This window comes from Collimonas fungivorans Ter331, assembly GCF_000221045.1.
Taxonomy (GTDB): Bacteria; Pseudomonadota; Gammaproteobacteria; order Burkholderiales; family Burkholderiaceae_D; genus Collimonas; species Collimonas fungivorans_A.
The window spans coordinates 4,870,499-4,981,896 of the sequence record NC_015856.1; the positions used below are offsets into that span (position 1 = coordinate 4,870,499).

General features: G+C 61.9%; 115 protein-coding genes, 1 pseudogene and 1 riboswitch (1 of these 117 cut by a window edge). Of the genes and pseudogenes, 55 read left to right on the forward strand and 61 right to left on the reverse strand.

Annotated elements, in window-relative coordinates:
- The 7 genes from CFU_RS21660 to trmB all read left to right on the forward strand — a co-directional run.
- A protein-coding gene (locus tag CFU_RS21660; protein ID WP_014008137.1) for a GNAT family N-acetyltransferase crosses the window boundary here: on the forward strand, nt 1–49 show its 3' portion. Its footprint begins 461 nt before the window's first position; only the last 49 of its 510 coding nucleotides appear in the window; the start codon falls outside the window, past its left edge; its stop codon occupies nt 47–49.
- 110 nt (nt 50–159) lie between these two features.
- Nucleotides 160–402, forward strand: a complete 243-nt coding sequence (locus tag CFU_RS21665) for an accessory factor UbiK family protein (protein ID WP_041743774.1) — start codon at nt 160–162, stop codon at nt 400–402.
- 10 nt (nt 403–412) lie between these two features.
- Nucleotides 413–1,933, forward strand: a complete 1,521-nt coding sequence (locus CFU_RS21670; protein WP_014008139.1) for a YifB family Mg chelatase-like AAA ATPase — start codon at nt 413–415, stop codon at nt 1,931–1,933.
- Nucleotides 1,934–2,009: 76 nt separating this feature from the next.
- Nucleotides 2,010–2,222, forward strand: coding sequence for a DUF3460 family protein (locus CFU_RS21675; RefSeq protein ID WP_014008140.1), 213 nt, complete (start codon nt 2,010–2,012; stop codon nt 2,220–2,222).
- A gap of 154 nt (nt 2,223–2,376) precedes the next feature.
- Nucleotides 2,377–2,799, forward strand: coding sequence for a carboxypeptidase-like regulatory domain-containing protein (locus CFU_RS21680; protein ID WP_041742659.1), 423 nt, complete (start codon nt 2,377–2,379; stop codon nt 2,797–2,799).
- Between the two features lie 298 nt (nt 2,800–3,097).
- A complete protein-coding gene (locus CFU_RS21685; protein ID WP_014008142.1) occupies nt 3,098–3,355 on the forward strand; it encodes a BTH_I0359 family protein in 258 nt (85 codons plus the stop codon).
- Nucleotides 3,356–3,470: 115 nt separating this feature from the next.
- Nucleotides 3,471–4,154, forward strand: a complete 684-nt coding sequence (trmB, locus tag CFU_RS21690; protein WP_041742660.1) for a tRNA (guanine(46)-N(7))-methyltransferase TrmB — start codon at nt 3,471–3,473, stop codon at nt 4,152–4,154.
- A 38-nt stretch (nt 4,155–4,192) separates the two neighbouring features.
- Here trmB and CFU_RS21695 read toward each other — a convergent pair whose 3' ends face one another.
- Both CFU_RS21695 and rsmI read right to left on the reverse strand, forming a co-directional pair.
- Nucleotides 4,193–6,094 (reverse strand): potassium transporter Kup, encoded by a 1,902-nt coding sequence (locus tag CFU_RS21695; RefSeq protein WP_041742663.1) that lies wholly within the window; start codon nt 6,092–6,094, stop codon nt 4,193–4,195.
- Between the two features lie 264 nt (nt 6,095–6,358).
- On the reverse strand, nt 6,359–7,264 hold the full coding sequence (rsmI, locus tag CFU_RS21700) for a 16S rRNA (cytidine(1402)-2'-O)-methyltransferase (protein WP_014008145.1): 906 nt from the start codon (nt 7,262–7,264) through the stop codon (nt 6,359–6,361).
- A gap of 12 nt (nt 7,265–7,276) precedes the next feature.
- Here rsmI and CFU_RS21705 point away from each other — a divergent pair, with 12 nt between their 5' ends.
- From CFU_RS21705 to CFU_RS21735, 7 genes are all read left to right on the forward strand, one after another.
- Entirely contained in the window at nt 7,277–8,434 is a 1,158-nt protein-coding gene (locus CFU_RS21705; RefSeq protein ID WP_014008146.1) for a penicillin-binding protein activator, read from the forward strand.
- Nucleotides 8,435–8,452: 18 nt separating this feature from the next.
- Nucleotides 8,453–8,821, forward strand: coding sequence for a YraN family protein (locus CFU_RS21710; RefSeq protein ID WP_014008147.1), 369 nt, complete (start codon nt 8,453–8,455; stop codon nt 8,819–8,821).
- Nucleotides 8,822–8,949: 128 nt separating this feature from the next.
- Nucleotides 8,950–9,546 (forward strand): phosphoheptose isomerase, encoded by a 597-nt coding sequence (locus CFU_RS21715; protein WP_041742665.1) that lies wholly within the window; start codon nt 8,950–8,952, stop codon nt 9,544–9,546.
- Nucleotides 9,539–10,228: a BON domain-containing protein gene (locus tag CFU_RS21720; protein ID WP_050808682.1), complete on the forward strand. Its 690-nt coding sequence runs from the start codon at nt 9,539–9,541 to the stop codon at nt 10,226–10,228. The genes CFU_RS21715 and CFU_RS21720 overlap by 8 nt, the downstream gene beginning before the upstream one ends.
- A 108-nt stretch (nt 10,229–10,336) precedes the next feature.
- On the forward strand, nt 10,337–10,927 hold the full coding sequence (locus CFU_RS21725; RefSeq protein ID WP_041743776.1) for a LemA family protein: 591 nt from the start codon (nt 10,337–10,339) through the stop codon (nt 10,925–10,927).
- 33 nt (nt 10,928–10,960) lie between these two features.
- Complete coding sequence (locus CFU_RS21730; protein WP_014008151.1) at nt 10,961–12,925, forward strand: M48 family metallopeptidase; 1,965 nt, start codon at nt 10,961–10,963, stop codon at nt 12,923–12,925.
- An 84-nt stretch (nt 12,926–13,009) separates the two neighbouring features.
- Nucleotides 13,010–13,540, forward strand: coding sequence for a TlpA disulfide reductase family protein (locus tag CFU_RS21735; protein ID WP_041742667.1), 531 nt, complete (start codon nt 13,010–13,012; stop codon nt 13,538–13,540).
- A gap of 48 nt (nt 13,541–13,588) precedes the next feature.
- Here the strand turns inward: CFU_RS21735 and CFU_RS21740 are convergent, their stop codons facing one another.
- Complete coding sequence (locus tag CFU_RS21740; protein ID WP_041742669.1) at nt 13,589–14,101, reverse strand: winged helix DNA-binding protein; 513 nt, start codon at nt 14,099–14,101, stop codon at nt 13,589–13,591.
- 346 nt (nt 14,102–14,447) lie between these two features.
- Here CFU_RS21740 and pxpB point away from each other — a divergent pair, with 346 nt between their 5' ends.
- The 8 genes from pxpB (at nt 14,448) to CFU_RS21780 (ending at nt 20,888) form a co-directional block, all read left to right on the forward strand.
- Complete coding sequence (gene pxpB, locus CFU_RS21745; protein ID WP_014008154.1) at nt 14,448–15,101, forward strand: 5-oxoprolinase subunit PxpB; 654 nt, start codon at nt 14,448–14,450, stop codon at nt 15,099–15,101.
- On the forward strand, nt 15,098–16,072 hold the full coding sequence (locus CFU_RS21750; RefSeq protein WP_014008155.1) for a biotin-dependent carboxyltransferase family protein: 975 nt from the start codon (nt 15,098–15,100) through the stop codon (nt 16,070–16,072). Before pxpB ends, CFU_RS21750 begins: the two co-directional genes overlap by 4 nt.
- 20 nt (nt 16,073–16,092) lie before the next feature.
- Nucleotides 16,093–16,890, forward strand: coding sequence for a 5-oxoprolinase subunit PxpA (gene pxpA / locus CFU_RS21755; RefSeq protein WP_014008156.1), 798 nt, complete (start codon nt 16,093–16,095; stop codon nt 16,888–16,890).
- 80 nt (nt 16,891–16,970) lie between these two features.
- The gene (locus tag CFU_RS21760; protein WP_014008157.1) at nt 16,971–17,690 is read left to right on the forward strand and encodes a DUF969 domain-containing protein; all 720 of its coding nucleotides are present in this window, start codon (nt 16,971–16,973) and stop codon (nt 17,688–17,690) included.
- A complete protein-coding gene (locus CFU_RS21765) occupies nt 17,687–18,673 on the forward strand; it encodes a DUF979 domain-containing protein (protein WP_014008158.1) in 987 nt (328 codons plus the stop codon). The genes CFU_RS21760 and CFU_RS21765 overlap by 4 nt, the downstream gene beginning before the upstream one ends.
- Before the next feature lie 9 nt (nt 18,674–18,682).
- On the forward strand, nt 18,683–19,693 hold the full coding sequence (locus CFU_RS21770; protein WP_014008159.1) for a DUF2891 domain-containing protein: 1,011 nt from the start codon (nt 18,683–18,685) through the stop codon (nt 19,691–19,693).
- Between the two features lie 8 nt (nt 19,694–19,701).
- On the forward strand, nt 19,702–20,355 hold the full coding sequence (pcp, locus tag CFU_RS21775) for a pyroglutamyl-peptidase I (RefSeq protein ID WP_014008160.1): 654 nt from the start codon (nt 19,702–19,704) through the stop codon (nt 20,353–20,355).
- Between the two features lie 116 nt (nt 20,356–20,471).
- Nucleotides 20,472–20,888 carry a F0F1 ATP synthase subunit epsilon gene (locus CFU_RS21780; protein WP_014008161.1) on the forward strand — a complete coding sequence of 139 codons (417 nt, stop codon included), beginning with the start codon at nt 20,472–20,474 and terminating at the stop codon, nt 20,886–20,888.
- A 34-nt stretch (nt 20,889–20,922) separates the two neighbouring features.
- Here the strand turns inward: CFU_RS21780 and CFU_RS21785 are convergent, their stop codons facing one another.
- Together CFU_RS21785 and CFU_RS21790 are read right to left on the reverse strand one after the other, a co-directional pair.
- Complete coding sequence (locus CFU_RS21785) at nt 20,923–21,546, reverse strand: SH3 domain-containing protein (protein WP_085959182.1); 624 nt, start codon at nt 21,544–21,546, stop codon at nt 20,923–20,925.
- A gap of 93 nt (nt 21,547–21,639) precedes the next feature.
- Nucleotides 21,640–22,536, reverse strand: a complete 897-nt coding sequence (locus CFU_RS21790; RefSeq protein WP_014008163.1) for a LysR family transcriptional regulator — start codon at nt 22,534–22,536, stop codon at nt 21,640–21,642.
- 102 nt (nt 22,537–22,638) lie between these two features.
- Between CFU_RS21790 and CFU_RS21795 the strand changes: the two genes are divergently transcribed.
- Nucleotides 22,639–23,637: an aldo/keto reductase gene (locus CFU_RS21795; RefSeq protein WP_041742671.1), complete on the forward strand. Its 999-nt coding sequence runs from the start codon at nt 22,639–22,641 to the stop codon at nt 23,635–23,637.
- A gap of 38 nt (nt 23,638–23,675) precedes the next feature.
- On the opposite strand, the gene lipA is transcribed toward CFU_RS21795, so the two are convergent.
- The 4 genes from lipA to CFU_RS21815 all read right to left on the reverse strand — a co-directional run bounded on the left by lipA (nt 23,676) and on the right by CFU_RS21815 (nt 26,401).
- The gene (lipA, locus tag CFU_RS21800; RefSeq protein ID WP_014008165.1) at nt 23,676–24,683 is read right to left on the reverse strand and encodes a lipoyl synthase; all 1,008 of its coding nucleotides are present in this window, start codon (nt 24,681–24,683) and stop codon (nt 23,676–23,678) included.
- 38 nt (nt 24,684–24,721) lie between these two features.
- Nucleotides 24,722–25,396, reverse strand: a complete 675-nt coding sequence (gene lipB, locus CFU_RS21805) for a lipoyl(octanoyl) transferase LipB (RefSeq protein WP_050808683.1) — start codon at nt 25,394–25,396, stop codon at nt 24,722–24,724.
- Between the two features lie 63 nt (nt 25,397–25,459).
- The gene (locus tag CFU_RS21810) at nt 25,460–26,089 is read right to left on the reverse strand and encodes a glutathione S-transferase family protein (RefSeq protein ID WP_014008167.1); all 630 of its coding nucleotides are present in this window, start codon (nt 26,087–26,089) and stop codon (nt 25,460–25,462) included.
- A gap of 3 nt (nt 26,090–26,092) precedes the next feature.
- Complete coding sequence (locus tag CFU_RS21815) at nt 26,093–26,401, reverse strand: DUF2917 domain-containing protein (RefSeq protein ID WP_041742673.1); 309 nt, start codon at nt 26,399–26,401, stop codon at nt 26,093–26,095.
- Nucleotides 26,402–26,565: 164 nt separating this feature from the next.
- On the opposite strand from CFU_RS21815, the gene gcvA reads away from it, so the two are divergent.
- The gene (gene gcvA / locus CFU_RS21820) at nt 26,566–27,492 is read left to right on the forward strand and encodes a transcriptional regulator GcvA (RefSeq protein WP_014008169.1); all 927 of its coding nucleotides are present in this window, start codon (nt 26,566–26,568) and stop codon (nt 27,490–27,492) included.
- Nucleotides 27,493–27,498: 6 nt separating this feature from the next.
- On the opposite strand, the gene CFU_RS21825 is transcribed toward gcvA, so the two are convergent.
- Both CFU_RS21825 and CFU_RS21830 read right to left on the reverse strand, forming a co-directional pair.
- Nucleotides 27,499–27,786, reverse strand: coding sequence for a DUF493 family protein (locus CFU_RS21825; RefSeq protein ID WP_014008170.1), 288 nt, complete (start codon nt 27,784–27,786; stop codon nt 27,499–27,501).
- 157 nt (nt 27,787–27,943) lie between these two features.
- The gene (locus CFU_RS21830) at nt 27,944–28,792 is read right to left on the reverse strand and encodes a D-amino acid aminotransferase (RefSeq protein WP_041742675.1); all 849 of its coding nucleotides are present in this window, start codon (nt 28,790–28,792) and stop codon (nt 27,944–27,946) included.
- 194 nt (nt 28,793–28,986) lie between these two features.
- Between CFU_RS21830 and CFU_RS21835 the strand changes: the two genes are divergently transcribed.
- A complete protein-coding gene (locus CFU_RS21835) occupies nt 28,987–29,580 on the forward strand; it encodes a DNA-3-methyladenine glycosylase I (protein ID WP_041742677.1) in 594 nt (197 codons plus the stop codon).
- A gap of 13 nt (nt 29,581–29,593) precedes the next feature.
- Here CFU_RS21835 and CFU_RS21840 read toward each other — a convergent pair whose 3' ends face one another.
- From CFU_RS21840 to CFU_RS21850, 3 genes are all read right to left on the reverse strand, one after another.
- Nucleotides 29,594–29,941 carry a low molecular weight protein tyrosine phosphatase family protein gene (locus tag CFU_RS21840; protein ID WP_014008173.1) on the reverse strand — a complete coding sequence of 116 codons (348 nt, stop codon included), beginning with the start codon at nt 29,939–29,941 and terminating at the stop codon, nt 29,594–29,596.
- A 102-nt stretch (nt 29,942–30,043) separates the two neighbouring features.
- Nucleotides 30,044–30,439, reverse strand: coding sequence for a PIN domain-containing protein (locus CFU_RS21845; protein ID WP_014008174.1), 396 nt, complete (start codon nt 30,437–30,439; stop codon nt 30,044–30,046).
- On the reverse strand, nt 30,436–30,678 hold the full coding sequence (locus tag CFU_RS21850) for an AbrB/MazE/SpoVT family DNA-binding domain-containing protein (RefSeq protein ID WP_041742679.1): 243 nt from the start codon (nt 30,676–30,678) through the stop codon (nt 30,436–30,438). Before CFU_RS21850 ends, CFU_RS21845 begins: the two co-directional genes overlap by 4 nt.
- 124 nt (nt 30,679–30,802) lie before the next feature.
- Here CFU_RS21850 and CFU_RS21855 point away from each other — a divergent pair, with 124 nt between their 5' ends.
- The gene (locus tag CFU_RS21855) at nt 30,803–31,519 is read left to right on the forward strand and encodes a pseudouridine synthase (RefSeq protein WP_014008175.1); all 717 of its coding nucleotides are present in this window, start codon (nt 30,803–30,805) and stop codon (nt 31,517–31,519) included.
- 59 nt (nt 31,520–31,578) lie between these two features.
- Here CFU_RS21855 and argB read toward each other — a convergent pair whose 3' ends face one another.
- The gene (gene argB / locus CFU_RS21860) at nt 31,579–32,481 is read right to left on the reverse strand and encodes an acetylglutamate kinase (protein ID WP_014008176.1); all 903 of its coding nucleotides are present in this window, start codon (nt 32,479–32,481) and stop codon (nt 31,579–31,581) included.
- Between the two features lie 250 nt (nt 32,482–32,731).
- Between argB and CFU_RS24700 the strand changes: the two genes are divergently transcribed.
- The gene (locus tag CFU_RS24700) at nt 32,732–32,920 is read left to right on the forward strand and encodes a cysteine-rich CWC family protein (protein ID WP_041742680.1); all 189 of its coding nucleotides are present in this window, start codon (nt 32,732–32,734) and stop codon (nt 32,918–32,920) included.
- 10 nt (nt 32,921–32,930) lie between these two features.
- Here the strand turns inward: CFU_RS24700 and CFU_RS21870 are convergent, their stop codons facing one another.
- The 3 genes from CFU_RS21870 to CFU_RS21880 are packed head-to-tail and all read right to left on the reverse strand — an operon-like array spanning nt 32,931 to nt 35,242.
- A complete protein-coding gene (locus CFU_RS21870; protein WP_014008177.1) occupies nt 32,931–33,620 on the reverse strand; it encodes an SPOR domain-containing protein in 690 nt (229 codons plus the stop codon).
- Nucleotides 33,614–34,387: a type III pantothenate kinase gene (locus CFU_RS21875; RefSeq protein ID WP_014008178.1), complete on the reverse strand. Its 774-nt coding sequence runs from the start codon at nt 34,385–34,387 to the stop codon at nt 33,614–33,616. Before CFU_RS21875 ends, CFU_RS21870 begins: the two co-directional genes overlap by 7 nt.
- A gap of 3 nt (nt 34,388–34,390) precedes the next feature.
- Nucleotides 34,391–35,242: a biotin--[acetyl-CoA-carboxylase] ligase gene (locus CFU_RS21880; RefSeq protein ID WP_041742682.1), complete on the reverse strand. Its 852-nt coding sequence runs from the start codon at nt 35,240–35,242 to the stop codon at nt 34,391–34,393.
- 230 nt (nt 35,243–35,472) lie between these two features.
- On the opposite strand from CFU_RS21880, the gene CFU_RS21885 reads away from it, so the two are divergent.
- The 8 genes and pseudogenes from CFU_RS21885 (at nt 35,473) to CFU_RS21920 (ending at nt 42,649) form a co-directional block, all read left to right on the forward strand.
- A complete protein-coding gene (locus CFU_RS21885; protein WP_014008180.1) occupies nt 35,473–36,597 on the forward strand; it encodes an MlaE family ABC transporter permease in 1,125 nt (374 codons plus the stop codon).
- Complete coding sequence (locus CFU_RS21890) at nt 36,597–37,379, forward strand: ABC transporter ATP-binding protein (RefSeq protein ID WP_014008181.1); 783 nt, start codon at nt 36,597–36,599, stop codon at nt 37,377–37,379. Before CFU_RS21885 ends, CFU_RS21890 begins: the two co-directional genes overlap by 1 nt.
- 27 nt (nt 37,380–37,406) lie before the next feature.
- Nucleotides 37,407–38,354 (forward strand): MlaD family protein, encoded by a 948-nt coding sequence (locus CFU_RS21895; RefSeq protein WP_014008182.1) that lies wholly within the window; start codon nt 37,407–37,409, stop codon nt 38,352–38,354.
- Between the two features lie 64 nt (nt 38,355–38,418).
- On the forward strand, nt 38,419–39,021 hold the full coding sequence (locus CFU_RS21900; protein ID WP_014008183.1) for an ABC-type transport auxiliary lipoprotein family protein: 603 nt from the start codon (nt 38,419–38,421) through the stop codon (nt 39,019–39,021).
- On the forward strand, nt 39,021–40,190 hold the full coding sequence (locus CFU_RS21905) for a VanZ family protein (protein WP_014008184.1): 1,170 nt from the start codon (nt 39,021–39,023) through the stop codon (nt 40,188–40,190). Before CFU_RS21900 ends, CFU_RS21905 begins: the two co-directional genes overlap by 1 nt.
- Before the next feature lie 74 nt (nt 40,191–40,264).
- Nucleotides 40,265–40,585 carry a (2Fe-2S) ferredoxin domain-containing protein gene (locus CFU_RS21910; RefSeq protein ID WP_041742684.1) on the forward strand — a complete coding sequence of 107 codons (321 nt, stop codon included), beginning with the start codon at nt 40,265–40,267 and terminating at the stop codon, nt 40,583–40,585.
- Between the two features lie 42 nt (nt 40,586–40,627).
- A pseudogene (locus tag CFU_RS21915) lies at nt 40,628–41,279 on the forward strand (alpha/beta hydrolase).
- A 224-nt stretch (nt 41,280–41,503) separates the two neighbouring features.
- Nucleotides 41,504–42,649, forward strand: coding sequence for a D-alanyl-D-alanine carboxypeptidase family protein (locus tag CFU_RS21920; protein WP_014008187.1), 1,146 nt, complete (start codon nt 41,504–41,506; stop codon nt 42,647–42,649).
- A 73-nt stretch (nt 42,650–42,722) separates the two neighbouring features.
- Here CFU_RS21920 and CFU_RS21925 read toward each other — a convergent pair whose 3' ends face one another.
- The 5 genes from CFU_RS21925 to CFU_RS21945 all read right to left on the reverse strand — a co-directional run bounded on the left by CFU_RS21925 (nt 42,723) and on the right by CFU_RS21945 (nt 50,202).
- Nucleotides 42,723–43,766, reverse strand: coding sequence for a 5'-methylthioadenosine/S-adenosylhomocysteine nucleosidase (locus CFU_RS21925; RefSeq protein ID WP_238531360.1), 1,044 nt, complete (start codon nt 43,764–43,766; stop codon nt 42,723–42,725).
- Nucleotides 43,767–43,802: 36 nt separating this feature from the next.
- Nucleotides 43,803–44,351: a hypothetical protein gene (locus tag CFU_RS21930; RefSeq protein WP_014008189.1), complete on the reverse strand. Its 549-nt coding sequence runs from the start codon at nt 44,349–44,351 to the stop codon at nt 43,803–43,805.
- A 67-nt stretch (nt 44,352–44,418) separates the two neighbouring features.
- Complete coding sequence (locus CFU_RS21935) at nt 44,419–48,039, reverse strand: ATP-binding protein (protein ID WP_041742685.1); 3,621 nt, start codon at nt 48,037–48,039, stop codon at nt 44,419–44,421.
- The gene (locus CFU_RS21940) at nt 48,036–48,770 is read right to left on the reverse strand and encodes a DUF4194 domain-containing protein (protein ID WP_081466533.1); all 735 of its coding nucleotides are present in this window, start codon (nt 48,768–48,770) and stop codon (nt 48,036–48,038) included. Before CFU_RS21940 ends, CFU_RS21935 begins: the two co-directional genes overlap by 4 nt.
- Nucleotides 48,757–50,202 carry a Wadjet anti-phage system protein JetA family protein gene (locus tag CFU_RS21945; RefSeq protein ID WP_041742687.1) on the reverse strand — a complete coding sequence of 482 codons (1,446 nt, stop codon included), beginning with the start codon at nt 50,200–50,202 and terminating at the stop codon, nt 48,757–48,759. Before CFU_RS21945 ends, CFU_RS21940 begins: the two co-directional genes overlap by 14 nt.
- A 337-nt stretch (nt 50,203–50,539) precedes the next feature.
- On the opposite strand from CFU_RS21945, the gene CFU_RS21950 reads away from it, so the two are divergent.
- Together CFU_RS21950 and CFU_RS21955 are read left to right on the forward strand one after the other, a co-directional pair.
- Nucleotides 50,540–51,556, forward strand: coding sequence for a DUF2804 domain-containing protein (locus CFU_RS21950; protein ID WP_238531361.1), 1,017 nt, complete (start codon nt 50,540–50,542; stop codon nt 51,554–51,556).
- A 323-nt stretch (nt 51,557–51,879) separates the two neighbouring features.
- Nucleotides 51,880–53,163 (forward strand): Hsp70 family protein, encoded by a 1,284-nt coding sequence (locus CFU_RS21955; protein ID WP_014008193.1) that lies wholly within the window; start codon nt 51,880–51,882, stop codon nt 53,161–53,163.
- A 2-nt stretch (nt 53,164–53,165) separates the two neighbouring features.
- Here the strand turns inward: CFU_RS21955 and CFU_RS21960 are convergent, their stop codons facing one another.
- Nucleotides 53,166–54,425, reverse strand: coding sequence for a voltage-gated chloride channel family protein (locus CFU_RS21960; RefSeq protein ID WP_041742688.1), 1,260 nt, complete (start codon nt 54,423–54,425; stop codon nt 53,166–53,168).
- A 75-nt stretch (nt 54,426–54,500) separates the two neighbouring features.
- A riboswitch (Fluoride riboswitch) is annotated at nt 54,501–54,599 on the reverse strand.
- 199 nt (nt 54,600–54,798) lie between these two features.
- Nucleotides 54,799–55,710 (reverse strand): LysR family transcriptional regulator, encoded by a 912-nt coding sequence (locus CFU_RS21965; protein ID WP_014008195.1) that lies wholly within the window; start codon nt 55,708–55,710, stop codon nt 54,799–54,801.
- A 181-nt stretch (nt 55,711–55,891) separates the two neighbouring features.
- Between CFU_RS21965 and CFU_RS21970 the strand changes: the two genes are divergently transcribed.
- The 3 genes from CFU_RS21970 (at nt 55,892) to CFU_RS21980 (ending at nt 57,932) form a co-directional block, all read left to right on the forward strand.
- Complete coding sequence (locus CFU_RS21970) at nt 55,892–56,275, forward strand: DoxX family protein (protein ID WP_014008196.1); 384 nt, start codon at nt 55,892–55,894, stop codon at nt 56,273–56,275.
- Nucleotides 56,276–56,298: 23 nt separating this feature from the next.
- The gene (locus tag CFU_RS21975) at nt 56,299–57,153 is read left to right on the forward strand and encodes a pirin family protein (protein ID WP_041742690.1); all 855 of its coding nucleotides are present in this window, start codon (nt 56,299–56,301) and stop codon (nt 57,151–57,153) included.
- Nucleotides 57,154–57,257: 104 nt separating this feature from the next.
- Nucleotides 57,258–57,932 (forward strand): alanyl-tRNA editing protein, encoded by a 675-nt coding sequence (locus CFU_RS21980; RefSeq protein WP_041742692.1) that lies wholly within the window; start codon nt 57,258–57,260, stop codon nt 57,930–57,932.
- Here the strand turns inward: CFU_RS21980 and CFU_RS21985 are convergent.
- A complete protein-coding gene (locus CFU_RS21985) occupies nt 57,925–58,416 on the reverse strand; it encodes an Lrp/AsnC ligand binding domain-containing protein (protein WP_014008198.1) in 492 nt (163 codons plus the stop codon). The two genes, CFU_RS21980 and CFU_RS21985, sit on opposite strands and share 8 nt — an antisense overlap.
- Before the next feature lie 149 nt (nt 58,417–58,565).
- Here CFU_RS21985 and CFU_RS21990 point away from each other — a divergent pair, with 149 nt between their 5' ends.
- The 7 genes from CFU_RS21990 to ettA all read left to right on the forward strand — a co-directional run bounded on the left by CFU_RS21990 (nt 58,566) and on the right by ettA (nt 67,263).
- On the forward strand, nt 58,566–59,852 hold the full coding sequence (locus tag CFU_RS21990) for a D-amino acid dehydrogenase (protein ID WP_014008199.1): 1,287 nt from the start codon (nt 58,566–58,568) through the stop codon (nt 59,850–59,852).
- A 29-nt stretch (nt 59,853–59,881) separates the two neighbouring features.
- Nucleotides 59,882–60,991 carry an alanine racemase gene (gene alr / locus CFU_RS21995; RefSeq protein WP_014008200.1) on the forward strand — a complete coding sequence of 370 codons (1,110 nt, stop codon included), beginning with the start codon at nt 59,882–59,884 and terminating at the stop codon, nt 60,989–60,991.
- A 144-nt stretch (nt 60,992–61,135) separates the two neighbouring features.
- Complete coding sequence (locus CFU_RS22000) at nt 61,136–62,374, forward strand: ArgE/DapE family deacylase (RefSeq protein WP_041742693.1); 1,239 nt, start codon at nt 61,136–61,138, stop codon at nt 62,372–62,374.
- A gap of 190 nt (nt 62,375–62,564) precedes the next feature.
- Nucleotides 62,565–63,803 carry a Bcr/CflA family multidrug efflux MFS transporter gene (locus CFU_RS22005; protein WP_014008202.1) on the forward strand — a complete coding sequence of 413 codons (1,239 nt, stop codon included), beginning with the start codon at nt 62,565–62,567 and terminating at the stop codon, nt 63,801–63,803.
- Nucleotides 63,800–64,483 carry a diphthine--ammonia ligase gene (locus tag CFU_RS22010; protein ID WP_014008203.1) on the forward strand — a complete coding sequence of 228 codons (684 nt, stop codon included), beginning with the start codon at nt 63,800–63,802 and terminating at the stop codon, nt 64,481–64,483. The genes CFU_RS22005 and CFU_RS22010 overlap by 4 nt, the downstream gene beginning before the upstream one ends.
- A 144-nt stretch (nt 64,484–64,627) precedes the next feature.
- Nucleotides 64,628–65,518: an EamA family transporter RarD gene (rarD, locus tag CFU_RS22015; protein WP_014008204.1), complete on the forward strand. Its 891-nt coding sequence runs from the start codon at nt 64,628–64,630 to the stop codon at nt 65,516–65,518.
- 77 nt (nt 65,519–65,595) lie between these two features.
- Nucleotides 65,596–67,263 (forward strand): energy-dependent translational throttle protein EttA, encoded by a 1,668-nt coding sequence (gene ettA, locus CFU_RS22020; protein WP_041742695.1) that lies wholly within the window; start codon nt 65,596–65,598, stop codon nt 67,261–67,263.
- Nucleotides 67,264–67,326: 63 nt separating this feature from the next.
- On the opposite strand, the gene CFU_RS22025 is transcribed toward ettA, so the two are convergent.
- The 4 genes from CFU_RS22025 to CFU_RS22040 form a co-directional block, all read right to left on the reverse strand.
- A complete protein-coding gene (locus CFU_RS22025) occupies nt 67,327–67,545 on the reverse strand; it encodes a DUF6500 family protein (RefSeq protein WP_041742697.1) in 219 nt (72 codons plus the stop codon).
- Between the two features lie 27 nt (nt 67,546–67,572).
- Entirely contained in the window at nt 67,573–68,151 is a 579-nt protein-coding gene (locus CFU_RS22030; RefSeq protein ID WP_014008207.1) for a DUF4337 domain-containing protein, read from the reverse strand.
- 160 nt (nt 68,152–68,311) lie between these two features.
- A complete protein-coding gene (locus CFU_RS22035; RefSeq protein ID WP_041743783.1) occupies nt 68,312–69,364 on the reverse strand; it encodes a type II asparaginase in 1,053 nt (350 codons plus the stop codon).
- Nucleotides 69,365–69,672: 308 nt separating this feature from the next.
- Complete coding sequence (locus CFU_RS22040) at nt 69,673–70,524, reverse strand: mechanosensitive ion channel family protein (protein ID WP_014008209.1); 852 nt, start codon at nt 70,522–70,524, stop codon at nt 69,673–69,675.
- A gap of 199 nt (nt 70,525–70,723) precedes the next feature.
- Here CFU_RS22040 and hisC point away from each other — a divergent pair, with 199 nt between their 5' ends.
- The 4 genes from hisC (at nt 70,724) to CFU_RS22060 (ending at nt 74,587) form a co-directional block, all read left to right on the forward strand.
- The gene (gene hisC / locus CFU_RS22045) at nt 70,724–71,812 is read left to right on the forward strand and encodes a histidinol-phosphate transaminase (RefSeq protein ID WP_041742700.1); all 1,089 of its coding nucleotides are present in this window, start codon (nt 70,724–70,726) and stop codon (nt 71,810–71,812) included.
- 72 nt (nt 71,813–71,884) lie between these two features.
- On the forward strand, nt 71,885–73,033 hold the full coding sequence (locus CFU_RS22050) for an MFS transporter (protein WP_041742701.1): 1,149 nt from the start codon (nt 71,885–71,887) through the stop codon (nt 73,031–73,033).
- A gap of 70 nt (nt 73,034–73,103) precedes the next feature.
- Nucleotides 73,104–73,844 carry an META and DUF4377 domain-containing protein gene (locus CFU_RS22055; protein ID WP_041742704.1) on the forward strand — a complete coding sequence of 247 codons (741 nt, stop codon included), beginning with the start codon at nt 73,104–73,106 and terminating at the stop codon, nt 73,842–73,844.
- The gene (locus CFU_RS22060; protein WP_041742705.1) at nt 73,844–74,587 is read left to right on the forward strand and encodes an alpha/beta fold hydrolase; all 744 of its coding nucleotides are present in this window, start codon (nt 73,844–73,846) and stop codon (nt 74,585–74,587) included. The genes CFU_RS22055 and CFU_RS22060 overlap by 1 nt, the downstream gene beginning before the upstream one ends.
- A 5-nt stretch (nt 74,588–74,592) precedes the next feature.
- On the opposite strand, the gene CFU_RS22065 is transcribed toward CFU_RS22060, so the two are convergent.
- From CFU_RS22065 to CFU_RS22075, 3 genes are all read right to left on the reverse strand, one after another.
- Nucleotides 74,593–75,552, reverse strand: coding sequence for an NAD(P)H-dependent flavin oxidoreductase (locus CFU_RS22065; protein WP_014008214.1), 960 nt, complete (start codon nt 75,550–75,552; stop codon nt 74,593–74,595).
- A 133-nt stretch (nt 75,553–75,685) separates the two neighbouring features.
- Nucleotides 75,686–76,603 carry an MBL fold metallo-hydrolase gene (locus tag CFU_RS22070; protein WP_014008215.1) on the reverse strand — a complete coding sequence of 306 codons (918 nt, stop codon included), beginning with the start codon at nt 76,601–76,603 and terminating at the stop codon, nt 75,686–75,688.
- A complete protein-coding gene (locus tag CFU_RS22075; protein WP_337999060.1) occupies nt 76,600–76,821 on the reverse strand; it encodes a DUF1289 domain-containing protein in 222 nt (73 codons plus the stop codon). Before CFU_RS22075 ends, CFU_RS22070 begins: the two co-directional genes overlap by 4 nt.
- Before the next feature lie 79 nt (nt 76,822–76,900).
- On the opposite strand from CFU_RS22075, the gene creB reads away from it, so the two are divergent.
- From creB to creD, 3 genes are all read left to right on the forward strand, one after another.
- Nucleotides 76,901–77,617, forward strand: coding sequence for a two-component system response regulator CreB (gene creB, locus CFU_RS22080; RefSeq protein ID WP_050808684.1), 717 nt, complete (start codon nt 76,901–76,903; stop codon nt 77,615–77,617).
- Nucleotides 77,614–79,053 (forward strand): two-component system sensor histidine kinase CreC, encoded by a 1,440-nt coding sequence (gene creC / locus CFU_RS22085; RefSeq protein WP_014008218.1) that lies wholly within the window; start codon nt 77,614–77,616, stop codon nt 79,051–79,053. Before creB ends, creC begins: the two co-directional genes overlap by 4 nt.
- A gap of 129 nt (nt 79,054–79,182) precedes the next feature.
- Nucleotides 79,183–80,514, forward strand: a complete 1,332-nt coding sequence (gene creD / locus CFU_RS22090) for a cell envelope integrity protein CreD (protein ID WP_041742707.1) — start codon at nt 79,183–79,185, stop codon at nt 80,512–80,514.
- A gap of 39 nt (nt 80,515–80,553) precedes the next feature.
- On the opposite strand, the gene CFU_RS22095 is transcribed toward creD, so the two are convergent.
- From CFU_RS22095 to CFU_RS22205, 23 genes are all read right to left on the reverse strand, one after another.
- A complete protein-coding gene (locus tag CFU_RS22095; protein ID WP_014008220.1) occupies nt 80,554–81,036 on the reverse strand; it encodes a YbaK/EbsC family protein in 483 nt (160 codons plus the stop codon).
- A gap of 60 nt (nt 81,037–81,096) precedes the next feature.
- Complete coding sequence (locus tag CFU_RS22100) at nt 81,097–81,888, reverse strand: basic amino acid ABC transporter substrate-binding protein (protein WP_014008221.1); 792 nt, start codon at nt 81,886–81,888, stop codon at nt 81,097–81,099.
- Between the two features lie 38 nt (nt 81,889–81,926).
- Nucleotides 81,927–82,835 (reverse strand): hydroxymethylglutaryl-CoA lyase, encoded by a 909-nt coding sequence (locus tag CFU_RS22105; protein ID WP_041742708.1) that lies wholly within the window; start codon nt 82,833–82,835, stop codon nt 81,927–81,929.
- Nucleotides 82,836–82,846: 11 nt separating this feature from the next.
- Nucleotides 82,847–83,788 (reverse strand): 2-hydroxyacid dehydrogenase, encoded by a 942-nt coding sequence (locus CFU_RS22110; protein WP_014008223.1) that lies wholly within the window; start codon nt 83,786–83,788, stop codon nt 82,847–82,849.
- Nucleotides 83,789–83,923: 135 nt separating this feature from the next.
- Nucleotides 83,924–85,942 carry an acetyl/propionyl/methylcrotonyl-CoA carboxylase subunit alpha gene (locus tag CFU_RS22115; RefSeq protein ID WP_041742710.1) on the reverse strand — a complete coding sequence of 673 codons (2,019 nt, stop codon included), beginning with the start codon at nt 85,940–85,942 and terminating at the stop codon, nt 83,924–83,926.
- A gap of 20 nt (nt 85,943–85,962) precedes the next feature.
- Nucleotides 85,963–87,021, reverse strand: coding sequence for a biotin synthase BioB (gene bioB / locus CFU_RS22120; protein WP_041742712.1), 1,059 nt, complete (start codon nt 87,019–87,021; stop codon nt 85,963–85,965).
- A 32-nt stretch (nt 87,022–87,053) separates the two neighbouring features.
- A complete protein-coding gene (gene bioD, locus CFU_RS22125; protein WP_014008226.1) occupies nt 87,054–87,800 on the reverse strand; it encodes a dethiobiotin synthase in 747 nt (248 codons plus the stop codon).
- Nucleotides 87,793–89,151 (reverse strand): adenosylmethionine--8-amino-7-oxononanoate transaminase, encoded by a 1,359-nt coding sequence (gene bioA, locus CFU_RS22130; RefSeq protein WP_041743785.1) that lies wholly within the window; start codon nt 89,149–89,151, stop codon nt 87,793–87,795. The genes bioD and bioA overlap by 8 nt, the downstream gene beginning before the upstream one ends.
- Before the next feature lie 31 nt (nt 89,152–89,182).
- Nucleotides 89,183–90,391, reverse strand: a complete 1,209-nt coding sequence (bioF, locus tag CFU_RS22135) for an 8-amino-7-oxononanoate synthase (RefSeq protein WP_014008228.1) — start codon at nt 90,389–90,391, stop codon at nt 89,183–89,185.
- Nucleotides 90,384–91,655 carry a cytochrome P450 gene (locus CFU_RS22140; RefSeq protein WP_014008229.1) on the reverse strand — a complete coding sequence of 424 codons (1,272 nt, stop codon included), beginning with the start codon at nt 91,653–91,655 and terminating at the stop codon, nt 90,384–90,386. The genes bioF and CFU_RS22140 overlap by 8 nt, the downstream gene beginning before the upstream one ends.
- 74 nt (nt 91,656–91,729) lie before the next feature.
- Nucleotides 91,730–92,515: an enoyl-CoA hydratase/isomerase family protein gene (locus CFU_RS22145; protein ID WP_014008230.1), complete on the reverse strand. Its 786-nt coding sequence runs from the start codon at nt 92,513–92,515 to the stop codon at nt 91,730–91,732.
- Nucleotides 92,512–93,027 carry a DinB family protein gene (locus tag CFU_RS22150; protein WP_014008231.1) on the reverse strand — a complete coding sequence of 172 codons (516 nt, stop codon included), beginning with the start codon at nt 93,025–93,027 and terminating at the stop codon, nt 92,512–92,514. Before CFU_RS22150 ends, CFU_RS22145 begins: the two co-directional genes overlap by 4 nt.
- A complete protein-coding gene (locus tag CFU_RS22155; protein WP_238531362.1) occupies nt 93,024–93,845 on the reverse strand; it encodes an alpha/beta hydrolase family protein in 822 nt (273 codons plus the stop codon). The genes CFU_RS22150 and CFU_RS22155 overlap by 4 nt, the downstream gene beginning before the upstream one ends.
- A 130-nt stretch (nt 93,846–93,975) precedes the next feature.
- Nucleotides 93,976–94,830, reverse strand: coding sequence for a hypothetical protein (locus CFU_RS22160; RefSeq protein ID WP_148264910.1), 855 nt, complete (start codon nt 94,828–94,830; stop codon nt 93,976–93,978).
- A 31-nt stretch (nt 94,831–94,861) separates the two neighbouring features.
- Entirely contained in the window at nt 94,862–96,484 is a 1,623-nt protein-coding gene (locus tag CFU_RS22165) for a carboxyl transferase domain-containing protein (RefSeq protein WP_014008234.1), read from the reverse strand.
- Between the two features lie 36 nt (nt 96,485–96,520).
- A complete protein-coding gene (locus tag CFU_RS22170) occupies nt 96,521–98,215 on the reverse strand; it encodes an AMP-binding protein (RefSeq protein ID WP_014008235.1) in 1,695 nt (564 codons plus the stop codon).
- A 45-nt stretch (nt 98,216–98,260) separates the two neighbouring features.
- Nucleotides 98,261–98,668, reverse strand: a complete 408-nt coding sequence (locus CFU_RS22175) for a YchJ family protein (RefSeq protein ID WP_041742719.1) — start codon at nt 98,666–98,668, stop codon at nt 98,261–98,263.
- On the reverse strand, nt 98,665–99,270 hold the full coding sequence (locus CFU_RS22180; RefSeq protein WP_041742720.1) for a 2-hydroxychromene-2-carboxylate isomerase: 606 nt from the start codon (nt 99,268–99,270) through the stop codon (nt 98,665–98,667). Before CFU_RS22180 ends, CFU_RS22175 begins: the two co-directional genes overlap by 4 nt.
- 189 nt (nt 99,271–99,459) lie before the next feature.
- Nucleotides 99,460–100,656: an acetyl-CoA C-acetyltransferase gene (locus tag CFU_RS22185; protein ID WP_014008238.1), complete on the reverse strand. Its 1,197-nt coding sequence runs from the start codon at nt 100,654–100,656 to the stop codon at nt 99,460–99,462.
- Nucleotides 100,657–100,792: 136 nt separating this feature from the next.
- Nucleotides 100,793–102,571 carry a bifunctional isocitrate dehydrogenase kinase/phosphatase gene (aceK, locus tag CFU_RS22190; RefSeq protein WP_081466580.1) on the reverse strand — a complete coding sequence of 593 codons (1,779 nt, stop codon included), beginning with the start codon at nt 102,569–102,571 and terminating at the stop codon, nt 100,793–100,795.
- Nucleotides 102,571–103,512: a pyridoxal-phosphate dependent enzyme gene (locus CFU_RS22195; protein ID WP_041742722.1), complete on the reverse strand. Its 942-nt coding sequence runs from the start codon at nt 103,510–103,512 to the stop codon at nt 102,571–102,573. The genes aceK and CFU_RS22195 overlap by 1 nt, the downstream gene beginning before the upstream one ends.
- Nucleotides 103,513–103,591: 79 nt before the next feature.
- Nucleotides 103,592–104,776, reverse strand: coding sequence for an isovaleryl-CoA dehydrogenase (locus CFU_RS22200; RefSeq protein ID WP_014008242.1), 1,185 nt, complete (start codon nt 104,774–104,776; stop codon nt 103,592–103,594).
- 50 nt (nt 104,777–104,826) lie between these two features.
- Nucleotides 104,827–105,231: a MerR family transcriptional regulator gene (locus tag CFU_RS22205; RefSeq protein ID WP_014008243.1), complete on the reverse strand. Its 405-nt coding sequence runs from the start codon at nt 105,229–105,231 to the stop codon at nt 104,827–104,829.
- A 136-nt stretch (nt 105,232–105,367) separates the two neighbouring features.
- Here CFU_RS22205 and CFU_RS22210 point away from each other — a divergent pair, with 136 nt between their 5' ends.
- Nucleotides 105,368–106,435: an MBL fold metallo-hydrolase gene (locus CFU_RS22210; protein ID WP_041742724.1), complete on the forward strand. Its 1,068-nt coding sequence runs from the start codon at nt 105,368–105,370 to the stop codon at nt 106,433–106,435.
- Here the strand turns inward: CFU_RS22210 and CFU_RS22215 are convergent, their stop codons facing one another.
- The 5 genes from CFU_RS22215 to argS form a co-directional block, all read right to left on the reverse strand.
- On the reverse strand, nt 106,436–107,059 hold the full coding sequence (locus CFU_RS22215; RefSeq protein ID WP_014008245.1) for a LysE family translocator: 624 nt from the start codon (nt 107,057–107,059) through the stop codon (nt 106,436–106,438).
- A gap of 9 nt (nt 107,060–107,068) precedes the next feature.
- Entirely contained in the window at nt 107,069–107,854 is a 786-nt protein-coding gene (locus CFU_RS22220; RefSeq protein WP_041742725.1) for an SDR family oxidoreductase, read from the reverse strand.
- A 103-nt stretch (nt 107,855–107,957) separates the two neighbouring features.
- On the reverse strand, nt 107,958–108,671 hold the full coding sequence (locus CFU_RS22225) for a thiol:disulfide interchange protein DsbA/DsbL (RefSeq protein WP_014008247.1): 714 nt from the start codon (nt 108,669–108,671) through the stop codon (nt 107,958–107,960).
- 97 nt (nt 108,672–108,768) lie between these two features.
- Nucleotides 108,769–109,473 (reverse strand): SPOR domain-containing protein, encoded by a 705-nt coding sequence (locus tag CFU_RS22230; protein ID WP_014008248.1) that lies wholly within the window; start codon nt 109,471–109,473, stop codon nt 108,769–108,771.
- A gap of 69 nt (nt 109,474–109,542) precedes the next feature.
- On the reverse strand, nt 109,543–111,300 hold the full coding sequence (argS, locus tag CFU_RS22235; protein WP_014008249.1) for an arginine--tRNA ligase: 1,758 nt from the start codon (nt 111,298–111,300) through the stop codon (nt 109,543–109,545).
- Nucleotides 111,301–111,398 lie beyond the last annotated feature (98 nt).

The window sequence follows — 111,398 nt, forward strand, 5'->3', positions numbered from 1 at the left end:
CATCGCGCAACGTTCCGGTTTCGTACAGTATCGAAAGCAAATCACTTGATGAGAGAAGCAAGGCAGTAATGACTTAAACCGCCCTTCCGGATCAGAATTCCGATGTCGGGTTTGCCTGTATCGGTTATCATTTTTCTTATTTACCTCGAAGGGCCGATCATGAACAAACCCAACTTTTTTGACGACATCCAAGCCAAGATCAACCAGGCCATCGAAAACTCTCCCGCCAAGGATATCGAGAAAAACGTCAAGGCCATGCTGGGCCAGGGTTTCTCCAAGCTGGACCTGGTCACACGTGAAGAATTCGACGTGCAAGCCCAGGTGCTGGCAAGCACCCGCGCCAAACTCGAAGCGCTTGAAGCTCGCGTTACCGAGCTTGAGGCGCAGCTGAAGCAGCCTTGATGCTGCGCCAGTGACGCTGGCGGTGCTAAAAAGCCGGGCGCTGGCAGGCATGCAAGCGCCCGCAGTCACGGTTGAAGTCCACCTGGCCAACGGCTTGCCGTCTTTCACCATCGTCGGCCTGCCCGAAACCGAGGTCAAGGAATCCAAGGACCGGGTCCGCGCGGCGCTGCAAAACGCCCGTTTCGAATTTCCCTCACGCCGCATCACCGTCAACCTGGCGCCCGCCGATTTGCCGAAGGAATCGGGCCGCTTCGATTTGCCGATCGCGCTCGGCATCCTGGCCGCATCCGGGCAGATGCCGTCGGACGAACTCGATCAATACGAATTTGCCGGAGAGCTGTCGCTGTCAGGCGAGTTAAGGCCGATACGCGGTGCATTGGCGATGACTTTCGCCATGACCGCCGGCTGCGGTGAACGCCACGCTTTCATTCTGCCGCGCGGCAATGCCGACGAAGCGGCCCTGGTTGGCGATGCCCGCATTTTTCCGGCGGACAGCCTGTTGCAGGTCTGCGCCCATTTTTCTTCCCGGCAGCCAGAAACCAGGTTGTTGCGCCACACGGCGTTGCCATCGCAGCAGCGGCGGCCTCCTCCCTACCTCGATTTCAGCGACGTCAAAGGACAGATGCAAGCCAAGCGCGCACTGGAAGTCGCCGCGGCGGGCAGTCATAGCGTACTGCTGGTCGGCCCTCCGGGTACCGGAAAATCCATGCTGGCGGCGCGTTTTCCCGGGATTCTGCCGCCCATGAGCGACCGCGAAGCGCTGGAATCGGCGGCGGTGCAGTCGCTCACCAGCGGTTTTTCGGGTACGCGCTGGAAGATCAGGCCATACCGGGCGCCGCACCACACTGCCTCCGGCGTGGCGCTGGTGGGCGGCGGCAGCCCGCCGCGCCCAGGTGAAATTTCCCTGGCCCATCGCGGCGTCCTGTTCCTCGATGAACTGCCGGAGTTCGACCGGCGTGTGCTGGAGGTATTGCGCGAGCCGCTCGAATCCGGCCACATCACGATTTCGCGGGCCGCGCGCCAGGCCGATTTTCCCGCCCAATTCCAGCTGATCGCAGCGATGAATCCCTGCCCTTGTGGCTATCTTGGGCACGCGGTAAAACAATGCCGTTGCACGCCCGACCAGATCCTGCGTTATCAAAACAAAATCTCCGGGCCGCTGATCGACCGCATCGACATGCAGATCCAGGTAGCCGCGGTGCCTCACGACCAGTTGCTGAGGCAGGCCGACGGCGAGTCCTCCGCCGCGATAGCGGCCAGGGTGGCGCAGGTGCATGCCGCGCAGCTGACGCGCCAGGGCAAGCAGAACAATGGCTTGTCGGCCAGCGAAATCGACTGTTACTGCAAGCCCGACGACGCCGGCGAAAAATTGCTGAGCGGCGCGATGGCGCATCTGCACTGGTCGGCGCGTGCCTATCACCGGGTGCTGAAAGTGGCGCGCACCATCGCCGACCTGGCCGCGGCGGACACCATCGGCGCAGCCCATGTGGCAGAGGCAATCCAATACCGGCGGGCGTTGCAAGACGCATAATCTTGCCGCCTGGAAACTCAGCAGGGAAACTCACGGTGCGATCGGCAGTCCAAAAAATATCAGGACTGGAGGTCATATGTTTACCAAACAGAAAGACTATAAAGTCGGCCGCGATGGTTACGTTTCGGAAATCACGCAATTCCTTGACGAGTTTCTTGACGAGCATCCTGAAGTGGTCGATGAGCAAAACCGGGGCTGGCACATATTCTGGGATCGCAAGGTCGACCAGAATGAGCTGAAAAAGGCCAGCGAAGACAGCGTGCCGACCAAACCTTACTACTATAGTTGACAGGTTTGACCATGAACCCGCGGCAGATCCGGGTTTAAGCTCATTTTAATTCAAGGCCGCTAGGATGGACTCCATTGGCGCCCCAACGCCAGGTCACATTTTTCCCCATACAGCTGTCGTCCAAGCCGGGCGATGCATTTTTGGAGGAAGCATCATGAACAAGCGCTCTCTTTTTATCGTATCCGCGATGCTGGCGGCAAATCTTGCCTTTGCCGCGGATGCCGCGCCGAGCCGGTTGCAGCCGGTCACCAGCGGCGTCGTCACTTACTTGTCCGGCGGTATCGGGCAGGACGAATCCAGCGCCATACAGCAGGAAGCCAAAAACTATTCGCTGGAGCTCGAATTTGTCGTCAATGCCTCGCCCCGCGCTGAATTTACTTCTGACGTGCAGGTGAAGATCAGCGACGCCACCAACGGCACCGTCCTCGATACCGTGTCAAAAGGCCCTTTCCTCCTGGCGCAACTACCGGCCGGACGTTACCGCCTTGAAGCAATCAAGGATGGCAAGAGCAAGGCCCAGGAGGTGACGATCAAACCCGGATCGCATCAGCACATCATGTTTGAATGGGCGGAGTAGCGGATCTGCAACATCGCCGGCGAAGGCCGGCAACGGCAGTCCGGGACTGCCGTGCCGTGGGATATGGCGATTTTGGATGGCTGTTAGGGAAAATGCATAGCCTTGATCAACATTTAGTTCGTGACAAACAGGAGCGCCGGCGTAGTATGTAAATGAAATGATTGGTTCTTCGCCTGATAAATATGTCTCATTAGAAACATGTCTCTCGGAAAAGGAGTTAAAAAATATTATTTTCATTTGCTGGCTTGAAAACTGCTTACTCGATCATTACCTTCTGTCTTAATTACCGGGAGCGCATATGAACCTGATTTATAACAGTGACCAATACAGCGTCGTCGAATTTGGTGCCGATGAACAACGCGAAGCCTTGCGCTTCGGCGGCTATGAAATCGTCGATAAATCATTCAAGCGTGAGATTTTCATTGCTGGTGCCTTGGCTGAGTTTTTCCGTAAAGGGGTCGAAGACTTGATTGCGACCGAGCCGAGCATCGAAGATATTGATGCCTTTTTAGGCAATTATGACTCGATGATGAGTCAGCCCGTAACCTTGCAGTAATCTCCTTTCCGATCCACCTCGTTTCAGTCAACCTGCGGTTGCCGACGCCGTCGGCTCCATCGGGAAGACTGGGGCGGCTTCGGTGTCGCCGCAGTTTCGCTTTCGTTTAACCTTCATGTACGCCAATTCCAGCCCGATCCACAGTGCCCAGAGCGGCGTCCATGACCAGCTTGCAGCCACCGTCGCCAAACATGCGGCGCACGTTTTTCAGAAACCGGTCAGCGTGTACAACCAGCGTGCTTTCGACGACAGCATCGCTGCCTGGCGCGCCGCCGGCAGCTTGCCCCTGATCCTCGATGCCGGCTGCGGCGTCGGCCTCTCGACCATGCATCTGGCGGCGCAGTATCCCGATCATTTCGTGATCGGGATCGACCAGTCGGCCGACCGGGTTGGCCGCAATACCCTGTGGCCAGGCGGCGCGACGCCGTTGCCGCATAACTTCGTGCGGATCCGGGCCGACCTGGTGGATTACTGGCGCCTGCTGCTGGCCGCGCGGATTTTCCCGGCACGGCACTATCTGCTGTACCCCAATCCGTGGCCGAAAATCGGCCAGCTGAGCCGCCGCTGGCATGGCCATCCGGTGTTTCCGGATATCGTCGCGCTGGGGGGAATCCTGGAATGCCGCAGCAACTGGCGGATCTATGTAGAGGAGTGCGCCAGCGCCCTGGGGCAGCTGAGCGGCAAAGAGGTTGGCTGCGAAGCGTATCTGCCGCAACAGCCGATCACACCGTTCGAGAGCAAGTACCTGGCTTCCGGCCATCAGTTGTGGCGCTGCCAGGCAGACCTCGGTACGCATTGAATCCCGCCAGCCAAACGGCTAGCGGGGATTCGCACAAATCAGATTTCGACTTTGGTGCCCAGTTCGACTACGCGGTTCACCGGGATATGGAAAAAGTCCGACGGCTTGGCCGCATTCTGGTACATCCAGGCGAAAAGTTTTTCACGCCATAACTGCATGCCCGGAATCTTGCTCGGAATCACGGTATCGCGCGCCAGGAAGAAGGATGTATCCATCACGTCGAATTCCAGGCCGAACTGATTGCTGGCCAGGGCCATCACAATGTGCACATCGGGGGTTTCCTTGAAGCCGAAGGCGGTGCGCAGGATGTACACGTCGCTGCCCAGCTCCTTCAAGGTCAGGCGCTTGTCGTCGTCGACGAAAGGCACGTCCCAGATGCTGATCTTGAGGAAGAACACCCGCTTGTGCAGGATGCGGTTGTGCTTCAGGTTATGCAGCAGCGCCACCGGCACCGTGCCCACATTGCCGGTCATGAATACCGCCGTACCCTCCACCCGGTGCGGCGGATGGGCCAGCAGGCCCTCGACGAACGGTTCCAGCGGAATGCCTTCATCCTTGCTGCGCTCGCGCAGCAGCATGCGGCCGGAGTACCAGGTCATCAGCAGGAAGAAGGCAAAGCCGCCGAGCAGCAGCGGGAACCAGCCGCCGTCGACGATCTTCAGCAGGTTGGCGGCGAAGAAGGCGAAGTCGACGATGAAAAAGGCGCTGATGACCAGCGCCACCAAAAACGGATTCCACTTCCAGACGGTGCGCATGACGACTGCCGCCAGCACTGTCGTGATCAGCATGGTGGTGGTCACCGCGACGCCGTAGGCGGCGGCCAGGTTGTCGGATTTCTTGAACGCCAGCACCACTGCCACCACCAGTATCAGCAGCATCCAGTTAATCACCGGCACATAGATCTGGCCGCGTTCGTCTTCCGAAGTGTGGAGGATGCGCATGCGCGGCACAAAACCCAGCAAGATGGCCTGGCTGGTGAGCGAGAACGCGCCGGAAATCACTGCCTGCGATGCGATCACGGTGGCGGCGGTGGCCAGGATCACCATCGGCAACAGCAAAGCATCCGGCACCATCAGGTAAAACGGATTCTGGACCGCGCTGGGATTGGTCAGCAGGTTCGCGCCCTGGCCGAAATAATTCAGCATCAGGCAAGGCATGACGGTAAACAGCCAGGCAAAGCGGATAGGCCGGATGCCGAAGTGCCCCATGTCGGCGTACAGCGCTTCGGCGCCGGTCAGCACCAGCACCACCGAACCCAGCACGATGAACGCTTGCAGCGCGTGCTGCTGCATGAAGACAAAAGCGTAATAAGGATTGATCGCGGCCAGGATTTCAGGCGCCTTGATCACGTTGTAGATGCCCAACAGGCCGAGCGACAAGAACCAGACGAACATCACCGGCCCGAACAGTTTGCCGACCACCGTGGTGCCGTGCTTCTGGATCAGGAACAGGGCGATCAGGATCACCAGCGCCAATGGCACCACATAGCGGCTTAGTCCCGGCGTGGCGATTTCCAGCCCTTCCACCGCCGACAGCACCGAGATGGCCGGCGTGATCACGACGTCGCCGTAGAACATGCAAGCCCCGAACACCCCCAGCATCATCAGCAGCTTGGCGCGGCCCGAGCCGTTTTTTGCGGTGCGCAGCGACAGCGCCATCAAGGCCAGCACGCCGCCTTCGCCGTTATTGTCGGCGCGCATCACGAACAGTACGTATTTCAGCGAGACCACGATGGTGATGGCCCAGAACAGCATCGAGATGATGCCCAGCACGCTATCGGGCGTGAACGGGATGCCATGCTCCGCGCTGAAACATTCTTTCAGCGCATACAACGGGCTGGTGCCGATATCGCCAAACACAATGCCCAGTGCAGCCAGCGTGATGATATGGAAACGGGACGACTTGAATCCGGCGCTGTTGCTGGTTTGCGTATTACTCATGTTCTCTCTCTTATTGGTAAGGGCAAGCCCGCGCAGGTATAACAAGACACGGCCCGCTTACTTCAATTTGATATTTGCTTGAAACTTTTTGCGGCAATGCACAAGGAGCCGGATTTTACTCTCAACCCCGGGGCCGGAACCAGTTTGCAATGTCGCCGGCGTTGCTAAAATACATCCCCACGCCCATCGATTTGTGCTTATTCATGGTCAAGCTTAACGAATCGGGACAGTATCGGTTGATGATAAAAGACTATCACAGCAGCCTTACTCGGCAGCTTTCAATGCCAGCGCCCGTTCATACAGGGCGTTTTTCTTTTGTCCCGTAATTTGCGCCGCCAGCGATGAAGCTTGCTTGACCGACAATTCCGACAGCAAAATCCGTAAAATCCGCTCTCCCTCCGCGCTATCGTCGATTACGACCGGCGCGGCTTCGATCAGCAGCACGAATTCCCCCTTCTGCCGGTTGCCGTCGGCCGCCAGCCACGCCGGCGCTTCGCCCAGGGGGCACCGGTGCACGCTCTCGAACAGCTTGGTCAGTTCGCGCGCCAGCACCACCTGGCGCGCCGGACCGAAGGCCTGCAGCAAGGCGTCGACGGTTTCCACGATCCGGTGCGGCGCCTCGTACAGCACCAGGGTCGCGCTGGCGCCGGCCAGGCCGGCCAGCACGATCTCGCGCTGCCTGGCCTTGCTCGGCAGGAAGCCGACGAACTGGAACTGGTCGTTGACCAGGCCGCTGACCGACAGCGCGGTGACCGCTGCCGACGGCCCCGGCAGCGGCAAGGCGCGCAAGCCGGCGCGCAGCACGGCGTCGACGATGCGGGCGCCGGGATCGGATACCGCCGGCGTGCCGGCGTCGGACACCAGCGCAATGCGTTCGCCGGCTTGCAGGCGCGCCACGATCTTTTCCGCAACCTCCCGTTCGTTATGCTCGTGCGCCGCCAGCAAGGTCTTGGATAAACCATAGCGTTCCAGCAAATGGGCAGTATTCCTGGTGTCCTCGCACGCCACGGCGTCGACCATGGACAATACATGCAAGGCGCGCAGGCTGATATCGCAGACATTTCCGATCGGTGTGGCCAGCACATATAATGTCGACGCGGGATACGCTTGCTGCGCCACCTCATCCAAAATCGCTGGGTTGACGAGGCTGCTGGCAGATTGATGAGTCATGGGGAGTTATGAATGTTATATAAATGGGCCAAGCTGGCACTGACGCTAATGGCGGGTATCCTGTTGAACGGATTGTGCCCGCCTGCGCTGGCAAACACAACCTTCGCCGAATCCGCCAGCCCGGACGGCGGCGCCGACACCATTCCGCTGGCCAGCATCGCCTTGCTGCTGCCGCTGCGCTCCGGCCCATTGGGCGCGGCCGCCGACGCCGTGCGCGGCGGCTTCCTGAACGCCTACGAGCGTGACAAGAACGGCTTGGCGGTGACCGTGATCGAAGCGGCCGATACGCCCGGCGACATGCTGGCCGCCTATCTCGCCGCCAGTAAAAAATACGATATCCTGGTCGGCCCGCTGTCGCGCACCGGCCTCACCGCCATCATCCAGAACGGCCAGGTCGACAAGCCGACGCTTGCCTTGACCCAGCCGGATTTTTCCAACGGCAAGGAAATGACCCTGCCGCCGCAGCTGCTGCCTGTCGGCTTGTCGATCGAGGCCGAAGCGCGCCAGGTCGCAAGCTGGGTCGGCGCCGACTATGCGCCGGGCAAGGTATTCGTGCTGAGCACCGGCGCCGCCTGGCAGAAACGGGTCGCCAACGCCTTCGTGCAACAGATCCAGGGCAGCGGACTGCACGCCGACGTGATGACCTTGAACCTCGAAGACGGCGTGTTCAACGCCGGCGCGCTGGCGCAATTGCAGCAACGGATCGAAAGCGAAAAACCGCGCCTGCTGTTTGCCGCCCTCAACGCCGACCAAGCACGGCAGATCCGCAGCGCCGTCGGGCTGGAAACGCCGATCTTCGGCATCTCCCAGCTCAATCCGCTGACCCTCAACGACAATAATCCGGAACACCAGATCCCCGAACTGAACGGCGTACGCCTGCTGGATATTCCATGGCAGGTGGAAGCCGACCATCCGGCCGTAATGGTGTACCCGCACCAGCCGGTAGCCGCCGACCAGCGCCGCAACGCCGACCTGGAGCGCCTGTACGCACTGGGCATCGACGCCTTCCGCATCGCCCATGAAATCGCCGCGCGCAATACCGTATTCCAGATCGACGGCGTGACCGGCCAGCTGAACATCAGTTTTGGCGTAGGCACGCCCAGCTTTGAACGGATAGAACCGGCCGCGGCCTACCAGAACGGCATCGTCACGCCGCTCGGCGCGCCCTGACACGGCTGCGGCGCTCGGATGAAACTGCTGGGAACACGCTCGCCGCGCCAGGTCGGCGGCCAGCTGGCGGAGGATCGGGCGCTGGCCTATCTGCAGCAACGCGGATTGCAGCTGGTCGACAGGAATTTCCGCTGCAAGGGCGGCGAAATCGACCTGATCCTGCATGAGCCGGCTGCCGGGCTGCTGGTTTTTGTCGAAGTCAGGCAGCGCAGCAACCGCCGCTACGGCGGCGCTGCAGCCAGCGTCACGCGCAGCAAACAGGCCAAGCTCATCATTGCCGCCCAGGTTTTCCTGCAGCGTTACGCCCAGCCGCCGGCCTGCCGCTTCGATGTTGTCGCCATCGAAGGCGACGCCATCGAATGGATCAGGCAAGCATTCGAAACTTAGCTCCCGGACGAAGCAACGACCGCTATAATCAGGCCACGACAATCAAGGCAAGCATATTAAGCAGGAAACCATCCTGCCGATACCGACTGGGACACGGACCCCAGCATTTCACACAGAATACCGACATCATGATAAATCAACGCATCCTGGCGCACTTCAATGAAAGCGCCGAACTGAAAGCCCGCGCCGCCGAAGTCCTGGCGGGCCCGATTGCCAGCGCAGTTGAACTTATGTTCTCCGCGCTGTCCAATGGCAACAAGATTCTTGCTTGCGGCAACGGCGGTTCTGCCGCCGACTGCCAGCATTTTGCGGCGGAGCTGGTAGGACGCTTTGAACGGGAGCGGCTGCCGCTGCCGGCGCTGGCGCTGACTACCGATACCTCGATCATCACGGCGGTCGGCAACGATTACAGCTATAACGAAATCTTTTCCAAGCAGGTGCAGGCGTTTGGACAAGCAGGCGATGTGCTGCTGGCGTTCTCGACCTCGGGCAATTCCGCCAACGTGCTGGCTGCCATCGATGTCGCGCTGGAACGCGACATGCGCGTCATCGCCCTGACCGGCAAAGGCGGCGGCGCCATCGGCAAGAAACTGACTGAAGCGGATGTGCATATCTGTGTGCCGCACGACCGCACCGCGCGCATCCAGGAAGTCCATCTGTTAACGATTCACTGCTTATGCGACGGCATCGATGTCGCTTTATTTGGAGGAGATGCGAATGATTGATCGGCCAAACCCGCGGCAAAATCCGCGGCAAAACCTGGGTTGGAGCAACTGGCAGCGTCCGTTGGCCGCCGTAGCGTTGTGCGGCACAGTGGTGATGGCTCTGCAAGGTTGCGTGGCGCTGGCGCTGGGCGGCGCGGTCGCCGGCGGCTTCGCCGCGACGGATCGCCGCACCCTGGGCGCGCAGACCGAGGACAAGGCCATCATGGTCAAGGCCGAAACGCGGATTCCCGGCGTGGTCGGCCAGGACGGCCACGTCAACGCCACCAGCTACAACCGCAAGGTGCTGCTGACCGGCGAAGTGCGCGACGACGCCGCCAAGGCGGCGGCCGAGCGCGAAGCGCAATCGATTGAAAACGTGCATGCGGTAGCCAATGAACTGGCGATCGGCGCACCGTCGACTTTCTCGGCGCGTTCCAACGATACCTTCATCACCAGCAAGGTCATCGCTTCCCTGGTGGATGCCAAAGACGTGTTCGGCAACTCGATCAAGGTGGTGACAGAGCGCGGCAATGTCTACCTGATGGGCCGGGTGACCGAACGTGAAGGCAAGCGTGCCGCCGAAATCGCCGCCGGCGTCAGCGGCGTGCAAAAAGTTGTCAAGGTATTCGACTACATCACCGAAGAAGAATTGACGCAGATGTCGTCGGCGCCAAGGGACAGCGGCAAGGAAAACGCCAAGTAATCCGGCTTGCCCTGGAGGCCGGGACAGAAACCGGCTTGCTTTTCCGCTTCTTGTCATATAACGTTGCCGCTGGACAAATTGTCCGGCGGCTTTTTTTTGGGGAAAACCATGATCGGCTTCATCATTCTTGTAGTAATCGTGCTCGTCATCGTGTTTTGGGCAGTCGGTATCTATAACCGCCTGGTGAGCTTCCGCAACCGCTTCAAGAACGCATTCGCCCAGATCGACGTGCAGCTCAAGCGCCGTTACGATTTGATCCCGAACCTGGTGGAAACCGCCAAGGGCTACATGAAACACGAGCGCGAAACGCTGGAAGCGGTGATCGCGGCGCGCAACCAGGCGGTCAGCGCCAACGCCAAGGTCGGCGGCAACGCCACCGACGCCGCTGCCGTGCAGCAGATGGCGGCCAGCGAAGGCGCGCTCAGCGCCAGCCTGGGCAAGCTGTTTGCCTTGTCGGAAGCCTACCCGGACCTGAAAGCCAACCAGAACATGATGCAGCTGACGGAAGAGCTGACCGGCACCGAAAACAAGATCGGCTTTTCGCGCCAGGCGTACAACGACAGTGTGATGGAATACAACACCGCAATCGAACAATTCCCCGGCTCGATCTTCGCCAACATGTTTGCCTTCAAGCCGGCGGAACTGCTGCAGGCCACCGAAGCCCCGGAAGAACGCAAAGCGGTCAAGGTGACGTTCTAAGCCCGGCGCCCGAGCGTAGCAGAAACAGCGCGCATGACTTTCTTCGAACAGCAGCACCAGGCGCGCCAGGAAACCAGGAAACTGGTGCTCCTGTTCGCGCTGGCGGTAATCGCCATCGTGGTCGCCGTCAACCTGGCGATGGCGCTGCTATGGATTTTCAAGTTCGGCAGCCATCACGGCGCGCTGCGTCAGTATCCAAAAGGCTTCTTCGAGGTCAATACCCTTGTCACGCTGCTGCTGATAGGCGGCGGCACGCTGATCCAGACGTTCAACCTGCGCGACGGCGGCGATGCCGTGGCGCTGATGGCCGGCGGCCGCATCGTGTCGCCCGCCAGCGGCGACCTGCAGGAGCGGCGGCTATTGAATGTGGTGGAAGAAATGGCGCTGGCTTCCGGCATCGCCTGCCCCAAGGTCTACCTGCTTGAGCACGAAGACGCGATCAACGCCTTCGCCGCCGGCTACAACCAGAATGAAGCGGTGGTCGCGGTCACGCGCGGCACCTTGAACCGGCTCACGCGTGATGAATTGCAAGGCGTGGTCGGCCACGAGTTCAGCCATATCCTGAACGGCGACATGCGCCTGAACATCCACCTGATCGGCGTCCTGTTCGGCATCCAGATGATCGCCGGCTTCGGCCAGCAGCTGATGAATGTCGGCCGCTACTGGGGCGGACGCGACGACAAGGGCCCGCCGTGGCAGCTGGTGCTGTTCCTGGCCGGCCTGGTGCTGTTCGTGGTCGGTTATATCGGCATCTTTTTCGGCCGCCTGATCAAATCTGCGGTCTCGCGCCAGCGCGAATTCCTGGCCGACGCCAGCGCCGTCCAGTTCACCCGCAATCCCGAAGGAATAGGCGGCGCCTTGCGCAAGATCGGCGGCCTCACCGACGGCAAGAAGATCGGCTCGCAGATCAATCATCCGAACGCCGAGCAGCTGTCGCACCTGTTCCTCGGCAGCGTCCGTCCCAATCTGCTGGACGGCTGGTTCGCCACCCACCCGCCGCTGGCGGAACGCTTGAAACGCATCTACGGCCGTAGCATGTCGCCGCTGGAAGCGCCTGAACTGGCGGTGCCGTATGCCGCCAGCGTTGAACGCCTGCCGGACCTGCCGTTTGCGGTCGCCGGCCTGGCCGGCGCTGCGGTTGCGTCGGCAGCCGTCTCGCCAGCCGGCGGCTTGCCGACGCCGTCGCTCGAATTCGGCAACAGCAGCGGCAAGGCTGCGTTGACCTCCCAGCTCAACGGCGCGGTGCACGATCCGTTCGCGGCGCGCGCCGTGGTCTACGCCCTGTTGCTGGGCGAAGGCGCGGAGCGTGAAGCGCAGCTGGCGCTGCTCAAGAACGAAACGCCGCAGCAAGCCGCGCTGACTACCTTCCTGGCCGAATCGATCGTGCAGCTGCCGCTCAGCGCCCGGCTGCCGCTGGTTGACCTGGCGACACCCGCATTGCGGCAGCTGGCGCAGCCTGAACGCGACAAGATGCTGGCGCTGGTGGACCAGCTGATCGCCGCCGACAGCCGCATCACGCTGGCTGAATTCGTGCTGCAGACCATCCTGGCGCGCCGCCTGGCGCCGCGCTCCGGACGCCTGGTGCCAGTCAAGTTCAACAAGCTGTCGGAACTGGACAGTGACATCGCCGTGCTGCTGTCGCTGGTGGCGCACGTGGCGGTGCCGGCCAGCCATGCCGACGCCGTCGGCGCAAGGCTGGCGGCTTTCCTGCGCGGCGCACGTGTCTGTCCCGAACTCAATCTCGCCGCCCAGCACTACTGCGACGGCGCCGGCCTCGGCTTTCCGCGGGTAAGGCTTGCGCTGGACCATGCTAACCAGCTGGCGCCGCTGGCCAAACCGCAACTGGTCAAGGCTCTGCTGGCGGTGGCCGACGACGGCGCGGCCTTGCAGATCACCAGCGCCGACATCCTGCGCGCAATCTGTGCTGGCATCGAAGCGCCGATACCGCCGGCGGTGGCCGCCACTTATCACGCTTACCCTTGGCAATTCGATAGCTAATTGTTAATTTCCTGGCTTTCGGCAGAGCAGCCCGCAGATAGTTATAATGGGTGCTCTCGGGTATCGCCCGTATTGGATTCTGTCATGCAAGCTCAAGCTGAAAACACCGCCGGCAAACGGCTCTGGATCAAGGTTGCAGGCGCCGCCGCGGTGGTAGCGCTGGCGCTGGCCGGTTACCTGTCGATGTCGAACACGCATGCGGCGCCGGACGTCTCGTTCACCAATATCAAGGGCGAGCAGGTATCGCTGAAGAGCTTGCGCGGCAAGGTGGTGATGGTCAATTTCTGGGCCACCAGCTGCACCACCTGCGTCGCCGAGATGCCGCAAATGGTGCAGACCTACAATATGTACAAGGACAAGGGCCTCGACTATGTCGCCGTGGCGATGAGCTACGACCCGCCTAACTACGTCATGAATTTTGTGCAAACCCGCAGCCTGCCGTTCCAGGTCGCCTTGGATACACAAAGCAAGCTGGCCGACTCCTTCGGCGACGTCAAGCTGACGCCGACCACCTTCGTGATCGACAAGCAGGGCAATATCATCAAGCGCTACGTGGGCGCGCCCAAGTTTGACGAGTTGCACGCCTTGCTCGACAAGGCGCTTGCAGCAGCATAAAAAAAGGCGCATCAAGCGCCTTTTTTTATGCCTGCCTGTTTTTAAGACCTACCTCGACGTCGCCGCACGCGAAGCGGTGTCATACAGGCCGGAGGCCGTACGCAGCAATTTGGCGGTATCGCCCAGCGCCTGGTTCGACAAACCGGTATCGGACAGCACGGTGATCAGGCACTCCTCGCGCATCTCCCGGTATTTGAGGCAAAGCGCATAACCGCTGGCCGTGGCCGAAAAATACGCTTCCTTGCCGACTTTTCCGCTTTGTATGTAACCGGCTTTCACCAGCTTCTTCAGCGCGTAACTGGCGATATGCGTGTCCTCGATATTCAGCACAAAACAGATGTCGGCCAGGCTCTTTTTGCGTTCGCGATGGCAAACATGGTGCAACAGGGAAACTTCGACCGGCGTCATGTCCTTCACGCCAGCCGCCGACATGCAGCGCGACATCCAGCGGTTGAACGCGTTGCCGGCAATGATCAAAGCGTACTCAAGCTCTGACAATTCGACGCTGCTTTCCGAAGCCAGGTGGGCGGATGACAGGATTTTAGGTGGAGCGACGTTCATACATTTCCTACAAAACACCAAGAAAAATCAATCATACAACTACTTGTGCGAAACGCCAGACTGTCTGCATTTCAGCAACAACATAAACTATTTACATACAAATTATTGACATTTTATTTTTGATGGACGATATTGCCCTTTGCTTAAGCTCTGGTTAACAAGGGCCAGCTCGTTTTGGGGGTAGACTAATTCGGCACGCTGCGACGGCTGCTAACTTGTTCCGCCATTTTTCTTTGCAATTCAACGTGTTGTCCCAGCAGTTAGAGAACCGGGCCGTGCACTGCCTTGCGGCAGCTACGCCCTGTGCCGCAATTGCCGACCATTCTGCCGAAGGAAACCAGCCGCAATGACCCAAGCCGTCATACAAGCTCTTGGCGAAAGCGCCCTGATACTGAACACGGGAGCCAGCGCTACCCTGGACTGCCAGCAGCGCTTGTGGGCCATCGCCGCCAAGGCAGCGCATTGGCCGCACGTGCGCGACGTGGTGCCGGGCATGAATAACCTGACTATCCTGTTCGACCCGCTGGCGGCCGACGCCGAGCAATTGGCGGACAAGCTGCAGAATGCCTGGGATGCCGCCTCCATTAGCCAGAAGGCCGGACGCAAGATCGAAATCCCGGTTACCTACGGCGGCGCCAGCGGTCCCGACCTGGAAGAAGTTGCACGCCATACCGGCCTGTCGCCGGCCGAAATCGTCAAGCGCCACACGGCGGCTGAATACATCGTCTACTTCATCGGCTTCCAGCCTGGCTTTCCTTACCTGGGCGGACTCGATCCGCAACTGGCCACGCCGCGCCGCAGCGAACCGCGGCTGGTAGTGCCGGCCGGGTCGGTCGGCATCGGCGGCAGCCAGACCGGGATTTATCCGGCGGCCTCGCCCGGCGGCTGGCAGCTGATCGGCCACAGCACGCTGCGCCTGTTCGATCCCGCCGCCGATCCCCCGACCCTGCTGCAGCCGGGCGACCGCGTGCGCTTCGTCGCCAGCGAGGTGATCGCATGATCAAGATCCTTCGCGCCGGGCGCATCAATTCGGTCCAGGACATGGGCCGCAGCGGTTTCCGCCATCTCGGCATCTGCCAGTCGGGGGCGCTCGACCGCACCGCACTGGCCATCGCCAACCTGCTGGTAGGCAATCCAAGCGACGCCGCCGCCATCGAATTCACGCTCGGCCCCTGTGAGCTGGCGTTCACCGCCGACGGCCGCATCGCCCTGGGCGGCGCCGACTTCGCGGCGACGCTGGACGACAAGCCGCTGCCGTCATGGTGGAGCGTGCGGGTATGCGCCGGACAGATCCTGAGGCTGAACGCCGCGCGGCATGGCATGCGCGCCTACCTGGCGATCGCCGGCGGCATCGATGCCGGCCTGCAGCTCGGTTCGCGCGCCACCGACCTGCAGGCCGGCTTTGGCGGCCATGGCGGCTGCGCGCTGACGGAAGGCGACAGCCTGCCTGCCGGCGCGCCGGATGACCCGGCCGCAGCGCTGCATGGCGCGGCGTCTTTCGGCGTACGCCCGCCCTCCTGGTACGAAGACGATGCCGAAACGCTGGCGATCCGCGTGATCCCTGGTCCCGAATATGAACTGTTCACGCAAGCCGCGCAAAAAACCTTCTGGAACAGCAGCTGGACCTTGACGCCGCAAAGCAACCGCATGGGCTTTCGCCTGAGCGGACCGGAACTGAAGATCAAGAAAGGCAGCGACCTGCTGTCCCACGGCGTGCTGCCGGGCGTGATCCAGGTGCCGCCCGCCGGCCAGCCTATCGTGCTGATGGCCGATGCGCAAACCACCGGCGGTTATCCCAAAATCGGCGTCGTGATCAGCGCCGACCTGGCCCGGCTGGCCCAGCTGCGTTTCAACCGCACCATACAGTTTGTCGAATGCGACGTCGTCCAGGCCCGCGCAGCATTGCGCCAGGACGCCTCGTACCTGCAACAGATCGAAACCGCGATGCACTGGTTGCGTCCGGCCCAATAAAAACAGACGAGGAGCAGACCATGCCCAAGAAAGAACACAAGCAGGTAGACCTCAACGCCGACCTCGGCGAACAAAGCAACGGCAGCGACGAAGCATTGCTGGCGCTGGTCAGCTCGGCCAACATCGCTTGCGGCTGGCATGCCGGCAGCGCCCTGATGATGCAGCAATGCGTGGCCTGGGCGGTGGCGCAAGGGGTGGCCATCGGCGCCCATCCGAGTTTTCCCGACCGCGACAATTTCGGCCGCACCGAAATGCAGCTGCCGGCCAACGAAATCTATAGCGGCGTGCAGTACCAGATCGGTGCGCTGGCGGCGATCGCCGGTGCGCACGGCGCCCAGCTGGCGCACGTCAAGCCGCATGGCGCGCTGTACAACATGGCGGCGCGCGACGCCAAACTGGCCGACACTATCGTCGCCGCTATCCGCGATGTCGATCCGGGCCTGGCCTTGTTCGGCCTGGCCGGCAGCGAGCTGATCGCCGCCGCCCAGCGCGCCGGCCTGCACGCCGTGGAAGAAGTGTTTGCCGACCGCGGCTACATGGCCGACGGCAGCCTGGTCAAGCGCGGCACGCCCGGCGCCCTGATCGAAGACGAGGAACAGGCTCTGGCACAAACCATGCATATGATCCGTGAAGGTAAGGTCCACGCAATCGACGGCAGCTGGGCCGCAGTCAAGGCGGACACGGTCTGCCTGCACGGCGACGGTGCACACGCGCTGGAATTCGCGCACCGCATCCATGCCGAACTGAAGCAACAAGGCATCGCCATCCGTGCGCCGCGTATAACCGCTGCCGATACCTTGTTTCCCCTGCTAGGCTAAGTTCACCAGAAAGTAATAACACCAAGAAGTCAACAGAATCGGCGGCGCAGCACCAACCGTCTCAACATTAGGAGATAGCAATGACCGTAACAGAATTATTGCCGCTGATCGGCATACCGATAGTGGTGGCTGGTTTTGCCTTGAAATTCAATCCCCTGCTGGTGGTGACGGTGGCGGGACTGGCGACCGGCCTGTCGGTCGGCATGGATCTCGGCACCTTGCTGGAAACCTTCGGCGAGAAATTCATCAACAGCCGTTCGCTGGCGGTGTATGTGCTGATCCTGCCGGTGATCGGCCTGCTCGAAAGCTACGGGCTGAAAGAACGTGCGCAGGACTGGATTTCCAGCATGGCGGCCGCTACCTCGGCGCGCATCCTGATGTTGTACTTTGTGTTGCGCCAGGGCCTGGGCGCGCTCGGCCTGACCTATATCGGCGGCCAGGCGCAAACCGTGCGGCCGCTGCTGGCGCCGATGGTTGAAGGCGCGGCTACCGCGCGTTACGGCGAGCTGCCGCTGCATATCCGCGACAAACTGCGCGCGCATTCCGCCGCTTGCGACAACGTCGCCGTCTTCTTCGGCGAAGACATTTTTATCGCCTTCGGCGCGGTGCTGCTGATGGATGCCTTCCTCAAGGAAAACGGCATCCTCGGCATCGAGCCGCTGCATCTCGGGCTGTGGGCCATTCCCACTGCCATCGCCGCGCTGATCATCCACATGTTCCGCCTGGCGCGGCTGGACGCCAGCATCGCGCGCGACATCGCCGCCTGGAAAAAAACCCAAGGACAAGAGGTGGCCGCATGAGCGCTCTGATCACCATCAACGAAATCTATTACCTGATCGGCGTCATCCTGATGCTGCTGGTCGGCATGACCTTGCGCGACAAGGGCAATCCGAAACGCCTGACCACGGCCCTGTTCTGGTTCCTGTTCGGCACGGTATTCCTGTTCAGCGACCTGCTGGTTGCTTCGCTCGGCAAACCGCTGGCGTATCGCATCATCGGCGTCGTCGTGATCCTGATTTCACTGATCGCCGGCTGCGGCCTGCTGTCGATCGGTACTTACAAACAGCGCAGCGCCGAACAGCGCCAGGCATCGGCCAACCAGATCGGTAACTGGATTTTCCTGCCAGCGGTGCTGATCCCTATCGTCACCGTGCTGTGCACGGTCTTGCTGAAAGGCGTTGCCATCGGCGGCCTCTATCTGCTCGACCAGAAACAGCTGACGCTGGCAGCGCTGTGCGTGGGCTGCATCTGCGCGATCCTGGCCGGCTGGAAGCTGACCGGCGGCACGCCGCTGCATGCGGTGCGCGAATCGCGCCGCCTGCTCGACGCCATCGGCTGGGCTTCTGTCCTGCCACAGATGCTGGCGATGCTGGGCGGCGTGTTCGTCGCCGCCCATACCGGCAAATCGGTGCAGGACGTGGTCAGCCTGTTCGTCAATCCCGACAGCCGCTTCATGCTGGTGGTGATCTACTGCGTCGGCATGGCCCTATTCACCATGATCATGGGCAATGCCTTCGCCGCTTTCCCGGTGCTCACCGCCGGCATCGCGCTGCCGTTCCTGATCGTCGGCCACCATGCCGATCCGGCGCCGCTGGTCACCATCGGCATGCTGACCGGTTACTGCGGCACTCTGATGACGCCGATGGGCGCCAACTACAACATCGTGCCGGCCGCACTGCTGGAGCTGAAGGACAAATACCTGGTGATCAAGACCCAGATCCCGACCGCACTGACGTTATTGGCAGCCAATATACTGCTGATGTATTTCCTCGTATTCCGCTAAGGAGCAACCATGCATCTGACTCTTGACCAGGTTTCGGCCTTCGTACGCCTGCCCTTGCGCTCGCTGCGCCACGAATATCCCAACCACATCATGCACGTACTGAACGATGCACAGGATGCGCAAACCCCGCGCGCCCTGCACCCGGTATTCTACGGCTGCTACGACTGGCACTCGGCGGTGCACGGCTACTGGCTGCTGGCGCGCTGCGCCCGGCTGTATCCGGCGCTGCCGCAGCAGGACGAGATCGCACAGATGTTCGACGACCACTTCACTGCCGCCAACATGCAGCAGGAACTGGCGTATTTCCAGACACCTGGGCGGGTCTCTTTCGAACGTCCCTACGGCTGGGCCTGGATCATGGCGCTCGCGCAGGAACTGGAAACCTGGCAGCATCCCAAGGCCAAGGCCTGGCTGGCCATGATGGAACCGCTGGTAGCGGAAATACGCAGCCGCGTGTTCGGCTATTTTGCCAAGCTCGGTTATGCGATCCGCGTCGGCACCCATTACAACAGCGCGTTCGCCTTGAAACTGATACTCGATTTCGCGCGCCATCGCAACGATGCGGAACTGGACAGCGCCATCGTCACCGCCTCCTGCCGCTACTTCATGGGCGACAGCAACTATTCGGCGCATTACGAACCGGGCGGCGACGAATTCCTGTCGGCGGCGCTGACCGAAGCCTTGCTGATGGCCGACGTGCTTGAGGCCGATGTATTCGTCGACTGGTTCGCCCAGTACCTGCCGAAACTGGCCGATATCGATCGCCTGATGAACCCGGCCGAGGTCAGCGACCATAGCGATCCCAAGATCGCCCACCTGAACGGCTTGAACCTGAGCCGCGCCTGGTGCATGAAGCGGATTGCCCGGCGCCTGCCGGAAAACGATCCGGCCGCCGCCACGCTGACCGCGGCAGCCCGCCGCCACATCGAAGCCGGGCTGCCGCATGTCGTCAGCGGCGAATATGCCGGCGAACACTGGCTGGCGACGTTTGCCATGCTGGCGATGGAAACCGTGAACTAAGGCAGATCATGACCCAGCCCATTATTTTGCTCACCGGTTTTGAACCGTTCGAACAAGAGCCGCTCAATCCGTCGTGGGAGGCGGTGCGCGCCCTGGACGGCTGGCCATGCGCGGGCGCCAGCGTCACGGCGCGCCAGTTGCCCTGCGTGTTCGGCAAGGCGTTGCAGGTGCTGGAACAGCTGATGGAAGAACTCAAGCCAGCCTTGGTGATCTGTGTCGGCCAGGCCGGCGGGCGCAGCCAGATGTCGCTGGAACGGATAGCGATCAATGTCGACGACGCCCGGATTGCCGACAACGCCGGCCGCCAGCCGGTCGACCAGGCCATCTACAACGATGGTCCGGCGGCGTATTTTTCGACGCTGCCGATCAAGGGCATGGTCAAGGCGATGCGCGCCGCCGGCGTGCCGGCGGAGGTTTCGCAAACCGCCGGCACCTTCGTCTGCAACCACGTGTTTTACGGCTTGATGCACCAGCTGGCGACGCACGCATCCAAGGCGCGCGGCGGCTTCATCCATATCCCGTACATCCCGTCGCAGGCGGCGCGCCATCCCGGCCAGCCCAGCCTGGCGCTGGAGACGCTGGTCGAAGGTTTGCGCATCGCGCTGCAAAGCGCCATGACCTTGCAGCAGGATGTAGCCGAAGGCGGCGGCCAGCTGCATTGATTGCAGCCTGTATCGATTCGGTTAATTTCCTGATGCCCGGCGGGCGATCTTGTATCATTGGTTTAACGGGGTGATGAGACACGCCCTGATGATGCAGCTTTGCCACAGGAAACCGTATGTCGGAAACTCAAGTCGTGGTCGTTAGCCCGGAAGGCGAGTTATACGCCGGCAGCGCCGGATTGGTCACTCTGCCGGGCATCGCCGGTTCGCTCGGCATCCTGCCCGGCCATACGCCGCTGCTGACCCGCCTGAAGCCGGGCGCGGTCCATATCAAGCGCGTGAGCGGCGAAGACGATTATATTTATGTCGCCGGCGGCTATGCCGAAATCCAGCCGCACTCAGTCACCATCCTGGCTGACACCGCGATCCGCGGCAAGGACCTGGACGAAGCCAAAGCTACCGCGGCCAGGCAGCAGGCCGAGGAACGCCTGCAAAACCTGGCTTCAAATATCGACTACGCCATGGCGCAAGCCGAACTGGCGGAAGCCACGGCGCAACTGGCGACGCTGGCGCAGATGCGGCGCGGAAAATAAATCAGCCGGAGCGACAATTACATCGCCTCCCTAGTCAACGTGGCTGCGGCCTGTTTTGACCCGGCCGATTGCTGCCCTGCGTCGGCCGTCCACCAGCGCCCGGCGGCCGGACTCCGTTACCTGGCGGCCTGGCGCCGCCCATTGGCGGACGATTGCCATTCCCCACTCCAGGCCGATGCGGTCGTTGCGGAAATACACCAGGCGGCTTCGGCCTTGGCGGCGGCCGCACGGCTATCGGCGGACGCGGCCGGATCGGGCGATGCGCCCAGTGCGACTGCTGCCCGTACCAAGGACGCCCGCGATAATTCTGCCCCCAGTAAGTGCCGATGGTGAAAGCGATGATCGGCAGTCCGATAGCGCTGCCGTAAGTGATCAGCGGCACCTGGTTGCCTTGGTAGGGATAGTTCAGGTTCTGCGCATACACCCAGCCGCGGTTGCCGTCGGGCAGCGACACATCGCACCAGCTATAGCCGTTGATGCAGCCGGCCACCGTTACCGGGGTGCCGGGCCGCAGCTGCGCCACCAGCGGATAATCGCGCGCCGGGCCGGCGCGCAGGTTGACGCCCTTGCTGGTGAATGCCTGCTGCTGGGCGAGAGCTGCAGCGGGAACGCTGAAGCAAGCGACTGCAATCAACGGTAACAGACGGGTGCGAATCATGACCACCTCCAATGGATCGGCAATCGTGCCGGGCGCAGCCAAGAATACCGCGAAAACTTACCTCATGGAAATATCTGTTTCGCTGGTGCCTGCTCATTGATATCCACTATCGCGCAGCATGGCGATAAATAAGCGCAAGCTGACCGGCATCTGGCGCCGGCTCGGGTAATAGAGGAAAAAACCCGACATCGGCGGGCACCACGCATCCAGCACGCGCAGCAAACGGCCCTGCTCTATCGATTCCTGCGCCTGCGCCTCATAGACATAGGCAAGGCCGATGCCGTCGAGCGCCGCGCGCAGTATCAGGTCATCGTCGTCCAGCAGTAGCGGGCCGTCAACCGCGACAGCCAGCGATGCGCCACCCTGGCTGAACTCCCAGGCATACACCGCGCCGCTCGGAAAACGGCGGCCGACGCAGGCATGCTGTTTCAATTCCTGCGGCTGCTGCGGCAGGCCGCGGCGCGCTGCATACATGGGCGAAGCCACCACGATCAGGCGCACTGGCGGCCCCAGCGGCAAGGCGACCATGTCCTGCGCCAGGCTCTCGCCGAAACGGATACCGGCGTCGAAACCGCCGGCGACGATATCGACCAGGCCGTCGTCGGTCACCACTTCCAGCCGGATCTGCGGATAAGCCGCCAGGAAACGCGCAAACAGCGGCGCCAACAACAGCCGCGCCGCCGGCCGCGGCACGTTCAGGCGCAACGTACCGCGCGGCGCATCGCGAAAGTCATTGATCTGGTCCAGTGCATCGCTGATCTCGCGCAGCGCCGGCGCCAGGCGCTGCAGCAGCTGCTCGCCGGCTTCGGTCGGCGTCACGCTGCGCGTGGTGCGATTCAGCAGCCGCACATCGAGCCGGGTTTCCAGGGTGCGCATGGCATGGCTCAGGGCCGACGCCGAGACGCCGCATTCCAGCGCCGCCTTCTTGAAGCTGCGATGGCGGGCGACGCAGGCGAAAGCGTCCAGTTCACTGAGGTCGGGTTTGTTCATTCATGAATTTTGTTCAGCATTTCACTGAATATAACATGGCTTATCAATGGCAATGATGCGGAGGATACTGTTTCCATGATCACTGACAAAGGAACCATTCCAATGAAAACCCGCACATTAGGCCGCAACGGCCTGCAAGTTTCCGCACTCGGCCTCGGCTGCATGGGCATGAGTTTCGGCTACGGCGGCGCCGACGAAGCGCAGTCCATCCGCACGCTGCAGCGCGCCGTCGAGCTGGGCGTCACCCATTTCGATACCGCCGAAGTCTACGGCCCCTATACCAACGAAGAACTGGTCGGGCGCGCGCTCAAGGCAGTGCGCGGACAAATCACCATCGCCACCAAGTTCGGTTTCAAGATTTCGCCGCATGGCGAAGGCGTGGCGCGCATGGCCGGCGTCGATAGCCGGCCGGAACATGTGCGGCGCGCCGTCGAGGATTCGCTCAAACGGCTGGGAGTGGAAACCATCGACCTGCTGTACCAGCACCGGGTCGATCCGCAAGTGGCGATCGAGGACACGGTAGGCGCCATGGCCGACCTGGTGCGCGCCGGCAAGGTGCGCCACCTGGGCTTGTCGGAAGTCTCCGCCGCTACCTTGCGGCGCGCCCATGCTGTGCACCCGATTGCCGCGGTGCAGTCTGAATATTCCCTGTGGAGCCGCGACCAGGAGCGCGAAGTGCTGCCGGCTTGCGCGGAACTAGGCGTGGGTTTTGTCCCGTACAGTCCGCTGGGCCGCGGTTTCCTGACCGGCAAACTCAGCAGCACGCAAGGACTGGCGGCCGACGACTACCGCCGCACGCTGCCGCGTTTCCAGGATCAGGCGATGCAGAGCAACCGCATCCTGCTCGATGCGCTGGCGGCGCTGGCCGACCGCCGCGGCTGCACCCCGGCGCAACTGGCGCTGGCCTGGCTGCTGGCGCAAGGCGAGCAGATCATGCCTATCCCCGGGGTAAGGCAAATCAAGCATCTGGAAGAGAATGTGGCAGCGGCCGATATCGTGCTGCGGGCCGACGAACTGGCTGCCATCCGCGCCGCGCTGCCGGACGAAAAAATCGTCGGCGAACGTTATGGCGCAAAAGAGCTGGAGATGATCAATCTCTGATCAGGCCGGCTTGCCCGCCGAGGGCAAGCTGGTTTTTATTACTGGCCGTTGACTGCCATGCCGGCGTCGTGCGCCTGCTGGTCGGCATGGTAGGAACTGCGCACCATGGCGCCCACCGCGGCGTGCGCGAAACCCATCTTGTAGGCTTCTTCTTCATACATCTTGAACACGTCAGGATGCACATAACGCCGCACCGGCAGGTGGTTCCCGCTCGGCATCAGGTACTGGCCGATGGTCAGCATGTCGACATCGTGGGCGCGCATGTCGCGCATCACTTGCAGCACTTCTTCATCGGTTTCGCCGAGGCCGACCATGATGCCGGATTTGGTCGGCGTGTTCGGATGCAGCGCCTTGAAACGTTTCAGCAGGTTCAGCGAATATTCATAGTCCGAACCTGGGCGCGCTTCCTTGTACAGGCGCGGCGCGGTTTCCAGGTTGTGGTTCATGACGTCAGGCGGCGCCAGGTTGAGGATTTCCAGCGCGCGGTCCATGCGGCCGCGGAAGTCCGGCACCAGGATTTCGATGCGGGTATTCGGCGACAGCGCGCGCACGTGGCGGATGCACTCGGCAAAGTGGCCGGCGCCGCCGTCGCGCAGGTCGTCGCGGTCGACGCTGGTGATCACGACGTAATTGAGTTTCAGCGCAGCGATGGTCTTGGCCAGGTTTTCCGGCTCGTTGACGTCAAGCGGATCGGGACGGCCGTGGCCGACATCGCAGAACGGGCAGCGGCGGGTGCACTTGTCGCCCATGATCATGAAGGTCGCCGTGCCTTTGCCGAAACATTCGCCGATATTCGGGCAGCTGGCTTCTTCGCACACCGTGACCAGGCTGTTGGCGCGCAGGATATCCTTGATTTCGTAGAAGCGCGAAGACGGCAAGGCGGCCTTGACGCGGATCCAGTCCGGCTTTTGCAGGCGCTCGATCGGGATGATCTTGATCGGGATGCGCGCGGTCTTGCTGGCGCCCTTCTGCTTTTCGGACGGATTGTAGCTGGCGGCGGCAACAGTGGTTTCGGCAGGCAGCGACGGCGTGGTTTCTGTGGTCATGGTCTAGGCGTTTCCTTGCGGCAGTCCCGGAAAGGGACTCAGTTAAAACGGTCAATCAGTTTGTGAGCAAGCGCTAACTGCATCTCAGAGAGAGCTATATCAACGCCCAGTGTTTTCATATCGACGGTGGCGAGGCCTTCGTAGCCGCACGGATTGATCCAGGAAAAAGGCTCCAGGTCCATGCTGACATTGAGCGACACACCATGGTAAGTGCAGCCGCTGCCCCTTACTTTCAAGCCAAGGGCGGCGATCTTTGCACCTTGCCAGGCGCCGTCGGCAATATATATCCCGGGCGCGCCGGCCTTGCGTTCACCGGCCAGATTATACGCTGCCAGCGTGTCGATCACCGCCTGCTCGATGCCCTGCACGAATTCCCGCACGAACAGCCGCGCCGCGGGACGCCGGCGGCGCAGGTCCAGCAGCAGGTAAATCACTACCTGGCCGGGTCCGTGGTAGGTCACCTCGCCGCCGCGGTCGGTCTGTATCACCGGGATCGCATGCGGCGCCAGTACATGGCTCGGATCGGCGCCCAAACCCAGCGTAAACACTGGAGGATGCTCGACGATCCAGAGCTGGTCCGGGGTATCTGCGGAACGGGAATCGGTGAACGCGCGCATCGCGTCAAAACTGACGGCGTATGGCTCGACGCCGCGCTGGACAATCTGGGGGCTGGGCGGATGATCGGGGGAACGGAACTGCTGCACACTGGACATAAGCGCAAGTGTAGCGAAAAAAAGCGGCCGGCGTGCAGAAACGGCTGGCACGCCGGCGCGCGATCAGGACCTCAGGGGACCAAGTAAACTTGTCGGGGATTGCCAGTTCGGTAATTCGCTGATGCGTTGCAGCCATGCAACGACATGCGGCGGCAGCGTGACTTTGGCGGCGTCGGCCCAGAACAGGTAGCCGCACAGGGAAAAATCGGCCACGGTCGGCAGCTCGTCGATGATGAAAGCGCGGCCGTCGGCCAGCTCCGCTTCCAGCCGGGCGATATCCACGTCAAACCGGCTTTGCAGCCAGCTGACGGCGCCGGTGGGGTATTCCTGCGGGGCAAAGCTGCGCGCCCAGCGCAGCTGCGGCAAGCACATGCCGAGCCGGTTGGCTTCCCAGAACAGCCATTCCTGCACGCGCGCCATGCGGCTCGCCGATTCGGCGCCGAAGCCGCCGGTGTGCTGGGCCAGGTGACAAAGGATGGCGTCGGATTGCGCGTACGGCTGGCCGTTGTGCACCAGCAACGGCACCTGGCCGAACCTGGCCAGGCTGCGGAACGGTTCCGGCCGCTGAGCGTGCGGCTGGTCGATGTCGATGGCCTGGTAATCGTGGGCCACGCCGCTGACCGCCAGCATCAAGGCGACCTTGTAGGCGTGTCCCGAATTTGCGTTGCCGTAGAGCGTGATCTCGTCCTGCATGGATCAGCAGGCTACGGGACGGGCGCCTAGCGGCTTGCCGAGGCCGGCGCGTGCGCTCGCAGCCGGCAGGCGGGTCGATTGCCGCTGGACCTGCACCACGCTATTGCCCTTGATCGCTTCGATAACGACATGGCTGTCGGCGGCAACGTTGAGGAACTGTCCGGCATGCAGCCAATAGTCGTCGCCGTGGCCTGCCACCGTCACCCATACGTGGCCTTGCATGATCTGCAGGGTCTGGGCCACCGGTGCAGTGACCGACATGGCTTGGCCGGCGCCTATCGACAGTGATTCGTTAGCTAATAATTTTCTCATGATGTCACTCCTTGTAACTGCTGGTATATTGGATGTCACGTCAGCCGTGAACTGCCATTTAGCCGCTTGATATAGACATTCCTTGTTTCTACAGAGTCATTCTAGTCAAGCCGCTGGCCGTTGCAAAACGAGTAATTTTCCTCCGCCTTGCTAATTTAGCTCATATGGCCGATCTCAGAAAACTGCCGAATCTCTCTGCCCTGCGCGCCTTCGAGGCCGCCGCGCGCAATGACAGCTTCTCGCGCGCTGCCGAGGAAATCTTTGTGACGCCGGGCGCGATCAGCCACCAGATCCGGGCCCTGGAGCAGGAACTGGGCATCATGTTGTTCAGCCGCCACGGCAAGCGCATCACGATCACCGAACAGGGACAGCGTTTTGCCGCCGTCATCCGCAAATCCCTGAATGAAATCGCGTTTGCGGCCGAAGCCCTGAAAATGGACGCCAAGCAGAAGCGGCTGACGATTTCCGCGCTGCCCTCGTTTGCCGCGCGCTGGCTGGCGCCGCGCTTGTGGAAATTCATCGACCTGCACCCGGATACCGAAGTAGTGCTGCAATCGAGCAACCACCTCAACGACCTCGAGCGCGAGCCTATCGATGTCGGCCTGCGCTACGGTCTGGGCCATTACCCTGGGCTGGTGGTGGAAAAACTGATGGACGATTTTTATTATCCGGTGGCCAGTCCGAACTACCGCGGCGGCAAGCTGCCGAAAACGCCGCAGGAACTGGAGCAGTGCAGTCTGCTGCGGATGGATACCGAGTCGTCGTGGCTGCCTTGGTTCGAGGCGGCGGGAATCGACCTGGTGGAGCCTACCGGCGGCTTGCTGATCGAGGATGCCTCGATGCTGCTGCGCTCGGCGTCGGATGGTTTGGGGATTGCGTTGACCCGGCACGCGATTGCGCTGCAGGAGATTGCTTCGGGCGAGCTGGTGCGCCTGTTCGACGTCGTCGCGCGCTGCCCGCTATCGTATTATTTCGCCTGCACCAAGGAAGCGATGAGCAAGCCGCAGGTGCAGGCTTTCCATCGCTGGCTGCTGGACGAGGTGAGGACGTTCAAGGCGCAAAGCGAATGGCCCGGAGAACCCGAGCCGTAATCCGCTTTACAGGACCATCTTGACCATAGGGTGCGACGACAGGGCCCGGTACAGGTTATCCAGCTGCTCGCGGTTGACGGCATACACGTTGGCCGTCAGGCCGGTGTAATTGCCCTTGGACGATGGCCGCACTTCCAGCTTGTCGATGTGGAAAGTAGGATCATGCTGCACCACCACGCCGACGATGGTTTCCGCGAAAGCGTCATGGGTCGGTCCCATGATCTTGATGGGAAATACGCTTGGATATTCGATCAGGCTGTCGGCTGGATCGATTGGCTTGGTCAGGTCGGTCATGGTCTTTTACTCTTTAGTGATGTTACTGGCAGGTAGTTTACTCTCCTGGCACATCAGCGGCACGCCATTCTCCAAGAATGACTTGTCCAAATGAAAACAGGGTGGAGAATTTTCCACCCTGCAACCTCTCCCGCTACCCGACAGAAACCCGTTCCGTTCAGGCAGCGGCCTTGGCCAGCTGATATGCCTCGTATAACTGCTTGTATATGGGGCCGGGAGCGCCATTTCCAATAGCCTTGCCGTCGATAGATACCACCGGCAGCACTTCCTTGGTGGCCGACGACAGTAGTACTTCGTCAGCCGCAAACACCTCTTCGCGCGCAATCCGGCGCGCTTCGAACGGGATGCCGCCGGCAGCGCACAATTCCTCGATCAGGCGATAGCGGATCCCTTCCAGGATCAGGTTGTCCTTGGGCGGCGCCATCAGCTTGCCGTGCTTGACGATCCAGACATTTGACGACGACGCTTCGGTCAGCCAGCCGTCGCGGAACTGGATCGCTTCCACCACGCCGTGCTCGGCGGCATTCTGCGCCGCCAGCACATTGCCCAGCAGCGAGATCGACTTGATTTCGCAATGCAGCCAGCGCTGGTCTTCCATCGACACGCAAGGCACGCCGCTGGCGCGCAAGGCATCGCTCGGCAATACCAGCGGGTTGGTCATGACGAACACGGTGGGCGTCAGCGCCTCTTTCGGAAACGCATGGCCGCGCTTGGCGACGCCGCGCGTGACGTGGATGTAGACCATCTGGTCATCCGCCGGATGGGCGTCGATCACGCCCTGGATCAGCGCCAGCCATTGCTGCTTGTCATGCGGATTTGTAATACTGATTTTCGCCAGGCTGCGGAACAGGCGCGCCAGGTGGTGCTCGGAACGGAACAGCTTGCGGCCGTAGATAGGAATCACCTCATACACGCCGTCGCCGAAAATAAAGCCGCGGTCGAGTACCGGGATGCGCGCTTCGGACAGCGGCGTCATGCTGCCATTGAGATAGACCAGGTCTTGCATGATCGGATTCCTGAAAAATGTGGGAATCCAATTCTGGCACAGCGCCAGCTTGCAGGGTATGCAAAAAAAGTATGCGGGAGACGGATGGATGCGGCTCCAGGGAAACCTTGCCGGCATGGCCGGATGATTTCGGCGCGATGCGGTAGCATGTGCATACTTCAACTTCGAGGAAGCGTTCCTCCCGTGTCCCGACCATGACTGTCACCCCCGCCACCCCCGTCCTTACCCGCTGCGCCTGGGCCAATCCCGCCAACCCGCGTTACCTGGCCTACCACGACGAGGAATGGGGCAAACCCTGCCATGACGAGGTGCGGCTGTTCGAAATGCTGAACCTGGAAGGCGCACAGGCCGGCCTCAGCTGGGAAACCATCCTCAACAAGCGCGACAACTACCGGCGCGCCTTCGACAACTGGGACGCCAAGAAAATCGCCCGCTACGACCAGGACAAGGTGGCCGCCCTGCTGGCCGACGCCGGCATCGTCCGCAACCGCCTGAAGATCGCCGCCGCCATCAGCAACGCCCAGGCCTATCTCAAGCTGCGCACCGAAACCGGCGGCCTGGCGCCTTTCTTGTGGGCCTATGTGGAGGGCAAGCCGATCCAGAATGAATGGACGCTGCTGGGCGGCAATCCCGCCACCACGCCCTTGTCCGACCGCATTTCCAAGGACCTGGGCAAGCGCGGCTTCAAATTCGTCGGCTCGACCATCATTTACGCCTACATGCAGGCCATCGGCATGGTCAACGACCATTGCGTGGAATGCTTCCGGCACCAGGCGGTGGCTGAGTAATTCCGATGCCAATCTAACCCTGCGGCGGACCGCTCTGGTCCGCCAGCAGGTAAGCGACCACATCGGTCAACTGCTCGACCAGCTCCGGATCCATGTACTGGTATTCGTCCGGGATATCCAGTACGTGGATGGTTTTGTGTTCCAGCAGTCGCCCGAACTCGGCGACGATGCGGTTCTTGTGCTTTTTCTCCATGACAAAGATCACATCGGCCCAGCTGATGTCGCCGGCGCTGATTTTCCTGCGCGCGTTCGGGCTGGTTCCGGCCGAGCGCGCCTGTATCCCGGGCTGGCGGCGCCATACCTGCTCGCCTGTCGGGCTGCGCCACTGGTTGCGGCTGCAGACAAAGAGTAATTTAGTCATTGACCGGTTTGCTGTCTTATTTGTAGGCAGAAATGTTTGAGTCGTAGCCAGCGCCTGCTGCCATGGTTTTCATGCAGGCGCAAACACGGAACGACTCCCGGCTCACCCGACAAGCCGCATGCCGGCGCTCTTGGCAGCCTTGCTGTCAAAAGTCGCCGTATGCAGGCAGCCGGCATTATTGGCCGAACGTTCGAGGAGACAATCTGCGAAGTCTGCGTTTGAGCGCGCGTAAACATGCAGCGCCCTTAAGACAATTTCAGCATTTTCGATTTTGAATGTCCGCACGCGCAGCAATTTTTCCAATACGGCGACGATTTCGTCTTTTGTCGCCTGGTAGCACCCCTGCATTACCCATACCAGCTCCATCAAAGCGACCAGGCCGATAAATCCTGGATCGGCATCGGAAAGCGATTCGATTAATGCTGTCGCCTTGGGCGACTGCTTGGGATCGTCTTGTGCGACATAGCGCACCAGGATGTTGGTATCCAGGCCGATCATCGTTTGCCGGCGCCACGCTGCGCAATGACTTGATTCATTTGTTCGATACTGACCGGAGCCGCGGGTTTGCGCAGCATTCCCTTCAGGGACTGCACGGCTTCAGTGGCTGCAACAAACGCATACTGCCCATTCTCGATTTCCACAAATTCAACCCGGCTTCCGGTATCCAGGCCGAGCGCGGCCCGTACCGCAGCAGGTATCGTGATCTGGCCTTTGGAAGTCACGGTAGCGGTAGACATATCTGTCCTTTCAAATTCATCATTCCTTACTTTATAGTAAGGAAAACAAAAAATCAAGATTGCCGGCAAGCCAAGCGGGAACGCCGCCCTTCCCGTCGCCACGCGGTTCTGCTACATTGCCGCCATGCCTAAACTGACCTTAGACCGTATCCTGCAATCGCAGGGTTTCGGCAGCCGAAAATATTGCCGTGAGTTAATTGAGGACGGCGAAGTCGTCATCAACGGCGCCGCCGTCACCGACTACAAGTCCACGCCCGACACCGACGGCCTGGTGTTTACCCTGTTCGAAGAGGAATGGACCTACCGCGAACACGTCTATATCGTGCTCAACAAGCCGGCCGATATCGAATGCTCGCGCAAACCCAGCCATCACCCCGGGGTGCTGAGCATCCTGCCGGAGCAGTTCAGCTGGCGCGATGTGCAGCCGGTCGGGCGGCTCGATCACGACACTACCGGCCTGCTGCTGATGTCGGACGACGGCAGCTTCATCCATGCCCAGTCGTCGCCCAAGCGGCACGTGCCAAAGCTGTATGTCGCCACTACCCACGATCCTGTCACGGAAGAACTGGTGCAGAGCCTGCTGGCCGGCGTCAAGCTGCATGACGAGCCGCAAACGCTGGCGGCCGTCAGCTGCCGCGTGCTGGGCACGCATGAAATCGAGATCGTGCTGGAACAAGGCAAATACCACCAGGTCAAGCGCATGCTGGTGGCCGCCGGCAACCATTGCACCGCCTTGCGCCGCACCGCCATCGGCGGCTTGACGCTGGAAGCGCTGGAACTGGAAATAGGGGAATGGTGCTACCTGGAGCCGGAACACCTGGCCTTGCTGGTGCCCGCTTAAGACGTAAAAAAAGCGCAGGACCTGAGCCTTGCGCTTTTGTTGCCAGCGATTGCAGCCGCTTAGTGCGAGCGGATCATGGTGCCGAAAGCCTGTTCGGTCAACACTTCCAGCAGCAGCGAGTGCTCGATCCGGCCATCGATGATGTGCACGGTATTGACGCCCGACTTGGCGGCATCCAGCGCCGACGAAATCTTCGGCAGCATGCCGCCGGAGATAGTGCCGTCCTTGAACATCTCGTCGATTTCACGGGCTGACAGGTCAGTCACCAGGTTGCCTTGCTTATCCTGCACGCCTGCAATGTTGGTCATCATGATCAGCTTTTCCGCATGCAGGATCTCGGCGATCTTGCCGGCCACGACGTCGGCGTTGATGTTGTAGGCCTGGCCGTCGGCGCCAAAGCCGATCGGCGAAATGATCGGGATAAAAGCGTCGTCCTGCAAGGCCTTGACCACCGCCGGATTGATCGCTTCGATCTCGCCGACAAAACCGATGTCGAGGAATTCGCCCGGCTTTTCGCGGTCCGGCATGCGGTATTTGCGGGCCCGGATCAGGCCGCCGTCCTTGCCGGTCAGGCCGACTGCCTGGCCGCCGTAGTGATTGATCAGCATCACGATATCCTGCTGCACTTCACCGCCCAGCACCCACTCCACCACTTCCATGGTTTCTTCGTCGGTGATGCGCATGCCTTGCACGAAAGTGCCTTGCTTGCCGATTTTCTTGAGGGCGTTGTCGATCTGCGGGCCGCCGCCATGCACCACCACCGGGTTCATGCCGACCAGCTTGAGCAGGATCACGTCGCGCGCGAAGCCGTGCTTCAGGCGCTCTTCGGTCATGGCGTTGCCGCCGTATTTGACGACAATGGTTTTACCGTGGAACTGACGGATGTAAGGTAACGCCTCGGCCAGAATTTCAGCTTTGATTCCTGGGGCAACGTTGGCAAGATCGTTGGTCAAATCGGCCATGGACAGTCCTACAAGAGAGGTTTCTGAGCTTGTCAGAAGAGAATAAAAGGTGCAAAGACTGCAACTCGATGGAGTTAAAAATCGCTGCGCGATGGATCAGCGCGATTTTACATGGAAATGCGCCCGCTTAGATACGGCAGGCCGGCCAATAATCTTGCGATGTTGCGTAGCGATGTTGTGTAGATGCATCAATGCCGGGAAGATGGTTATCATGGAGCCGATTCCCCACCGCATTCAAAGGATAAGCAGAATGGCGCAATGTCCCGCCTGCCGGCAGCAGTTTTCCTGCGGCGCCGGTCAGCATCCGGACCAGCCTTGCTGGTGCAGCCGTCTGCCGCCGCTGGCCAGCGCCAAACCGGCGGCCACGGCGTGTTATTGCCCGGATTGCCTGCAGCGCTTGCTGCGACAAGAACAGACCGCAGAAAAACCGGCGCCTTAAAAACTAAGGACTAAGGGCAGCTGCGCACTTCCTGGGCAGGGAAATCCAGCTTGATCTTGTCGAAGGCAAGCCGGTTGTCGCCGCCGAGGTCGCGCAGCTGGAACGCCACCTTGCTGGAACTGACGCTGCGCGTGCCGACCTTGGCCCCGCTCAGGCCGCGCTTGGCCAGGCTGGCGACCTGCTTTTGCGCGGCTTCGTCGGTTTTGAAAATGCCCAGCGAAATGCCATAGCGCAGCGGGCTCGCATCCTGGATCACGAAAAAGTCGCTGATTCCCAGCCGGCGCACCTCGTCGGCCTTGGCGTCGGCCGCTTCCTTGCTGCCCAGCGACGGCAGGTACACCATATGGCTGGCCACTTCCTGGGTTTCACGGCGGACAAACTTGATGGCCGGCATGCGCTCCGCCAGCTGGCTCGAAAAGCGCCGCGCTTCGGCCGCGCTGAAATTGCCGACTTCGGTGCAGGCCACCGGCGCCAGATCGGCGGCCGTGGCGGCGGGCGCCAGCGCGGCGCTGGCGAGCGAGGTAGCCGCCGCAGCCGGCGGGTTCTCGGCCGCCGTCATCCGGATTTTGTCCGGCTGCAGCTGCCTGCCGATGCGCGCCGGCTCCCTGCCGTCGCTGTAGAGGGCGCCGAGATAGCCTTTTTGCATGGCAAACAAGGCGGCATTCGCCAGTAACAACAGCCAGAAAATGATTTTCAACATAGAGTTGCCGCGGCAGTTTGGAGACCGATCAGTACCAGATTATCAACTGTTTCGTGTGCTATGGACAGATAGGGCGCAATCAGCGCCGCCGAACCGCCGGCCACCACGCACAGTACGTGCGCTCCCGGCGCTTGCCGGCCGAGCAAGCCAAATGCCCGTTCGATGGCGCCGACCTGGGCGTTGATGCAGCCGCTGATGATGGCGTCGTCGGTATTGTCGGCAAACAGCGTATTGACTTGCACATGGTCTGTAATATGCGGCAGCTGCGCGGTGCTGCGCGCCAGCGACGTCGCCATCAGCCCCAGTCCCGGCAGGATCATGCCGCCGCTGAATACGCCGTCGGCGCTGACCGCGTCGATCGTGGTGGCGGTGCCGCAGGTGGCGACCAGCAGGGTCTGCTGCGGAAACAGCCGTTGCGCGCCCAGCGCCGCGGCAAAGCGGTCGCAGCCGAGTTGCGCCGGATCGCGATAAGCATTGCGCAGGCCGGCCAGCTGCGGCAGCGAGGCAAACCAGTGGGGCCGCACGGCAATGCCGAAAACCGTCTCCAGCAGCGTTTGCAAGCGTTCCTGTATATGCTCGCCGGCAACGTTCGAAATCAGTATGCGCGTCACCGTCAGCTTGCGCCAGCGTTCGCTCAGCGCCACCAGCTCGCCATGCGCCGCCGAACCGCTTTCCAGCCACGCGCCGGCCAGCTCGCCCGCCACCGGCAAGGCTGTAAGCGCCCATTTGATGCGGGTGTTGCCGACATCGATCAACAGCATGCCCATGGTTCAGCCTTCCTTCGGGCGCAATGAAATATCGCCGGCCATGATCGCAATCGGATTGCTGCCGCCATCCGTTTGCAGCAGCAGGCGTCCGATCTGGTCGATGCCCAGCGCCTTGCCTTCGTGCAGCGTCTTGCCTTGGTCCAGGATCGCTACCTGCTGGCCGGCAAACGCATGCAGCCGGTTCCAGCGTTCGACAAAAGCCGACAGGCCCTCGCTTTCGAATTGCCACATGTTTTGCGCCAGCCCGCTCAGCAATGAACCGAGCAGCAAGTCGCGGTCCTGCGCTGCCGCCGCCGGCAGATTGGCGGTGCGGCGTCCGATCTGTTCTTGCAATTTCTCCGGTATGGAAAGATTGATGCCGATGCCGATCACCGCCCACAGCTGCTGGTCCGGCGCGGTCGCGGTTTCGATCAGGATGCCGGCCAGCTTGCGGCCGCCCTGCAACACGTCGTTCGGCCATTTCAACTGGACCTCGACGCCGAAATCGGCCAGGGTCTCGGCAATCGTCACGCCTACCGCCAGCGGCAAACCGACCAGCGCCTGCAGCGGCGAGGCGAACGGCCAGGCCAGCGAAAAAGTCAGCGCCGCCGCCGGCGCCGTCAGCCAGGCGCGGCCGGCGCGGCCACGGCCGGCGGTCTGCGTCAGCGCTACCAGCAAGGTCGGTGCGCGCAGCGCGTCTTTGCCGCTGTCGCGGCCGTTGCCAGAGACGCGCGCCAGCAGGTCGGCATTGGTCGAACCGGTTTCGGCGACCACTTCGATCAGGCATTGCTCGGCATGATGGCCGGCAAAAGCGGCGATGCGGGCAGCGGACAACTGGCTCGCGGGCGAAATTGGTGCAATAAATTGTGCGGTCATGCCGCGCATTGTAGCGGGAGTAACAGGAAAAAGCGGAGAAAAAGCGAGGAAAATGCAGCTCGCAACGCATGGTTTTACCCATGTAAATACAATAAAAAACAACGACATGGCTAATCCGTATGGCATATTTCTCTAGAAACCGTTAAATCGCCTGGACCGCTGCTGCTTGCCGCCCGCTTTTATCACTACTTGTCATAGTGTGGAAAGCAATTCTCCCTTAAACTGATGCGATGCCGAATCCAGATTCCACTACTCCTGTTCTTGATCTCAAAGATGGCAGCCTGGTAGCCGCCCACGGCAACTGGCAGGTGCATGCCTTGACCCAGCCGGGAGTGATCAAGGCGCTGCAGGCCAAGCTGAAAAACCTGGCCAGGCAAAACGACGCGCTGCGCTGGGACCTGTCCGAGATCGGCACGCTGGACCATATCGGCGCGCAATTCCTGTGGAACGCATGGGGCAAGACCCGCCCCAAACAATTGACCGTGGCGCCGCAGCACCGCGATTTTTTCCAGCGCCTGGCCAGCGCCGGCACCCTGGCCCTGCCGCCCAAGCCGCCGCGCCGCCGCCTGTTCAACGCGATCTACGACATGGGCGTCGATGTCTTTGAGCACGTGACCGGCTTCATCACCCTGCTGGGACAGCTGGTGCTGGATTTCCTGCGCATGGTGCAAGCGCCGCAGCGCGCGCCGTGGAAGGAAATTTCCGCCAATGTCTACCACGTCGGCTACCAGGCTTTGGGGATCACCGCGCTGGTCGGGTTTCTGATCGGCGTGGTGCTGTCGTTTTTATCCGCACAGCAATTGCATACCTTCGGCGGCGACATCTACCTGGTCAATATCCTCGGCATGAGCATCATCCGCGAACTGGGGCCGCTGCTGGCGGCGATCCTGGTGGCCGGCCGCTCCGGTTCGGCGATCACCGCGCAGCTGGGCGTGATGCGCGTCACCGAAGAACTCGACGCCATGCTGGTGATGGGTTTGCCGCACGGCTTCCGCCTGATCCTGCCGCGCGTGCTGGCCTTGCTGGTGGCGATGCCTTTGCTGGTCATCTGGACCGATGCGATTGCCCTGCTGGGCGGCATGGTCGCCGCGCAATTGCAGCTGGGTTTGTCGCCGACCTATTTCCTGCAGCAGCTGCCGAATGCGGTGCCGCTGCCCAACTACCTGATCGGCCTCGGCAAAGGCGCGGTGTTCGGCGGCCTGATTGCGATGGTGGCCTGTTATTTCGGCCTGCGCATCGAGCCCAATACCGAAAGCCTGGGGCACGGCACCACCACTTCCGTAGTGAGCGCGATCACCATCGTGATCGTGGCCGATGCCATATTTGCGATCATTTTCAGCGGCGTGGGATTCTGATGGCCGAATACACACCCAAACCCGCACCCATCATCGAGATCGACAAGCTCTGGACCCAGTTCGGCCAGGCCGTGATCCACCAGGACCTGGACCTGCGCATCGACGCCGGCGAGATCGTCGGCCTGGTGGGCGGCTCCGGTTCCGGCAAGACCACGCTGGTGCGTCAGATACTCGGATTGAACCGGCCCACCAAAGGCAAGGTGACCGTATTCGGCACCGATATCAGCCAGGCCGATGTCGACCAGATGTACGCATTGCAAAACCGCTGGGGCATGCTGTTCCAGCAGGGCGCCCTGTTTTCGGCGCTGACGGTGCTCGACAACGTGGCGTTGCCGATGCGCGAGTTGCGCGCCCTGCCGGATCGGCTGATCAGGGACGCCGCCTTGCTCAAGCTGCAGATGGCCGGCATCGGCCCCGAACATGCGCTGAAGATGCCGTCCGACCTGTCCGGCGGCATGATCAAGCGGGTGGCGCTGGCGCGCGCGCTGGCGCTGGAACCTGAGTTGCTGTTCCTGGACGAACCGACCGCCGGCCTCGATCCGGCCTCGTCGGCGGCGTTCATCGAGCTGATCCGCTCGCTGCACAAGGACATGCACCTGACCGTGGTGATGATCACCCACGACCTGGAACCGCTGCTGGCGCTGTCGACCAAGATCGCGGTGCTGGCGGACAGGCACGTGATCGCCTATGACACGCCGGAGCGCGTGATGAAAGTGCGCCATCCGTTCATTGAATCATTTTTTCTTACTGCCAACCGTTATGAGCATGAAACTTGCGGATAAATGCAGAAAGCGTAGATAGGAAGTCTTATGGAAAATAAAGCGCATGCCCTGATCGCCGGATTGTTCACGGTGGCTTTGCTGATCGCGGCGCTGTTCGGCGTCATGTGGTTCAACAGCGACCGGGTGGAACGGATTCCTTACGAAATCGCCACCAAGCTGTCGGTGCCGGGGCTGAACCCGCAAGCCGATGTCCGTTATCGCGGCCTGGATGCCGGCAAGGTCGACGCCATCACCTTCGATCCGAAATCGCCGGGGCAGATCCTGATCAAGATCAAGATCAATCCGGATACGCCGATGACGCAGTCCACCTTCGCCACCCTGGGTTACCAGGGCGTGACCGGGATCGCCTACATCCAGCTCGACGACGACGGCAGCAAGCCGCTCAAGCTCGACAGCAGCAAGCAGCACCTGGCGCGCATAGAACTGCGCCCCAGCCTGTTCGACAACCTGCAGACCAAGGGCGCGCTGATTCTGTCGCGCGCCAATGAAATGGTCGACAAGCTCAATGGCTTGCTCGATCCGGAGAACCAGAAAACCATGGTGAAGGCGTTCAGCGACGTCAGCAAGACCGTCAATGAATACCAAGGCATCCCGCAGCAGCTGCAGCCGACCCTGAAGCAGCTGCCGGCCCTGACCGGCCAGTTGAACCAGGCGCTGGCCTCGGTCACGGCGCTGTCCAACAACATGATGATGCTCAGCAAGAACCTCAATACCCTGACCAACAGCCTGCAAGGACCGGACGGCGCTGTCGCCAACCTGGCCGGAGCGGTGCAGAATATCGGCTCGGTCGCCAACGGCGTCGAATACGATACGCTGCCGCGCTTCAATGTGCTGACCACGGAGGCGCGTTCGTCGATGCGCAACCTGAACCAGACCATGGACCATTTCAACCAGCAGCCGCAAAGCATCCTGTTCGGCAGCAAGCCGCTGCCTCCGGGTCCTGGCGAAGCCGGTTTTGTAGCTCCAGGCAAATAAACACACGCAAAAACACAAGCGCGACAGAAAGAGCACCCTGTCGCCAACCGATTAAAGGCATGCCATGACCGCTATCCTGAAAACCCTGTCGTCCTTCCTTGCGATTGCCCTGGTCGCCGGCTGCGCCAGCAAGATCGACGCCCCGACCCAATACGACCTGGGCCTGCTGCCGCCCGCAGCGGCAACCGCAGCGCCGTCCTTGCCGGCGGTCAGCCTGGCCGATGTCAATGCGCCGGCCTGGCTGGACAACAACATGATGTATTTTCGCCTGGCCTACGCCAACCAGCTGCAGCCGCGGCCATACGCCGGCAGCCGCTGGACCATGCCGCCGGCGCAGCTGTTCCAGCAGCGCCTGAAATCGCGCCTGGCGCAGGCCGGCGGCACGGTGCTGGCGCTGTCGGACGCTGCGCTCAACATTCCGGTGCTGCGCATCGACATGGATGATTTCACGCAAACCTTCGATACGCCGTCGCACAGCCTGGCGACATTGCAGGTGCGGGCTTCGCTGTTCAACGGCCGCACGCTGCTGGCGCAAAAGAGCTTCAGCCGCCAGGCGGCGACACCCAGCGCCGACGCCGCCGGCGCCGCCAGCGCGTTCGTGGCGGCCAACGACGGCGTGATCGATGACCTGATGGGCTGGCTGGCGACAGTGGCGCCGAAAAAATAATGACGCAGCAAGCAATCCCGACCACCTCCTCGGCCGCGTCCTCGTTCGCCCGCGTCAGCCTGCTGATTTACCTGCTGCTGATCGTCTACGCCAGCTGGTATCCGTTCGCCGGCTGGCGCGACCTCGGCCTGACCGCCTTTGCCTACCTGGACGCGCCGCTGCCGCACTACTGGACAGTGTTCGACGTCTGGACCAACATCGCCGGCTACCTGCCGCTAGGCATGCTGATGGTGCTGTCGTTGCCGCGTTCGCGCCGCTGGTCGCCGTATTGGGCGGTATTGCTGGCTGCCCTGGCCGGCATCCTGGTCTCCGGCAGCATGGAAGCGGTGCAGACCTTCCTGCCGACCCGCGTCGCCTCCAACCTCGATTTGATGACCAACAGCGCCGGCGCCCTGCTCGGCGCGGTGCTGGGCGTGATCCTGCGGCCGCGCTTCGGCCCCGACAGCCGCTTGCTGCAGCTGCGCGAGCACTGGTTCAACCGCGAAGCCAGCCAAGGCATGGTGGTGGTGGCGCTGTGGCCGCTGGCGCAAATTTATCCGCTCAGCCACTTGTTCGGCTTCGGCCAGTTCACTTCCATGCTGTCGAGCTGGCTGTCGGATTTCCTGGAACAGCCTATCGACCTGCAAGCCTGGCTGACCAACGATATCCAGTTCAGCGCCGACCAGTACTGGCTGACCGAAACCATCATCACCGCCTGCGGCCTGACCGGCGCCGCCCTGACCTTCCTGATCCTGCTGCGCCAGCATGCTCCGAAACTGCCGTTGACCTTGCTGCTGGTGTTTGTCACGCTGATGATCAAGATCCTGGCGACGGCGCTCCTGTTCGCGCCTGACAACGCCTTCGTCTGGCTGACCCCGGGCTCGTTCGGCGGCCTGCTGATCGGCGGCCTCATGCTGAGCGGCCTGGCGTATGCGCCGCAGCTAGCGCAACGGCGCCTGGCCGGGCTGACCCTGGCGATATCTTTATTGCTGGTCAATATCATGCCGGACAACCCGTACTACACAGAAACCGTGCAAACCTGGTCGCAGGGAAAATTCCTGAACTTCAACGGCGTCGCCCAGTTCCTGGCCTTGCTGTGGCCGTTCTGCACGCTGTGGTTCCTGTTCCATCCCATGCACAAGCGGCGCCGCAAGGCGGCACAGCGGCAGCCGCAGCGCGACTCAAGATAAGCGGCCGCCTGAAACCAGCATCGCGGCGGTGTATGATTCCCGTCTGTATTGGTCAACTATTCCAGAATCCTGCCATGAGCGATAAGCCGTTTTACGAACACCACGTATTTTTTTGCCTGAACCAGCGCGAACCGGGCGAACGCGTCTGCTGCGCCAACGCTGGCGCCCAGGCTGCACAGGAGCATGCCAAGCGCCGCGTCAAGCAGCTCGGCCTGGCCGGCGAAGGCAAGGTGCGGATCAACAAGGCCGGCTGCCTCGAGCGCTGCGAAGAAGGACCGGCGCTGGTGATTTATCCGGAAGGCGTCTGGTACACCTACGTCGACAATGAAGATATCGACGAAATCATCGATGTCCATATCGTCGGCGGCAAGATTGTCGAACGCCTGAAAATCTAAGCAGCACGCATTCCGCCATCATCACTCAGAATCATCAATGCAATGAACGCTCAAACGCTTCCCTTTTTCATCGCCGGCGCGGTCGGCCAGCTCGAATGTGCACTCGACCTGCCGGATCCCGCAACCTTCGCCGCGCCGCGCGGCCTGGCGCTGGTGGCCCATCCCCATCCGCTGTTCGGCGGCACCATGGACAACAAGGTGGTGCATACGCTGGCGCGCGGCTTCCTGGCGCTGGGTTATGTCACGGTGCGCATGAATTTCCGCGGCGTCGGCAAATCCGAAGGCACGCATGACGAAGGCCGCGGCGAGACCGACGACATGGCCCTGCTGCTGGCCCACATGCGCCGGCAATATCCTGACCTGCCGCTGACGCTGGGCGGTTTTTCGTTCGGCACTTTCGTGCAGGCGCAACTGCAGCAGCGCCTGGAAGCTGCCGGAGCGCCGGCCGCCGCAACGCCGGCCGAACGGCGTGGTGCTGGTCGGCACCGCTGCCGGCAAGTGGCCGATGCCGACCGTGCCGGCCAACAGCATCCTGATCCACGGCGAGCTGGACGATACGATTCCGCTCACCGCGGTATTCGAATGGGCGCGCCCGCAGGACATCCCGGTGATCGTGATTCCCGGCGCCGATCATTTTTTTCACCGCCGGCTGCAACATATCAAGAATCTCATGGTCGAAATGTGGCGTCGCTAACAGACCGCGGTTTGAACGCTAAACAGGCAGGCTGGTTTAGCGTTTAAGCCGTCCGGGGAGGCGGTGGCGCTATAATTCTGTCGGCATGGTTGTATGCGGTTGTCCATTAACCGCCTCCGCTTACGCATTTTTCAACCCCTTACGCAGATAAAGTTGCTCATCGTCCACACTCGTTGTTCACATGATGCAGGTTTGTTGCTACTGATTTCATTACTCGATACTCCATGAAAAAAATACTCGCGGCGCTCGCTGCCACTGTCCTCTCCATATCCGTAGCCTTTGCCCAGACATTGCCGCCGCCGACAGTGGCCGCCAAATCGTGGCTGCTGCTCGACACCACCAGCAACCAGGTGGTGGCGTCGCAAGATCCCGACATGCGCATCGAACCGGCTTCGCTGGCCAAGATCATGACCGCCTATGTGGTCTTTGATGCGCTCAAGGACAAGAAAATCACCCTCGACCAGATGGTCAACGTTTCGGTGCGCGCCTGGAAGGTCGATCCAAGCAGCTCCAAGATGTTCATCGAACCGAATACGCCGGTCTCCATCAACGACCTGCTGTACGGCCTGATGGTGGTGTCGGGCAACGACGCCGCGGTGGCGCTGGCGGAAGCCGTGGCCGGCACCGAAGATTCCTTCGTCGCGCTGATGAACCACGAAGCCGAACGCATGGGCATGAAATCGACCCACTTCGGCAACCCGCACGGCTTGCCGAGCGCGGACACCTACTCGACCGCGCGCGACCTGGCGACGCTGGCGGCCCACGTGATCGTCGATTTCCCCGAGTTCTACAAGATCGATTCGACCAAGAAATACACCTACAACAAGATCACCCAGCCTAACCGCAACCGCCTGCTGTGGCTGGATCCGACCGTCGACGGCATGAAGACCGGCCACACCAGCAGCGCCGGTTATTCCATCATCGCCAGCGCCAAGCGTCCTAACGCAGGCGGCGACCGCCGTTTGCTGGCGGTCGTGATCGGCACCAACTCCGACGGCACCCGCACCCAGGAAGCGCAAAAGCTGCTGAACTGGGGCTTCCAGAACTTCGACGCGGTCAAGCTGTACGCCAAGGGCCAGGCCATCGATACGCCGCAAGTCTGGAAAGGCGCCAAGAGCCAGATCAAGATCGGCTTCACGCATGACGTCTACGTGACCGTACCAAAGGGCATCGCCGACAAGATCAAGCCGGTGCTGGAACGCACCGATCCGCTGATCGCGCCGATCCAGCAGAACGCCAAGGTCGGCACCGTCAAGGTGAACGCCGACGGCAAGACCATTGCCGAGTTCCCGGTAGTGGCGCTGGAAGATGTGGCCCAGGCCACCATCTTCGGCCGCGCCTGGGATTCGATCCGCTTGCTGTTCAAATAAACGCGATGGCCCCGACCGGGGCTTGAACAAAAAAAAAGACAGCCGCGGCTGTCTTTTTTTATGAGGGAGCGGATCAACGCCGGTTGCGGCGGCTCCAGGCTTCCAGGAAGGCCAGCGTCACGCTGGCCTCGTTGGTCTCCGCCAGGCCGCTGCCGAAGAACGCACCGACATCCTTGAAATCATTGCCTCCGGCCAGGTCCGACAAGCTGCGGAAAGCGATAAAAGGCACACGGTTGGCATAGGCCACCTGGGCAAAAGCAGCGGTTTCCATATCCACCACCTGCGCCTGCAGGTTATCGAACAGATAGGCCCGGTAGCCGGGATTGGCCAGGAAAGCGCTGCCGGAAACACCGCGGCCGCCAACCCGCAACTCAGGCTGGACGCTGACGCACAGCGATGGATTCTTCGGCCCGCATTTCGCCAGCGCCGGTTTCAGGGTGCGGGCCAGCGCCAGCATCTCGGGATCGGCCTGGAACTCGAAGCGGAATTCACCTTGCGGCGCATTAGTCTCGTTCATCACAAAATTGTCGCGCATGAACAGGCCGCTGCTGACCGGGCCGTTGGGCGTATCGAACTTGAAATCCGGACGCGGCTTGCCGTTGTCGGCCGCCAGCTTGACGCCCAGGCAGCTGACGTCGCCGGCCGCGCCGCACGGCGCAGGCAGGCTGCCGTCGCCGTTCCAGTAGACTTCCATCGGCATCGCCCAGCTCTCAGGCACGGTGACATCGCCGACATGGCTGGCCGGATCGACGCCGCCGGCGATGCCGCTCATCAGCAGGCGCTCGACACGGAAATGATCCATCATCAGCTGCGTCACCATGGTGGCGTTCACCACGCTGACGCCGCTCAGCACGATCACCACCTGGTTGCCGCGCAATTCACCTGTGGTAAACCGGTTGCCGTTGATTTTCCACTCGCGCTTTTTCTGCGTCTGCTCCAGCAAGATATCGGCCTCGGCGCCGAACGCCGAGACGATGCCGATGCGCGGCTTGCATTCGCTCAGGCAATGGCTCTTCGCCTGCGGCGCGGCGCCGGCGGTCGTCATCAAGGCGGCGCCGGCCAGCACAGCGCAAACGGCCAGGCGCAGCATTTTTAATACAGGAGCAGGAGCAGACAAGGGCTTTCCTTTCATTTGGCAAAAAAGATCGGTGGATCAGGTATTTTCCGGCCCAGCAACAGGCGCGGCATTGCCCGGCCTGAGGCCATGGCGCCAGCGCAGCAGGCCGATCGCGTAGGTGACGTAATAAGCCGCCAGAATGCCGAATATCAGCAGGGTCAGCGAACTGCTGGAAAACTGGCTCGGGGTCCAGACCTGCGGCCCGGGCGCCAAGTAGAACTGGACCAGGCGATAGACGATGCGGCCGACGAACAGCAGCGACAGCGCGATGCCCAGGTGGGCGCTGGGCGTGTAGAACAGGCCTTCAGGCGTTTGTTCGAATTTAGTGAGGCGATGGCCGTAAATACCCAGCCCGATGCCCAGGGCAATGCCGCCGGCGATCGCCGCCAGATGATCCGCATGCGCCAGGGAAGCCAGGGACAGCACGCCCATCAGCCAGGTAAACAGGCAGATGGTGATCCACGGCCTCACATTCGACAGCTTCTGCCGGCCGACCATGCGCCGGATCCGGGAATACAGGCGCCAGACCACCAGCGCGGCGATGCCGAGCGACACAAACAGGGAGGGATGAGCGGGAATTGCCATGAGCTTTTCTCCAAGGTAGCCGATCGCGCCAGTCTAACCCAGTTTAATGTCCGGGTAATCACCCCGTTCAGGCAGCCTGCTCGGCTGCCTCGAAATTGATCTGCGCCTGCTCGCGCACCTGTGCCCGCCGCAATTCCCACAGTTCGCGCAGCTTGTCCGAGCGCAGTTCGCGTTCGTCCGATTCCGAGACAAACCCGACTTCGCCGTTGCCGTCCGCCACCGTCCGGCTGAAGCTCCATTCGCGCGAGAATTCCGGTTTGATGGCGCCGGCGTGTTTGGTCGGCATGGCGCAGATCAGCTGCATGCCAAGGTGGTCGCGCAGGAATTTCAAGACATCGCGGGCCCGTCCTTCATCCATCTTGGCAAACGATTCGTCGTTGACCAGCAGGTGCAGGCTGTTGCCCTTTTCGAAGCGCTTGAGGCGGTTGGTGACGACCGCGGCGTGAATGATATAGGCCGGCGTCTCCAGCTGGCCGCCGGAACCGGTGCCCCATTCCGACAAGCGGACATGCGACCCGGTATCCGATTCCTTGTAGATTTCGTAGCGGCGGTAGTTGCGGTAGTCGGCGACCCGCTGCAATTCCTTGACCGCCTTGTCTTCGTCGTCGGACAGCAGCAATTGCACCAGGCGATCGCGCACCTGGCAGTTGTCCGCGCTCAGGACCGGGTCGGCAAACAGGTTGCCGGCTTCCTGCGTATCCGACATCTCGGAAGTGGCGCAGAAAAAATCGTAGTATGCCTTGAATTCCGGCACCCATTCCGACCAGTCGATGCGGAACTTGTCGGTGCCGAACTTGAGTTTGTCGAGTTCGGTATTGAGCGTCTTCAAGGTGCGTACGCCGGTATCGACGGCGTTACGGATTTCATAGCAGAACTGCTTGGTGAATACATCGTTGAACGAGGCTTCGGCGGTGCGCAGCTGCTCCAGGTTCTTGATCAGGCCGATATCTTTCTGCCGTGTCAGCTGGGCGCGGGTGCGTTCCTGCAAGGTCACCATCAACGCATACAAGGGCGTGAAATCGCCGTCGCGCAGATCGTCGCCCTGAGTCATTTCAAAGCGCTCGTCGATACGCGCATGGGCGTGGTATTCGCCCAGCGCATTGCGGGCATCGCCGTACAGCTGCCAGCTGAGCGCCGTCTGTTTGGCGACATTGCTGGATGCCTGCGATTGCGAATAGCTGCCCTCATCCGCCCAAGCGGCGACCTGGTCCGTCAGCGCGGTGAAAGACAGGCTGCCGTTGACGATACACAGGTCGCGCAGTCTTTCAGTATCGCTGTCGACCCTTGCCTGTTTCGCCCCCATGCCGAAATGCAGGCGCGTCAGCGCAGCCTGATGGCCCTGTATGGCTTTTTCGTGGCCGCCGATATTCTTGCTGCAAGCAGTCTTGCGCGCTTCCAGGGCGGCGATTTCGATGCCCAGGGCTTCGGCTTCATCTTCCAGCTTGCTGACCTGGGTCAGGTCGAGCCGGCTCAGGTCCTGGCGGGCGGCGTCGAGCTCGCGCACCAGGGCCTCCAGTTCGTCGATCGCGGCAAACGACGGGCATTGCAACTGCCCCATCAGCGCCAGCGCCCCCTGCAGCTCGCGCAGCTGGCTGCGCACCTGGGTCAGTTCGCGTTCCGCCTGCGCATGCTCCTGCTCGGCGCGCTGCTTGGCCAGACGCTTGGCTTCCTGGCCGAACACCAGCAGGTCGGTGTCGGCGGTGAACATGGTGCGCGAGCCGCTGCCCTTGCCATCCCTGGTCAGACCGCGCGAGGCATGGCGCAGGGCCTCGGTATCGGCGACCTTGACCACCTGGCCGAACTGGTCGTGCAGGTAGGCATGCGCAATCGGGTGCTCGGTGCTGAGTTCGTGCACGATCGAATCGCTCGGGGTTCTTTCTATCTTCAGGTTCTTCAGGCAGAAGCTGCCCTGGATCACATTGGCGCGCAGTTTTTTCTGCCGCACGAAATCGATGGCTTTGCCTTCCCAAGCCTGGTCGACCACCAGGTTGAAACGGGCGCCTCCCAGGTAACCTTCGATTGCCGGCTGCCATTCAGCCGAGACCGGTTCTACCAGGTCGCACAGCACCTGGGCGCGCGCGGCAGCCAGCTCGGAACGGAATTCTTTCAGCGCATGGCGGATATGCTGTGGATAATCGGCGCCGCCTTCGGCCAGGTTCGCTTTGCGCGAAGCGGTGTCTTTTTCGTGGCGCAAGGCGTCATGCTCGGCCGCACGCAACTGTGCAATCTGGGTATGCAAGGCCGAAACGAAACTGTGTTCGGTGCCGGCCAGCGCGCCGTGCAGTTTGCCGAGGGCGGCGTCGACGCCCTCAAAGCCGTTGACCAGCATCAGCGATTTCAGCACATCCACTTCTTCCGACTTGGCCAGTTCGCCTATGCTGCGCAAATGGGTAGCCAGGTCCAGCGTGCCGGCGGCCGCCAGCGCCAGCACTACCTGGCGGGCGGCATCGGCAATTTCTTTCTGCTCCGGCGGAATCTGCATGCCGGCCACATTGCGCGCCGCGCTTTCCAGCTGCTGGGCAGCCAGCGCATTGTGCTGCAGCGCGCTGAACACGGTCTTGATCTTGCCGTCGTTCTGTTCGATCTGGTTCTGGATCCGGGTTTTTTGCTCGGCGGCCGGAATGCCCATCATCTGCGCGTGGATCTGTGTCAGGCTGCGGTTCTTGGCGCCGCGGTCCTGCTCCAGCTTGTCGGCGCTCTCGGTTTCGTCGCCGATCAGCGCCTGCAATCCTTCGATGGCCGAGCTGGCGGCTTCCAGCTGGCGCTGGTCTTCGCGCAAGGCCAGCGACGACACCAGCAGTTGCGACTGGCTGGCGGACTGGTGCGCGCGCGCGGTATCGCCGACGGCTTTGCCGAGCAGCTCCAGGCGCTTGACGTTGTCGCTCAGGCGCTCGCCTTCCTTGCGCAATTCGTTGACCTGGCGCATCAGCTTGCTAATCTGGCCGATGCGCTGCGACAGCTGGCTGGTGTCGAGTTCCAGGATCTGGTGCTTGACCAGGTCGTCGACGCTGCCGATAGGCTTGTGGGCGATCGACTGGCTCCAGGCCCGGGCCGCGCTTTCGGCTTCGGCGAAAGAGACGGTTTTCTGGCCGCGGAAACGGCCGTACAGCTGGCACAGATACTCGCGCTTGCTGTCGCGGAAATTGGTGATGCCGCGGTATTTCCCGGCCAGGTGGTGCTCGATCTTTTCCACCGCCACCACCGCCATGCCGCCATCGATCTCGGTCGAGGTCAGGTCGCCCAGCTGCAAGGCGACGCCATCGATGATCAGCAAGGCCAGCCGTTCCGACACCGCCTGGCGGCGCTCGCCGGCGCCGTCGACACGGGCGGAAGCTGCGACCAGCGCGGTGAACTCGCGCCCTTCTTCGCCCTCGCTTGGCTTGAATACCGCGGCGATGTAGCCGTGCGCGCCGTCGGGACGGGCGAACAGGTTGTCCTCAGCGCCGACGATGTAAGACCACAAGGTGCGTTTGGTCTTGCCGTTGCGCGCGCCTTGGGTAGTCTCGTCCTGGCCCGGGTTGTAGCTGAAAATATTCTGGTACACCGCCGTCATCACGGTTTGCAAGGCGTCCAGCATGGTCGATTTGCCGGAGCCGGTGGGACCGGTCAGCAACGTCATGTTGCCCATCGGGTATTCCTGCGACCGCAGGGCGCCCCAGTTCACCAGGATCAGTTTATCCAGCTTCATTCGAGGTTTCCTTCCATGCCTTGCGCTGTAAATTCGTCTTCCGCCGCGGCTTGCAGGCTGGCTTGCCCTGTCTCGCCCTCGGCGCCGGCCGGCAGCGGCTCCGATTCCAGCGCCGCTTCCAGCATGTCGTCGCTGATGATGCCGAGAATGGTCGGGCGGATCGCCAGCAAGGCGTCTTCATCGTCCATGGAGAAATTCGCCGCCAGCCGGATCAGGCGATGGCGCTTGAGATCGTTGAGGAGGCGTTGCCGTTCGATATTGGTCGGCGGCAGCGCACGCTTCAGCTGCGTCTGCAGCGTGGCCGACAATTCCTCAAAGCGGGTCAGCACCTCGCCGGAGTCGGTCAGGCGGTTGCCGCCTTCCGACAAACCTTGCTGGTACTGGAAACGCAGCGCCAGCGCCGCCGCGACAAAATCCGGCGACAACCGCGCGCGCAATCCCGGCACCGGCTCCAGCCCGTCTTCCGGCAAACCCGGCACTTCGGCGCCGGGTGCATACAGGCGGAAGAACTCGCCTTTCAGGTTGTGCTCAAGGCGGAAGCCGCCGAGCTGGAAATAATCGCCCAGGCAGGTTTCGATGCGGCGCGCGTCGTCGTACAGGCGCTGCTCGACGCCGTCTTCCTCGCGCAGCACGATGCCGGCGGCGAACAGGCGCCCGACGATTTCGCGGAAGCGCTCCAGCGACAGGCTCTGCAGCGCAAGCTGCTCATTCAATGTTTCATTCAGGGTCATGTTTCATCTCGATCTGGTAATCGTCGCCGGCATAAAACTCGTTCCAGAGCTTGCTCGGCAGTTTTTGCACGGTGAGCCGGTCGTCGCGTGCGCCGCGCACGGCTTCCACCACTTGCATGTTGTTGAGGACGTCGGTAGTGGTCGCCGCCGGCAAGGTCGACAGCCGGATCGGCCGGTCGCGCAGGCGCAGCTCGGCGCGGATGCGGTGCACGATGTCGTCGTTGGACAAGGCGAAGGCGTCGGCTTCGGCGCGGTACATGGCGGCCGCCAGCCGGGCGTCGCGCGTCACTTTCGGCTGCGCCGTCACCGTCAGGGCCTTGCGCCGCTGCGAGGCGCTGCGCAGCTTGAAGCCGGCCGGATCGAGCAGGCGGATTTCCGCCGGCGCGATGGCGGCGCCGATACGCTCCAGCAAGGCGTCCTGGGCCGCGCCGCTGAGCTTGGCGGTCTGGCTGATGGCCAGGCTGTAGGCTTGCCGGGTCTGGCCGCCGCGCAGCATCAGCGCCTGCTGCACGATGCTGGCGGCGCGCTGCATGTAGACGCTCATGGCCTTGATCAGCTCCGGGTGCTTGGTGGTGCAGGCCGCTTCCACCATTTCTTCGATACGGTCCAGCATCCATTCCAGCGTCGACGCTCCTTGCCGTTCCTGGCTAGCCCAGCGCGCGATATCGTTGAGCTGGTCTTCCAGCGCCTGCGACTTGTCGTGCTCCAGGCTGTGCAAGCGAGCGATCACATCGCGGATCGCCTGCCGGTGGCGTTCGATGCTGTCGGCGGTCAGCTGCTTCTTGAACTCTTTCTCGAAACGATCGAGGAATTCCATGAAACCGTCCCACGGCGTTTGCGAGGCTTCCAGCATCAGGCGCCGCACCAGCTCCTGGAAATAATCGACGCCTTCCGACAGGTCGCTGATCACTTTTTCGGCATAGTCGTAGGCATCGATCAGATCGTAGGCGTCGACATTACGCAGCGCGGCGTTGAGCGCATTGCGGCAGCTGCGCACATTGCGCTGGCGGGTGCGCGCGCTGCGCCGGTCTATGGCCCAGAACGCCTCGGCGAACAGCTTGCCGGCGCGCGTGAAACGGTAGGCGGTGACCAGCCCGGCGCGGTCGCCGAAGGTTTCCAGCCAGCCGTCCCTGAGCAAGGTGCGCAGCAGCGCGCTGCTGCTTTGCTGGTCGTCGGCGCCGGCGGGAATCAAATCGTCCTCCGCCGGTTCCATGCTCGCCGCCGCCTCTTCCTGCGCCAGCAAAACCTGGCGCGCTTCCTGCACCACCGGCAACAGCAGGTCGCGCAAGCCGTCGCGCGTCAGGTTCTGGCAGTAGTCGGCGCTGGGGCCGTGCAGCCGCTCATATAGCGCACGCACGCAAGCCACCACCACGCCGCGGTGCTTGCCGGCCAGCGGCCGGAAAAAATTAAGTCGGTCTGGTTCAAAAAACAATCGGGTTGCCTGCCTTAACTACGGAAATGCGTTGCAAAAACGAAAATATATCGGGTATTGGCGCCTGGCGATATTGCCGGCGGCGTAATTGTATAAATTAAAGCCTAACCCGCCATTGTAATGGGTCGCGCGCGCTATAACGAGCCGGTATCTTATACAGTGGACAGAAAGCCGGGCCATCCGTAACATGCATTGCTAGAATGCAGCAGACATTCCCCGCCTATCCGCCAGGAGACACCGTGCCATCGAGCCGCCCCACCAGCCATCCCAGCATGACGATCCAGCGCAAACCAGGCGCCGGCGGCCCGGCAGCCTTGGCGATGCGGTGCCGCTTTCCATGATCCCCGTGTCCCTGCCCGCGGCTCCGGCCAATGTCATCGCTGCCGACGGCCAGCCTTGCATGGGACGTTATGCCGGCCAGACCGGCATCATCGACTGGTCGACCCTGGCTGCGCCTTACGCCCGCGGCAAGCTGTGGCGGCGCTTCCATCACAAGCGCTGGCAATATGTGGCGCTGTCGACGCCGCGGCTGCTGTGCGGCATCGCGATTGTCGACGTCGGCTGGACCAACACTGCTTTCGCCTATGTCTTCGACCGCCAGCAAGGCAAGCAGATCGCCGGTTTTTCGCAGGACGGCATACCGGGCCTGAGCGCCAGGGTCAGCGACCGGCCTGGCGGCCCCAGCCGCTTCCATTGTTTCGGCAACCGGATCGACTACCAGCCGCCGGCCGAGGGCGATCCGGCCGGCGGCATGTACCAGCTCAGCGTGCAGTGCGAACAGTTCGAGCTTGAGGCCGAATTCGAGGCTGGCCAGGCTGCCCCTTTGTTCCTGGCGGTCGGGCCGATTGTGCACGGCTCGGTGCACGCCACCCAGAAATCGCCCGGCATGCCGCTCACCGGTGAAGTACGCGTGGGCGATGAACGATTCACGCTGGATGGCGGCGTCGCCAGCTTCGACTATTCGAACGGCCTGCTGGCGCGCAATACCGAATGGCGCTGGGCTTCGGCCCACGGCCTGGACATCGGCTTCAACCTGCAAGCCGGGTATTTCGGCAAGCAGGAAAACGTGCTGTGGCTGGACGGCCAGCTGCATGCGCTCGGCCACGTGCGCTTCGAGTATGACCTGGCGGCGCCGCTGGCGCCCTGGCACATCTTTACCGACGACGACCTGCTCGACCTGCAATTCATGCCGGAAGGGGCGCGCCGCGAAAACAAGAACCTGCTGGTCGCCGCCACCCGCTATATCCAGCCGATAGGCAGTTTCAGCGGCTGGGTCAAGCCGGAACCCGGCGCCGCGCCGCGCCCGGTGGAACACCTGGTGGGCGTAACCGAGGAACATTTCTCGCGTTGGTGACATTGCCGCACACCAACGTACCGATTCGCAATTTTCCAACACCTGTCGCATTTACCCTGCATCGCCAATATCTTTGGTATACCATTGCCGACCAATTTTTCATTTGTGAGGCATGGAATGTTAAACCTAGATTCGGCAGTTGACCGCTCACATAAATTTAGGAATTCCCATGCGTGCTGAGCTTCTTTCGCTCGGTAGCCTCCACCTGTTTGATGAGAGCGCTACAGGTGCGATTGCACACTTTTCCGGCCCTCTGCCGTCGTTGCTTCTCCTAGCGGAATGTAGTCCGCGTCGTCGTCGCGCCTAGCCAGAGGACCGGAAAAATGTACACTCACACCAGTTCAACTACCGAATCCAGGTTCAATGCTTGCGGCGTGGATTTCGGCACGTCCAATTCCACGGTTGGCTGGAGCAGGCCCGGACAAAACGCCTTGCTGCCGCTGGAAGACGGCAAAGTCACTTTGCCGTCGGTGGTGTTCTTTAACGCGGAAGACGACGCTTTCAGTTTCGGCCGCGCCGCCCTGAGCGCTTACCTGGCCGGTTACGAGGGGCGCCTGATGCGTTCCCTGAAGAGCTTGCTCGGCTCCAGCCTGATCGATGCCCAGACCGAGGTCGGTGGCCGTGCGCTGCCGTTCCGCGCCCTGCTGACCCATTTCATCGCCGAACTGAAAATCCGCGCCGAACTCGCGGCCGGCAAGGAATTCCAGAGCGTGGTGCTGGGCCGCCCGGTGTTTTTTGTCGACGACAACCCGGCCGCCGACCAGCGCGCCGAAGATACGCTGGCGGACATCGCCCGTTCGGTCGGCTTCCAGCACATCGCTTTCCAGTACGAACCTATCGCCGCCGCGTTCGACTATGAATCCAGCATCGAACGCGAAGAGCTGGTGCTGATCGCCGACATCGGCGGCGGCACTTCCGACTTTTCGCTGGTGCGCCTGTCGCCGCAGCGCGCCGCCAGCAGCGAACGGCGCGACGATATCCTGGCGACCGGCGGCGTGCACATCGGCGGCACCGATTTCGATAAATACCTGAGCTTGTCGAGCGTGATGCCGATGCTGGGACTGGGCAGCCGCCTGGTGAACAACAGCGAAGTGCCGTCCAGCTATTATTTCAACCTGGCGACCTGGCACACCATCAACCAGATTTACACGCGCAAGGCCTGGCTGCAGTTGAAAGACGTGCAGCGCGAAACCGTCGAACGCGAAAAATTCAGTCGCCTGCTGGACCTGGTCGAACAGCGCGCCGGACACTGGCTGGCCTTGCAGGTGGAACAAGGCAAGATCGGTTTGTCCGACGCCGAAACGGTGCAGCTCAGCCTCGACCGCATCGCTCCCGGCCAGGCCTTGAGCCTGACGCGCCAGCAGTTCAACGACAGCATCGGGCATCTGGTCGGCACAGTGGAAGACACCGTCGGCAACCTGCTGCGCGATGCTGGCGTGACGCCGGCGCAAGTCGATACGGTATTTTTTACCGGCGGCTCCAGCGGCGTGCAGCTGCTGCGCCACAAGATCGCCGCACTGGTGCCGTCGGCAAAGGCCGTCGAAGGAGATTTGTTCGGCAGCATCGGCGCCGGCCTGGCGCTGGATGCGGTACGCAAGTTCGGCTGATTCTATCCAATCCCGCTATCGGTTTTATCCGTCTTGCCGCCGCGCTTGCCATGGCCTATCCGCTGCGCATGATAAATCCCGGTATGGCCGGAAAACAGATAGCTGACGACGCAGGCAATGCCTGCCAGCACGCCGATTTCCGGCCCGAACAATTCGATCGCCATGATGGTCGACGCAATCGGGGTATTGGCAGCGCCGGCGAATACCGCCACGAATCCCAGCCCTGCCAGCACTGGAATCGGCATCGCCAATAACTGCGCCAGGGCGTTGCCCAGCGTAGCGCCGATATAGAACAGCGGCGTCACTTCCCCGCCCTTGAAACCGGAAGCCAGGGTCACCACCGTGAAAACGATCTTGCCGGCAAAGTCATACAGCGGCAGCGGTTTCTCGAAAGCCTCGACGATGGTCGGAATCCCCAGCCCCAGGTATTTGTCCGTGCCCGGCAGCAAAGCCAGCAACAGCACCGCCACGCCGCCGACGAACGGCCGCAGCGGCGGGAATTTGACGAGGCACTTGACCAGGCGCGACAAACCGTGGGTCGCTTGCGCGAACACCATGCCGACCAGGCCGAACACGATGCCGGCCGCCAGCGTCGCGGCGAAGATCCCGATGCTGAAATGGGGCACGAGGGGAATCGCATAATGGGTATGGTGCACCCCCAGCAAAGCCGGCACCTGGTCGCTGATGATGGCGGCGATGAAGCAAGGCAGGATGGCGTCGTAGCGCAGGCGGCCGATGGCCAGCACTTCCAGTCCGAACACGGCGCCGGCCAGCGGCGTGCCGAACACCGAAGCAAAACCGGCGCTGATGCCGGCCATCAGCAGGATGCGCCGCTCGTCCGGCCCCAGCCGGCCGATGCGGGTGACCATGTCGGCCAGGGCGCCGCCCATCTGTACCGCCGTGCCTTCACGGCCGGCGGAACCGCCGAACAGATGGGTGATCACGGTGCCCAGCAAGATCAGCGGCGCCATGCGCTTGGGCACGATGCGCTGCGGATCGTGGATTTCATCGATCAGCAGGTTGTTGCCGCCTTCCACCGATTTGCCCAGCAGGTGGTAAATCAGCCCCACCGCAAACCCCGCCAGCGGCAGCAGCCACAACAGCCAGCGATGGGCGTTGCGGGTATCCGTGGCCCATTCCAGCGACAGCAGCAGCACCGCCGACGCCAGGCCGGCCAGGGCGCCGACCACGGAAGCCAATATCAGCCAGCGCGCGAGATACACCAGCATCAGCAGCTGTTCAGGGTATTTTGTATTTTTCATGGATCAAGGTACGAGATTTGAAGGACTCAAACCTGGATGGCAAGGAAAGCGCGCACGCCTACAAATCCCGTCCAGGAACTTGTAGGCATCATCAGCTGCGTCTGGCCGGCGAACCCGCAAGGATTCAAGGCCAGAAGCGGCGGTTCAGGGAGGAATGCCATCTCCGAAGCGTGTAGTGTTTCGTAAGTAATGGAGCTTCAGAAATGGTGGATTTTGGTGCCAGGCTAGGCGCAAACCGGAGCGATAGTGGAACTATCGCGAGGATTTGCAACGACGCATGGCGCGAAAATACGCTGTTTATGGAGCTTCATTATTTGCGAAATACTACACCAACATTGTGCCGGACAGTCAGGCCCGGCGCAAGCCTCAGGCCTCAGGCCGGATCGAAGCTGGTCAGCTGCGCCAATGCATCCAGCCACCAGGCGAGAGCGGGTCCAACTTCACGATCCGGCCGGTACACGCATTGCATCGGCAGCGCTGCCCCTTCCGGCGGATGGCCGGCAGTCAGGATACGCACCAGCCGGCCGCTCGCCAGGTCATCGGCCACCACGTGCCGCGGCATATAGCCCCAGCCCATGCCGGCACGCAGCAAGGCATGCTTGGTGCCGAGGTCGCTCATGCGCCATGACAAGGAAGAATGCACCGAAAAATCCTGGTTGGCGGTGAGCGCGCTGCGGTCGCTCAGCACCAGCTGCACCTGCTGTTCCAGCACATGGCCGGGGATGCGGCCGCTGATCTGCGCCAGCGCATGGGCCGGCGACACCACGCCGACCAGCAACACCGTCGGCAAGCTGATGCGCAACAGATTGGGGGGAACGATGGGCAAGGTGCCGAGCACACCCAGCATCGCCACGCCGTCGAGCACGCGTTCGGCGACCGAACCCAGCGCTTCAATCTCCAGGCGCACCGTAACGCCGGGAAACGCCAGCTGGAAATCGGCCAGCAGGGCCACCAGGGCCGAGGTCGGGAAAAACACATCCAGCGCCAGCGTGATCTCCAGCTCCTGGCCGTGCGCATAGGCGGCGGCGCGCGCCTGCAAGGCATCGACCTGGTCCAGCACCTGGCGCGCATCGCGCAGCAGCTCGATGCCGGCCGCGGTCAGCTGCGGCCGGTAGCTGCTGCGGTCGAACAGCGGCAGCCCAAGCTGGCTTTCCAAGGTGCTGATCGCATAACTGACCGCCGACTGGGCCCGCTTCAGCGCCTTTGCCGCGGCCAGGAAACTGCCGCTGTCGGCCACTTGGGCGAATACCCGCAATTGATCCAGCGACAGCCGTTCTATATTCATGGCGATTCAACTATATCCAATGATTGGATATAGATTATCTCAAGATTATCAATATCCAGCCAGGAATAAGCGGCATAAGATGGTGTCGTTCGCTGCAACAGATACGCAATCATCAGCTGATACAGCGACTTGCAAGCAAATGCTTACTTACTTCTAAACCCTTTTAAAGATTGGAATCATCATGCAAATTTCGCCAACACTGTATCGCATCGGCCGGGTTCTGCTGGCTTCCCTGTTCGTCATTTCCGGCCTCCTGAAGATCACCGCGTTTTCCGGCGTGGTGGGCTACATGAGCAGCCTCGGCATCCCCTTCGCGACGTTCGCCGTACTGATCACCATCCTGGTCGAAGTCGGCGGCGGACTGGCGATCATGACCGGCTGGAACGCCCGTCCGGCGGCGCTCATAGTGGCGCTGTTCACTGTGGGCGCCACTCTGTCGGCGCACCGCTTCTGGCAAGCCGATCCGGCCAGCATGCAAAACCAGCTGAATCATTTCCTGAAAAACATCTCGATCATCGGCGCCTTGCTGATGCTGGCCGCGGTCGATACGGATTCGAAAAAATAAACGCAACCTGCACGGAGGATTTTATGAACAAGCCAGTTTTCAACCGCCAGCTCGAACGCCTGGTCACCGGCATCGATACCCAGGACGGCGCCGGCGTCAGCCTGGTGCGGGTCCTCACCAACGACCTGCAGCGCCGGCTCGATCCGTTCCTGATGCTCGACAACTTCCATTCGGACAAGCCGGAAGACTACCTCGCCGGTTTTCCCGACCATCCGCACCGCGGCTTCGAAACCGTGACCTACATGCTGGCGGGGCGCATGCGCCATCGCGACAATGCCGGCAACGAAGGTTTGCTGCAGGCCGGCGGCGTGCAATGGATGACGGCGGGCAGCGGGCTGGTGCATTCCGAACTGCCGGAACAGGAAGACGGCCTGATGAGCGGTTTCCAGCTGTGGCTCAACCTGGCTTCGGGCGACAAGATGGTCGCTCCCAGCTACCGCGACCTGCAAGCCGATGAAATTCCGCAGGTTTCGCCGCAGCCCGGCGTCAAGGTGAAAGTGATTGCCGGTTCCGCTTTCGGCACCGCCGGCGCGGTGCAACGGCCGCATACCGAGCCGCTGTACCTGGACGTGCAGCTGGAAAGCGGCCAGCAGCTGGATTTGCCGATCCCGGCCGGCCATAACGCCTTCCTGTATGTGTTCGAAGGCGGGCTGAGCATCGGTGCCGACAGCCGCAGCGCACCGGCCGGCCGCATGGCGATCCTGAGCAATGTTGCCGATGCCGCCGGCGTCAGCCTGCAGGCGCAAGGCAACAGCCGCTTCCTGCTGATTGCAGGCAAGCCGCTCAACGAGCCGATCGCCCAGTGGGGGCCGTTCGTGATGAACACCCGCGAACAGGTGGAACAGGCGATCCAGGATTTCCGCGACGGCAAGATCTGAAGTTAAACAAAGGGGGCGAGCGCCCAACTCGCCCCCTTTGAACTTGTCCCTCTTAATCCGCCCTTTTGTTATGCTTACCGGACCATTCATTATTCCGGCCGGCCATGACCCGCAAGCTCTTCTGGCAAGATCCCTACCGCACCACGCTGACCACCCGAGTCAGCGCCGTCGACAATGACCGCATCCGTCTCGCAGAAACCATCTTCTTCGCCTTTTCCGGCGGCCAGGAAAGCGACCATGGCACCCTGGCCGGCCACCCCGTGCTGTCGGCGGAAAAAGACGGCCTGGAGATTCTCTACACGCTGGCGCCCGGACATGGCCTGCAGGCCGGCAGCGAAGTCGAGATCGTGATCGACTGGGAACGCCGCTATCGCCTGATGCGGCTGCACTTCGCCGCCGAGATGGTGCTGCAGCTGGTATACAAGCTGCGGCCAGGCATAGAGCGCATCGGCGCCCATATCTCGGCCGACAAGGGACGTATCGATTTTGCCCATGAAGGCAGCATCGCCGTGCTGCTGCCGCAGGTGGAAACCGAAGTGGCTGCCCTGCTCCAGGCCGACCTGCCTATCGTCACCGCGTTTACCGATGAGGCGACGCAACGGCGCTACTGGGAAGTCGCAGGATTCGCCAGGATGGCTTGCGGCGGCACCCATCCGCGCTCGACCGCGGAAGTCGGCGCGCTCAGGCTGAAACGCAAGAATATCGGCAAGGGCAAGGAGCGCATAGAAATCAGCTTGGGCGGCAATCCGTTGGACGGCACTCTGTTGGCAGCTATTTAGTTTCCATCGACAACGCCAGCGTCTCCTTGATTTCTTCCATCACGACATAACTCTTGGACTGCGCCGCTCCGGGCAGCTGCAGCAGCATGTCGCCCAGCAGCTTGCGGTATTCCGCCATCTCGCGGATGCGGGCCTTGATCAGGTAATCGAAATCGCCGGACACCAGGTGGCACTCGAGCACCTCCGGAATGCGCAACACTTCGCGCCGGAACTGTTCAAACGCATGCGCCGATTTCTGATTCAGCGTAATCTCAACAAAAACCAGCAGCTTGGCGCCGACCGCGGCCGGGTTGACGCGCGCGTAATAACCGTCGATGACGCCGTCGCGTTCCATGCGCTTGACGCGTTCGATGCACGGCGTGATCGACAAGCCGACCTGCTCGCCCAGGTCCTTCATCGACATGCGGCCGTCCTGCTGCAGCAGACGCAAGATGTGGCGGTCCAGCTTGTCCAGGGTGCGGCTCGATTCCTTGTAGATTCTCATGTCCCGAATTTTCTGATATTTTTAGTGTTAAATCCTGAATATTTCGATTTATACAGTAACAAATGCTGGAAATTAGCTATTAGCATAGCGCTTATTGCTGCAAATCAAAAACAATTCAGGCGAATTCAGGTCTACTAAGGGGAATCAAGATGCGGGTGCTCATCCTAGGCAGCGGCGTGGTCGGCGTCACCAGCGCCTATTACCTGGCCCGTGCCGGCCACGAAGTCACCGTCATCGACCGCCTGCCGGGCCCGGCGCAAGACACCAGTTTTGCCAACGCCGGCCAGATCTCGCCAGGCTACGCCTCGCCCTGGGCCGCGCCCGGGATTCCGCTGAAAGCACTGAAGTGGATGCTGCAAGAGCATGCACCGCTCTCGATCACCCCCGACGGCACCCTGTTCCAGCTGCGCTGGATGTGGCAGATGCTGCGCAACTGCAGCGCCGCCCGCTATGCCGTCAACAAGGAACGCATGGTGCGCCTGGCCGAATACAGCCGCGACTGTTTCAAGGTGTTGCGCGCCGATACCGGCATCGCCTACGAAGGCCGCCAGCTCGGCACCATGCAGGTGTTCCGCAGCCAGCAGCAGCTGGACGACGCCGCCAAGGATATCCAGGTGTTGCAAGACACTGGCGTGCCGTTCGAATTGCTGACGCCGGACCAGCTGGCGCTGGCCGAACCCGCGCTGGACGCAGTCAAGCATAAGCTGAGCGGCGCCCTGCGCCTGCCTAACGATGAGACCGGCGACTGCCAGATGTTCACTACGCGGCTGGCGAAGATGGCCGAAGAACTCGGCGTGCGCTTCCGCTACAACCTGCAGATCGATGCGCTGACGCTGGCCAACGGCGAAATCGCCGGCGTCCAGTGCGGTCCGGAGCACCTGCAGGCCGATCGTTACGTGGTGGCGCTGGGCGCCTATTCCACCGGTTTCCTCGGCTCGCTGGTGGATATCCCGGTGTACCCGCTGAAGGGCTATTCGATCACGGTGCCGATCGTCGACGCCGAAGCGGCGCCGGTCTCGACCGTGCTCGACGAAACCTACAAGATCGCCATCACCCGTTTCGACGACCGCATCCGGGTCGGCGGCATGGCGGAGATCGTCGGCTTCAACAAGACCCTCAAGCCGAAACGCCGCGCGACCCTGGAAATGGTGGTCAACGACCTGTTCCCGGGCGCCGGCAACACCGCCGCCGCCAGTTTCTGGACCGGCTTGCGGCCGATGACGCCGGACGGCACGCCGATCGTCGGCGCCACCCATATCCGCAACCTGTTCCTCAACACCGGCCACGGCACGCTCGGCTGGACCATGTCTTGCGGTTCCGCGCAACTGCTGGCGGACCTGATTTCCGGCAAGCGGCCGGCGATTGCCTCGGACGACCTGGCGGTCGGACGCTACAGCAAGCACGGCGCGCAAAGCGAGCATCCTGCATACGCCTGATCCGGTAAACGTTTTTAGCGACACATACTATGCAACCTCAAGCGGCACACGCAGGCGCTATCCTGACGGTCGACCTCGGCGCCCTGCGCAGCAACTATCGCCTGCTGCGCAAGCAAGCCGGATCGGCACTATGCGGCGCGGCCGTCAAGGCCGACGCCTACGGCCTGGGCGCAGCACGGGTCGGACCGGCGCTGGCGGCGGAAGGCTGCCGCCACTTTTTTGTCGCCCATCTCGACGAGGGCATTGCGCTGCGGCCGCATTTGCCGGCCACCGCACAGATATTCGTATTACACGGGCCGCCGCCCGGCGCAGAGCAGGAATTCATCAGCCACGGCCTGCTGCCGGTGCTCAACAGCCTGCAGCAGATCCAGGGCTGGCACGCGCTGGCGCAAATGCTGCAGCGGCCATTGCCGGCCATCGTCCAGGTCGACAGCGGCATGTCGCGCATGGGATTGCCGGCGGCCGAAGCCGAAGCCTGGCTGGCCGATCCGCGTTACCTGCAAACCATCCCGCCGCTGTTCCTGATGAGCCACCTGGCTTGCGCCGAACACCAGGACCATCCGATGAACGCCAGCCAGCTGGCGCGCTTCAATACATTGCGCCAGCGCTTGCTGCAAGTGCCGGCCAGCCTGGCCAACTCTTCCGGGATTTTCCTCGGCAGCGACTACCAGTTCGACCTGGTTCGTCCGGGCGCAGCCTTGTACGGCATCGCGCCGGTGGCCGGCGCCGCCAATCCGCTGCAGCCGGTGGCCGCCCTGCACGGCCGCATCCTGCAAACCCGTAGCATCGAACGCGGCGACCATGTCGGCTACGGCATCAGCTACAGCGCCACCGAACAACGGCAGATCGCCACCGTCGGCGTCGGTTACGCCGACGGCTGGCTGCGCGGCATGAGCAACCGCGGCCTGGTGTTCATCGACGGCCGGGCGGTGCCTATGGTCGGCACCGTCTCCATGGATTCGATCACCATCGATGTCACCGGCATCGCCGCCGAGCGGCTGCAGGCCGGCGCCCTGGTCGAACTGATCGGCCCGCACCGTCCGGTCGACGACGTCGCGCGGCTGGCCGGCACCATCGGCTACGAAATCCTGACCGGCCTCGGCCACCGCTATCACCGCGAATACATCGGCGGATTGTAGGGTGGGCACCTGTGCCCACGCGGAGTGCCTTGGCAAATAATCGAGGGCCATTCCGCGTGGGCAGAAATCTGCCCACCTACGTTTCCCTCTCATGGCGGCAACGTCGTAGAATCAAGTACTCCTGCAACTCTCCTTTCCACCGCCATGACTAAAACAGCGTTATCCGCACAGCTCGCCAGCTGGATCGACGAACACTTTGACGAAGAAGTCGGATTCCTGCAAACCATCGTCCGCATTCCCACCGACACTCCGCCCGGCAACAATGCACCGCACGCCGATGCCGTGGCCGAGCTGGTCACCGCCTGGGGTTGGCAAGCCGAGAAACATCCCGTGCCGGCAGCCGTCGTCAGGGACTACGGCATGGAAAGCATCACCAACCTGATCATCCGCCGCCAGTATGCCGGCGCCGGCCCGGTGCTGGCGCTGAACGCCCATGGCGACGTGGTGCCGCCGGGCGAAGGCTGGACCAAGCAGCCGTACGGTGGAGAAATCGAAAACGGCCGCATCTACGGCCGCGCCACCACGGTGTCGAAAGGCGATTTTGCTACCTACATTTTTGCCGTGCGCGCGCTGGAAGCGCTCGGCGTGCCGCTCAAGGGCGCGCTGGAACTGCACTTCACCTACGACGAAGAATTCGGCGGCTTGCTGGGGCCGGCCTGGCTGCTGGAAAAGCAGCTGACCAAACCCGACCTGGTGATCGGCCCCGGCTTCAGCTACAACGTCGTCATCGCGCATAACGCCTGCCTGCAATTCGAGGTGACGGTGCACGGCAAGGCGACCCACGGTTCGATGCCAGAAACCGGCCACGATGCGTTGCAGGCCGCGACCAAGGTTTTGCAGGCGATCTACGCCAAGCTGCCCGACTTGAAAAAAATCAGCTCGGCAATTCCCGGCATCACCCATCCGACCATGATCGTCGGCCGCATCGACGGCGGCACCAACACCAATGTGGTGCCGGGCAAAGTGGTGCTGAAGATGGATCGCCGCATGATTCCGGAAGAAGATCCGGTGGCGGTCGAAGCCGAGGTACGGGCCATGATCGCCGCGGCGGTCGCCGACCTGCCCGGCATCCGCGTCGACATCAAACGCCTGTTGCTGGCGCGCGCCCTACGCCCCTTGCCTGGCCATGAAAAACTGCTGGCCAGCGTGCAAAAGAATGCGCAGGCCGTGTTAGGCGAAGCGATCCCGGCCAACGGTTCGGCGCTCTACACCGATGCCCGCCTGTACGGCGAACATGGCATTCCTGTTGTGCTGTACGGCGCCGGTCCGCGCACCCTGATGGAATCGAACGCCAAACAGGCCGATGAGAATCTTGCGCTGGACGATCTGCGCAAGGCCACCAAAGTGGTGGCGCTGACTTTGCTCGATTTCCTCGCACAGTAAACCACGGTTGCCGGGCGGCCCCGGGCGCCTCCCGGCAGACATCCCGATGTTGGTGTAACATTAGCCGTCGCTTTAGCGCACAGATCATGTTTGTGCCGTTTTTTCTGCCTTCGTGCAGTTCCTGCCTGCGCCTCTACCCGCTGTACATATTTAACCCAGCGCCAGCAACTGGCGCTACTCCAAGCATCCCATGACAAACACACCTGCAACTTCAGCCTCGGAGAAACTGCTCCCGGGCTGGCTTCTTTTACTTGGCGCGCTGACCGCCATCGGCTCGCTGTCGATCGACATGTACCTGCCGAGCTTTCCGACCATCGCGCAGCAGTTCGGGGTCGGCAGCAACCTGGTGCAGCTGACCCTGGCCAGCTTCCTGGTCGGGCTGGCGGTCGGCCAGATGTTTTACGGGCCGCTGAGCGACCGTTTCGGCCGCAAGCCGCCGCTGTATGTCGGCATGACGCTGTACCTGCTGGGTTCGCTGGCCTGCATGGTGTCGCAAGACGTGGTTGCGCTGATACTGTTCCGTTTCCTGCAAGGCCTGGGCGGCTGCGCCGGCATGGTCATCGCGCGCGCCGTGATCCGCGACCGGCTCGGCACCACCGGCGCCGCCAGGGCGTTTTCGCTGATGATGCTGGTGATGGGCCTGGCGCCTATCCTGGCGCCGCTGATCGGCGGCAGCGTGCTCAAGTTCTGGGGCTGGCGCGTCATTTTCGGCGGCCTCGCCGCCTTCGGCCTGTTTTGCCTGCTGGCGATCCACTACACCATGCAGGAAACGCTGGACCGCCACAAGGCCGAGCCGCTGCACCTGGGCCGCACCCTGAAACAATACGGCCGGCTGCTGCTGGACCGCCAGTTCGTCGCCTACAGCCTGGTCGGCGGCCTGATCCAGGGCGGCATGTTCGCCTATATCACCGGTTCTTCTTTCGTGCTGATCGAGCTGCACGGCATCAAGCCCGAGCACTTCGGCTTCGTGTTCGGCACCAATGCCTTCGGCCTGATCGCCGCCTCGCAGATCAATGCCCGGCTGGTCGGCAGATATTCACTTGACACCATCCTCGGCCGCGCCCTCTGGCTGCCGGCGCTGCTGAGCCTGTTCATCGCGCTGCTGGTGGCTTGCGGCGTGAACAACCTGCCTATCCTGCTGGTCGGCTTCTTCGGCTATCTTGCCTGCTACGGTTTCATCAGTCCGAATGCATCGGCGATCGCCTTGTCGCAGCAAGGCAAGCAGGCCGGCACCGCGTCGGCGCTGATGGGCACCCTGCAGTTCACGCTCGGCATCACCTCCGGCGTCGGCATGAGCTTGTGGCATGACGGCACCGCCTTGCCGCTGATGGTGGTGATGGCGACCTGCGGCGTCGGCGGCTTGCTGCTGCATCGTTTCGTGGCGCGCCCTGAACATCGGCGCCAGCTGCAGACGGCAGCGCATTCATGATCCCGCAAACAGCAGGCGCACTGGTGTCCTGGAGCGGCGGCAAGGATTCCTGCCTGGCGCTGTGGCGCGCGCGCCAGAGCGGCGTGCGGATCGAGCGCCTGGTTACCGCGCTGGATGAAAACGGCCAGCGCGCCCGTTCGCACGGCGTGCCGCCGGCCCTGCTGCAAGCGCAGGCGGATGCGCTCGGCTTGCCGCTGGTTTTTTACAGTGCCAGCTGGCAGCAGTATGAAGAAAAATTCATCGCCGCCTTGCGCGATGCCCATGGCGCCGGCATGCGCCACGCCGTATTCGGCGATATCGATCTGCAGGCGCATCGCGACTGGGAAGAAAAAGTCTGCGCCCAGGCCGGGTTGCAGGCCAGCCTGCCCTTGTGGAACCAGCCGCGGCGCCGGCTGGTGGATGAATTCCTGGCGCTCGGTTTCAAGGCGCTGGTGGTATGCGTCAATGGCAGGCACTTGCCGCAGGATTTTTGCGGGCGCGAATTCGATACCGCCTTTCTCGCCGACCTGCCGCCAGAAGTGGATGCCTGTGGCGAAAACGGCGAATTCCATACCTTTGTCTATGACGGCCCGGCGTTTGCCCACCCGGTTCCGTTTCGCCGCGACCGCATCAGTCCCTATCATTCGCCGCCCGAACTGGGCTCGACCACTTACTACTTTCAAGAATTGCTGGCGGCCTGAACCGCCGGCCATATGCACGTCCTGAGCGTCAGGCGCGCCGCTTATGCGTAAAATGCTGGATGTTGTTTAAATGCGCCCGAAACAAGTAGCAGAAACATAACTGAAGACCGGCGCCGTTCCCCCACTTTTTTACAGACCCACACCATGCAAGCAGGAATGTTCTATGCGATCGCCTCCTACATCCTGTGGGGCTTGTTCCCGATTTACTTCAAGGCGCTGGAAGCCGAAATTCCGCCGGTCGACATCGTCATGCACCGCATGCTGTGGTCGTTCCTGTTCCTGGTGATCGTGCTGACCGTGCGCAAGCAGTGGGCCTGGGTCGGGCCGGTGCTGCGCCAGCCGCGCGTCATCGGCGGTTTCATCGCCAGCGCGCTGCTGCTGACCGCCAACTGGACTACCTATATCTGGGCCGTCAACAACAACCACATCGTCGAAGCCAGCCTCGGCTACTTCATCAATCCGATGGTCAGCGTCGCGCTCGGATTCATCTTCCTGCGCGAACGGCCGCGCCTGCTGCAGTGGCTGGCGATCGCGCTGGCCGCCGCCGCCGTGCTGTGGCTGACCTGGCAAGCCGGCCACCCGCCCTGGATTGCGCTGACCCTGGCCGTGACTTTCGGCAGCTACGGCCTGCTGCGCAAGACCGCCAGCCTCGGCGCCCTGCCCGGCCTGGCGCTGGAAACGGCGCTGGTGCTGCCGCTGGCGCTGGCTTACCTGGCGTATACTACGGTGCAGGACCACAATACCTTCGTCAGCGCCTCGACGTCCACCAAGTGGCTGCTGGTCGCCGCCGGCCCGATCACCTCGATTCCGCTGCTGATGTTCGCCGCCGGCGCCCGCCGCATCCCGCTGTCGCTGGTCGGCGTGCTGCAGTACATCACGCCGTCGCTGCAGCTGCTGCTGGGCGTCTGGCTGTATGGCGAGGAACTGGACGGCGCCAGGCTGACGGGTTTTGTCGTGATCTGGGTGGCTTTGGCCCTGTATTCGGTCGAAGGCCTGTGGCGCACATTTGCAGCGCGCCCCGGCGCTTCGACTTAAGAACGCACATCGGTTATTCTTGGCAGTCCAGATAGCTCTTTACTGCTTGTCTATTCACTTAAACATCATTGCTCCTCATGGCCCAATACGTCTACACAATGAACAAGGTCGGCAAGATCGTGCCGCCCAAACGCCAGATCCTGAAAGATATCTCGCTATCGTTTTTCCCCGGCGCCAAAATCGGCGTGCTGGGCCTGAACGGTTCCGGCAAATCGACCCTGCTGAAAATCATGGCCGGCATCGACAAGGATATCCAGGGCGAAGCGGTGCCCATGCCGGGCCTGAACATCGGCTACCTGCCGCAGGAACCGCAGCTCGATCCTGAGCAAACGGTGCGACAGGCGGTCGAAGGAGGCCTGGGCGAAGCGTTTGAAGCGCAAGCCAAGCTCGATGCGGTATACGCCGCCTATGCCGAAGAAGGCGCCGATTTCGATGCGCTGGCGGCGGAACAGGCGCGGCTGGAAGACATCCTGGCCACCGCCGGCGACGGCAACCTTGATTTGCAATTGGAAATGGCGGCCGACGCCTTGCGCCTGCCGCCCTGGGACGCCAAGATCGGCGTGCTGTCCGGCGGCGAGAAGCGGCGCGTGGCGCTGTGCCGCCTGCTGCTGTCGAAACCCGACATGCTGCTGCTGGACGAACCGACCAACCATCTGGACGCCGAATCGGTCGACTGGCTGGAGCAGTTCCTGCAGCGCTTCCCCGGCACCGTGGTCGGCATCACCCATGACCGCTACTTCCTCGACAACGCCGCCGAATGGATCCTGGAGCTGGACCGCGGCCACGGCATCCCGTGGAAGGGCAACTACAGCTCGTGGCTGGAACAAAAGGGCAACCGCCTGAAGCAGGAAGAAGCCACCGAATCGTCACGCCAGAAAACCATCGCCAAGGAACTGGAATGGGTGCGGCAGAATCCGAAAGGCCGCCAGGCCAAGAGCAAGGCCCGCCTGGCGCGCTTCAATGAACTGAGCGAACACGAATACCAGAAGCGCAACGAGACCCAGGAAATCTTTATCCCGGTCGCCGAGCGCCTGGGCAATGAAGTGATCGAATTCAAGAACGTTTCGAAGTCGTTCGGTGACCGCATGCTGATCGACAATCTCAGCTTCCGCATCCCGGCCGGCGCCATCGTTGGCATCATCGGCCCTAACGGCGCCGGTAAATCGACCCTGTTCAAGATGATCACCGGCAAGGAACAGCCGGACAGCGGCGAAGTGGTGCTCGGCGCCACGGCGCGGGTATCGATCGTCGACCAGTCGCGCGATTCGCTGTCGGACCAGAAGACCGTGTTCGAAGACGTCTCGGGCGGCGCCGACATCCTCACCGTCGGCCGTTTTGAAATGCCGTCGCGCGCCTACCTGGGCCGTTTCAACTTCAAGGGCGGCGACCAGCAGAAGATCGTCGGTAACCTGTCCGGCGGCGAACGCGGCCGCCTGCACCTGGCCAAGACCCTGCTGCAAGGCGGCAACGTGCTGCTGCTGGATGAACCGTCCAACGATCTCGACGTCGAAACCCTGCGCGCGCTGGAAGACGCCTTGCTGGAGTTCGCTGGCAGCGTGATGGTGATCAGCCATGACCGCTGGTTCCTGGACCGCATCGCCACGCATATCCTGGCGTTCGAAGGCGAATCGCAGGTGTCGTTCTTCGACGGCAACTACCAGGAATATGAAGCCGACAAGCGCAAGCGCCTGGGCGAAGAAGGCGCCAAGCCGAAGCGGATCCGCTACAAGCCGGTGACGCGCTGATTGATTTAATGTGACCAGAAGAAAGGAGGCGGCAGCGCCTCCTTTCTTCTCGCTGCGAGCGGCTTACGCCATTGCCTCGACCATTTTCTTGATCTTCACCGCCTTTTCAAAATGATCCAGCTGATGCGTCATGATCCACCACTGCGCAGCTTCCATCAGCAGCGGCGGGTTGTCATTCTTGTTCGCAAAGAACGCATAAAACGATAACCCTACATCGGGGCCCTTGTCCTTGATTTTCCTGTCGCAAACGTCAATTATCTTTTCTTTCAGGCTTGCCCTCATTGCACTTCCTTCGTCAGGCAAGGGAAATTAAATGTGCGACCAGGCCAGCACGCCCAGCACCACGCTGACCGCTCCCGCACTGTAGGCCATCTTTTTCAGCCACTCCTTGCGTGTCAGCAAAGTAATCGCCGCCAGCGAAATCGCAATCTGGATCGCCGTCATCGCCTGCGCCCAGCGGTGATGCTGGTGCAGCGCCAGCTCTGATTTTTCATCCCATTCCCTGGCCTCGGTTTCGAGCGCTTCCGCCTTTTTCTGCACCGCTTCCTTTTCACTCTTGTAGCGCGCTGCTTCTGCGCTGTAGTGGGCGGCGTCGACGCCGGGAATATGGGTCGCCAGCTCGGCCAGGTTCTGGCGGCTGGACTTGGCCTGGTAATAATTCCACTGGTTGGCCGCCTCGGTCTTCTTGATGGCGGCGTCGTTCTTGTTCATCGCGGCGGCGCTCTCGGTGGAACCGGCCTGGTAGCTGAACAAGGCGCCGACGGTCGCCATGATTGCTGTCATCACCGCGATCTTGCCGGCGAAATTGTCGCCGCTGCCATGGGCATGTTCAGTGACATGCTCGATATGATGTTCGTGCGGGCTGGGGACTTCGAATTCTTCGGACATGGCGTTTGATCCCTGAAAAAATTGTTTAGCGATTGTATCCGGCGGCGGCCCGGTTGCCGATGCCGCAGACGTAAAAAAGCCGGCTGAATCAGACAGGATGATTCAGCCGGCTTTTTTTCCTGCCAAGGCGACAAGTATCGCCTCGGCTCACAGCCTGTGATCAGTAGGTATAGAACATGCGCTGGATTTCTTTGGTGTTGCTGGTCTTGGTCAGCGCCAGCATCAGCAGGATGCGCGCTTTTTGCGCATTCAGCGTATCGGCCACCACAAAGTCCAGTTCGTCGTCATTGGCTTCGCCGTTGCGCGCCACGATGCCCTGGCCGACACGGCTGGCGCGGACAATGATCACGCCTTTCTTGCGCGCTTCAACCAGCGGCGTCTTCATCTGCGCGGCAATGCTGCCGTCGCCGACGCCGGCCTGGATGATGCCCTTGGCGCCGGAAGCGACCTGGGCGTCGAGCGCGGCGCGGGTCATGTTGGCGTAGCCGTAGATGATGTCAACCTGCGGCAGCACGTCCAGCTTGCTGACGTCGAATTCGGTGTCGACCGTATTCTTGCGGGTCGACTGGCGGTAGAAATAGGCCTTGTTGCCCTGGATGTAGCCCAGCATGCCGAGTTCGGTCGACTTGAAGGTGTCGGTGGTCGAGGTGTTGGTCTTGGTTACTTCGCGCGCAGCGTTGATCTGGTCGTTGAGCGACACCAGCACGCCCTTGCCGATGGCGTCCTTGCTGCCGGCCAGCAGTACCGCGTTGTACAGGTTGATCGGGCCGTCGGCCGAGATCGCGGTCGAAGGACGCATGGCGCCGACCACCACTACCGGCTTGCGGCTCTTGACGGTCAGGTCAAGGAAGTAGGCGGTTTCTTCGATGGTGTCAGTGCCGTGGGTGATGACGATGCCGTCCACGTCCGACTGCGCCAGCAAGGCATTGACGCGCTTGGCCAGCTTCAGCCAGTGGTCGTTGGTCATGCTTTCGCTGGCGATCTGGAATACTTGCTCGCCTTTGACATTGGCGACTTTCTTCAGCTCAGGAACCGCTGCGATCAGTTTTTCCACACCCACCGTAGCCGAGGTATACCCCACTGTAGTGGTGCTGTCGGCGCCGGTGCCGGCAATCGTGCCGCCGGTGGCGAGGATCATGACGTTAGGCAGCTTGGCATGGCTGTCCTGCGCATGCGCCGCGGAAGCCGACAGCAACAAGGCGCCGAACATCATCAGCGCATAGGAATTGAAACTGCGGTTGAGGGCACGCAGTGAAAGTTTGCGGGTAGACATAAATCTCCTGATCTATTGATAGTTGTGGACCGCTGGCTGAGCTGGAAAGCGGTCACGCGGCAATTCAACGTTCTGCAACGCGTTGCCGCGCCGCGGAACTGTAGCTAAAGTCGGCAATGCGATCTAATGCAATTTATGCATAGGTTTATGCATAATTATTATATGCCTTCGATCCAGCCAACAGTGCTCGTCCAATCGTTTGTCTTGCCAAAAACCTATTAGCAAGCAATGAGCAAGAACCAGGCCCGTCAGGCGGCGAGCTTGGCTTCCGCTTCGCGCGTGATATGCAGCTCGCGCATCGGGAACGGGATCGAGCAGTCCACCGCCGCCAGCGTGGCTTGCACTTTTTGCGCAATCGACCAGCGCACGTCCCAGTATTGGGAAGTCGTGGTCCAAGCCCGCAGGTTGAGCATGACCGCGCTGTCGGCATGGTCGGTGACGACCACGAACGGCGCCGGCGTCGCCAGGATGCGCTCGTCCGCCAGCAGCAGTTCCTTCAGGGCCTGGATCGCGACCGTCGGATTATCCTTGTAGCTGATGCCGATCGGCATGTCGATGCGGCGCGTATTGTTGCGGCTGAAGTTGGTCAGCGCGCTGTTCCACAACTGGTTGTTGGGCGCGAACAGGCAGATGCCGTCAGCCTTGGTCAGCTTGGTGGCAAACAGGCCGATTTCATCGACGGTGCCTTCGATGCTGCCGTTGGAGATGTATTCGCCGACCTGGAACGGCCGCAGCAACAGCAGCATCATTCCGGCCGCGATGTTTTGCAAAGTCCCTTGCAAAGCCAGGCCGATCGCCAAGCTGGCGGCGCCCAGGACGGCGACGATGCTGGCGGTCTGCACGCCGAACTGGCCGAGCACCGCGACCAGCGTCACCAGGCGCACCAGCCATAGCAGCACGCTGCGCAGCACCGGGCGCAAGGTGGCGTCCAGGCTGGCGCGGATCATGACCCGGTCGAGCGCATTGGCGAAACGCGACGACAGCCACCAGCCGACCGCCAGCGTGAAGATTGCCAGCACCGCATTGAGGCCGTAGTGCAAGGACGATTCGAGCAGGAAATTCCAGATCGAAGAGAGTTGGTTGACGGCTAATATGTTCAAGGGCAGCTCCTGTTGCTTGTATGAAATAACACGGACTAGTGGACGACAACAGCCGATTCGGTCCGCGTATCGAGCCCTCTATGTTACCAGTTGCTCCCGGCACAACCCGCGAATCCCAGCCAGACCGCGCCGGGTTTGCTACCATATGGCTGATTCGCCAACCCGCGCAGCCGTAGCCTTTACCTTCTTTAGCGACACAATGAGCAAATTCTGGAGTCCCATCGTCAGCCGCCTGACGCCTTACACCCCCGGCGAACAACCGAAGCTGAGCAAGCTGGTCAAGCTCAACACCAATGAAAACCCGTACGGCCCGTCGCCGCTGGCGCTGGAAGCCATGCGCAGCGAACTGGGCGACAACCTGCGGCTGTATCCGAACCCGGACGCCGAGCCGCTCAAGCTGGCGCTGGCCGAACAGAACGCCGCGCACGGCATCACGCCGGCCCATGTATTCGTCGGCAACGGTTCCGACGAGGTGCTGGCGCACGCCTTCCAGGCCTTGCTGCAGCATGAGCAGGCGATCCTGTTCCCGGACATCAGCTACAGTTTTTACCCGACTTACTGCGGCCTGTACCAGGTCGCCTACCGGACCGTGCCGCTGGCCGCGGACTTTACGCTGCGGGTCGACGACTACCTGGACACTGCCGCCGGCGGCATCATCTTCCCCAACCCGAACGCCCCTACCGGCTGCCTGCTGCCGCTGGCCGAAGTCGAACGGCTGGTGGCCGGCCAGCCTGACTGCGTGGTGATCGTGGATGAAGCCTATGTCGACTTCGGCGGCGACAGCGCGATCCCGCTGGTGGCGCGCTACCCCAACCTGCTGGTGGTGCAGACTTTGTCCAAGTCGCGTTCACTGGCCGGCTTGCGGGTAGGTTTTGCGATCGGCCAGCCGGACCTGATCACGGCGCTGGAGCGGGTCAAGAACAGTTTCAACTCCTATCCGCTGGACCGCATGGCGATCGTCGGCGCTACCGCGGCGATCAAAGACCAGGCCCATTTCGACCGGACCCGGCAGGCCGTCATGGCCAGTCGCGAGCACCTGGTCGGCGGCCTGGCGGCGCTCGGTTTCGACGTCCTGCCGTCGGCCGCGAACTTCGTGTTTGCCCGCCATCCGCGCCACGACGGCGCCAAGCTGGCGGCCCGCCTGCGCACCGACGGCATCATCGTGCGCCATTTCAGCAGCGCCCGCATCGCCCAGTTCCTGCGCATCACCGTCGGCACTGACGACGCCTGCCAGGCTTTGCTGGACGCCTTGCAGATGCACCTGAAAGACATGCCTGCCGACTTCTGACCGTCGCCGTGGGTGGCGCTGCGCCACCCATCGCCATTTCGCCGTTTCCACCGGTTTTCAACTCCTTCTGCAATGTCCAACCCAATAGCGCCGCTCGCCGTCAATACCCGCATGCACCGGGCGGCCTTGCCGCTGCTGTTCCTGTTGCTGGGCGTGATCTATGCCAGCTGGGTCTCGCGCATCCCGGCGCTGCGCGACCACCTGCAGCTCGATCCGGCCAGCCTCAGCCTGTTCCTGCTGGGCGGCGGCATCGGCGCGGTCAGCTCTTTCCCGCTGGCGGCATGGCTGATAGGCCATTACGGCGCGCGCCGCGCCTGCTGGTACGCCGGCCTGGCGCTGCTGCTCGCCATCCCTTGCCTGGCGCTGGCACCGTCGCTGCCATTGCTGATGCTGGCGATGCTGTACCTGGGCGTCTGCTCCAGCAGCTTCAATGTGGCGATCAATGCGCTCGGCGCCGAAGCGGAAAAGATCGCGGGGCGCTCGATCATGTCGCAGCTGCATGCCTGGTTTTGCGTCGGCACGCTGTCCGGCGCCTTGCTCGGCAGCGCCATCGCCGGCATGGAGATCAGACCGCTGCTGCATTTCGGCCTGGTCGCCCTGTGCGCGCTGATTCCGCTGCGCCTGTGCTACCGCGCCTTGCCGAATGACCGGCCGCAATACATCGCCGGCAAAAAACACTTCGCGCTGCCGCACGGCCCGCTGATCGCGCTCGGCGTAGTCGCCTTCGGCGGCGCCATCGTCGAAGGTTCGGTGGCCGACTGGAGCGGCGTCTACATGAAAGACCGCCTGTTCGCCAGCGACGGCGTGGCGCCGCTGGCGTTTGCCTTGTTTGCCGGCATGATGCTGCTGACGCGCATGGTCGGCGACAAGCTGAAGGAAGCCTTCGGCGCGCGCCGCGTGGTTGCCGGCGGCGCCTTGATCGCGGGCCTCGGCATGCTGATCGCCCTGGTCGCCAGCCAGATTCCTTTGGCTATCGCCGGCTTCGCGCTGACCGGGGTCGGCGTCGCCACCATCTTCCCTTTCATCTTCAGCGCCGCCGGCCGCCACGGCCCGACCGCGCTGGCCGGCGTCACCACCATGGGCTACACCGGCGGCCTGATCGGTCCGCCCATCATCGGTTTCCTGGCGCACGGCTTCGGCCTGCCCGCGGCATTGTCGCTGGTCGGCCTGTTGTGCCTCGCGGTAGCGCTGGCCGCCGGCCGCGCCAGGTGGCTCGAATGATGTCACTACGTTAAAATAGTTGCTCGCGCAGGTGTGCCGACCAGCGCCAACCCACGCACATGGAGTCCACATGACGCTTGCCTCGTTTCCCCGTTCCCTGATCCGCTGCCTGGCGCTAGGCGCATCCGCCGGCCTCGCCCTGGCTGCCTGCGCCAGCACTCAGTCCACAGCCAGCAGCGATGCAGCGCTGGCGGCATCGCGCTGGGAGCTGACCAGCTGGACCGGACATACCGTGCCGCATGGCGACAACGGCGAGCCGGTGATCCTCAACTTCAGCCAGGAGAACGGCAAGGGCCGGGTCAGCGGCCGCGCCGGCTGCAACCAGTTTTCAGCGCCCTACTCGGTGCGCGGACCGGGCCAGCTGACGATCGTCGAAGCAGTGACCACGCGCATGGCTTGCCCTGAACCGGCGATGCAGTTCGAAGCCGATTTCCTCGACAAGCTGCAAGCCGTCGATCAATACAAGATCGCCGGCCAGCAGCTGGAAATGAAGACGCTGGACGGCCAGACCCTGAGTTTCCATGCGCGCGAAAAACCGGGCGCCGCGGCAAAAATCAAGTTCGTCTATGTGGCTTCGCAAAAAGTGCCGTGCAGCGCCGGTGTGATGCGCACCACTTGCCTGCAGATCCGCGAACGCAAGGAAGACCCATGGCAGCTCTGGTACGGCAACATCCAGGGTTTCAATTTTGAACCTGGCATCGCCTATCGCCTGCGCATCCTGGAAGAACAGGTGGCCAATCCGCCGGCCGACGCCAGCTCCATCAAATGGACGCTCGACATGGTGGTGGAACAGGAAGTGGTCAAGAAATAATGACGCAATCGACGCCGCACGAGCAGAGTTTGCCGCAGCCGCAGTTATCGTTATTACTGTTGCCCGGCTTCATGCTGGACCAGACCCTGTGGGACGACATGCGCGACGGCCTGGCGCAGCTGGGCCAGCTGCATTTCGGCGATCTCGGCCAGGACGATTCGATCAGTGCGATGGCGGCACGCGTGCTGCAAAACGCGCCGCCGCGTTTTGTCCTGGTCGGCTTTTCGATGGGTGGTTATGTAGCGCAGGCGATCATGCAGCAAGCGCCCGAACGGGTGATCGCGCTGGCCTTGCTGAATACCTCGGCGCGCCAGCAGGATCCGCGCGAAATCGCCGGCAACAAGGTGCAGCTGGAACTCGCCCGGCAAGTGCCGTTCAAGGGACTGACCAGCCGCGCGCTGGCGTCGTCGCTGCATCCGGACCATGCGCATGACAAGGTGCTGCTGGAGCGCCTGCAAGCGATGGCCCTGCGCAACGGCAAGGAAGTGTTCATCCGCCAGCTGTCGGCGCTGCGCAGCGACGGTTACAGCGAGCTGCAGAACATCCGCTGCCCGACATTGGTGGTGGCCGCTAGCCACGACCAGCTCAGCAGCCTGGCAGAAGCGCAGCAGATGGCGGCGCAGATTCCCGGCGCCGCCATGGTGCTGATCGAAGACTGCGGCCACATGACGCCGCTGGAAAAGCCGGCGCAGCTGCTGCAGATCCTGTCCGGCTGGCTGACGCCGATAGCACCGTCAATGTAAGGCGATTACAATGCCAGGCGCTTGCGGGCTGCCTGGTATTCGGTCTGCAGGCGATCGACCATCTGCGCCACGCTGGGCACGTCGTCCATCAGGCCGACGCCCTGGCCGGCGCCCCAGATATCGCGCCAGGCCTTGGCGCCGGTGCCCCCCGAACCGAAATTCATCTTCGATTTATCGGCTTCCGGCAGGTTGTCCGGATCGAGGCCGGCATTGACGATGGATTTCTTCAGGTAGTTGCCGTGCACGCCGGTGAACAGGTTGGTGTACACCACATCGGCCGCGCTCGATTCCACGATCGCCTGGCGATAAGCATCGTCGACATGGGCTTCCTTGGTCGCCAGCCAGCGCGAACCGATGTAGGCAAAGTCGGCCCCCATGGCCTGCGCCGCCAGGATCGCGTCGCCGGTGGCGATGGCGCCCGACAAGGCGATCGTTCCCTTGAAAAATTTACGCACTTCCCCCACCAGCGCAAACGGCGACAACGGTCCGGCATGGCCGCCGGCGCCCGCCGCCACCAGGATCAGACCGTCGACGCCAGCTTCCAGCGCCTTTTGCGCGTGGCGGATCGAGATCACGTCATGCAGCACGATGCCGCCGTAACCGTGGATCGCATCCATCATTTCCGGCGGCGGCGCGCGCAGGCTGGAGATGATGATAGGCACCTTGTGCTTGACGCAGACCGCAACGTCGTGCGCCAAGCGGTCGTTCGATTGGTGGACGATCTGGTTGACTGCGATCGGCCCCACTTTGGCATTCGGGTGTTCCGCCTGGTAGGCAGCCAGCTCGGCTTGCAGGTCAGTCAGCCAGACATCCAACAGCTCCGCCGGCCGCGCGTTCAGGGCCGGGAACGAACCAACGATGCCAGCCTTGCATTGCGCGGCCACCAAGGCCGGGCCGCTGGCGATGAACATCGGCGAACCGATGACGGGAAGGCTCAGGTTTTGCAACGCAGCTGGCAGTGCCATAACGACCTCAGGTAGTGGATATCAAGAGTTTTGATTATAGGGAGAAAACGCCAATAAAAAGTACGATCGTGCTAGATTTTGTCCTCTAAAACCCGGTGCTAGTCTTGGCTGCTCATTACTTGTCCATGCCGATTTAATGTCGGTTGCACAAGAAACCGTCGCGTATTTCAGCCGCCCCGGCGCGCACCAGCTGCGCCACCGTCCATGCGCTCAGGTCGGCCTCGCTGAGCTGCAGGTGGCGCTGGTTGGCGACCGCCACCAGCGGCAGGCCGGTCAATATCTGCTGCACTTCGGTCAATTTGATGCGTTGCCGTTCCAGCAGCAGGAATTTCAGCAGCACCTTGATGGCGTTCTGCGCGTTGCGCCGCGGATCGGCGGCGAGGTAGTCAAGGCGCGAGAACGCCGTATCGAGCGCTGCGGCGACGCCGCTGAACGGGCCGCCATGGCCGGGAATCACCAGCCGCACATCCAGGCTGGCAATCAGTTCCAGCGTCGCCCGCTCTTCGGCAAAACCCGATGCGCCGTCCAGCTCCGGAAAAATCACGCCGAAGCCGTTTTCCCACAAGGCGTCGGCGGAAATCAGGATGCCCTGCTCCTGGCAGTAAAAAATCAGGGAATGCGGATCGTGGCCGGCCGCCGCCAGCACTTCCCACTCCAGGTCGCCCAGCGTCAGCAGGTCGCCGGCTTGCAGGGTGGCGTCGAAACCGAAAGGTTCGCATTGCTGGCCGGTGCCGCTGTAGCTGAGCGCATCCCTGTCCCATGCGCGCACCTGTTCGGCTTGCGCCGCCGGAATCGCGGTATGGCAGCCATATGCCTGCTGCAAGGCAGCGTTGCCGCCGCAATGGTCGGAATGCAGGTGGGTGTTCAGCAAACGGTCCAGCGGCCGCCCCTGCAAGCCATGCGCCACCAGCGCCACGGTTTGCGCCGCATGGCTCAGGTAGCCGCTGTCGACCAGCGCCGTCTGCTCGCGGCCCAGGAACAGGATATTGTTGGAGGACAGCCAGCCGCGCTCCAGCACGCGCATGGTCGACGGCAATTGCAGGGCCGTCATGCCAGCTCCCGGCGTAACGCGATCTGTTGCCAGATGCTGCGCTTCTGCTCATCGCTGGCGCAGCTCCATGCGGCAATTTCATCCAGCGTGCGCAGGCAGCCGTCGCACAGGCCGCTGGCCGTGTTCATCACGCACACATTGATGCAGGGCGACGCGCTGTAATCCTGGCCGGGGCCGTCGTTGGCGCTGGCGGCCGGCTTGATTTGCTTGTTTTCCACGTTGTCTCGAAATATTCTGTTGTTCTTTCCCTTAATCCTATAATACGCGACACCACTGCTCTCCATGGCGACCACCCGCATGCTCAATATTCTACTGGCTGAAGACGAAAGCGCGATTGCCGACACGGTGATCTATGCGCTCGGCAGCGAAGGCTTCCAGGTGCAGCACTGCCTGCTCGGCAGCGCCGCCCTGCAACAGGCGCGCAGCGGGCAATTCGACCTGGCGGTGCTGGACGTCGGCCTGCCGGACATGAGCGGTTTCGACGTCTGCCGCGAGCTGCGCAAGTTTTCTTCGCTGCCGGTGATTTTCCTGACCGCGCGCGGCAGCGAGATCGACCGCCTGATCGGCCTCGAAATCGGCGCCGACGACTACATGGTAAAACCTTTCTCGCCACGCGAACTGGCGGCTCGCATCCGGGTCGTGCTGCGGCGCCTGAACCAAACGCCGGCTGCCGATGCGAGCGCATCGCCACCAACCGTACTGGGTGAATTCGAGCTGGACCAGGCCGGCATGCGCATCCGCTATGCCGGCCAGGTTCTGCTGCTGACGCGCTACGAATACCTGCTGCTGAACATGCTGCTGAGCCGGCCGGGCGGCATCTTCACCCGCCACCAGCTGATGGATTCGATCTGGCATGACGCTCCGGACAGCACCGACCGCACCGTCGACACTCACGTCAAGACCTTGCGCATCAAGCTGAAAGCCGTTGCACCGGCCGCCGATCCGATCCACACCCATCGCGGCCTCGGTTATTCGATCGAACTGGCGCCGAACGGCAAGCAGGCGCCGACGTGAAACTCGGCATCCGCATCCTGCTCGGTTATTTCCTGATCGTCGGCCTGGCCGGCGTGTTTATCCAGCGCGTATTCCTGGCGGAAGTGAAACCGGCGGTGCGGCAGGCGATGGAAGATACGCTGGTCGACACCGCCAATATCCTGGCCGAGCTAGCGGCCGACGACATGAAACAGAATCGTATCGCCGACGGCAATTTCGCCAGCCGGGTGCGCGAATACGCCCATCGCGACATCAATGCAAAAATCTGGAGCTTCCGCAAGACCACGCTGGATTACCGCATCTACGTCACCGATTTGAAAGGCATCGTGCAGTTCGACTCGACCGGGCGCGCAGTCGGCCAGGACTACTCGCGCCGCAACGACGTCTACCTGACCCTGCAAGGCAATTACGGCGTGCGCTCGACGCGCGACGTCGACAGCGACGAGCGCAGCACCGTCATGCACGTCGCCGCCCCCATCATCGACAGCGGCAAGATGATAGGCGTGCTGACCGTCGCCAAACCGAACAACACCTTGCAGCCAGCGATCTCCCAAAGCGAAAGGACCATCCTGCGCTGGGGCGCCTTGTTGCTGGTGCTGTCGCTGGCGGTCGGACTGGCGGTCACCCTGTGGATCAGCCGCTCGCTGGGCGCACTGCAGCGCTACGCCCGCGCCGTCACCGCCGGCGAACGGGCGCAGCCGCCCACCAAGGGCGCCAGCGAAATCGTCGAACTAGGGCGGGCGCTGGAGTCGATGCGGCAGAGGCTGGAAGGCAAACAATACGTCGAACACTATATCCATAGCCTGACGCATGAAATGAAAAGCCCGCTGGCAGCGATCCGCGGCGCGGCCGAGCTGCTGGATGAAGACCTGCCGGCAGCCGAACAGCGCCGTTTTGCCCACAACATCCGCGGCCAGTCGCAGCGGCTGTCGGAGCTGATCGAAAAGATGCTGGCGCTGGCGGCGATCGAACACCGGCAGGCGCTGGAAAACATCGTCGCCATCGATCTCGGGCAATTGCTGGCGGAAGTCATTGCACTGCTGGAGCCGCGCCTGCAGCAGGCTAAAGTGACGGTGCAGGTCGCCAATGCGCCTGAGCTTCCGCAAATCCGCGGCGAGGTATTCCTGCTGCGCCAGGCCTTGCTCAACCTGCTTGAGAACGCCATCGACTTTTCGCCGGCCGGCGGTGCGATCACGATACAAGCCGATAGCAGCGTCGCCGGCGTCGTCACGCTCGCAGTCGCCGATAACGGTCCCGGCATCCCGGACTATGCGCTAGGGCGCGTATTCGAACGCTTTTATTCGCTGCCGCGTCCTGCCAGCAATGAGAAAAGCACCGGCCTCGGACTGTGTTTCGTGCAGCAGGTGGCGCAACTCCATCACGGCCAGATTATCTTGCACAACCGCGGCGCCGGCGGCGCCGAAGCGCGGCTGACGCTGCCGCTTGAGCCGACCTAGGGCAACTTCACATTCGCTTCACAGTCCCCTCCTATTGACGCCGCATAGCCGCCGTCATCGATTCACATACTCTTCTTACACTGGAATTTACCGTGACGCCCTGTCACTTTGCCCAGACCGAGAGAGACCATGAACCGACCCCTGATATTCAAATTACTGGCCATTGCTTCCCTGACCTTGCTGATCCTGATTCCGCTTGGCCTGATCCGCGACACCGTGCAGGACCGGCTGCGCTATCGCCTGGAAGCGGTGGCGTCGATTGCCGCCAGTTATGCCGGCAACCAGACCGTCACCGGGCCAATCCTGGTGGTGCCATACAAAATCAAGATCGACGAACTGACCGGCCAGGATGGCAATGGAAAAAAAACCTACAGCAGCCGGATCGAGGACCGGGAATATCTGTTTTTCCCGAAAGATCTGCAGATGCAAGGCAAGCTGCTGCCGACTGAACGCTATCGCGGCTTGCACAAAGTGCTCGTGTATGAGTTGCAAGGCCATTTCGGCGGCCGCATCGACTATCAGTTGCCATCGGCAGAACAACTGGTTTCCGACAAGATAACCTTGCTGCCGCCCTACCTGGCAATCGGCATCAGCGATGTGCGCGGCCTGATCGGTTCACCGTCAATCAAAACCGGGACGCAGCAGCTGGTGCTAGAACAAGGCGCCGGCAGTTTCGGCAAAGGCATGCATGCCGCCTTGCCGCCAACCAGCCTGGCCGGAAGCGGCGGCCTGGATTTTTCACTCGACCTCGCCCTGGCCGGCACCGAAAGCCTGGCCGTCACGCCGATCGGCGACAACAACCGCATCGAGCTGACATCCAGCTGGCCGCATCCGCAGTTCGGCGGCAGCTTTTTACCGCGCGTCCGCAATATCACCGAAAACGGCTTCCACGCTGTCTGGGAAGTATCATCGCTGGCCTCCAATGCGCAACGCGAGCTGCGCAACAGCAAAGACGGCAAAGCGGCAATAGAAAGCCTGCAGATCCAGCTGGCGGAGCCAGTGAATATTTATTCCCAGGCGGATCGCGCGACCAAATACGGCCTGCTGTTCGTTCTGCTGACCTTTGTCGGTTTCTTCATTTTCGAAACGATCAAGCAACTGCCGATCCATCCGATCCAGTACTTGCTGGTCGGCTTGGGACTGGCGATATTCTTCCTGCTGCTGGTCAGCCTGTCCGAGCACATCGCCTTCTGGATCGCCTACCTGGTCGCCAGCGCTGCCTGTATCGGCCTGCTGGGGTTTTACCTGTCACAGGTCCTGCGCAGCTTGCGCCGCGGCCTCGGTTTCGGCGCCATGCTGACGCTGCTGTACGGCACGCTGTATGGCCTGCTGATTTCGGAAGACAATGCACTGCTGCTGGGCAGCCTGATGCTGTTCGTGATCCTGGCGATCATCATGATCGTGACCCGCAAGATCGACTGGTATCAGACATCAGCGTTGAAAATCGCGCAAGGCAATTAAGTGGCTAAGTAGCGCCCGGGCCTGGTCAATCTGATTCGATCAGGCCCTCAGCGCAACATCGGCAACCGGCGCCGCGGTCATAGCCACCAGCTGCTGCGGCGTCAGGTTGAATACCGCATGCGGATGCCCCGCCGCCGCCCAGACGCTGTTCAATTCCAGCAAGTCCTCATCGATCAGCATCACCGTCTTGCCGACATGGCCGATAGGGCAAACGCCGCCGATGGCGTAGCCGATGCGCTCCTTGACGAAGCGTGCATCCGCCTTGCCAAGCGGACCGACCAGCGCCGCCACCTTGGCTTCATCGACGCGGTTGCTGCCGCTGGCGACCACCATCACGGCGGCATCATCGAGCAAACGCCGGAACACGATCGACTTGGCGATCTCGGCGACGCTGCAGCCCAGTCCCGCAGCCGCCTCGGCTGAAGTCTTGCCGGTTTCGGGCAGCATCACGACCTGCTTGTCGTGTCCCATGGCCGCCAGCAGGTCGGCCACGCGTTGGGCGCTGTCGGGGAGTGTATTCATTCGAATTTCATTTCATTTCATTGACAATTTTCAGACTCAAATGCGACAGCCGCAAGCAGTTTACTTGGCGGCGTCGAAATATTGAGCATGGAGTTTATCGTAGCTGCCGTCAGCCTTGATCGCAGCCAGGCCTTGGTTGATTTTTCCCAGCAACGCCGCGTCGCCCTTCTTCACCGCAATACCAAAAAACTCTTTCGGGAAATTATCGTCAGTCACCATCCGGATGCCCTTGCCCTGGTTATTGGCCAGGTAATGCACCACCGCACCCTTGTCGGCGATGACGGCGCTGACGCCGCCGGTTTCCAGTTCTTTCAAGGCCAGCGGGCTGGATTCGAAGCGCTTGATGCTGGCATTGTTGTCGCCCGCCAGTTTCTGCATGATTTCATCGCCGGTCGAACCTTGCAGGACGCCGACCGTCAGCGGCTTGAGATCGGGAATCTTCTGGATTTTCGAATCGAGCGGCACGACGATGACCTGGCCCGCTTCAAAATACGGATCCGAAAAATCGACGGTCAGCTTGCGCTTCTCGGTGATCGTCAGGCCTGACATGATGATGTCGCGGTCGCCATTCGCCAGCGCGCTGAAAATGCCGTCGAACGGGGTATTGACGAATTTGACTTTCATGCCTTCTTTTGCCGCGATCGCTTTCATCACATCGATATCGAAGCCTACCAACTCCTTGTTCTCATTCTCGGATTCGAAAGGCGCGTAGGTAGCGCCGGTGCCGACCACGTACTCTTTCAGCTCCGCGTTGGCTGCCGGCTTGTCTTCATGCTTGCCGCATGCGCTTAGTCCGCTCAGGGCCAATACGGCGAGCATCAGGGAGGCGGTCTTGATTACGGTGCGTTTCATATAACTTCCATTTCCTGTTGATGAGCTGACGATATTTCTTAAGCGATGCGTTTTGCCGCAATGGCATTACCGGCCCGGCTGACCGCCTTGCGGCCCAGGTGCGCCGAAATGAACTGGCCGGCGTCGACCACTGCATCGAGATCGATGCCGGTCTCGATGCCGAGACCCTGCATCAGGTACAGCACGTCTTCCGACGACACATTGCCGGTCGCGCCCTTGGCGTACGGGCAGCCGCCCAGGCCGGCGACCGACGAGTGATAGATCGAAATGCCGACTTCCAGGCTGGCGTAGATATTCGCCAGCGCCTGGCCGTAGGTGTCGTGGAAATGGCCGGACAGGCGCTCGATCGGGAATTCCTGCACCAGCCTTTGCATCACGGCGTGGACCTTGTTCGGGGTGGCGACGCCGATGGTGTCGGCGATATCGATTTCGTCGCAGCCGAGGTCGCGCAGGCGATGCAGCACGTCGACCACCGAAGCTATGCCGACTTCGCCCTGGTACGGACAACCGAAGGCGCAGCTGATGCTGCCGCGCAGTCGCTTGCCTTCCTGCTTGGCGACTTGCGCGACTTCGCGGAAGCGTTCTATCGATTCGGCGATCGAGCAGTTGATGTTCTTTTGCGAAAACGCTTCCGACGCCGCGCCAAAGATCACCATCTCGTCGGCCCCGGCCGCAAGCGCGGCTTCCAGGCCTTTCATGTTCGGCACCAGGGCCGAATAGACGACGCCCGGCTTGCGCTGGATGGCGGCCATTACTTCGCTCGATGTCGCCATCTGCGGCACCCATTTCGGCGAGACGAAGGAAGCGGCCTCGATATTGACGAAGCCGGCCTTGGTGAGCTGGTCGACCAGCGCAATCTTGACGTCGGCCGGAATCGTTTCTTTCTCGTTTTGCAGGCCGTCGCGCGGGCCGACTTCAACGATTTTTACCTTGCTGGGGAATGTCATGTCATCACCTCTCAATAACCTTTGCTGCGGTCGACTACGCCGTTCACGCTGTCGCCCTGTTCCAGCGCATGGATCTTGTCGCGGATCTGCAGGATGGTGTCCTGGTGCAGCGACAATGCTGAGACATGCGGCGTGATGCTGATGCGCGGTTCTTGCCAGAACGGATGGTCCGGCGCCAGCGGTTCATGTTCGAACACGTCCAACGTCGCCCCCGCGATCTGCCCTTCCCGCACCGCCGCCAGCAGGTCGCCTTCGACCACGTGGCCGCCACGGGCGACGTTGACCAGGTATGCGCCGTCCTCGCCCTTTTGCAGTTTCTGCAGATTCTGGCGATTGACTATGCCGCGCGTGGATTCAGTCAGGGGCAAGATGCATACCAACACCCGCGAAGCGCGCAAGAAGGTGTCGAGCCCTTCGTCGCCGGCGTAGCAGGACACGCCTGGAAAATCTTTCGGGCTGCGGCTCCAGCCGTTCAGCGGGAAGCCGAAATGCGCCAGCGATTCGGCGATGCGCGAACCGAGCACGCCGAGGCCGAGGATACCGATGCTGAAATCGCGTTTGTCGGGGGCCGGCAGCTGCTTCCATTCGCCGCGTGCGGCTTGCTCGCGGTATTTGTCGAAGCGGCGGAAATAGCCCAGGACTGCATGCGTTACGTATTCGGCCATCTGGATCGCCATGCCGCCGTCGTCGATGCGGATCAGCGGCACGCTGGCGGGGATGGCGTCGCCTAGCTGCAGGATGGCGTCTACGCCGGCGCCGAGGTTGAAGATGGCTTTCAGGTCGCTGCGGCCGCGCAGCATGGCTGCGGGCGGGCGCCATACCAGGGCGTAGTCGGCTGGGGCGTTGTCGCCTTCTTGCCAGAAGCGGATATCGGCTTTGGGCAGGGCTGTGCTGAAGTCGGCCATCCAGCTTTCCAGGCCGCTGCCGGGGGGGACGTAGAACAGGAGTTTCACTATTTGTTCCTCAGACTATCTTAGTTCTTGCGTAAAACGAATGCGACGGTTTGTACTCCGTGGGCCGTTAATTAGGGTCAGAGTAATTTACGACGATGAACCTGTCGTAAAAAAACTCTGACCCTAATTAACTAGTCAAGCTGCCTTGAAGACCAGCAGCTGGGCGGATTCGCTTACCTGGTCGCCTACTGCGTACAGCAATTCCTCTACCAAGCCATCGGTCGGGGCGGCGATTGTGTGTTCCATTTTCATCGCTTCCATGATCAGCAATGGTGCGCCTTTTTTAACTTGTTCGCCTTGCGTTACCAGCAGCGCGACGATCTTGCCCGGCATCGGCGCTGTCAGGCGGCCGCCTTCGGCTTCGCTGTCGCCGGCATGCAACAGCGGGTCGACGTAAGCCAGCGTGTAGTGGCTGCCGGCGTAGAACACGTGGAACTGTTCGCCTTCGCGCACCACGGTGCCGGCTACGGTCCTGTCGCCGAGGCTGATTTCGATGGCGTTGCCGTCTTGCTGCAACACGGTCATCTGCCTGAAAGTCTGTGCCTCGAACTGTTCATGGCGCAGCAGCCAGCGCCCCGCTTCGTAGGTGACGTCGAGCGGACTGGCTTGGCCGTCGTCGACAAACGCCAGCCGGCGTTGCAGGCTGCCGTTGAGGCGCCAGCCGTCGGTGCTGGTCCATGGGTCGCTGTCGGCGTTGTTGGCGGCGTTGCGCTCCGACAGCAGCAGCGATGCCGCCGCCAGAGCCAGCACCTCAATCGCCACCGGGACCGCGGCGGGGAACAGGGTATCGTGATGCCGTTCGATCAGGCCGGTATCCAGGTCTGCTTCCGAAAAGGCTTTGCCGGCAATCAGGCGCTGCAGGAACTTGACGTTGCTGGCGAGGCCGACGATCTGGTATTGCGCCAGCGCAGCCGACATCGCGGCCAATGCCTGCTGGCGGTCCTGGCCCCAGACGATCAGCTTGGCGATCATCGGGTCGTAGAACGGTGAAATGGCGTCGCCCTGGCGCACGCCGGAATCGATGCGCACTATGCTCGCGCTGGATTTGCTGACTTCGAATTCAGTTGCCGCAGGCGTGTGCAGATGACGCAGAGTACCTATCGACGGCAGGAAACCTTTGTCCGGGTTTTCGGCGTAGATCCGCGCTTCCAGCGCATGGCCGCTAAGTTGCAGTTGCTCCTGCTTGAGCGGCAATGGTTCGCCTGACGCTACCCGCAACTGCCATTCGACCAGGTCGAGGCCGGTAATCATTTCCGTCACCGGGTGCTCCACTTGCAGGCGGGTGTTCATTTCCATGAAATAGAAAGATCCGTCCTGGTTGGCGATGAACTCCACCGTGCCGGCGCCGACATAGCCTACCGCCTTGGCGGCCGCTACTGCAGCTTCACCCATGGCGCGCCGGCGTTCCGGCGTCATGCCCGGCGCCGGCGCTTCCTCCAGCACTTTCTGGTGGCGCCGCTGCACCGAGCAATCGCGTTCGAACAGGTAGACGCAATCGCCCTGGGTATCGGCAAACACCTGGATCTCGATATGACGCGGACGGGTCAGGTAGCGCTCGACCAACACCTTGTCGTCGCCGAAGCTGTTGATGGCTTCGCGTTTGCAGGAAGCCAGCGCAGCCTTGAAATCGGCGCTTTGCTCGACGATGCGCATGCCCTTGCCGCCGCCGCCGGCGCTGGCTTTGAGCAACACCGGATAGGTGATCTTGTCGGCCTGCTGCTGCAGGAAATCGGCGTCCTGGGTTTCGCCGTGATAACCCGGCACCAGCGGCACCTGGGCTGTTTCCATCAATTCCTTGGCGGCCGACTTCGAACCCATCGCCGAAATTGCGCTGGCCGGCGGGCCGATGAATACCAGCCCGGCCTTGGCGCAAGCCTGGGCAAACTGCGCATTCTCGGACAGGAAACCGTAGCCCGGATGGATGGCCTGGGCGCCGCTAGCCAAGGCTACCTCGATGATCTTGTCGGCGCGCAGATAACTTTCCTTGGCCGCGGCCGGTCCGATCAGAACCGCCTCGTCGCATACCGCGACGTGCTTGGCGCCGGCATCGGCATCCGAATACACGGCCACGGTCTTGATGCCCATGCGGCGCGCGGTGGCTGCCACGCGGCAGGCGATCTCGCCGCGATTGGCAATCAGTATCTTGGTAAACATGCGGTCTCCCCCTGTTGGTTTTATTGTGGCTGGGTGTTGTTGTCGGCAGTGACTTCGCAACGCGCATCGAATGCCGATGAACGCGAGTGCATGCCGAGTTTTTCCAGCAAGGCGCGGTCTTCTTCCACTTCTGGATTGCCGGTCGTGAGCAGCTTGTCGCCGTAGAAAATCGAGTTGGCGCCGGCCAGGAAACACAGCGACTGGATCGCCTCGCCCATCTGCCGGCGGCCGGCGGACAGACGCACGCGCGCCTTCGGCATGGTGATGCGGGCCACTGCCACGGTGCGCACGAATTCGAACAGGTCGATCGGGTCGATGCCGTGCAGCGGCGTGCCTTCGACCTGCACCAGGTTATTCACCGGCACCGATTCCGGATACGGCTCCAGGTTCGCCAGCTGCGCCACCAGGCCGGCGCGCTGCAGGCGCGATTCGCCCATGCCGACGATGCCGCCGCAGCAGACCTTGATGCCGGCGCCGCGCACGCTGTCGAGCGTATCGAGGCGATTCTGGTAATCGCGGGTAGTGATGATGTCGCCGTAGATTTCCGGCGCGGTATCGAGATTGTGATTGTAGTAGTCGAGGCCGGCGCCCTTCAGGCGTTCAGCCTGGCCTTCGCCCAGCATGCCCAGCGTGGCGCAGGTTTCCAGGCCGAGCGCCTTGACTTCGCGCACCATTTCTTCGACCTTTTCCAGGTCGCGGTCTTTCGGCTCGCGCCATGCCGCGCCCATGCAGAAGCGGGTCGCGCCGTGCGCCTTGGCTTGCCGCGCGGCTTCCAGCACGGTGTCCAGCGGCAGGATCTTTTGCGCGGTGACGCCGGTGTCGTAGCGCGCTGCCTGCGGGCAGTAGCCGCAATCTTCCGGGCAGCCGCCGGTCTTGATCGACAGCAGGGTCGCCAGTTCGACTTCGTTAGGGTCGAAGTTTTCGCGGTGGATTTGCTGCGCCTTGAACATCAGTTCGTTGAACGGCAGATTGAACAAGTCCAGCACGGTTTGCACCGGCCATTTGGCGTCGGCTGGCAGGACCATAGGTTTCTGTGTGATTGAATTCGCTGGCTGGAATGTAATTGGTTGCGATGACATGATCTGACTTCCTTTGTGTTGAGGGAATACGGTTAAATAAGGTTGGCGACGGATGGCTTGGGCCAATCCGGCAAACGTGAAAAATCCAGATGGCTGGCCGCGGCCTCGACCAGCGCCCTGGCCGGCAGCTCGTCCATGCGCGGCACATGGCCTAGAAATGGTGCGTCGATGCGGCTTTTGAGCGCCGCGATATTGGCGTCGGCGTTGAGCATGGCGGCGTCGACGGTATTGGCGACCCAGCCGGCCAGGCGCAAGCCGCGGGCGGCAATCGCCTCTGCCGTCAATAGCGCGTGGCTGATGCAGCCCAGCCGCAAACCCACCACCAGCACCACCGGCAAGCCGAGCTGCTGCGCCAGGTCGGCGGTATCGTGGGTATCGTTGAGCGGCACCCGGAAGCCGCCGACGCCTTCGACCACCACCGCATCGGCCAGCGCTGCGATCTGCTGGTAACAGGAGAGGATATGCGCCAGTTCTATGCTCCGCTGTTCCTGCTCTGCGGCGATATGCGGCGCGGTCGCCTGGCGCAGCAGGAACGGTGTGGTCATCTCCTGCGGCAGCGTCACGCTGGCTTCCGCCGCCAGGACATCGGCATCGTCGTTGTGCCAGGCGCCGTTGCGCAGTTCGGCGCCGGCGGCAACCGGTTTCATGCCGGCGCTGCGCACGCCGGTTTTTGTCAGCCCATGCAGCAGAGCGCCGGCGATCAGCGTCTTGCCGATTTCAGTGTCGGTGCCGGCGATGAACCAGGCGGCCTTTTGCGTATTGGCGATCATGTCAGTCATGGCCGATCACGCTTTCGAAAACGGCGGCGGTGCGGGTTGCCAGCAGATCGATTTCCTGGTCGTCCAGGATATACGGCGGCATCAGGTACACCGTCTTGCCTATCGGCCGCAGCAGCAATTCATGCTCTACCGCGCTGGCGAAAAAGCGGCGCGAGAAAGTCGCGGCCAGGGCCTTGTTGTCGATCACCGCGTCAAAAGCCCAGATCATGCCGCGCTGGCGAAAATGGCGCACTTGCGGATGCTGCGCCAACGGTTCCAGTGCTGCCGTGATGCGTTGGGCGCGCTCGCGGTTGACGTTGATTACATCGTCTTCTTCGAAAATCGCCAGCGTCGCCAGCGCAGCGCGGCAGGCCAGCGGATTGCCGGTGTAGGAATGCGAATGGAGGAAACCGCGCGCCAGGTCGTTGTCGTAGAAGGCACGGTAAATCTCGTCGCGCGTCATCACCAGCGACAGCGGCAGGTAACCGCCGCTGATGCCTTTCGACAGGCACAGAAAATCCGGCCAGACCGGTTCCTGTCCAGGAGCGGCAGCCTGTTCGGAGGCAAAAAAAGTGCCGGTGCGGCCGCAGCCGACGGCAATCTCGTCAAAGATCAGATGGACTTTGTAACGGTCGCACAATGCGCGCAGCTCACGCAGGTAAACCGGATCGTGCATCGCCATGCCGGTGGCGCATTGCACCAGCGGTTCGATGATGATGGCGGCGATATGGCTGGAGCGCTGCTGTAGCAGTTTTTCCAGCGTGGCGGCGGCACGCAGGGCGACGTCGGCGGCGCTTTCGCCGTCACGCGCGCCGCGTGCATCAGGCGATGCCACCACATGCGCCTGCCGCAGCAAGGGGCCATAAGCGTCGCGGAAAAGAGGCACGTCGGTAACCGCCAGCGCGCCTATGGTTTCGCCGTGATAACTGCCTTTCAGGCAAACGAATTCCTGCTTGTCGGTATAGCCGGCATTGCGCCAGGCGTGGAAACTCATCTTCAGAGCGATCTCTACCGCCGAGGCGCCGTCCGACGCGTAGAAACAGTGGCCCAGCACGTTGCCGGTGCGCGCCGCCAGCTGTTCCGACAGCTGCACTACCGGTTCATGCGTGAAACCGGCCAGCATCGCATGTTCCAATTGGTCGAGCTGGTCCTTCAGTGCGGCATTGATGCGCGGGTTGGCGTGGCCGAACAGGTTGACCCACCAGGAACTGATGCCGTCCAGGTAGCGTTTGCCGTCGGTATCGTACAGCCAGGCGCCGCGGCCGCGGCTGACCGCGATCAGCGGCACCGATTCGTGGTGCTGCATCTGGGTGCACGGATGCCAGACGCTGTCCAGGCTGCGCTGGACCAGGCCCGGCCGTGCCGCAGATATTGCCGCCTTGCCTGCTATCTTATTTGTTGCATTATTCAACTATGCTCCTCGCTATGCGTCGCGAATCCGCGTCTGCATGATTTTCGGCCAGCGCATGCAGAGCGCTGACCAATTGATCCACTTGTTCGATGCTGTGCGCCGCCGACAGCGATATGCGCAGGCGCGCCGTGCCCTTCGGCACGGTCGGCGGCCGGATCGCCGGCACCCAGATGCCCTGCTCGCGCAAGCCCGCCATCAGGTCCAGCGCCAGCTGGTTGTCTTCGACGATCAACGCCTGCACCGGCGTCTCGGATGGCAGCAAAGGCCATGGCAAGCTGGCCAGTCCGCTGCGCAAGCGGGCAATCAATGTGCGCAGATGCTGCTGGCGCCAGTCTTCTTCCTGCATCAGCCTGACCGCCGCCAGCAAGGCGCTCGCCAGCATGGGCGGGCTGGCGGTAGTAAATACATAGGTGCGCGCGCACTGCAGCAGCCATTCGATCAGCAGCGCATCACCGGCGACAAAAGCGCCGGCTACGCCCGCGGCCTTGCCCAGGGTTCCCATGTACAGGATGCGCTGCGACTGCAAACCGAAATGCGCCAGGCTGCCGCGTCCTTGCGGACCCAGCACGCCAAAACCGTGGGCATCGTCGACCAGCAGCCAGGCATCGTATTTTTCACACAGGGCCAGCAATTCCGGCAAGGGCGCGATATCGCCATCCATGCTGAACACCGCATCGGTGACGACCAGCTTGCGCGGGTGCTCGCTCTTGGCCAGCAACTGCTCCAGCCGCGCCACGTCGGCATGCGGATAGACGCGGAACTGCGCGCCCGACAAACGCGCGCCGTCTATCAGGCAAGCGTGGTTGAGCCGGTCCGAGAAGACGATATCTCCAGGGCCGACCAGCGCCGGGATGGTGCCCATGTTGGCCATGTAGCCGGTCGAAAAATGCAGCGCGCGCGGCAGGCCGGTGAATGCCGCCAGCGCCAGTTCCAGTTCTTCGACCACGCTGGTGTGGCCACTGATCAGGGCCGACGCGCTGGCGCCGACGCCGTATTGGTCGAGCCCGGCCTGCGCCGCGGCGCGCAATGCCGGATGGTTTGCGAGGCCGAGATAATCGTTGCTGCAAAAAGCCAGGTATTGCCGGCCCTCGACGTCCAGCAACGGCCCTTGCGGCCCGTCGACGATACGCCGCTTGCGCAACAGCTTCTGCTCTTGCAGCGCTGCCAGCTGGTCGCGGATTTCCGTTAGCAGTTCAGGCATACAGCACTTCCGCTGGTTCTAAGTGCGCAGCCGCCGCCGGCCGCGCGAATTGCAGCGGCAGCCGGTTCAGGCTGCGGTACACCGCATTGCCGCCCCAGGACTGGGCGGCGCCGGCCAGCCGCAGCTGCGGCAAACGCTGCATCACGCTGCGCATGGCGATTTCCGCTTCCAGGTAGGTCAGCGTAGCGCCGATGCAGACATGCGGGCCGTACCCGAAGGACAGATGGGCGCCCTGGTTGCGCTGGATGTCGAGCCGGTCCGGATCGGTGAATTTGGCCGGATCGCGGTTGGCTGCGCCGATCAGCGGGATCACCAGGTCGCCTTTTTTCATCCGCTGGCCATGCATCTCGACATCGACCTTGAGGCGGCGTCCGGTGTATTGCACCGGGCTGTCGAAACGCAGCAATTCCTTCAGGGCCGACGGCAGCAGCGCCGGCGTGTCCTGCAAGGCCTGCCATTGTTCTGGATGCTGCAGCAGCGCCAGCATGCCGTTGCCCAGCAGGTTGCGCGTGGTTTCATGGCCGGCGAACAGCAGCGTGCAGCATTGCGCCAGCAGTTCCTTGGTGGTGATGATGCCGCCGCTGGCTTCGGCGCGTATCAGCTGGCTCATCAGGTCGTCGCCAAGTGCCGCGCGGCGCTGCGGCAGCAATTGCCGGAAATATTCGTTCATGGCGACCAGGCTGACCTGGGCCGCGCGGGCGATCTCCAGCGTCGGCGTCGGGCTGCCGATGAACGCCGCGATGTCGTCGGACCAGGCCACGAATTCGCTGCGGTCTGCGGCGGCGATGCCGAGCATGCCGGCAATCACCAGCGCCGGCAGGGGACGGGCGAAATCGCGCATAAAGTCGAATTCGGTAAATTGCCCAGGCGCGGCTTCGGCGGCCTTGGCCAGCACCTGGTCCAGCAGGCGGTCGACGATCTCCTGGATCTGCGGTCCCAGCTCCTGCAATGCCGACGGCTTGAAGCCTGCATTCATGACTTGGCGCAGGCGCGTATGCTGCGGCGCGTCCACGAACAGCAGCGAACGCGAAAAAATGCGCTTGAACTCACGCAGCTCGGTCAATGCTTGCGGACCGCTGCTGTTGGCCCAGCCGCCGGCGCGGCGCACCGAGAAACGCGGATCGCGCAGCACGCTGGCGACATCGGCGTGGCCGGTCAGCAGCCAGGCGCCGCCGCAGAACTCCGGGCTCCAGTGCAGCGCGCCCGCGGCACGCAGGGCGTGGTAGGCGGGGTACGGGTTGTTCAAAAAATCTTCGTTAATCATTTAATATCTTTTTCCTGCGCTTACTTTGGCAAAATCGTTCAGCAAGGACGTGATTGTATGTGATCGCGCCGCAATCACTGCAGCCAGGACGGTTTGCGCTTCTCCAGGAAGGCGCGCACACCCTCGCGCCCCTCGGCGGAAGCGCGGATTTTGGCGATTTCTTCCACGGTGTCGGCGATCAGTACTGCCGTCAGCGGCTGGCCCGCAACCGCGCGCACCAGGCGCTTGGCCTCGGTGACGGCGTTAGGGCTGGCCGCCAGCAAGGCCTTGAGCAGCACAGCCACGCTTTCATCCAGTTGCTCCGCTGCCGCCACTTCATGCACCAGGCCCAGTTTCTGGCCGGTTGCGGCAGAAAACCGTTCGGCGGTAATGAAATAGCGGCGCGCGGCCGACTCGCCGATCGCCTTGATGACGTAGGGCGAGATGGTCGCCGGGATCAGCCCGATTTTTACTTCCGACAGGCAGAACTGCGCCGTATCCACCGCCGCCACGATATCGCAGGCAGCCACCAGGCCCAGTCCACCGGCGTAACAGTCGCCCTGCACCTTGGCGATCACCGGCTTGGGACATTGGTAAATGGTGCGCAGCATGGTCGCCAGCAGCGCGGCATCGGCGCGGTTCTGTTCCGGCGTGTAGTCGGCCATCGCCTTCATCCAGTTCAAATCGCCGCCGGCGCAGAACGCCGCGCCATTGGCGGCCAGCACGATCGCCCTCACTTCGGTGCTGCTGCCCAATTCGGCAAACGCGTGGGTGATTTCGGCGATCATGGTTTCGTTGAAGGCATTGCGCACGTCGGGCCGGTTGAGGACGATGGTCGCTACCCGGGGTGCATGCTGTATTGTCAAAGTTTGATAAGTCACTTGTTCATCTCCGCTTGCCGCATTGCGACGGTCCAGTAAATGAGATCGAGTTCCGGGCAAGCACGCCCCATCCCGGTCAAAGCCGCGGTAAGTTGACCGCGGTGGTGAGTCCCATGATTGAATACATGCCCTAGAGTTGGCGCAAATGGCGCCACGGCCGGTGCGCCGGAGGCTCTGTTGTAATGCAGGTCGCGATCAAAATTTTGCGGCGGATGGTCCGTCAGCCATTTTTCCCAACGACCGACCGCCTCCCGCAAAGCCGCAGCCAGTGCATCGCGCCCGCTTTCCAGTTCGATGTCCAGCGCCATCTTCAACGAGACGCCGTCGGCAAGACGCGCGTACCAATGACGTTCGCCTACCAGCATATGGTTGAGCGTGCCGTGCACGGAGCCAAAATACAATCCGCGATCCTGACGATATTCAGCCTCGCTGATGGCCTCGATATGGGCCAGCAATTGGTCGGTAGCCCAGACATGATAGCGGGCCAGCGTTACAAAATATTGTTGCATCATTTGGTCAATGGCTCCGCAGGAAATCCGTTCCGTCCCAAGAACTCAGCCACCAGCGGCTGCCAGATGTTCAGGCCGGATACAAACAGCATGTGGCCATTCTTGGCGAACGGCGGCAGCAGCTTGAATTCCGCCTGGCCGCCGGCCTTGTTGAATGCCGCATACCAGGCCTGGCTGTACTGCGGACCGAAATACAGGTCGTTTTCGGTATATATCCACAGCATCGGCACCTTGGCGGTCTTGCCGAATTGCGCATACATGCTTTCCAGCTTGGCGCCCTGGCAAGGCACGCCGGGATGCGTCTCTGGATCGCCGCCGGAGCCGCCGGCAAAATTGATCGCCGCCACCAGGCCCTGGGGCATCTTGGCGGCGGTGGCGGTAGTGGTGTAACCGCCCACCGACTGGCCGACCAGCAGCACCCGCTCGGGATTGACGTAAGGTTGCTGCTTGGCATACGCGAGCACCGCCAGCACTTCATTGCTGGCAGCCTCCGCCATCGGTGCGTAATCTTTGTCACGGCAGCCGCCGCTGTCCTCTGGATCGGGCTCGACGCCGGTATCGCCGTAACCCAGCCGGGTCGGCACAAACACGGCAAAACCGCGCTCGGTGAAGAAGCGCGCCTGCTGGGTGTAGCGGAAACGTCCGGGCGTGGTGCGATCGCTGCCGCGGCCGTGATTGATGATAACAATAGGAAACGGACCTGGACCCGTGGGTTTGAACCGGGTCACGATCACCTCGCCGGTATAACTCCGTCCATACAGGTTCTTGACCGTTACCGGCAGTCTGGTCACCGTTTCATCGATGTCCGTCGCCAACGGCATAGGCTGCGCTACGGCCTGGCTGAACCAGACGCATAAACACAGGCATGCGCAACTCAGGATATGAGACGCTGTTCGCTTGCCACCTGACGATATAAATCTGTCCATGAGATTTTTCAGTCAATACTGAGTTTCATTCCCCGATCAGCACTCGGGTAGCAGGCCGGTTCGATTGCTGCGCCGGGTTGGCGACAGCGCCGGCCTGGTACACGACGGTGCCGTCGACTGCGTACAACTGGCAATTCCTGGCGCCACGGTTATAGCAATTCTGCAATGCCCGCACTGCAGGGTCTTTTGGCAATGCCTGGTCAGGCGGACTACCCCAGGCTTGCCCCCAATGGCCGTCTTCCGCCACTACAAAGGCTCTGGGTGTGGTCCTGGTCAACCATAACTGGTAGGCTTCCCGGCCTTGCTGGTCCAGGAATGGCACGTGCCGGACATCACTGATATCGGCAAAACCGGAGGCCGGAGGCAACAGCCGCTGCACGGCAACCGCGACATTGCCGTCGACGCGATCGATCTTGCCCAGTTTTACCTTGAAGTCCACCACCGACCGTGTCATGCCTGCATGGCACTCGTATTGGGTAGGGCTGTCCATGATATTAAGATGATCATAAAAGCTGACGACGCCGACCAGCGCATTGGCACCTCTGCTGCGCGCTTGCCGCGTCAGGTCGAGCAAGGCATTTTGCGCGGCCATCCGGCAAACCGTTTCATCGGTGGTCGATATCCCCCGGTAATTGGGCCTGGCTTCTCCCCGGACGACAATTTCCTCCGACAACAAGGCGACGCCTTCCGGCACCGCTGATCCGAAGACGATCGACATGTCGGCCCCGAGCGCCTGCTGCATCGCCTTCTGTGCAAAGACGTCGCTGACCGGCAACAGCATTTTCGTATTACGGGCTTGTGCAACACCTTGCCAGCACATGCCAGTAAACACGCAGGCCAGCGCTACTGCGAGATAGCGTGTCTTAGAAGATTTGATCATTATTGTTCTCTTATCCCTGTTGAAAATTAAATTACATCCGGAACACGCCGAACTTGGTTTCCGCGATCGGCGCATTCAGGGCCGCGCTCAAACCCAGTCCCAGCACCTTGCGGGTATCGGCCGGATCGATCACGCCGTCGTCCCACAGACGGGCGGAAGCGTAATACGGGTGGCCCTGGTGCTCGTACTGGTCGCGGATCGGTTTCTTGAAAGCTTCCTCCTCCTCCGCGCTCCAGCTGCCGCCCTTGCCTTCGATGCCGTCGCGCTTGACGGTGGCCAGCACGCCGGCTGCCTGCTCGCCGCCCATCACCGAGATGCGCGCATTCGGCCACATCCACAGGAAGCGCGGCGAATAGGCGCGGCCGCACATGCCGTAGTTGCCGGCGCCAAAGCTGCCGCCGATGATGACCGTCAGCTTGGGCACCGCGGTGGTCGCCACCGCGGTCACCATCTTGGCGCCGTTACGGGCAATGCCTTCGTTTTCGTAGCGGCGGCCGACCATGAAGCCGGTGATGTTCTGCAGGAACACCAGCGGGATCTTGCGCTGCGAGCACAGTTCGATGAAATGCGTGCCCTTCAAGGCCGCTTCCGAAAACAGGATGCCGTTGTTGGCGACGATACCGACCGGCATGCCGTAGATATGGGCGAAACCGCAGATCAGCGTGGTGCCGTAGCGCGCCTTGAATTCGTCGAATTCGCTGCCGTCGACGATGCGCGCGATCACTTCACGCACATCGAAGGGCTTGCGGGTATCGAGCGGGATCACGCCGTACAGTTCCTGCGCCGGATACTTGGGTTCGGCCACCGGGCGCAGCAGCGGCCCTTGCGGTTTCTGGCGGTTCAGGTTGGAGACGATGGTGCGCGCCAGCGACAGCGCATGCATGTCGTTCTGCGCCAGGTGATCGGCCACGCCGGACAGGCGAGTATGGACATCGCCGCCGCCCAGGTCTTCGGCGCTCACCACTTCTCCCGTCGCGGCTTTCACCAGCGGCGGCCCGGCCAGGAAAATCGTGCCCTGGTTCTTGACGATGATCGACTCGTCGCTCATCGCCGGCACGTAGGCGCCGCCGGCGGTGCACGAACCCATCACCACGGCGATCTGCGGAATGCCCTTGGCCGACAGGTTGGCCTGGTTGTAGAAGATGCGGCCGAAATGGTCGCGGTCCGGAAACACTTCGTCCTGGTTGGGCAGGTTGGCGCCGCCGCTGTCGACCAGATAGATGCAAGGCAGGTTGTTCTGCTCGGCGATTTCCTGCGCCCGCAAATGCTTTTTGACGCTAAGCGGATAGTAGGTGCCGCCCTTGACGGTGGCGTCATTGCAGACCACCACGCATTCCTGGCCGGCGATGCGGCCGATGCCGGTAATCACGCCGGCGGCGGGCGCGGCGTCGCTGCCATCCTTGTCCTTGTAGACGTGATAGGCAGCCAGCTGGGAAAATTCCATGAACGGCGTGCCGGGATCGAGCAGCATCTGCACCCGTTCGCGCGGCAGCAGCTTGCCGCGCGCCACGTGCTTGTTGCGCGCGGCCTCGCCGCCGCCTTCGGCGATCTGCGCGACTTTCTGGCGCAGGTCGTCGACCAGCAGGTTAAGCGCGTTGGCGTTTTGCTGGAATTCTTCGCTGCGTGGATTCAGCTTGCTTTCTAACTGGGGCATTGCGATGTCCTTTGTCTCTTGTTTTTGGAACGATTTTTACGCAGTGTTGATGTCATTGAGCTCCAGCTCATCTTTCATCGCTTCACGGATCTTGAATTTCTGGATCTTGCCGGTCACCGTCATCGGGAAAGCCGCGACAAACCGGATGTAGCGCGGCACCTTGTAATGGGCGATTTGGCCCTGGCAAAAATCGCGCACGGATTGTTCGTCCGCGGTCTGGCCGGGGCGCAGGATAATCCAGGCGCACAGTTCTTCACCGTACTTCTGGTCCGGCACCCCGACCACCTGCACATCCTGGATCGCCGGATGGCGATACAGGAATTCTTCGATCTCGCGCGGGTAGATATTCTCGCCGCCGCGGATCACCATGTCTTTCATGCGGCCGACGATATTCACGTAGCCTTCGCTATCCATGGTCGCCAGGTCGCCGGTATGCATCCAGCCTTCGCCGTCGATCGCTTCACGCGTCTTTTCCTCATCGCCCCAATAACCGTGCATCACCGAATAGCCGTGGGTGCACAGTTCGCCGGAACTGCCGATCGGCATGATCGCACCCGATTCGGGATCGACGATTTTCACCTGCAGGTGCGGCTGCACCTGGCCGACAGTGGACACGCGTTTCTCGAGCGGCGTATCGGTCATGCTCTGGCAGCTGACCGGGCTGGTTTCGGTCATGCCGTAGGCAATCGTGATCTGCTCCAGGTGCATGTCGCGCACCACCCGTTTCATCACCTCGATCGGGCACGGCGAACCGGCCATGATGCCGGTGCGCAGCGTCGACAGGTCGAATTCGGCGAAACGCGGATGGTCCAGCTCGGAGATGAACATGGTGGGCACGCCGTGCAAGCCGGTGCAGCGTTCTTCCTGCACCGCCTGCAGCACCGACAGCGGCTCGAAGCCGTCGTTGGGATAGACAATCGTCGCGCCATGGGTCAGGCAGGCCAGGTTGCCGAGCACCATGCCGAAGCAGTGATATAGCGGCACCGGAATGCAGAGCCGGTCCTGCGCCGTCAGCTTCATCGCCTCGCCGATGAAAAAACCATTGTTCAGGATATTGCGGTGAGTGAGCGTCGCGCCTTTCGGAAAACCGGTGGTGCCGCTGGTGAACTGGATGTTGATCGGGTCGCTGGCTTGCAGGCGCGCGCCGATTTCGGCCAGCCGCGGATCGGCGGCATCGCCGCTGGCGATCAGGTCGGCGAAACGCAACATGCCAGGCGCCTCGCCGCTGCCCAGCTGGATCACGGTTTTCATGGCCGGCAGACGCGCTGCCTGCAATGCTCCCGGCGCGGCACGCTGCAATTCCGGCGCCAACGTGCGTATCATTTCCAGGTAATCGCTGGTCTTGAAGCTGGTCATCGAAATCAGCGCCTTGCAGCCGACATTGTTGAGCGCGTACTCCAGTTCGCTGACCCGGTAGGCCGGATTGATGTTGACCAGGACGATGCCGGCATAGGCCGTGGCGAGTTGCGTCAGCAGCCACTCGGCATTGTTGTGCGACCAGATGCCGATGCGGTCGCCCGGCTGCAAGCCGAGCTGCAGCAGGGCGCTGGCCAGCTGCCGCGCCTGGCTTTGCAGCTGCCGGTAGCTGAGGCGGATCTGCTGGTGGCGCGACACCAGCGCGTCGTTGGCGGCCACCCGCTCCACCATCTGGTCGAAAAAACCGCCGATAGTCTGTTCGATCAGCGGCATGTCCTGGCTGCCGCGATCGATGCTGGAATTCAGTTGTCTCATAGTCTTGTCTCCTGTTATGGCTGCCGGTGTTTTCCGTAGCGGTTTTTATTTTTCCGGAAAACTGCCATCGACATAAAACCAGCATGGCCGGTTTTCTGTTCCCGTTTCGCTTTCGCGCACAAAGCGGCTGATCTCGTGCAAGCGCTGCGCACGGCCGTCGATCTTGTAGCGCGCCACGAATTCCACCGTGGCGCTGTCGCCCCCGGCCTGATGCTTGCGCACCTCCAGCCCCAGCCACTTCAACCCCGCTTCGGCGGCGACCGGCTCGGACGGCCGGCTGCTGCGGTGCCATGTCGCCTGCAGGTACGCTCCCTTGTCCATGACATAAGCGCTGTAGCGGGAACGCATCAGCGCCAGCGCGGTCGGCGCCGTTTCTGCGCCGCTGTGATAGCGGCCGCAGCACAGCGCGTAACTGCCGCCGCCGCAGGGACACTCGATTGCCTTCTGTTTCAAATCTTGCCATCCCTCAGGAATGCTTCGAGCTGGTCGAAACGGTCGAAACCCCAGAACGATTCGCCGTCGACAATCACGAACGGCGAACCGAACACGCCGCGCGCCATCGCCAGGTCGACTTCCGCCTTCAGCTGGTTCTTGATCGGCTGGCTGTTGATGCCGTCGCTCAGGCCGGTGGTGTCGATGCCGCTGTGATGGCCGATTTCCAGCAAATGCATCGGTTCGCCGATATTGATGCCGTCGACAAAATAAGCCTTGTAAATCTGCTTGGCGAATTTGATGGCCTTGTCTTCGCCTTGCTTGCCGCGCACCCACAGCACGGCGCGCGCCGCCGCCTGGGTGGAAATCGGGAAAGCGCCGGGACGCTTGTAGGGAATGCCGTGAAAACGCGCGCTGCGTTCGAAATCGTGGAACGAGTAGTCGCCCTTGATCGGCACCTGCGCCAGCGGCGCCGAGCCGGTGGTCTTGAATACCGGACCCAGCAGGATGGGATGCCACTCGACATCGCGCTGGTACTTTGCCGCCAGCTCATCGATATGGGTCGCAGCGAAATAACCATACGGAGAGGAAAAATCGAAGTAGAAATCAATTGCGGCAGCCATCTTCTTATACCTTGTGTGAAATGGTAAGAACACATGCGAATTGCGCTGTAGGCAAACCCGTCCTACTTGTTTAAATCACAATTCGCGAAGACCAATAACAAAGATCAGCGGGAATCCGCGGAAACTCCGCGAAAACCGCTGATCCATTTGATGCCTGCTGCTGAGTTGCGTTAGCGCTTGCTGCTCTTGTTACACCAGTTCGACCGCGATTGCCGTGCCTTCGCCGCCGCCGATGCACAACGACGCCACGCCGCGCTTGCCGCCCTTGGCTTTCAAGGCGCCCAGCAAAGTGACGATGATGCGCGCGCCGGATGCGCCGATAGGATGGCCGAGAGAACAGGCGCCGCCATGCACATTGATCTTGCTGTGCGGGATATCGTGCTCTTTCATGACCGCCATCGGCACCACGGCGAACGCTTCGTTGACTTCGAACAGGTCGACATCGCTATTCTTCCAGCCGACTTTCTTGTACAGCTTTTCAATCGCGCCTACCGGTGCGGTAGTGAACCATTCCGGCTCTTGCGAGTGGCTGGCGTGGCCGACGATGCGGGCGATCGGCGTGCAGCCGAGTTTCTTGGCGGTCGATTCGCGCATCAGCACCAGCGCAGCAGCGCCGTCGTTGATCGACGACGACGAGGCGGCGGTGATGGTGCCGTCTTTCTTGAACGCAGGACGCAGCGAAGGGATCTTTTCCACCTTGGATTTTTGCGGGCCTTCATCCTTCTCGATCACGGCTTCGCCGGCGCGGCTGGTGACGGTCACCGGCGCGATTTCCCATTTGAAGGAACCGTCGGCGGTTGCCGCCTGCGCACGCTGCGCCGAGGCGATGGCAAACGCATCCTGGTCGGCGCGGCTGAAATGGTATTTGGCGGCGCACTCTTCGCCGAACGTGCCCATGGAACGGCCGCCGCCGTTTTCCAGCTTGGAATATGCATCTTCCAGGCCGTCCAGCATCATGTGGTCGAGGATCGTGCCGTGGCCGACCCGGTAGCCGCTGCGGCCCTTGGGCAGCAGGTAAGGCGCATTGGTCATCGATTCCATGCCGCCGGCGACTACAACTTCATTGGTCCCTGCCAGCAAGGCGTCGAACGCGAACATGGTGGCTTGCATCGCCGATCCGCACACCTTGGAAATGGTGGCGGCTGTGGCCGATACCGGCAAACCGGCCTTGATCGCCGCCTGCCGTGCCGGCGCCTGGCCTTGGCCGGCTTGCAGCACATTGCCGAACAACACGGCATCGACCTGCTCCGGTTTCAGGCCGGCGCGCTCCACGGCGGCCTTGATCGCCACTGCGCCCAGGTCGCTGGCGGTCAATGACGAAAAATCACCCTGAAACGCACCCATTGGAGTACGCGCTGCACCGACGATAACGATTGGGTCATTCATGTTGTTTCTCCAGATTACGACAACTTGTAAGCCACTTCGATATCGCCTTCTGTTGCGATTCCCGCGAGCGGCTTTGCTGCCTGGTTGGTTAAAAATAAAACGGTCCGGTCTTGTTGCTGTTCATGTTGCTTCTTAATTAACTTTTCGTATGGGTAAACCGGCATTCCTGCGGATATGGAAAAACGTCATCGAAATGTCCTTCAAGTATGTGTTGCTTGTGTTGTTGCCAATATTGCGGGGTCAATAAGTCCGCATGGTGCTTGATAAAGTATTTTTTCACGTTCTGGTTCCCGAGAAGAAATACACCGAATTGTTCCGGAAAGACATCGTTCTTGGCGATGGAATACCAGGGCTCGGCAGACATCTCGTCTTCCTCGTTACGCGGCTGCGGGATAGTCCTGAAATTGCAGTCGGTAATGTATTCAATCTCATCATAGTCGTAAAACACGACCCGGTTATGACGCGTCACGCCAAAATTTTTGTACAGCATGTCGCCCGGAAAGATATTCGCGGCGACCAGTTCCTTGATGGCGTTGCCGTATTCGGTAATGCCGTGCTCCAGCGCCGCTTGGTCGCCGTTTTGCTCGGCGTTGTTGAGGTAGATATTGAGCGGCATCATGCGCCGTTCGATATACAGGTGCTTGATGATGATTTCGTCGCCGTCTTCTTCGACTACCGACGGCGCCACTTGTTTCAGCTCAGCCAGCAGTTCGTCGGCGAAACGCGCGCGCGGAAAGGCCACGCTGGAATATTCCAGGGTATCGGCCATGCGGCCGACGCGATCGTGGTGCTTGACCAGCAGGTATTTTTCCTTGACCAGCGCATTGGTGGTTTCCTTGGGCGCCGGGAAATAGTCCTTGATCACCTTGAACACATACGGAAACGAGGGCAAGGCGAACACCACCATCACCAGCCCGCGGATACCCGGCGCGATTTCAAAATGGTCCGACGAATGCCGCAGATGGCGTAGGAAATCGCGGTAAAACAGCGCTTTTCCCAGCTTTTGCAAACCCAGGATGGTGTAGATCTCGCTGCGCGGCTTGTTCGGCAGCAGGCTGCGCAGGAACTGCACGTAAGCTGACGGCACCTCCATGTCGACCATGAAGTAGGCGCGGGTGAAAGAAAACAGGATGGCCAGTATCTTGCTCTCGAACAGCACCGCATCCAGCACCAGCTTGCCGTTGCGGTCATGCAGGATAGGCACCACGAACGGATACTCGCGCGGGCCGTTGATCATCTTGCCGACCACGTAAGCGCCCTTGTTGCGGTAGAACAGGTTGGACAGCACCTGGATCTGGTGATTCGGCTCCAGCGACGTGGCGCTGGCGCCGAACGCCTGCGCAATCCGTTCTTCGGCCAGCGCGACGTCGCGGTCGAGGTCGGCGAACGGCCGCTGCAGCTGGAAATTGGTGATCAGGCGCTTGAGCGTATAGTGCAGGCCGTCCTTGGCCGGGTAATACACGCGGTAAGTGGGCAGGGCCTCGTCGGTGTCGATGTATTCGGTCGATACCGCCGGCCGCACGAAGATGAAATCGTTATGGAAATAGGTGCGGTGCAGGATGTTGCAGCAGACCGAGTTGAAGAAGGTCTCGGCCAGCTCCGGCTGCTTGTGGTCGGTCAGCATGCCGATGTAATGCAGCTTCACTTCGCGCCAGACCTGGTCGGTCAGGTCGTTCTGGTCGTACTCGTCTTCCAGCGCCTGCACGCACTCATGCACGCGCGCGTCATAAAAGCCGATCCGCTCGCGCGCGGCGAGCTGCGCGGTTTTCCAGTCGGCGCTCTCGAAATGCTGCTTGGCCAGCACGCTGGCTTCGCGGAACAGGCGGTAATGCTTGTCGAAACCGTCCAAGATCATGCGCGCAGTATCGAAAGCGATCTGCGACGACAATAATTTCGGAAAGTTGGCCGACGTGATCACAATGCAAACCGCTCCTTCCAGCCGGCCAGCATCGACAGGCTGACGCCGATGCCGCCGCACACCACGATCAACGGCCGCTGGTATGGCGCCAGCACCGGCAGTTTTTCGTAAGCCACGGCCAGCGCTGCGCCGCAGGCCGGTTCCACCAGCGTGCGCATCTGGTCGGCAAACGCCAGCGTGGCGCTTACCGCCTGTTTGTCGCTGACCACTACGCTGTGCACTTCATGGCGCTGGGTCCAGGCGAAACATTCCGCCGCCACGCGCTTGGCGGCCAAGGTAGTGGCGATCGAAGTGATCGCCGGCAGCGTCACCAGTTCGCCGGCCACCATGGCGGCATTCAGCGAGGCGGCGCCTTCGGTTTCGGCGACGATCAGAGGGATATGCGGCAAGCCGTTGCGATGCAGGCCGCTCAGCACGCCGCTCATCAGGCCGCCGCCGCCGACCGAGCAGATGACGACATCGAAATCGACGCCCAGCTCGCGCGCCTGCAGCACCGCTTCGTCGATCATGGTGGCGTTGCCGTCCCAGATGTCGGGGTGATCGAAAGGCGGGATGTAGATGCTGCCCGGCTGTTCGCACAGCTGCAGCGCCAGCTGGTTGGCTTCATCCCAGACGCTGCCGTGGACGATCACCTCGGCGCCGATATCGCGGATGCGCTGGCAGACTTCCGCGGCGGTGGTCTGCGGCACCACGATGGTGGTCTTGACGTCCAGCGCCGCGCCGGCAAACGCCGCCGCAAAGCCGGCATTGCCGCCCGAGGGGCACACCAGGTGGCTGGCACCGCCGGCGACCGCGCGTTGGCACAGCAAACCTATGCCGCGCAGCTTGAACGAGCCGGCCGGCTGGGTGTTTTCCATCTTCAGCAAAACTTGCTTGTCGAGTGCGACGGAAAGTTGCGGGTGTCGCAGTAATGCGGTGTGGATATGCAGTGAAGTCATGTTCCTGACGCGGTTGCCTCGCTGTTGCGTTTCTGTCAATTGTGCCATTAAATCAAAAGACTACAAACCATTTATTTGATCAGCGGGTTTCCGCAAACAATTCGCGGCCGATCAGCATGCGGCGGATTTCGCTGGTGCCGGCGCCGATTTCATACAGCTTGGCGTCGCGCCACAGGCGTCCCACCGGATATTCGTTGATGTAGCCGTTGCCGCCCAGCGCCTGGATCGCTTCGCCTGCCATCCAGGTGGCTTTTTCCGCCGAATACAGGATCGCTCCGGCGGCGTCCTTGCGCAGGGCGCGCGCCGCGGCCGGCGTCTTGGCGCGGTCGCAAGCCTGGCCTACTGCATATACATAGGCCTTGCAGGCCATCATGGTCGAATACATGTCAGCCAGCTTGCCCTGCATCAGCTGGAATTCGCCGATCGACTGGCCGAACTGCTTGCGGTCGTGCACGTAGGGCACAACGACATCCATGCACGCCTGCATGATACCAAGCGGGCCGCCGGACAGGACGCTGCGTTCGTAATCGAGGCCGGACATCAGCACATTGACGCCCTGGCCCAGGCCGCCCAGCACGTTTTCCGCCGGCACTTCGCAATCCTGGAACACCAGTTCGCCGGTATGCGAACCGCGCATGCCCAGCTTGTCCAGCTTTTGCGCCACGCTGAAACCCTTGAAGCTCTTTTCGATCAGGAACGCGGTCATGCCGCGCGCGCCGGCTTCCAGGTCGGTCTTGGCGTACACCACCAGCACATCGGCGTCGGGGCCGTTGGTGATCCACATCTTGGTGCCGTTGAGGACCCAGCGGTCGCCCTTCAGTTCGGCGCGCAGCTTCATGCTCACCACGTCGGACCCGGCGTTCGGCTCCGACATCGCCAGGGCGCCGATATGGTCGCCCGAGATCAGCTTCGGCAGGTACTTGGCTTTTTGCTCGGCGTTGCCGTTGCGCTTGATCTGGTTGACGCACAGGTTCGAGTGGGCGCCGTACGACAGGCCGACCGAAGCCGAGGCGCGCGAGATTTCTTCCATGGCGATGATATGCGCCAAATAACCCATGCCGCTGCCGCCGTATTCTTCTTCGGCAGTGATGCCGAGCAGGCCGAGGTCGCCCATTTTTTTCCACAGGTCCATGGGGAACTGGTCGCTGCGGTCGATTTCCGCGGCGCGCGGGGTGATCTCCGCGGCGGCGAATTCCTGGATCGCACTGCGCAGTGCGGCGATGTCTTCGCCATGGTCGAACGTCAAGCCGGGTAAATGGATCATGTTGTCTCCTTCGTTATTCTTGCAAGTTGTTTAATGTATAGGGGAGGAATTCAAGGCGCGACGTGGTCGCTCAGTTCGCCGCTGCTGAGCAGGCGCCGGCATTCGTCTTCGTGGGCGGTGATTTCCGCCAGCGTCACTTCGATGTCTTCACGCTGCTGCTCCAGGTGTTCGCGATGGCGCGCCAGCACCTGCAGGAACAGCTCCAGCTGGGGCGCCGAATCCTTGGGCGAATCGTACATGTCGACCAGACTCTTGATTTCCGACAAGGTCAGACCCAGCCGCTTGCCGCGCAGGGTCAGCTTGAGGCGGGTGCGCTCGCGGCCGGCATACACCCGGTTGCGGCCGCCGGCGCCGTCGCGCTTCGGGCTCAGCAAACCCTGGTCCTCATAGAAACGGATCGCCCTCGGGGTAATGTCGAATTCGCGGGCAAGTTCAGTGATGGTGTAAGTCGGCATGGTCGGGGCAGAGCAAAAAATGCTGGTTTAGGTACAATGGCAGTTAACGTTAACGTAAAGTAGATTGTAGACGCGCTGGCGGAAAATGAAAACACCGAAAAACTACTGGTGTTACCAAAAGAGAAAGAATATTGCGATGAACCCACTTGAAGCCCAGCTCAGCTATGCCTTCGGCGACACCCTGCCCGCCGGCGGCGCCACCCTCGAAGTCGCACCCGGCGTGCGCTGGCTGCGCATGGGCTTGCCGTTCGCGCTGGACCATATCAATTTATGGCTGCTGGAAGACAGTTTCGAGACCGAAGACGGCATCCGGCACGGCTGGACCATCGTCGACTGCGGCATCGCCAACGACGCCACGCGCGCCGCCTGGGAAGCTGTTTTTGCAAGCGAACTGCGCGGCCTGCCGGTGCTGCGGGTGCTGGTCACCCATTGCCATCCTGACCACGTCGGCCTGGCCGACTGGCTGTGCACACGCTGGCAAGCGCCGTTATGGATGAGCGGCGGCGAATATTTCTCGGCGCGCATCATGTCGGCGGCGCTGCCCGGCGCCGACGGCAGCGCCGCGTTGCCGCACTTCCAGCAGCACGGCATGCGCGATCCTGACGTCATCGCCAAGGTATCGCAGCGCAAATCCTACTATCCGTCCATGGTGCCGACGGTGCCGCAGGCTTATCACCGTCTGGCCGACCGCCAGCAGTTGCGCATAGGTAAACATCAATGGCAGGTGATCACCGGCTTCGGCCATGCGCCGGAGCATGTGGCGCTGCATTGCGCCGGACTGGACCTGCTGATTTCGGGGGACATGGTGCTGCCGCGGATTTCCACCAATGTCTCGGTATTCGCGATCGAGCCGGAATCGAACCCGGTGCAGCAATACATGGATTCGCTGGAAAGATACCGCACGCTGCCGGCCACGACGCTGGTGCTGCCGTCGCATGGCAAGCCGTTCCGCGGCCTGCAGATCCGCATCGACCAGCTGCAGCAGCATCATCGCGAGCGGCTGGCCGAGGTGGTGGAAGCGTGCACGGCGGCGCCGCAATCGGCCAGCGACATCGTGCCGGTCATGTTCCGCCGGCCGCTGGATGCGCACCAGATGACTTTCGCCCTGGGCGAGGCGCTGGCGCATCTGCACAAGCTGTGGTTTGACGGCGTATTGAAACGGCGCCTGGATGCCGACCAGGTCTACCGCTTCAGTACCGCGTGATTACTGCTGTATCGCCGCCACGATCATCGCCACCGCCAGCATCAGGCTGCCGGCGACGCGGTCGGTAATCCGCACAAAACTCGGGCGGGTGGCAACCGTCTGCATCTTTCCGGCCAGGGCGGCGTAACCGACCAGGATAAAGAATTCCGGAATGATCGAACCCGCCGCCAGCCAGATCATCTGCAGCGGCACGTTGGCGGCCGGATTGAGGAACTGCGGCAGGATGGCGATGAAAAAAATCAGCGCCTTGGGATTAGCCAGCTGCAAGGTCAGGCCGCCGAACCAGATTTTCCAGCCGGAGGCGTTGCGGCTGTCCAGCTTGGACGCGGTGATCGGCGACGGCCTGCCGAATATCGCCGCTAGACCGAGATACGCCAGGTAAGCCACGCCCAGCCATTTGACCACGCTGAACAAGGTATGCGAAGCAACGATCAAGGCGCCCAGCCCGGTCGCCGAAATGGTGAAATAGATGGCGTTGGCGGTGAGTATGCCGAGGATGGCGAAAATCGCCTTCCTCCAGCCGACCGTGATGCCGTAGGCCACCACCAGCATGACCGCCGGCCCCGGCGACGCCGACAGCGCAAATTCCGTCAGCACGAATAAGAAAAAATTGTGGAAATCCATGATGTCCGGTCAGTCTGCGGTTTTGCGGGCCTTGTGAGGCGCCTTGGAAAATGCCAGGTCGTACAGCCAGTTCGGCAACAGCCGCAGCAGCTTGGCGACTACTCCCATCTGCCACGGAATCACCTGGTAGCTGCTGCCGCGCGCCACCGCGGCGCCGGTCCTGGCAGCGAATTGCCCTACCGGCATCAGGAACGGCATCTTGTAACGGTTGACCTGGGTCATCGGGGTATCGATATAACCCGGAACGATGGTGACCACCTTGATGCCGCTGGCCCGCAGTTCCACCCGCAGCGATTCGCAGTAGCTGATCACCGCTGCCTTTGAGCCGCTGTAAGCGCCCGCTCCGGGCAAGCCACGGATGCCGGCCACGCTGCCGACGCCGACCAGCCGCAAACCGGTTTGCCCGGCCTGCGCCTGGCGTTTCATGGTGGCGATAAACGGCGTAAAGGTAGCCACCGTAGCCAGCACGTTGGTGGCAAATACATGTTCAAACACCTGCTGGTCTTCGGCATGTTCGGTCAAGGTGCCTTGCGAAATCCCGGCGCTGGCGATCACCACGTCGACACCGTCGCCGGCGGCGATGAAATCTTCGGCTGCCGCAGTCAATGCAGCATGATCGTTGACATCGAGCGCATAGAGGCGATGCCGTTCGGGATGCGGCAAGCTTGCCAGCAACTGCTCCAGCACCGCTTGGCGCCGGGCTACCAGCCCCAGCGTTGCGCCCTGCCCTGCATAAAATCGCGCCAGCGCGGCGCCGATGCCGCTGGAAGCGCCGGTGATGAACACACGTTGCATGGAAAGTCCTTTCGATAAAAAAGCCCGCCCTCTTGCGAGCGGCGGACTTTTCAATGCTGCCGGCCGTGACGGCCTGCATGCTTGTTTCTTATTTGTTGCTTGCTTACTTCTTGCCTGCAGCGGCCTTGGCCACCAGGCTGTCCAGCACCTGCAGGGTCGACTTGAACAAAGCCGGTTCGCTGTCGCCGGCGCCAGGAGTGGCGCTGACGATCGATGGCGAGGTGACATAACGGCCGTCGACTATCAGCGTCGGCACGCCGTCTATCTTGTAGGCGGTTTGCAGCTGGCTCGCGCGCGTCACCTTGGTTTGCACCGCGAAGGAATTGTACACATCGAGGAACTTGGCTTTGTCGAGGCCCTGCTTGGCCGCGAAATCGGCGATGGCGGCGTCTGTATCGAGACGCTGGCGCTGGACATGGATCGCGTTGAAGACCTTCTTGTGCATTTCAGGCAGCTTGCCCATGGCTTCCAGCGTGTAGTACAGCTTTTTCTGCGCTACGTACGGCGATTTCTTCGGATCGCCATTCGGATCGCCGAAGTCGACCGGCACCCGCTTGAGGGAAATCTTGTCGCCCTGCTTGGCGATCCATTCTTCCAGCGTCGGCTCGAGCGCGTTGCAATGCGGGCAGAAGTAGCCGAAGAATTCCGTCACTTCCACTTTCTTGCCAAGGCCGCTATCGGTCGGCTGCGGGTTATCGAGAACTTTGTATTCCTTGCCTGCGACCGGATTGGTCGGCGATGCGCCGGCGCTGGCGGCCAGCAGGCCGAAACTCAGACTAAGGCCGGCGATAGCCAGGGCTTTTTGAAAAAAACGCATGAATTATCCTTTTTTTAAAATTGTGAAAGCCAACAATGAACAGAACGGGGTCCGGGAGCCGTGGCCCTGTTCTTCATCAATCAAAAACACACATCCCTTATTTTGCCGCACGCACCACTGCGGCATTGACGCCGTTATCTGACAACTTGCCGCGTATCCGGTTCATTGTTTCGAGCTGATTGAACGGGCCCACCCGCACCCGGTACAGGGAACCGGTATCGGCCTGGCGTTCGCTGATCTTGGCTTCGAAACCCATCAAGGCCAGGCGCGCTTTTGCGCTTTCGGCTTCAGTCTGTTCGCGGAAGGCGCCGACCTGCAGGAAATAGATCCAGTTGTCGTCAGCCGCTGTCGCCTTGCTCTTGGCTTCGGCGATGTCGCCGGCCACCTTCTTGGTCTTGTCGGCGGTGGATTTGTCGACCGCCGGCGCCGACTTGTCCTGCGCCTTGGCGACCAGCGCGTCCAGCTTCTTCTCGGCAGCCACGTTAGGCGGCACACCATCGGCGCTCGGCGGCGGCGGAGTAAATGCCTTGGCGGCTTCCTTGGCCGCATCCTTGTTGCCGTAGAGCGACTTGTTCGGGTCCGGCAGCTGGTCCGGGTTCGACGGCGCCGGTGCCGGCGTAGCCGCGGGCGCCGTCGTGATGGCGTCCGGCGCTTTGTCGGTCTTTGTCGTCTTGTTGGTGAACGGCGTCGGCGTCTTGGTGATCATGATCGCCACCACGACCGCAATCGCCAGTCCGATGATCAGGCCGAAAATCAGGCCCATTAAGGTACCGCCAGCTTGTTTCTTGTTAAGTTTGCTCATACTTCCCCAATGACATCCTGGTTACTGACCGTCTCCGGCAACGGCTGCCGGAGATCGCCTATTGTAGATTTACATGCGGGCCGGTGCCGATACGCCGATCAGCGCCAGGCCGTTGCGCAACACCTGGCGGGTTGCGTACATCAAGGCCAGGCGCGCCATCTTCAGCGCCTCGTTGTCCACCAGGACCCGCTCAGCATTGTAGTAGCTATGCAGCTCGCCCGCCAAATCGCGCAGGTAAAACGCCACCTGGTGCGGCCCCAGCTCTTCCAGCGCGTGCTGCAGCATGTCCGGGTATTCCGCCAGCTTGGCCAGCAGGCTGGCTTCGCGCGGCGCGGTCAGCGGGCTCAGGTCGACCGTGGCCAGGCTGGCTTCGTCGCCGGTCCATTGCGCCAGCACCGAACAGATGCGGGCGTGGGCGTACTGCACGTAATAGACCGGGTTTTCGTCGGACTTGGCCAGGGCGAGGTCGACATCGAACACGAATTCGGTATCGGCCTTGCGCGAGATCAGGAAAAAGCGCACCGCGTCGCGGCCGCGGGTCAGGTCGCGCAGGCTGTCTTGTGCGTCACCTTGCGCGCCGTCTGCAGCACTGTCTTCGCCGGCCGACCATTCGATCAGGTCGCGCAGGGTCACGTAAGAACCGGCGCGCTTGGAAATCTTCACTTCCTCGCCGTTCTTCATCACCGTCACCATCTTGTGCAGCACGTAGTCCGGATAACCTTGCGGGATGCCGAGGTTGACCGCCTGCAGGCCGGCGCGCACGCGGGCGATGGTGCCGTGGTGGTCGCTGCCCTGGACGTTGATGACCTTGCCGAAACCGCGCTGCCACTTGACCACATGATAGGCGACGTCGGGCACGAAGTAGGTGTAAGTGCCGTCGGTCTTCTTCATGACGCGATCTTTGTCGTCGCCGTAGTCGGTGGTGCGCAGCCACAAGGCGCCATCCAGCTCGTAGGTGACGCCGGCGGCTTTCAGCGCGTCGACTGCGGCGTTGACCTTGCCATCCTTGTACAGCGAGGTTTCCAGGTAATAGTTATCGAACTTGACGCCGAAGGCCTGCAAATCCAGGTCTTGCTCGCGACGCAGGTAGGTGACGGCGAATTTGCGCACCGATTCGATATCGCTGATGTCGCCGCTGGCGGTGACCGGCTCGCCATCGCTGGCGGCCACTGTCTTCTGGGTCAGGAAATCCTTTGCGATATCGGCAATATAGTCGCCGTTGTAGGCCGTTTCAGGCCATTCGGCGTCGCCCGGCTTGAACCCGTTGGCGCGCGCCTGCACCGACGTCGCCAGCGTGGCGATCTGGACGCCGGCGTCATTATAATAAAACTCGCGGGTGACGTCGAAACCTTGTACTTCAAACAGCGCTGACAAGGCGTCGCCGAGCGCGCCCTGGCGGCCGTGGCCGACGTGCAAAGGACCGGTCGGATTGGCCGAGACAAACTCGACCAGTACTTTTTTGCCGGCGCCGAGCCGGCTTTTGCCGTATTCGGCCGCCTCTTGCAGCACGGTCTTGACCACTTGCTGCTTGGCCGCCGCTGTCAGGCGCAGGTTGATGAAACCAGGACCGGCGATCTCGGCGCTTTCGATCAGCTTGCCTTCTGCGGCGCCGGCCATCACGGCCGCCACCAGGGCTTGCGCCAGTTCACGCGGGTTCTTTTTCAGCGGCTTGGCCAGTTGCATGGCGATATTGCAAGCGACATCGCCGTGCGAAGGATCGCGCGGACGCTCCAGCGTCACCGTCGGCTGCAGCTCGCTGCCGGCGATAATGGGCTGCAAGGCAGCGTTGAAAAGGTCGATGATCTGTTGTTTCTGTGGTGCAAGCATAGGATAAGTAGTCAGTAATACTGGATTAATGCGAAAAATCTGTGAAATCGATCCGTGATGCCTGCCAATTCCAGGCAATCTTGATTATTCCCGATTAT

Excerpts from the sequence above, each read along its gene's own strand:
- CFU_RS22230 (WP_014008248.1), bottom strand. The coding sequence starts at position 109,473 with ATGAGCAAACTTAACAAGAAACAAGCTGGCGGTACCTTAATGGGCCTG.
- CFU_RS22165 (WP_014008234.1), bottom strand. The coding sequence starts at position 96,484 with ATGCCCCAGTTAGAAAGCAAGCTGAATCCACGCAGCGAAGAATTCCAG.
- CFU_RS21770 (WP_014008159.1), top strand. The coding sequence starts at position 18,683 with ATGCATCTGACTCTTGACCAGGTTTCGGCCTTCGTACGCCTGCCCTTG.
- CFU_RS22070 (WP_014008215.1), bottom strand. The coding sequence starts at position 76,603 with ATGACGGCCCTGCAATTGCCGTCGACCATGCGCGTGCTGGAGCGCGGC.
- CFU_RS22160 (WP_148264910.1), bottom strand. The coding sequence starts at position 94,830 with ATGATCAAATCTTCTAAGACACGCTATCTCGCAGTAGCGCTGGCCTGC.
- hisC (WP_041742700.1), top strand. The coding sequence starts at position 70,724 with ATGAGCAAATTCTGGAGTCCCATCGTCAGCCGCCTGACGCCTTACACC.
- CFU_RS22155 (WP_238531362.1), bottom strand. The coding sequence starts at position 93,845 with ATGCCGTTGGCGACGGACATCGATGAAACGGTGACCAGACTGCCGGTA.
- CFU_RS22005 (WP_014008202.1), top strand. The coding sequence starts at position 62,565 with ATGACAAACACACCTGCAACTTCAGCCTCGGAGAAACTGCTCCCGGGC.
- CFU_RS21760 (WP_014008157.1), top strand. The coding sequence starts at position 16,971 with ATGACCGTAACAGAATTATTGCCGCTGATCGGCATACCGATAGTGGTG.
- CFU_RS21815 (WP_041742673.1), bottom strand. The coding sequence starts at position 26,401 with ATGAGAAAATTATTAGCTAACGAATCACTGTCGATAGGCGCCGGCCAA.
- CFU_RS21720 (WP_050808682.1), top strand. The coding sequence starts at position 9,539 with ATGATTGATCGGCCAAACCCGCGGCAAAATCCGCGGCAAAACCTGGGT.
- CFU_RS21970 (WP_014008196.1), top strand. The coding sequence starts at position 55,892 with ATGCAAATTTCGCCAACACTGTATCGCATCGGCCGGGTTCTGCTGGCT.
- CFU_RS22050 (WP_041742701.1), top strand. The coding sequence starts at position 71,885 with ATGTCCAACCCAATAGCGCCGCTCGCCGTCAATACCCGCATGCACCGG.
- CFU_RS22025 (WP_041742697.1), bottom strand. The coding sequence starts at position 67,545 with ATGAGGGCAAGCCTGAAAGAAAAGATAATTGACGTTTGCGACAGGAAA.
- rarD (WP_014008204.1), top strand. The coding sequence starts at position 64,628 with ATGCAAGCAGGAATGTTCTATGCGATCGCCTCCTACATCCTGTGGGGC.
- lipB (WP_050808683.1), bottom strand. The coding sequence starts at position 25,396 with ATGTCCAGTGTGCAGCAGTTCCGTTCCCCCGATCATCCGCCCAGCCCC.
- CFU_RS21830 (WP_041742675.1), bottom strand. The coding sequence starts at position 28,792 with ATGCAAGACCTGGTCTATCTCAATGGCAGCATGACGCCGCTGTCCGAA.
- CFU_RS21855 (WP_014008175.1), top strand. The coding sequence starts at position 30,803 with ATGCCTAAACTGACCTTAGACCGTATCCTGCAATCGCAGGGTTTCGGC.
- CFU_RS22115 (WP_041742710.1), bottom strand. The coding sequence starts at position 85,942 with ATGTTTACCAAGATACTGATTGCCAATCGCGGCGAGATCGCCTGCCGC.
- creB (WP_050808684.1), top strand. The coding sequence starts at position 76,901 with ATGCTCAATATTCTACTGGCTGAAGACGAAAGCGCGATTGCCGACACG.
- CFU_RS22205 (WP_014008243.1), bottom strand. The coding sequence starts at position 105,231 with ATGCCGACTTACACCATCACTGAACTTGCCCGCGAATTCGACATTACC.
- CFU_RS22030 (WP_014008207.1), bottom strand. The coding sequence starts at position 68,151 with ATGTCCGAAGAATTCGAAGTCCCCAGCCCGCACGAACATCATATCGAG.
- CFU_RS22170 (WP_014008235.1), bottom strand. The coding sequence starts at position 98,215 with ATGAGACAACTGAATTCCAGCATCGATCGCGGCAGCCAGGACATGCCG.
- ettA (WP_041742695.1), top strand. The coding sequence starts at position 65,596 with ATGGCCCAATACGTCTACACAATGAACAAGGTCGGCAAGATCGTGCCG.
- alr (WP_014008200.1), top strand. The coding sequence starts at position 59,882 with ATGCAACCTCAAGCGGCACACGCAGGCGCTATCCTGACGGTCGACCTC.
- CFU_RS21825 (WP_014008170.1), bottom strand. The coding sequence starts at position 27,786 with ATGACCGACCTGACCAAGCCAATCGATCCAGCCGACAGCCTGATCGAA.
- CFU_RS21695 (WP_041742663.1), bottom strand. The coding sequence starts at position 6,094 with ATGAGTAATACGCAAACCAGCAACAGCGCCGGATTCAAGTCGTCCCGT.
- CFU_RS21665 (WP_041743774.1), top strand. The coding sequence starts at position 160 with ATGAACAAACCCAACTTTTTTGACGACATCCAAGCCAAGATCAACCAG.
- CFU_RS21905 (WP_014008184.1), top strand. The coding sequence starts at position 39,021 with ATGACGCAGCAAGCAATCCCGACCACCTCCTCGGCCGCGTCCTCGTTC.
- CFU_RS22215 (WP_014008245.1), bottom strand. The coding sequence starts at position 107,059 with ATGGATTTCCACAATTTTTTCTTATTCGTGCTGACGGAATTTGCGCTG.
- CFU_RS22010 (WP_014008203.1), top strand. The coding sequence starts at position 63,800 with ATGATCCCGCAAACAGCAGGCGCACTGGTGTCCTGGAGCGGCGGCAAG.
- CFU_RS22035 (WP_041743783.1), bottom strand. The coding sequence starts at position 69,364 with ATGATGTTCGGCGCCTTGTTGCTGTCGGCTTCCGCGGCGCATGCGCAG.
- CFU_RS21705 (WP_014008146.1), top strand. The coding sequence starts at position 7,277 with ATGTTATATAAATGGGCCAAGCTGGCACTGACGCTAATGGCGGGTATC.
- CFU_RS21895 (WP_014008182.1), top strand. The coding sequence starts at position 37,407 with ATGGAAAATAAAGCGCATGCCCTGATCGCCGGATTGTTCACGGTGGCT.
- CFU_RS22065 (WP_014008214.1), bottom strand. The coding sequence starts at position 75,552 with ATGGCACTGCCAGCTGCGTTGCAAAACCTGAGCCTTCCCGTCATCGGT.
- CFU_RS22225 (WP_014008247.1), bottom strand. The coding sequence starts at position 108,671 with ATGCGTTTTTTTCAAAAAGCCCTGGCTATCGCCGGCCTTAGTCTGAGT.
- CFU_RS21935 (WP_041742685.1), bottom strand. The coding sequence starts at position 48,039 with ATGAAGCTGGATAAACTGATCCTGGTGAACTGGGGCGCCCTGCGGTCG.
- lipA (WP_014008165.1), bottom strand. The coding sequence starts at position 24,683 with ATGACCACAGAAACCACGCCGTCGCTGCCTGCCGAAACCACTGTTGCC.
- CFU_RS21730 (WP_014008151.1), top strand. The coding sequence starts at position 10,961 with ATGACTTTCTTCGAACAGCAGCACCAGGCGCGCCAGGAAACCAGGAAA.
- CFU_RS21985 (WP_014008198.1), bottom strand. The coding sequence starts at position 58,416 with ATGAGAATCTACAAGGAATCGAGCCGCACCCTGGACAAGCTGGACCGC.
- CFU_RS21885 (WP_014008180.1), top strand. The coding sequence starts at position 35,473 with ATGCCGAATCCAGATTCCACTACTCCTGTTCTTGATCTCAAAGATGGC.
- CFU_RS24700 (WP_041742680.1), top strand. The coding sequence starts at position 32,732 with ATGGCGCAATGTCCCGCCTGCCGGCAGCAGTTTTCCTGCGGCGCCGGT.
- rsmI (WP_014008145.1), bottom strand. The coding sequence starts at position 7,264 with ATGACTCATCAATCTGCCAGCAGCCTCGTCAACCCAGCGATTTTGGAT.
- gcvA (WP_014008169.1), top strand. The coding sequence starts at position 26,566 with ATGGCCGATCTCAGAAAACTGCCGAATCTCTCTGCCCTGCGCGCCTTC.
- CFU_RS22180 (WP_041742720.1), bottom strand. The coding sequence starts at position 99,270 with ATGGCTGCCGCAATTGATTTCTACTTCGATTTTTCCTCTCCGTATGGT.
- CFU_RS21675 (WP_014008140.1), top strand. The coding sequence starts at position 2,010 with ATGTTTACCAAACAGAAAGACTATAAAGTCGGCCGCGATGGTTACGTT.
- CFU_RS22200 (WP_014008242.1), bottom strand. The coding sequence starts at position 104,776 with ATGATCCATTTACCCGGCTTGACGTTCGACCATGGCGAAGACATCGCC.
- CFU_RS21750 (WP_014008155.1), top strand. The coding sequence starts at position 15,098 with ATGATCAAGATCCTTCGCGCCGGGCGCATCAATTCGGTCCAGGACATG.
- CFU_RS21685 (WP_014008142.1), top strand. The coding sequence starts at position 3,098 with ATGAACCTGATTTATAACAGTGACCAATACAGCGTCGTCGAATTTGGT.
- CFU_RS21900 (WP_014008183.1), top strand. The coding sequence starts at position 38,419 with ATGACCGCTATCCTGAAAACCCTGTCGTCCTTCCTTGCGATTGCCCTG.
- CFU_RS21785 (WP_085959182.1), bottom strand. The coding sequence starts at position 21,546 with ATGATTCGCACCCGTCTGTTACCGTTGATTGCAGTCGCTTGCTTCAGC.
- CFU_RS21990 (WP_014008199.1), top strand. The coding sequence starts at position 58,566 with ATGCGGGTGCTCATCCTAGGCAGCGGCGTGGTCGGCGTCACCAGCGCC.
- CFU_RS22095 (WP_014008220.1), bottom strand. The coding sequence starts at position 81,036 with ATGAATACACTCCCCGACAGCGCCCAACGCGTGGCCGACCTGCTGGCG.
- CFU_RS22185 (WP_014008238.1), bottom strand. The coding sequence starts at position 100,656 with ATGAATGACCCAATCGTTATCGTCGGTGCAGCGCGTACTCCAATGGGT.
- CFU_RS22060 (WP_041742705.1), top strand. The coding sequence starts at position 73,844 with ATGACGCAATCGACGCCGCACGAGCAGAGTTTGCCGCAGCCGCAGTTA.
- CFU_RS21725 (WP_041743776.1), top strand. The coding sequence starts at position 10,337 with ATGATCGGCTTCATCATTCTTGTAGTAATCGTGCTCGTCATCGTGTTT.
- trmB (WP_041742660.1), top strand. The coding sequence starts at position 3,471 with ATGTACGCCAATTCCAGCCCGATCCACAGTGCCCAGAGCGGCGTCCAT.
- CFU_RS22210 (WP_041742724.1), top strand. The coding sequence starts at position 105,368 with ATGAACCCACTTGAAGCCCAGCTCAGCTATGCCTTCGGCGACACCCTG.
- argS (WP_014008249.1), bottom strand. The coding sequence starts at position 111,300 with ATGCTTGCACCACAGAAACAACAGATCATCGACCTTTTCAACGCTGCC.
- CFU_RS22195 (WP_041742722.1), bottom strand. The coding sequence starts at position 103,512 with ATGACTTCACTGCATATCCACACCGCATTACTGCGACACCCGCAACTT.
- CFU_RS21835 (WP_041742677.1), top strand. The coding sequence starts at position 28,987 with ATGACTGTCACCCCCGCCACCCCCGTCCTTACCCGCTGCGCCTGGGCC.
- creD (WP_041742707.1), top strand. The coding sequence starts at position 79,183 with ATGAACCGACCCCTGATATTCAAATTACTGGCCATTGCTTCCCTGACC.
- pxpA (WP_014008156.1), top strand. The coding sequence starts at position 16,093 with ATGCCCAAGAAAGAACACAAGCAGGTAGACCTCAACGCCGACCTCGGC.
- bioD (WP_014008226.1), bottom strand. The coding sequence starts at position 87,800 with ATGACTGACATGATCGCCAATACGCAAAAGGCCGCCTGGTTCATCGCC.
- CFU_RS21950 (WP_238531361.1), top strand. The coding sequence starts at position 50,540 with ATGATCCCCGTGTCCCTGCCCGCGGCTCCGGCCAATGTCATCGCTGCC.
- CFU_RS21740 (WP_041742669.1), bottom strand. The coding sequence starts at position 14,101 with ATGAACGTCGCTCCACCTAAAATCCTGTCATCCGCCCACCTGGCTTCG.
- CFU_RS21965 (WP_014008195.1), bottom strand. The coding sequence starts at position 55,710 with ATGAATATAGAACGGCTGTCGCTGGATCAATTGCGGGTATTCGCCCAA.
- CFU_RS22140 (WP_014008229.1), bottom strand. The coding sequence starts at position 91,655 with ATGATTAACGAAGATTTTTTGAACAACCCGTACCCCGCCTACCACGCC.
- CFU_RS21980 (WP_041742692.1), top strand. The coding sequence starts at position 57,258 with ATGACCCGCAAGCTCTTCTGGCAAGATCCCTACCGCACCACGCTGACC.
- CFU_RS21735 (WP_041742667.1), top strand. The coding sequence starts at position 13,010 with ATGCAAGCTCAAGCTGAAAACACCGCCGGCAAACGGCTCTGGATCAAG.
- CFU_RS21780 (WP_014008161.1), top strand. The coding sequence starts at position 20,472 with ATGTCGGAAACTCAAGTCGTGGTCGTTAGCCCGGAAGGCGAGTTATAC.
- CFU_RS21845 (WP_014008174.1), bottom strand. The coding sequence starts at position 30,439 with ATGATCGGCCTGGATACCAACATCCTGGTGCGCTATGTCGCACAAGAC.
- bioB (WP_041742712.1), bottom strand. The coding sequence starts at position 87,021 with ATGTCATCGCAACCAATTACATTCCAGCCAGCGAATTCAATCACACAG.
- bioF (WP_014008228.1), bottom strand. The coding sequence starts at position 90,391 with ATGCCTGAACTGCTAACGGAAATCCGCGACCAGCTGGCAGCGCTGCAA.
- CFU_RS21975 (WP_041742690.1), top strand. The coding sequence starts at position 56,299 with ATGAACAAGCCAGTTTTCAACCGCCAGCTCGAACGCCTGGTCACCGGC.
- CFU_RS21930 (WP_014008189.1), bottom strand. The coding sequence starts at position 44,351 with ATGGCAATTCCCGCTCATCCCTCCCTGTTTGTGTCGCTCGGCATCGCC.
- CFU_RS21810 (WP_014008167.1), bottom strand. The coding sequence starts at position 26,089 with ATGCAGGACGAGATCACGCTCTACGGCAACGCAAATTCGGGACACGCC.
- CFU_RS21875 (WP_014008178.1), bottom strand. The coding sequence starts at position 34,387 with ATGGGCATGCTGTTGATCGATGTCGGCAACACCCGCATCAAATGGGCG.
- CFU_RS21960 (WP_041742688.1), bottom strand. The coding sequence starts at position 54,425 with ATGAAAAATACAAAATACCCTGAACAGCTGCTGATGCTGGTGTATCTC.
- CFU_RS21790 (WP_014008163.1), bottom strand. The coding sequence starts at position 22,536 with ATGAACAAACCCGACCTCAGTGAACTGGACGCTTTCGCCTGCGTCGCC.
- CFU_RS21920 (WP_014008187.1), top strand. The coding sequence starts at position 41,504 with ATGAAAAAAATACTCGCGGCGCTCGCTGCCACTGTCCTCTCCATATCC.
- CFU_RS21955 (WP_014008193.1), top strand. The coding sequence starts at position 51,880 with ATGTACACTCACACCAGTTCAACTACCGAATCCAGGTTCAATGCTTGC.
- CFU_RS21715 (WP_041742665.1), top strand. The coding sequence starts at position 8,950 with ATGATAAATCAACGCATCCTGGCGCACTTCAATGAAAGCGCCGAACTG.
- CFU_RS22220 (WP_041742725.1), bottom strand. The coding sequence starts at position 107,854 with ATGCAACGTGTGTTCATCACCGGCGCTTCCAGCGGCATCGGCGCCGCG.
- CFU_RS22100 (WP_014008221.1), bottom strand. The coding sequence starts at position 81,888 with ATGAAACGCACCGTAATCAAGACCGCCTCCCTGATGCTCGCCGTATTG.
- CFU_RS21890 (WP_014008181.1), top strand. The coding sequence starts at position 36,597 with ATGGCCGAATACACACCCAAACCCGCACCCATCATCGAGATCGACAAG.
- CFU_RS22105 (WP_041742708.1), bottom strand. The coding sequence starts at position 82,835 with ATGACATTCCCCAGCAAGGTAAAAATCGTTGAAGTCGGCCCGCGCGAC.
- argB (WP_014008176.1), bottom strand. The coding sequence starts at position 32,481 with ATGGCCGATTTGACCAACGATCTTGCCAACGTTGCCCCAGGAATCAAA.
- CFU_RS21765 (WP_014008158.1), top strand. The coding sequence starts at position 17,687 with ATGAGCGCTCTGATCACCATCAACGAAATCTATTACCTGATCGGCGTC.
- pxpB (WP_014008154.1), top strand. The coding sequence starts at position 14,448 with ATGACCCAAGCCGTCATACAAGCTCTTGGCGAAAGCGCCCTGATACTG.
- CFU_RS22000 (WP_041742693.1), top strand. The coding sequence starts at position 61,136 with ATGACTAAAACAGCGTTATCCGCACAGCTCGCCAGCTGGATCGACGAA.
- CFU_RS21795 (WP_041742671.1), top strand. The coding sequence starts at position 22,639 with ATGAAAACCCGCACATTAGGCCGCAACGGCCTGCAAGTTTCCGCACTC.
- CFU_RS21840 (WP_014008173.1), bottom strand. The coding sequence starts at position 29,941 with ATGACTAAATTACTCTTTGTCTGCAGCCGCAACCAGTGGCGCAGCCCG.
- CFU_RS22150 (WP_014008231.1), bottom strand. The coding sequence starts at position 93,027 with ATGATGCAACAATATTTTGTAACGCTGGCCCGCTATCATGTCTGGGCT.
- CFU_RS21870 (WP_014008177.1), bottom strand. The coding sequence starts at position 33,620 with ATGTTGAAAATCATTTTCTGGCTGTTGTTACTGGCGAATGCCGCCTTG.
- CFU_RS22055 (WP_041742704.1), top strand. The coding sequence starts at position 73,104 with ATGACGCTTGCCTCGTTTCCCCGTTCCCTGATCCGCTGCCTGGCGCTA.
- CFU_RS21940 (WP_081466533.1), bottom strand. The coding sequence starts at position 48,770 with ATGACCCTGAATGAAACATTGAATGAGCAGCTTGCGCTGCAGAGCCTG.
- pcp (WP_014008160.1), top strand. The coding sequence starts at position 19,702 with ATGACCCAGCCCATTATTTTGCTCACCGGTTTTGAACCGTTCGAACAA.
- CFU_RS21910 (WP_041742684.1), top strand. The coding sequence starts at position 40,265 with ATGAGCGATAAGCCGTTTTACGAACACCACGTATTTTTTTGCCTGAAC.
- CFU_RS21850 (WP_041742679.1), bottom strand. The coding sequence starts at position 30,678 with ATGTCTACCGCTACCGTGACTTCCAAAGGCCAGATCACGATACCTGCT.
- CFU_RS21680 (WP_041742659.1), top strand. The coding sequence starts at position 2,377 with ATGAACAAGCGCTCTCTTTTTATCGTATCCGCGATGCTGGCGGCAAAT.
- CFU_RS21710 (WP_014008147.1), top strand. The coding sequence starts at position 8,453 with ATGAAACTGCTGGGAACACGCTCGCCGCGCCAGGTCGGCGGCCAGCTG.
- CFU_RS21880 (WP_041742682.1), bottom strand. The coding sequence starts at position 35,242 with ATGACCGCACAATTTATTGCACCAATTTCGCCCGCGAGCCAGTTGTCC.